At 58.3% G+C, this 115343-nt stretch carries 91 protein-coding genes (2 of these 91 running past the window's edge); 42 read left to right on the forward strand and 49 right to left on the reverse strand.

Features of this window, described 5'->3' with window-relative positions; translation table 11 throughout:
* The 3 genes from H9S92_RS16455 to H9S92_RS16465 all read right to left on the reverse strand — a co-directional run.
* Window positions 1-1068: the 5' portion of a Fic family protein gene (locus H9S92_RS16455; protein ID WP_187467782.1), read on the reverse strand. 9 nt of this gene lie to the left of the window's left edge; the window shows 1068 of its 1077 coding nt (coding positions 1-1068); it begins with the start codon at window positions 1066-1068; its stop codon lies off the left edge, out of view.
* A 168-nt stretch (window positions 1069-1236) separates the two neighbouring features.
* Window positions 1237-3915: a DEAD/DEAH box helicase gene (locus tag H9S92_RS16460; RefSeq protein ID WP_187467783.1), complete on the reverse strand. Its 2679-nt coding sequence runs from the start codon at window positions 3913-3915 to the stop codon at window positions 1237-1239.
* A 357-nt stretch (window positions 3916-4272) separates the two neighbouring features.
* Complete coding sequence (locus tag H9S92_RS16465) at window positions 4273-4791, reverse strand: hypothetical protein (protein WP_222936141.1); 519 nt, start codon at window positions 4789-4791, stop codon at window positions 4273-4275.
* Between the two features lie 279 nt (window positions 4792-5070).
* On the opposite strand from H9S92_RS16465, the gene H9S92_RS16470 reads away from it, so the two are divergent.
* The 3 genes from H9S92_RS16470 to uvrB all read left to right on the forward strand — a co-directional run bounded on the left by H9S92_RS16470 (window position 5071) and on the right by uvrB (window position 11205).
* Entirely contained in the window at window positions 5071-8061 is a 2991-nt protein-coding gene (locus H9S92_RS16470) for a glycoside hydrolase family 3 N-terminal domain-containing protein (protein WP_187467785.1), read from the forward strand.
* Window positions 8062-8297: 236 nt separating this feature from the next.
* Window positions 8298-8912 carry a thioredoxin family protein gene (locus tag H9S92_RS16475; RefSeq protein ID WP_187467786.1) on the forward strand — a complete coding sequence of 205 codons (615 nt, stop codon included), beginning with the start codon at window positions 8298-8300 and terminating at the stop codon, window positions 8910-8912.
* Window positions 8913-9180: 268 nt separating this feature from the next.
* Window positions 9181-11205, forward strand: coding sequence for an excinuclease ABC subunit UvrB (gene uvrB, locus H9S92_RS16480; RefSeq protein WP_187467787.1), 2025 nt, complete (start codon window positions 9181-9183; stop codon window positions 11203-11205).
* Between the two features lie 72 nt (window positions 11206-11277).
* Here the strand turns inward: uvrB and H9S92_RS16485 are convergent, their stop codons facing one another.
* The 6 genes from H9S92_RS16485 to H9S92_RS16510 all read right to left on the reverse strand — a co-directional run bounded on the left by H9S92_RS16485 (window position 11278) and on the right by H9S92_RS16510 (window position 16649).
* Window positions 11278-11469 (reverse strand): CsbD family protein, encoded by a 192-nt coding sequence (locus tag H9S92_RS16485; RefSeq protein ID WP_187467788.1) that lies wholly within the window; start codon window positions 11467-11469, stop codon window positions 11278-11280.
* A 146-nt stretch (window positions 11470-11615) separates the two neighbouring features.
* Window positions 11616-11807: a CsbD family protein gene (locus tag H9S92_RS16490; RefSeq protein ID WP_187467789.1), complete on the reverse strand. Its 192-nt coding sequence runs from the start codon at window positions 11805-11807 to the stop codon at window positions 11616-11618.
* A 111-nt stretch (window positions 11808-11918) separates the two neighbouring features.
* Window positions 11919-12572 carry a hypothetical protein gene (locus H9S92_RS16495; RefSeq protein WP_187467790.1) on the reverse strand — a complete coding sequence of 218 codons (654 nt, stop codon included), beginning with the start codon at window positions 12570-12572 and terminating at the stop codon, window positions 11919-11921.
* A gap of 29 nt (window positions 12573-12601) precedes the next feature.
* Window positions 12602-14566 carry a DNA topoisomerase (ATP-hydrolyzing) subunit B gene (gyrB, locus tag H9S92_RS16500; RefSeq protein ID WP_187467791.1) on the reverse strand — a complete coding sequence of 655 codons (1965 nt, stop codon included), beginning with the start codon at window positions 14564-14566 and terminating at the stop codon, window positions 12602-12604.
* Window positions 14567-14699: 133 nt separating this feature from the next.
* Window positions 14700-15398, reverse strand: coding sequence for a TIGR04283 family arsenosugar biosynthesis glycosyltransferase (locus H9S92_RS16505; protein WP_187467792.1), 699 nt, complete (start codon window positions 15396-15398; stop codon window positions 14700-14702).
* 57 nt (window positions 15399-15455) lie between these two features.
* Window positions 15456-16649 carry a class I SAM-dependent rRNA methyltransferase gene (locus H9S92_RS16510; protein ID WP_187467793.1) on the reverse strand — a complete coding sequence of 398 codons (1194 nt, stop codon included), beginning with the start codon at window positions 16647-16649 and terminating at the stop codon, window positions 15456-15458.
* Window positions 16650-16776: 127 nt separating this feature from the next.
* On the opposite strand from H9S92_RS16510, the gene H9S92_RS16515 reads away from it, so the two are divergent.
* From H9S92_RS16515 to H9S92_RS16540, 6 genes are all read left to right on the forward strand, one after another.
* Complete coding sequence (locus H9S92_RS16515) at window positions 16777-18783, forward strand: alpha-ketoacid dehydrogenase subunit alpha/beta (RefSeq protein ID WP_187467794.1); 2007 nt, start codon at window positions 16777-16779, stop codon at window positions 18781-18783.
* Between the two features lie 115 nt (window positions 18784-18898).
* Complete coding sequence (locus tag H9S92_RS16520) at window positions 18899-19300, forward strand: DUF5606 family protein (protein ID WP_187467795.1); 402 nt, start codon at window positions 18899-18901, stop codon at window positions 19298-19300.
* Window positions 19301-19449: 149 nt separating this feature from the next.
* Window positions 19450-19971, forward strand: coding sequence for an RNA polymerase sigma factor (locus tag H9S92_RS16525; RefSeq protein ID WP_187467796.1), 522 nt, complete (start codon window positions 19450-19452; stop codon window positions 19969-19971).
* A 52-nt stretch (window positions 19972-20023) separates the two neighbouring features.
* A complete protein-coding gene (locus tag H9S92_RS16530; RefSeq protein ID WP_187467797.1) occupies window positions 20024-20425 on the forward strand; it encodes an Hsp20/alpha crystallin family protein in 402 nt (133 codons plus the stop codon).
* A gap of 221 nt (window positions 20426-20646) precedes the next feature.
* Window positions 20647-21108 (forward strand): GNAT family N-acetyltransferase, encoded by a 462-nt coding sequence (locus tag H9S92_RS16535; RefSeq protein ID WP_187467798.1) that lies wholly within the window; start codon window positions 20647-20649, stop codon window positions 21106-21108.
* Window positions 21109-21170: 62 nt separating this feature from the next.
* Window positions 21171-21731: a pentapeptide repeat-containing protein gene (locus H9S92_RS16540; protein ID WP_187467799.1), complete on the forward strand. Its 561-nt coding sequence runs from the start codon at window positions 21171-21173 to the stop codon at window positions 21729-21731.
* 226 nt (window positions 21732-21957) lie between these two features.
* On the opposite strand, the gene mtaB is transcribed toward H9S92_RS16540, so the two are convergent.
* Window positions 21958-23289 carry a tRNA (N(6)-L-threonylcarbamoyladenosine(37)-C(2))-methylthiotransferase MtaB gene (gene mtaB / locus H9S92_RS16545; protein WP_187467941.1) on the reverse strand — a complete coding sequence of 444 codons (1332 nt, stop codon included), beginning with the start codon at window positions 23287-23289 and terminating at the stop codon, window positions 21958-21960.
* Between the two features lie 156 nt (window positions 23290-23445).
* Here mtaB and H9S92_RS16550 point away from each other — a divergent pair, with 156 nt between their 5' ends.
* Window positions 23446-24186, forward strand: a complete 741-nt coding sequence (locus tag H9S92_RS16550; protein ID WP_187467800.1) for a glycosyltransferase family 2 protein — start codon at window positions 23446-23448, stop codon at window positions 24184-24186.
* 48 nt (window positions 24187-24234) lie between these two features.
* Here the strand turns inward: H9S92_RS16550 and H9S92_RS16555 are convergent, their stop codons facing one another.
* From H9S92_RS16555 to H9S92_RS16580, 6 genes are all read right to left on the reverse strand, one after another.
* Window positions 24235-24864 carry a carbonic anhydrase gene (locus H9S92_RS16555; protein WP_187467801.1) on the reverse strand — a complete coding sequence of 210 codons (630 nt, stop codon included), beginning with the start codon at window positions 24862-24864 and terminating at the stop codon, window positions 24235-24237.
* 135 nt (window positions 24865-24999) lie between these two features.
* Window positions 25000-26346, reverse strand: a complete 1347-nt coding sequence (hisS, locus tag H9S92_RS16560) for a histidine--tRNA ligase (protein ID WP_187467802.1) — start codon at window positions 26344-26346, stop codon at window positions 25000-25002.
* A 103-nt stretch (window positions 26347-26449) separates the two neighbouring features.
* Window positions 26450-27340 (reverse strand): ROK family protein, encoded by an 891-nt coding sequence (locus H9S92_RS16565; RefSeq protein WP_187467803.1) that lies wholly within the window; start codon window positions 27338-27340, stop codon window positions 26450-26452.
* A gap of 154 nt (window positions 27341-27494) precedes the next feature.
* A complete protein-coding gene (locus H9S92_RS16570) occupies window positions 27495-28505 on the reverse strand; it encodes a c-type cytochrome (RefSeq protein ID WP_187467804.1) in 1011 nt (336 codons plus the stop codon).
* Between the two features lie 74 nt (window positions 28506-28579).
* Complete coding sequence (locus H9S92_RS16575) at window positions 28580-29464, reverse strand: DUF5777 family beta-barrel protein (RefSeq protein ID WP_187467805.1); 885 nt, start codon at window positions 29462-29464, stop codon at window positions 28580-28582.
* A gap of 78 nt (window positions 29465-29542) precedes the next feature.
* The gene (locus tag H9S92_RS16580; RefSeq protein WP_187467806.1) at window positions 29543-29926 is read right to left on the reverse strand and encodes a hypothetical protein; all 384 of its coding nucleotides are present in this window, start codon (window positions 29924-29926) and stop codon (window positions 29543-29545) included.
* 152 nt (window positions 29927-30078) lie between these two features.
* On the opposite strand from H9S92_RS16580, the gene H9S92_RS16585 reads away from it, so the two are divergent.
* Window positions 30079-30492: a BrxA/BrxB family bacilliredoxin gene (locus H9S92_RS16585; protein WP_187467807.1), complete on the forward strand. Its 414-nt coding sequence runs from the start codon at window positions 30079-30081 to the stop codon at window positions 30490-30492.
* 295 nt (window positions 30493-30787) lie between these two features.
* Here H9S92_RS16585 and H9S92_RS16590 read toward each other — a convergent pair whose 3' ends face one another.
* From H9S92_RS16590 to tsaE, 3 genes are all read right to left on the reverse strand, one after another.
* The gene (locus H9S92_RS16590; RefSeq protein ID WP_187467808.1) at window positions 30788-32125 is read right to left on the reverse strand and encodes a hypothetical protein; all 1338 of its coding nucleotides are present in this window, start codon (window positions 32123-32125) and stop codon (window positions 30788-30790) included.
* A gap of 76 nt (window positions 32126-32201) precedes the next feature.
* Window positions 32202-33437: an alanine dehydrogenase gene (locus H9S92_RS16595; RefSeq protein WP_187467809.1), complete on the reverse strand. Its 1236-nt coding sequence runs from the start codon at window positions 33435-33437 to the stop codon at window positions 32202-32204.
* On the reverse strand, window positions 33434-33871 hold the full coding sequence (tsaE, locus tag H9S92_RS16600) for a tRNA (adenosine(37)-N6)-threonylcarbamoyltransferase complex ATPase subunit type 1 TsaE (protein ID WP_187467810.1): 438 nt from the start codon (window positions 33869-33871) through the stop codon (window positions 33434-33436). Before tsaE ends, H9S92_RS16595 begins: the two co-directional genes overlap by 4 nt.
* 103 nt (window positions 33872-33974) lie before the next feature.
* On the opposite strand from tsaE, the gene H9S92_RS16605 reads away from it, so the two are divergent.
* The 3 genes from H9S92_RS16605 (at window position 33975) to H9S92_RS16615 (ending at window position 38033) form a co-directional block, all read left to right on the forward strand.
* Window positions 33975-36020 (forward strand): SPOR domain-containing protein, encoded by a 2046-nt coding sequence (locus tag H9S92_RS16605; RefSeq protein WP_187467811.1) that lies wholly within the window; start codon window positions 33975-33977, stop codon window positions 36018-36020.
* Window positions 36021-36069: 49 nt separating this feature from the next.
* On the forward strand, window positions 36070-36384 hold the full coding sequence (locus tag H9S92_RS16610) for a thioredoxin family protein (protein WP_187467812.1): 315 nt from the start codon (window positions 36070-36072) through the stop codon (window positions 36382-36384).
* 92 nt (window positions 36385-36476) lie between these two features.
* Window positions 36477-38033, forward strand: a complete 1557-nt coding sequence (locus H9S92_RS16615) for a sodium:solute symporter (protein ID WP_187467813.1) — start codon at window positions 36477-36479, stop codon at window positions 38031-38033.
* 185 nt (window positions 38034-38218) lie between these two features.
* Here the strand turns inward: H9S92_RS16615 and H9S92_RS16620 are convergent, their stop codons facing one another.
* Complete coding sequence (locus tag H9S92_RS16620; RefSeq protein WP_187467814.1) at window positions 38219-40069, reverse strand: sodium:solute symporter family transporter; 1851 nt, start codon at window positions 40067-40069, stop codon at window positions 38219-38221.
* Between the two features lie 435 nt (window positions 40070-40504).
* Here H9S92_RS16620 and H9S92_RS16625 point away from each other — a divergent pair, with 435 nt between their 5' ends.
* Window positions 40505-41686, forward strand: coding sequence for a pyridoxal phosphate-dependent aminotransferase (locus H9S92_RS16625; RefSeq protein ID WP_187467815.1), 1182 nt, complete (start codon window positions 40505-40507; stop codon window positions 41684-41686).
* Window positions 41687-41689: 3 nt separating this feature from the next.
* The gene (locus H9S92_RS16630) at window positions 41690-42832 is read left to right on the forward strand and encodes an AEC family transporter (protein WP_187467816.1); all 1143 of its coding nucleotides are present in this window, start codon (window positions 41690-41692) and stop codon (window positions 42830-42832) included.
* A 23-nt stretch (window positions 42833-42855) separates the two neighbouring features.
* Here H9S92_RS16630 and H9S92_RS16635 read toward each other — a convergent pair whose 3' ends face one another.
* The 3 genes from H9S92_RS16635 to H9S92_RS16645 form a co-directional block, all read right to left on the reverse strand.
* Window positions 42856-43437 carry a hypothetical protein gene (locus H9S92_RS16635; RefSeq protein ID WP_187467817.1) on the reverse strand — a complete coding sequence of 194 codons (582 nt, stop codon included), beginning with the start codon at window positions 43435-43437 and terminating at the stop codon, window positions 42856-42858.
* A gap of 506 nt (window positions 43438-43943) precedes the next feature.
* On the reverse strand, window positions 43944-45029 hold the full coding sequence (locus tag H9S92_RS16640) for a quinone-dependent dihydroorotate dehydrogenase (RefSeq protein WP_187467818.1): 1086 nt from the start codon (window positions 45027-45029) through the stop codon (window positions 43944-43946).
* A 194-nt stretch (window positions 45030-45223) separates the two neighbouring features.
* Entirely contained in the window at window positions 45224-48199 is a 2976-nt protein-coding gene (locus H9S92_RS16645; RefSeq protein ID WP_187467819.1) for a DUF7619 domain-containing protein, read from the reverse strand.
* 199 nt (window positions 48200-48398) lie between these two features.
* Between H9S92_RS16645 and H9S92_RS16650 the strand changes: the two genes are divergently transcribed.
* Window positions 48399-49832, forward strand: coding sequence for a hypothetical protein (locus tag H9S92_RS16650; RefSeq protein ID WP_187467820.1), 1434 nt, complete (start codon window positions 48399-48401; stop codon window positions 49830-49832).
* A gap of 4 nt (window positions 49833-49836) precedes the next feature.
* Here the strand turns inward: H9S92_RS16650 and der are convergent, their stop codons facing one another.
* Window positions 49837-51138 carry a ribosome biogenesis GTPase Der gene (der, locus tag H9S92_RS16655; protein ID WP_187467821.1) on the reverse strand — a complete coding sequence of 434 codons (1302 nt, stop codon included), beginning with the start codon at window positions 51136-51138 and terminating at the stop codon, window positions 49837-49839.
* 240 nt (window positions 51139-51378) lie between these two features.
* Here der and H9S92_RS16660 point away from each other — a divergent pair, with 240 nt between their 5' ends.
* The 7 genes from H9S92_RS16660 to H9S92_RS16690 all read left to right on the forward strand — a co-directional run bounded on the left by H9S92_RS16660 (window position 51379) and on the right by H9S92_RS16690 (window position 58237).
* Window positions 51379-53172, forward strand: coding sequence for an ABC transporter ATP-binding protein (locus H9S92_RS16660; RefSeq protein WP_187467822.1), 1794 nt, complete (start codon window positions 51379-51381; stop codon window positions 53170-53172).
* Between the two features lie 54 nt (window positions 53173-53226).
* A complete protein-coding gene (locus H9S92_RS16665; protein WP_187467823.1) occupies window positions 53227-54297 on the forward strand; it encodes a beta/alpha barrel domain-containing protein in 1071 nt (356 codons plus the stop codon).
* 3 nt (window positions 54298-54300) lie between these two features.
* Window positions 54301-55635, forward strand: coding sequence for a hydroxymethylglutaryl-CoA reductase (locus H9S92_RS16670; protein WP_187467824.1), 1335 nt, complete (start codon window positions 54301-54303; stop codon window positions 55633-55635).
* 84 nt (window positions 55636-55719) lie between these two features.
* The gene (locus H9S92_RS16675) at window positions 55720-56301 is read left to right on the forward strand and encodes a hypothetical protein (RefSeq protein ID WP_187467825.1); all 582 of its coding nucleotides are present in this window, start codon (window positions 55720-55722) and stop codon (window positions 56299-56301) included.
* Window positions 56302-56379: 78 nt separating this feature from the next.
* Entirely contained in the window at window positions 56380-57498 is a 1119-nt protein-coding gene (locus tag H9S92_RS16680; RefSeq protein WP_187467826.1) for a hypothetical protein, read from the forward strand.
* Between the two features lie 161 nt (window positions 57499-57659).
* Complete coding sequence (locus H9S92_RS16685) at window positions 57660-57920, forward strand: hypothetical protein (protein WP_187467827.1); 261 nt, start codon at window positions 57660-57662, stop codon at window positions 57918-57920.
* Window positions 57917-58237, forward strand: coding sequence for a type II toxin-antitoxin system RelE/ParE family toxin (locus H9S92_RS16690; RefSeq protein ID WP_187467828.1), 321 nt, complete (start codon window positions 57917-57919; stop codon window positions 58235-58237). Before H9S92_RS16685 ends, H9S92_RS16690 begins: the two co-directional genes overlap by 4 nt.
* A 39-nt stretch (window positions 58238-58276) precedes the next feature.
* On the opposite strand, the gene H9S92_RS16695 is transcribed toward H9S92_RS16690, so the two are convergent.
* On the reverse strand, window positions 58277-59701 hold the full coding sequence (locus tag H9S92_RS16695) for a TonB-dependent receptor (RefSeq protein ID WP_187467829.1): 1425 nt from the start codon (window positions 59699-59701) through the stop codon (window positions 58277-58279).
* A 341-nt stretch (window positions 59702-60042) separates the two neighbouring features.
* Here H9S92_RS16695 and H9S92_RS16700 point away from each other — a divergent pair, with 341 nt between their 5' ends.
* From H9S92_RS16700 to H9S92_RS16710, 3 genes are all read left to right on the forward strand, one after another.
* Window positions 60043-60642, forward strand: coding sequence for an RNA polymerase sigma factor (locus H9S92_RS16700; protein ID WP_187467830.1), 600 nt, complete (start codon window positions 60043-60045; stop codon window positions 60640-60642).
* Window positions 60643-61983 (forward strand): carboxypeptidase-like regulatory domain-containing protein, encoded by a 1341-nt coding sequence (locus H9S92_RS16705; protein WP_187467831.1) that lies wholly within the window; start codon window positions 60643-60645, stop codon window positions 61981-61983.
* Between the two features lie 330 nt (window positions 61984-62313).
* Window positions 62314-65196, forward strand: coding sequence for an ATP-dependent Clp protease ATP-binding subunit (locus tag H9S92_RS16710; RefSeq protein WP_187467832.1), 2883 nt, complete (start codon window positions 62314-62316; stop codon window positions 65194-65196).
* A 119-nt stretch (window positions 65197-65315) separates the two neighbouring features.
* Here H9S92_RS16710 and H9S92_RS16715 read toward each other — a convergent pair whose 3' ends face one another.
* Window positions 65316-65621 (reverse strand): T9SS type A sorting domain-containing protein, encoded by a 306-nt coding sequence (locus tag H9S92_RS16715; protein WP_187467833.1) that lies wholly within the window; start codon window positions 65619-65621, stop codon window positions 65316-65318.
* Between the two features lie 450 nt (window positions 65622-66071).
* Here H9S92_RS16715 and H9S92_RS16720 point away from each other — a divergent pair, with 450 nt between their 5' ends.
* The 7 genes from H9S92_RS16720 (at window position 66072) to H9S92_RS16750 (ending at window position 72563) form a co-directional block, all read left to right on the forward strand.
* Complete coding sequence (locus H9S92_RS16720; RefSeq protein WP_187467834.1) at window positions 66072-68297, forward strand: RelA/SpoT family protein; 2226 nt, start codon at window positions 66072-66074, stop codon at window positions 68295-68297.
* An 82-nt stretch (window positions 68298-68379) separates the two neighbouring features.
* On the forward strand, window positions 68380-68847 hold the full coding sequence (locus H9S92_RS16725; RefSeq protein ID WP_187467835.1) for a Fur family transcriptional regulator: 468 nt from the start codon (window positions 68380-68382) through the stop codon (window positions 68845-68847).
* 200 nt (window positions 68848-69047) lie between these two features.
* Entirely contained in the window at window positions 69048-69419 is a 372-nt protein-coding gene (locus tag H9S92_RS16730) for a DUF3127 domain-containing protein (RefSeq protein ID WP_187467836.1), read from the forward strand.
* Between the two features lie 158 nt (window positions 69420-69577).
* The gene (apaG, locus tag H9S92_RS16735; protein ID WP_187467837.1) at window positions 69578-69973 is read left to right on the forward strand and encodes a Co2+/Mg2+ efflux protein ApaG; all 396 of its coding nucleotides are present in this window, start codon (window positions 69578-69580) and stop codon (window positions 69971-69973) included.
* Window positions 69974-70116: 143 nt separating this feature from the next.
* Window positions 70117-70968: a DUF2911 domain-containing protein gene (locus tag H9S92_RS16740; RefSeq protein WP_187467838.1), complete on the forward strand. Its 852-nt coding sequence runs from the start codon at window positions 70117-70119 to the stop codon at window positions 70966-70968.
* A gap of 159 nt (window positions 70969-71127) precedes the next feature.
* A complete protein-coding gene (locus H9S92_RS16745; protein ID WP_187467839.1) occupies window positions 71128-71664 on the forward strand; it encodes a GAF domain-containing protein in 537 nt (178 codons plus the stop codon).
* A 119-nt stretch (window positions 71665-71783) separates the two neighbouring features.
* Window positions 71784-72563 carry a segregation and condensation protein A gene (locus tag H9S92_RS16750; protein ID WP_187467840.1) on the forward strand — a complete coding sequence of 260 codons (780 nt, stop codon included), beginning with the start codon at window positions 71784-71786 and terminating at the stop codon, window positions 72561-72563.
* 81 nt (window positions 72564-72644) lie between these two features.
* On the opposite strand, the gene H9S92_RS16755 is transcribed toward H9S92_RS16750, so the two are convergent.
* The 7 genes from H9S92_RS16755 to H9S92_RS16785 all read right to left on the reverse strand — a co-directional run bounded on the left by H9S92_RS16755 (window position 72645) and on the right by H9S92_RS16785 (window position 85716).
* Window positions 72645-73760, reverse strand: coding sequence for a diphosphomevalonate/mevalonate 3,5-bisphosphate decarboxylase family protein (locus tag H9S92_RS16755; RefSeq protein ID WP_187467841.1), 1116 nt, complete (start codon window positions 73758-73760; stop codon window positions 72645-72647).
* 187 nt (window positions 73761-73947) lie between these two features.
* The gene (locus H9S92_RS16760) at window positions 73948-75441 is read right to left on the reverse strand and encodes a hypothetical protein (RefSeq protein WP_187467842.1); all 1494 of its coding nucleotides are present in this window, start codon (window positions 75439-75441) and stop codon (window positions 73948-73950) included.
* Between the two features lie 58 nt (window positions 75442-75499).
* Complete coding sequence (locus tag H9S92_RS16765; protein ID WP_187467843.1) at window positions 75500-75946, reverse strand: hypothetical protein; 447 nt, start codon at window positions 75944-75946, stop codon at window positions 75500-75502.
* A 60-nt stretch (window positions 75947-76006) separates the two neighbouring features.
* Window positions 76007-77614, reverse strand: a complete 1608-nt coding sequence (locus H9S92_RS16770) for a tyrosinase family protein (protein ID WP_187467844.1) — start codon at window positions 77612-77614, stop codon at window positions 76007-76009.
* 3 nt (window positions 77615-77617) lie between these two features.
* Window positions 77618-78217, reverse strand: a complete 600-nt coding sequence (locus tag H9S92_RS16775; RefSeq protein ID WP_187467845.1) for a hypothetical protein — start codon at window positions 78215-78217, stop codon at window positions 77618-77620.
* Window positions 78218-78510: 293 nt separating this feature from the next.
* Window positions 78511-83403 carry a PKD domain-containing protein gene (locus tag H9S92_RS16780; protein ID WP_187467846.1) on the reverse strand — a complete coding sequence of 1631 codons (4893 nt, stop codon included), beginning with the start codon at window positions 83401-83403 and terminating at the stop codon, window positions 78511-78513.
* 615 nt (window positions 83404-84018) lie between these two features.
* A complete protein-coding gene (locus H9S92_RS16785; RefSeq protein WP_222936142.1) occupies window positions 84019-85716 on the reverse strand; it encodes a hypothetical protein in 1698 nt (565 codons plus the stop codon).
* A 490-nt stretch (window positions 85717-86206) separates the two neighbouring features.
* On the opposite strand from H9S92_RS16785, the gene H9S92_RS16790 reads away from it, so the two are divergent.
* Entirely contained in the window at window positions 86207-87220 is a 1014-nt protein-coding gene (locus H9S92_RS16790) for a hypothetical protein (RefSeq protein WP_187467848.1), read from the forward strand.
* 434 nt (window positions 87221-87654) lie between these two features.
* Here the strand turns inward: H9S92_RS16790 and H9S92_RS16795 are convergent, their stop codons facing one another.
* From H9S92_RS16795 to H9S92_RS16850, 12 genes are all read right to left on the reverse strand, one after another.
* Complete coding sequence (locus H9S92_RS16795; RefSeq protein ID WP_187467849.1) at window positions 87655-88437, reverse strand: hypothetical protein; 783 nt, start codon at window positions 88435-88437, stop codon at window positions 87655-87657.
* 284 nt (window positions 88438-88721) lie between these two features.
* Window positions 88722-89024, reverse strand: coding sequence for a type II toxin-antitoxin system RelE/ParE family toxin (locus tag H9S92_RS16800; RefSeq protein WP_187467850.1), 303 nt, complete (start codon window positions 89022-89024; stop codon window positions 88722-88724).
* On the reverse strand, window positions 89021-89329 hold the full coding sequence (locus H9S92_RS16805) for a hypothetical protein (protein WP_187467851.1): 309 nt from the start codon (window positions 89327-89329) through the stop codon (window positions 89021-89023). The genes H9S92_RS16800 and H9S92_RS16805 overlap by 4 nt, the downstream gene beginning before the upstream one ends.
* Window positions 89330-89437: 108 nt before the next feature.
* Window positions 89438-90136, reverse strand: a complete 699-nt coding sequence (locus H9S92_RS16810) for a hypothetical protein (RefSeq protein WP_187467852.1) — start codon at window positions 90134-90136, stop codon at window positions 89438-89440.
* A 66-nt stretch (window positions 90137-90202) separates the two neighbouring features.
* Complete coding sequence (locus H9S92_RS16815) at window positions 90203-92536, reverse strand: M1 family metallopeptidase (protein ID WP_187467853.1); 2334 nt, start codon at window positions 92534-92536, stop codon at window positions 90203-90205.
* Window positions 92537-93040: 504 nt separating this feature from the next.
* Window positions 93041-94375 (reverse strand): threonine synthase, encoded by a 1335-nt coding sequence (gene thrC / locus H9S92_RS16820; RefSeq protein WP_187467854.1) that lies wholly within the window; start codon window positions 94373-94375, stop codon window positions 93041-93043.
* Between the two features lie 28 nt (window positions 94376-94403).
* A complete protein-coding gene (locus tag H9S92_RS16825) occupies window positions 94404-95339 on the reverse strand; it encodes a homoserine kinase (RefSeq protein WP_187467855.1) in 936 nt (311 codons plus the stop codon).
* Entirely contained in the window at window positions 95339-97801 is a 2463-nt protein-coding gene (thrA, locus tag H9S92_RS16830) for a bifunctional aspartate kinase/homoserine dehydrogenase I (protein WP_187467856.1), read from the reverse strand. Before thrA ends, H9S92_RS16825 begins: the two co-directional genes overlap by 1 nt.
* Window positions 97802-98170: 369 nt before the next feature.
* Window positions 98171-98617 carry an rRNA maturation RNase YbeY gene (ybeY, locus tag H9S92_RS16835; RefSeq protein ID WP_187467857.1) on the reverse strand — a complete coding sequence of 149 codons (447 nt, stop codon included), beginning with the start codon at window positions 98615-98617 and terminating at the stop codon, window positions 98171-98173.
* Complete coding sequence (locus tag H9S92_RS16840; protein WP_187467858.1) at window positions 98617-99006, reverse strand: ATP-binding protein; 390 nt, start codon at window positions 99004-99006, stop codon at window positions 98617-98619. The genes ybeY and H9S92_RS16840 overlap by 1 nt, the downstream gene beginning before the upstream one ends.
* Window positions 99007-99286: 280 nt before the next feature.
* Window positions 99287-102649, reverse strand: coding sequence for a DUF4175 family protein (locus H9S92_RS16845; RefSeq protein WP_187467859.1), 3363 nt, complete (start codon window positions 102647-102649; stop codon window positions 99287-99289).
* A 189-nt stretch (window positions 102650-102838) separates the two neighbouring features.
* The gene (locus tag H9S92_RS16850; RefSeq protein WP_187467860.1) at window positions 102839-104071 is read right to left on the reverse strand and encodes an NRAMP family divalent metal transporter; all 1233 of its coding nucleotides are present in this window, start codon (window positions 104069-104071) and stop codon (window positions 102839-102841) included.
* 81 nt (window positions 104072-104152) lie between these two features.
* On the opposite strand from H9S92_RS16850, the gene H9S92_RS16855 reads away from it, so the two are divergent.
* Window positions 104153-104527: a hypothetical protein gene (locus H9S92_RS16855; RefSeq protein ID WP_187467861.1), complete on the forward strand. Its 375-nt coding sequence runs from the start codon at window positions 104153-104155 to the stop codon at window positions 104525-104527.
* 107 nt (window positions 104528-104634) lie between these two features.
* Here the strand turns inward: H9S92_RS16855 and H9S92_RS16860 are convergent, their stop codons facing one another.
* Window positions 104635-105768, reverse strand: a complete 1134-nt coding sequence (locus H9S92_RS16860) for a COX15/CtaA family protein (RefSeq protein ID WP_187467862.1) — start codon at window positions 105766-105768, stop codon at window positions 104635-104637.
* Between the two features lie 425 nt (window positions 105769-106193).
* Between H9S92_RS16860 and H9S92_RS16865 the strand changes: the two genes are divergently transcribed.
* On the forward strand, window positions 106194-108623 hold the full coding sequence (locus tag H9S92_RS16865) for a family 78 glycoside hydrolase catalytic domain (RefSeq protein ID WP_187467863.1): 2430 nt from the start codon (window positions 106194-106196) through the stop codon (window positions 108621-108623).
* Window positions 108624-108628: 5 nt separating this feature from the next.
* Here the strand turns inward: H9S92_RS16865 and H9S92_RS16870 are convergent, their stop codons facing one another.
* The 3 genes from H9S92_RS16870 to H9S92_RS16880 are packed head-to-tail and all read right to left on the reverse strand — an operon-like array spanning window position 108629 to window position 112435.
* Window positions 108629-109072, reverse strand: a complete 444-nt coding sequence (locus H9S92_RS16870; RefSeq protein ID WP_187467864.1) for a type II toxin-antitoxin system VapC family toxin — start codon at window positions 109070-109072, stop codon at window positions 108629-108631.
* Window positions 109065-109349, reverse strand: a complete 285-nt coding sequence (locus H9S92_RS16875; RefSeq protein WP_187467865.1) for an AbrB/MazE/SpoVT family DNA-binding domain-containing protein — start codon at window positions 109347-109349, stop codon at window positions 109065-109067. The genes H9S92_RS16870 and H9S92_RS16875 overlap by 8 nt, the downstream gene beginning before the upstream one ends.
* A gap of 47 nt (window positions 109350-109396) precedes the next feature.
* A complete protein-coding gene (locus H9S92_RS16880) occupies window positions 109397-112435 on the reverse strand; it encodes a T9SS type B sorting domain-containing protein (RefSeq protein WP_187467866.1) in 3039 nt (1012 codons plus the stop codon).
* A 260-nt stretch (window positions 112436-112695) separates the two neighbouring features.
* On the opposite strand from H9S92_RS16880, the gene H9S92_RS16885 reads away from it, so the two are divergent.
* The 5 genes from H9S92_RS16885 to H9S92_RS16905 form a co-directional block, all read left to right on the forward strand.
* Window positions 112696-113418, forward strand: a complete 723-nt coding sequence (locus H9S92_RS16885; protein WP_187467867.1) for a CDP-alcohol phosphatidyltransferase family protein — start codon at window positions 112696-112698, stop codon at window positions 113416-113418.
* 12 nt (window positions 113419-113430) lie between these two features.
* A complete protein-coding gene (gene purS, locus H9S92_RS16890) occupies window positions 113431-113682 on the forward strand; it encodes a phosphoribosylformylglycinamidine synthase subunit PurS (RefSeq protein ID WP_187467868.1) in 252 nt (83 codons plus the stop codon).
* A 136-nt stretch (window positions 113683-113818) separates the two neighbouring features.
* On the forward strand, window positions 113819-114223 hold the full coding sequence (locus H9S92_RS16895; protein ID WP_187467869.1) for a methionine-R-sulfoxide reductase: 405 nt from the start codon (window positions 113819-113821) through the stop codon (window positions 114221-114223).
* 15 nt (window positions 114224-114238) lie between these two features.
* A complete protein-coding gene (msrA, locus tag H9S92_RS16900) occupies window positions 114239-114727 on the forward strand; it encodes a peptide-methionine (S)-S-oxide reductase MsrA (RefSeq protein ID WP_187467942.1) in 489 nt (162 codons plus the stop codon).
* 379 nt (window positions 114728-115106) lie between these two features.
* Window positions 115107-115343, forward strand: the 5' end (the start) of a protein-coding gene (locus H9S92_RS16905) for a lytic transglycosylase domain-containing protein (RefSeq protein WP_187467870.1). 891 nt of this gene lie beyond the right edge of the window; the window shows 237 of its 1128 coding nt (coding positions 1-237); the start codon lies at window positions 115107-115109; the stop codon falls past the right edge of the window.

Raw genomic sequence — 115343 nt, forward strand, 5'->3', positions numbered from 1 at the left:
AGCCAGGATGTCAATGAGGCGGTCATTTACAAAGTATTTGTCCCGTCCAATTTTATGTTCAGTGAGGATGCCCGTCTTGGTCAGAATGCTGAGATACTTCCGGGCGGTCAGTGGATGAACATTGAGGTCCTCCGCCACCACTTGAATTTTAGTGTAAGGATGTCGGAAAAGATTGTTCAGCAAATCCTGGCTATAGACTTTGGGATGATCTTGCCGGAGTTTTCGTTTTACTTGCTGCATAGCGGTGCGGATTTGCGAGATTAGGAAAATACTCTGTTTAGCAGTTTCCTCTATACCGCGCAGTATATAAACGACCCAGTCTTCCCACTCACCCCGATCTCGTACAGCTTGTAATAGCCGGTAATAATCTTCTTTGTGTGCAATGATGTAACGACTCAGGTAAAGAATGGGAAGTTCTAGCAGCCCTTGTTGTACCAAATAGAGGATGTTGATAATTCTTCCCGTTCTTCCGTTCCCGTCGTAGAAAGGATGGATGCTTTCAAACTGGTGGTGAATGATGGCCATTTTGATAAGGGGGTCCAATGAACAAAGCTGATCATCGTTCAGGTATCGTACAAGACCGTCGAGGTGCCGGTTTATTTCATCGGGGTGCTGGGGCGGTACGTACACCACTTCACCGGTTTTGTCGTTTTCCAGTTTAGTACCCGGACTGGTACGAATTCCGGCTCGGTTTCGTTCGAGTTCTTCCTGAATTTTAATAATGTGTGGGCGGGTGATGAGCCCGGTTGATTTAACATCAACAAATCCCTGCCGTAGTGCTACTGCATAACGTTGAACTTCCTTGGTGGCGGGGGAATGTCGTTCCGACAGAGCTATTTCTGCCCGGAAAAGCTCGTCTTGGGTAGTTATGATGTTCTCAACCGCAGAGCTGTCCTGTGCTTCCCTGATCGTAAGCGTATTGATCAGTACCTGCTCATTAGGGATCGTCCGCGCGGTTCCCTTCAGTTCCGCCAGTGCACGTGAAGCCGCGTTGAGTGCCTGAAAAACAGGTACCGTGGCAAAGTTGTAGCTAAGCGGCAAGTCTGGTATGTTGTAAGTTGGTCTCATAAAACAAGAATAGGCAAAAAAAAGCAACTTACTTTCAAAACAGTTATAAAAAATGCGATTTTTTATAACTATCCGGGCCGATAGTTATAAAGAAGTGGCCTTTTGTATGCTTATCCATCCTACCTTGCACCTGCGGCCGCGCCCGGAAAGTGATGGTGGAGAGCATGGTCATTCCGGTACGAGCGCCACCGTATCCGCGTAATGCGTGTCGATCAGGTGCTGGAATCTGGTGGCCCGGTTGGAGTAGTCTACCCAGTCGTCCCAGGTAACGTAGAGTGGTTCATAACGGTAGTCGCTTTGCAGCGCGTTGACATCGCGGCACCACTTGACGAGGCGAATGATCTTGCGGCGGTCATCGGCATCGGCCCGCCCCTTGGTTTCGGCGATGTAGATCGTTCGGTTATCGGTGAGCTTGACCAGGAAATCCGGGTAGAAGCGACTGATGCCTCCCTTGGCGTTTTGGTACTCAACGTGAAAATTGATACCACCCTGTCCCAGCGTATTTTTGGCGTAGGCTTTCACGTCGGGGAAATCTTCGCAGAGGGCGGCAAAGCCTTTTTCCATATCATTATCGCCCAAGGTGATGTTAAACACCGATTTTTTGCTGGTGACAAAGGGTTCAAAAGCCTTGGCGACCGGGCGGGCTTCGAGCAGGCTGCGGTAGCCTTGCAGGGCTGTCGTTTGCTTATCGGTGATGACGAGGCGGGTAATGGCGGTGTTGAACACATCGTGCACAATTTTCTGAACACCGGGGTTACTGAGGTTAACGAGCACATCGTTATCCAGCGGATCAACCGTTTTGCCAAAAAGCTGGTGGCGGGCAAAAGCTTCCACTTTTGGGTAGAGGATATCGAACCCGCTGAAGAGGCGGTTACTCCGCAGGATGGCATCGGTATGAAACTGAAGTACGTTGCGCCAGTTCGGCACGAAGTCGGGTAATTCGGTAAGGTGACTGAACTCGCCGTGAAAGTTCTTGAAAACGATCTCACGCACATCCCCCACAAAATCCTGCATGGTAGCGATAGGATGCGACAGTCCTTCGATACTTAACTTACTCAACTGTTCATAATCACGCACAATACGAGGCTCTAAAACAGGCAGAGGAATGTCGAGCTCGTGAAGTTCCTCCGACGTTTTGTGGTCATCGATTTCGACGATTAGAGGAGCTAAACCCCGGGTTCCGGGTCGCCCCAAATCGGCTTTACGGAAGGTAATACCCTGGTCTTTCAGGTCTTCGATGAAACGGATAAAGCCGGACGTACCGACGACGACGAGGTTCTCTTCTACGTCCAGCGGGAACATCTTACGAAGTCCGCGGCCAATGGCTTGTTCCGGCAGAATTTTCGCTTTAGAGCTATAGGGGCGCAGGCCGACGATAGTGGTAACGTTGCGCACGTCCCATCCTTCGCGCAGCATCATGACTGAGGTGACGGCGCGGTAGGGGCTGTCGTCGCTATCCACCGCATCGGCGGCCTGCCGCAACTCATCCAGTACCGCCAGGTTTTTGGCTGATTTGCTTTCACTGATGCTTCCATCTTTATTGGTATGGATGCTGAGCACCTTTCCGCGCATGAGCGGGTAGTTGGTTTCCAGAAACTGCTTAGCCTCGTCGGCTTCCTTTGTGGTCATCGTCATGATGAACAACAAAGGCGTTTTGTGCTTTTTGAGTACCTGGTACTGCTTTTCCCATTCGACGTAACCCAACTGAAGATGATCGCGATAGCGTTCTGCGAAATCGTTGCTGTCGCGTTCCTTCACCCGATTGCGGCTGGCTTCGTCGGGCAGCACAGGAATTTTGACAACGTTGTGGTTGATCGCCTCTACCAGCGGGTAGTCAGCAATAGTCTGGACGAAAATGGCCCCGTCGTCGTGCTTAGGTGTTGCGGACACATCTACCTGCATTCGTAGCCCGGGTACGCCCCGTTGGGTAAAACGATCGTAGATGGCCTCTATGGCCTGAAACCAGGCGAGGGATTTATCGTGGACGTGGTGGGCTTCATCGTTTAACACTACGAGGTCTTGCAAACGGTCACTCCTTAATAGTTTGCCGAGGTCCAGATTACCACCGGTATCTGCGTTGGGCTTCACTTTCATCCCCAGGAACATCTCTTCCTTGCTTGGTTTTTGCTCGTCACCGACGTAGATACGGTGGATGTTGGTGAGGAAGATATTGCCCCGGTCAGAGATAGGACCAACCTCGTCCTGTATGTGAAGGGAAGGTTGAAAGTCTTCGGTCCAGTTATTGTCCCGGTATCCATCCGGCGGGAGGAATGGGTCTTCAAAAAAGTATTTCAACCCTCGAAAGTCCTTCAGCAGCCGGTTGAGGACAATGATATTGGGAGAAATAAGCAGGAAATTGGCGGAGAGCGGGCTATTTGCTTCATAAAGCTTGTGGAAGTACGACCAGACGAGGACCAGACCGAGGACTTTAGTCTTACCGGTTCCAGTTGCCATTTTGATGACGTAACGTGCCCAATCTTCATCGAACATACCATGGCTTACCATGCCTGCAGCATTTAGTCTGATCATATTGAACTTGTCTCGGTACTGTTTGACTTCGTACAAATAGGCGATAGACTCAAATGCTTCCCGCTGCGCAAAGTAAAACTGGAAGTAATTCTCCGTTCCAGGGATGCGGTGTTCGGTTTCGAACCAATATTCGATCAGTGCCAGCGTGGTTCTTGATGCGCCGGGGTAGCCGCTGGTTCGCCATTCGTGAACCAGCCTCCGCGTTTCCGCCACCAGTGGAGGTAAGAGTTTGGGGGATTCCTCGACAGACAGTTGGGCAGGGGCGGGTCTCCAGCGTTCTTCCGGCGGGGTAATTTTGAAGGGGCGGGTGTTTTCCATTTAAGAGAATCCGATTTTGGCGAAGGCTGAAATTATTTCAAAGGGAGAAAGATAGGTCCTGATTCATCATATAAGAAGGATCAGCTGAAAAATCGGCCTTTTTCTTGTTTCTGGCATCTTGCTTGGTTGAGGGTGTCTTAATCCGACTTTCCAGAAAGACACTCGGGTAAGGCCAGGCTCTATTTGATCGTAACAAGCAGAATCCCCGCCATCCCGTACTTTCCACCCTTACTTGAATTTGGCCGATTCGCCAACTGGTCGCACTAAACGCCGGGTGATTCAGCGTTCTCTTACAACTTCCCTTGCACCTGCGACAGCGCCACAAAAAGCAAGCAACGAATTAATTACCCCCCAACCCTAGCGCACCACGCGCAAGTTCACCTCCCGCTGGGTGTAACGGAAGCCCCCGCTGGTTCTGCCGGGGCAGTCGCTGCAACGCAGCACCAGGCTGGCGCCATCGCGCTGGAAGGCAAATTCCAGGCCTTCCGCCGCCCAGGCCTTCACGGCGGGGGCATCAGCAAAGGCCGAAAACGCCATCTTCTTCGCGCCGCTTTCTTCTTCGGCGTAGGTGTACTGCACCGGGGTGGTGGCACCGCAGTCGTCAACCACCGCTTTACACCAGGTGCCGCTGCAGGTGCGGAAGCCCAGCTGCACGTGACCCAGTTGTTCGGTCCGGGAATCACCCGCACTACCCTCCTTGGGGTTGGAGAAGGTGACGCTTTCCAGGAAGACCATACTCGGCAAACCCGTGCCGCTCTGGACGGCGGCGTCGTTAAAGGTGATTTCTTCGCCAAAGAGCCCGATCAGTCCGCCCCCTTCTTCGAGGCAGCTGGTGAAAAGGGCGGCGGTAAGCAGGCAGAGGAGTAGATTTTTCACGCGCATAATTGGAAAGGGTTAAGCCTTGGTGACCCGGCGAATGGGTCGCCACACGACCCTCATTTCCGCCACGCCCCCAAAACCGGGTTATTTTTCGCCAGAACGGCCGCCCTAAGATGCGGGCGATTTTATTTTCCCACAAGTCCCCTGGCACACATTTTTCCGGGTTTTTCGCTTTTTGGCAAAATTTTAACTTGCGTAAGCCGTGATTTTGTACTTTGGGGCCGTTCTACGTTGGCTTTCCTGTTCGCATTTTACCCTATCTCGCCCCGGTCATTTATGAAATTGCTCCTTTCACTTCGTTTTACCCTCCTCCTTCTCCTGGGTGCTTGTGCATCCCTGTTGACCGCCCAGAAGCCGTATCTGGGGGATCTTTCCTACATCACCCCGGAAGAGCAACGCTGGGTAGACTCCGTTTACCAGACCCTGAGCCCCGACGGGCAATTGGGCCAGCTTTTCATGCTCCGCGCCCACAGCGACCGGGGCCCCGAGCACATCGCCCAGGTCCGAGCCGAAATCGAGCGCTACCAGGTGGGTGGGCTCTGCTTTTTCCAGGGGACGCCCGAGAAGCAACTGGAACTGACCAACATCTACCAGCACCTCTCCCGGGTGCCGCTTTTCGTGTCCATGGACGCCGAATGGGGTCTGGGCATGCGCCTGCCCGACCAAACGATCAGCTTCCCCAAGCAAATCGCCCTCGGCGCCATCCGCAAAAATGAACTGCTTTACGACCTGGGGGCGGAGATCGCCCGGCAGATGCACCGCATCGGCGTTAACGTCAGCTTCAGCCCCGTGCTGGACATCAACAACAACCCTAGCAACCCCGTCATCAACACCCGCAGCTTCGGCGAAGACCGCTACAACGTTACCATCAAGGGCTACCAGTACATGAAGGGGCTCCAGGAAAACGGGATCATGGCCAGCGCCAAACACTTCCCTGGCCATGGCGATACGAACGTGGACAGCCACTACGGGCTGCCCGTCATTGCCCACCCCCGCGCCCGGCTGGATAGCCTGGAGCTTTACCCCTTCCAGTCCCTCATCCGCTACGGCATCGGCAGCATCATGGCCGCCCACCTGCAAATCCCCGCCCTCGATAGCCGCCCCAACCGGCCTTCCTCGCTCAGCAAGCCCATCGTCACTAACCTCCTGCGCCAGGAAATGGGCTTTACCGGCCTGGTCTTCACCGACGGACTGGAGATGGAAGGCGTAACGAAGCACTACGGCAACGGCGAAGTGGAAGCCGAGGCCATCGCCGCCGGCTCCGACATCCTCCTCCTGCCCGAAAGCACGCCGGCCGCCTTCGCCGCCATCAAGCGCTACCTCGCCGAAGGAAAAATTACCCAGGATGCCATTGAGGAGAAAGTCCGGCGCATTCTCCTGGCCAAGCACCGCCTCGGCCTCACCCGCGCTACCTTCCCCCCGGTGGAAAACCTGCGCGGCGAGCTCAACCCACCCGAAGCCTACGCCCTCAAGCAGAAGCTCTTCGAAAACGCCATGACCCTGGTGCGGGATAGCGATGGACTTGTTCCCATCACCGGACTGGAAAAGCGCAAAACCATCGCCGTTCACGTCGGCCTGGCTGCCCCCACCGCCTTTTCCACGCGCCTGGACGACTACGGCAAGGTTACCCACCTCAACGCCACGTACGGCGTCTCCCCGGCCGAACGGAGCAAAATCATTGACGGGGTAAGTGAAGACGACCTCGTCATCGTGGCCCTCTACAGCGACGGCAGCCGTTTTCTGGAAAAAGTGCCCGTGGGCCCCGAAGTATTGGCCCTGCTGCGGGGTCTTGACGCCAAAGCCCGGCTCATCGTCACCGTTTTTGGCAACCCTTATTCCCTGAGTGCGCTCGACGGGGCGGGCACGGTCTTGATGGCCTACAGCCGCGACGAAGTGGCCCAGGATGCGGCCGCCCAGGCGCTCTTCGGGGCCAACAAAATCGATGGTCGTTTGCCCATCACCGCCAGCCCTGCGGCCCGCTTCAATGCGGGGATAGAAACCCATCCCGTTGCCCGGATGGGTTACGCCAAACCCGAAGCCACGGGCATTGACGGCAACTTGCTGGCCGCCAAAGTAGGCATCCTGGCCCGCGAAGCCATGGCCCGCAAAGCCACCCCGGGGATGGTCGTCTTGGTCGCCCGCCAAGGCAAAATCGTTTACGAAGAAGCCTTCGGGTACCACACCTACCGCAAGAAACGTCCGGTGTATACCAACGATGTGTACGACCTGGCTTCCGTCACCAAAGTGGCCGCTACGACCCTTTCCATTATGAAACTGGTGGACGATGGGAAGCTCGACCTGGACGTTCCCATCCGGCAGTATTTACCCGACGTGGCGGGCACTCCCCTGGAATCGCTCACCCTGCGGCCCATCCTGGCCCACCGCGCGGGTTTGCGCAGCTGGATTCCTTTTTACCAGGAAACGCTCAACCCCAGTAAAAAGCCCAGCTCACAGTGGTACCGCACCGAGCCCACCGGCGATTTTCGAATCCCCGTCACCGAAAAGCTCTTTCTGCACCGGGATTACGTCGACTCCATCTGGCACCAGATTTACACCAACGAGTTGCCCAACGTAGGGGAATACCGCTACAGCGACCTGGGCTTTTACCTCATGGCCAAAATCGTCGATCAGGTCAGTGGCTACCCCCTGGATGAATACGCCGACCGCAACTTCTACCGCCCGATGGGCCTCACCACCCTTACGTACAATCCCCTAGGCAAGGTCTCTAAAAGCCGCATTCCACCAACGGAGGAAGACAAATACTTCCGCCAGGGCGTCGTGCAGGGAACGGTCCACGACATGGGTGCCGCCATGCTCGGTGGGGTAAGCGGCCACGCCGGCCTGTTTGGCACGGCCAGCGACCTGGCGACCATCTTTCAGATGCTGTTACAGGAAGGCAGCTACGGTGGCCGGCAGTACCTCCGCCCCGAAACCGTCCGGCTTTTCACTTCCCGCTACGCCAACGAGACCCGCCGTGGACTGGGCTTTGACATGATGCAGCTTAACCCCAAGCGCAAAATGAATCTTTCCCCGCTGGCCTCCGAAAGGGCATTTGGCCACCTGGGTTTTACCGGAACCGCCGTGTGGGCCGATCCCGTCGAAGACCTCGTTTTCGTCGTGCTGTCCAACCGGACCTACCCCAGCATGAACAACAATCTTTTCAGCAACCTCGATACCCGCGTACGCCTCCACACGGCCGTGTACGAGTCCATCCAGCGGGAAGATGTGCTCGTAGCGCTGCCCCCGCTGGATGGCAAAGCCCGGTGAGATTAGCCGGACGCTCAAAGGAACGTTTTCCAGACAGGATAATGGTTTTCGCTGTGCTCATCCATTATCCTGCCTGGAAAACGAACCCTTCGAGGTCCTGAAATCAACTCAAGTTGAAGCGTCGATTTTGGCTGCGGTTGCCAAGCGGAGCGTAGCGTAGACGGGTAACCGCAGCCAAAATCGTCCTTTGAGCGTCCGCCCGAAAACCATCGCGTGGCCAGCGGGGTTTTCCGCGCATGCAAGACCTGATCCACCAAGCCCTCGCCGCCGGGCGCACTTATCCAGCGTACCGCAAGTACCTCACCGAACTCCTCGCGGCGGGTAAAACCACTGGCCCCAACCAGTCCGAACTCTACCTGCGCATCGCTCACCTCAACCAGGCGCGGATGGACCGCCTGGATAAACAAGCGCGCTTCGTTCCGGAATTGCTCGAAACCCTGGCTACGCTCCAAAAAAAATACATTTTTCTGGTCTTGACCGAAGGCTGGTGCGGAGACGCCGCGCAGATTGTCCCCATCTTGCATCACCTGGAATTACACAGCCCCAACATCTCTCTCACGTTGGTTTTAAGGGATGAGCATTTGGCGCTGATGGACGAATTCCTGACCGATGGCGGCCGCTCCATCCCGAAAGTCATTGCCCTGGACGCGGAGACCCACGCGGTGCTCGGCAACTGGGGCCCCCGGCCAGCCGAAGCCCAGCGCATGAGCATGGCCTATAAGTACCAACCCGCTCCGAAGGAGGATTACGAAACCCACCACACCGCCCTCCACACCTGGTACGCACGCGATAAAACGGTGAGCACCCAACGGGAACTGGCCGACTTTTTACGGCAACTCGAAGCGCAATAGAGCGGGCGCGGACGCAGGTGCAACAGCTGTCGCGCTGGTCATCAGGAAGTCCAAAAAAGTCGCTCCTCGTGTAGGTCCGGCTCGGATGGGGAGAACTTCCGCCGGGAGTTTCCTTTCTTTGCTCCTTGTCCCTACTCCCCCCTTTGGGGGGTCGGGGGGGGGGAGCACCTGCGGCCGCGCCCTGAAATTCACCACCACCGCCCCAAAACAGCGAACCTTTTTATCAACATTTTTATTTACCTTAGCGCAATATCCAACAAGTTAGCACATGGCTTTTGCCCTCAAGTCTCCCTTTTCGCCCACCGGCGACCAGCCCCAGGCCATCGAACAACTGGTGGGCAACGTACGGCGGGGTGAGCGCAGCCAGGTCCTGCTGGGCGTAACGGGTTCCGGCAAGACCTTTACGATGGCCAACACCATCGCCCAGCTCAACCGGCCGACCCTGGTACTCACCCACAACAAGACGCTGACGGCCCAGCTCTACGGCGAATTCAAGGAATTTTTCCCCGATAACGCCGTCGAATACTTCGTCAGTTACTACGATTACTACCAGCCCGAGGCCTACATCGCCACCAGCGATACCTTCATCGAGAAAGACCTGGCCATCAACGAAGAGGTAGATAAACTCCGCCTCCGCGCCACGTCCAACCTGCTGACGGGGCGGCGCGACATCATCATCGTAGCCTCCGTCAGTTGCATCTACGGTATGGGCAACCCCGAAGACTACAAATCGGGCATCATCCGCCTGAAAAAGGGCCAGGTGAAAAGCCGCAACGGTTTGCTCTACGACCTGGTGGACAGTCTTTACAGCCGCACTGAAACCGACTTCCGCCGCGCCACCTTTCGCGTGCGGGGGGATACGGTAGACATCCATTTGCCCTACGCCGAGTACGGCATGCGCATCATCTTTTTCGGCGATGAGATTGAGGCCATTGAGCGGATGGAGATTGAAACCGGCAAACGGATCGAATCGCTGGAATTCGGCGCCATTTTTCCGGCCAACCTCTACGTCGCCCCCAAGGAAAGGCTCAACGGCATCCTGCGCGACATCGAAGACGAGCTCTACGAACAGGAGCGCTACTTCGAGCGGGAGGGCCGCGTCCTGGAAGCCAAGCGGATCCACGAACGCGTGCAGTTTGACCTCGAAATGATGCGCGAACTGGGCTACTGCAACGGCGTGGAAAACTACAGCCGCTTTTTCGACCGCCGCAAACCGGGCACCCGCCCCTTCTGCCTGCTCGATTATTTCCCGGATGATTACCTGATGATCATCGACGAGAGCCACGTGACCATCCCCCAGGTGCGGGGCATGTTTGGCGGCGACCGCGCCCGCAAGCTGAGCCTGGTCAATTTCGGCTTCCGCCTGCCCTCGGCGATGGACAACCGCCCCCTGAATTTTACCGAGTTTGAAAGCCTGATCAACCAGGTCATCTACGTCTCCGCCACGCCCGGCGACTACGAACTGGAACAAACCGGCGGCGAGATCGTCGAGCAACTCATCCGCCCCACCGGCCTGATTGACCCGCCCATTGAGGTGCGCCCCAGCCTTCACCAGATCGATGACCTGCTGGAAGAGATCGATAACCGCGTCAAACGCAACGAGCGCGTCCTGGTCACCACCCTCACCAAACGGATGAGCGAAGAACTGACCAAATACCTGGAAAACCTCAGCGTGAAAGTCCGCTACATCCACAGCGAGGTGGATACTATGGAGCGGGTGGAAATTTTGCGCGACCTCCGCCTCGGCGAATTCGACGTCCTGGTAGGCGTCAACCTCCTCCGCGAAGGACTGGATTTGCCCGAAGTATCGCTGGTAGCCATCATTGATGCGGATAAAGAAGGCTTCCTGCGCAACGAACGCAGCCTCACCCAAACGGCGGGCCGCGCTGCCCGCAACGTAAACGGTACCGTCATTTTCTACGCCGATAAAATCACGGACTCCATGCGGCGTACCATGGAGGAAACCAGCCGGCGGCGGGCCGTACAGCAGGCCTACAATGCTGCCAACAACATCACGCCCCAGAGCCTCAACAAGACCCGCGAGCAAATTATGGAGCGCGGCTCCATCCTCGATATCCGGGGCAAAAAATCCGCCAAGGCCTACGTCGAGCGCGTCGAAATCAGCAGCGCCGCCGATCCAGTCCTCAACTCCATGAGCCCCGAGCAGATCCAGCTGGCCATTGATGAGGCCGACCGCAAAATGCGCGCCGCCGCCAAAGAACTCGACTTCATGAGCGCCGCCAGCTACCGCGATGAGGTCTTTGCCCTCAAGGCCCGCTTGAAGAATGGATAATCCCTTGATAAAAATAAAAAGGCCCATTTCCCGGGTGGGAAATGGGCCTTAATGTTTTTGGGACTAGAAAGCTTAAAGGTTGTTGATCCAGCTTTTTACCTCTTCTTTGGTTTTGCCGGTTTTTTCCTGCAGGCGGCCGATCATTTCGTCCTCCTTACCTTCCCGGTAAGTAAGGTCGTCGTCGGTGAGGTTACCGTATTCCTGCTTCATTTTGCCTTTCAACTGGTTCCAGTTGCCTTTGACTTTATCTGAAAATGCACTCATGATATATTGGTTTTGGTTCGTTAATTTCCAACGGAAGGAGATATTCTCGTGTTCGCTGGGGAGATAATTTTGTTCGGGTTATTCTGGAATTTGCCGCCGCAAGGGCCTTGGCGTTGTAGTGCGGACATTCCAGATAAGACACTGCTTTACAGGTGCTTAAGCCAGTGCGTCATTTCTTCTTTGGATTTGCCCGTCCGGCGCTGAAGCCGGCCGAACAACTCGTCTTCTTTGCCTTCTTCGTAGAGCAGATCGTCTTCCGTTAATTCGGCGTATTCGAGCTTGATTTTTTCTTTTACTTCATTCCAGTTGCCCTTGAAATTTTCCTTTGGCGCACTCATGATTATTGGTTTTGGTTCACCTGTTTCAACGGGAGGATACTTCGGGGTGTTCGCCGTGGTGGCGGAATTATCCCGCCGCCGCCCGATTAATTACGGTAATTTCCCACGTCTTTATTCAAAAATTTCCAATCCTTCGAAGAGGCCATCGAGGTCATCAAAACTCTTGTAGCCTACCTTTTCCTCGCTGCTGCCGCGCACGGCCAGTCCGGCGGGGGCGAAATCCCGGACGATGGTTTTTGGGTCCTCCCCGCCAAGGTCAATCTGTAGGTAGCAGGGCCGCTGGGCCAGCAACTCGCGGAGTTCGGGCAGTCCGAAAGGGTGGCCGGCGGCCAGGTCTTGCCAGGTGATGCCGCCGGCTTCGAAGTCGAGTATCACACTGGCAGCCGTGGGGTGCTGGCGAAGATTTTCGCGCACGTCATCGGCACTTTCGTAACCCGCCACGGGCAGGTGGAGAAAGACCTTCATCCCGGCCGCGTGCAGCAACTGGGGCGCGGCCGCAGGTGCGGTGGCGGGTAACAGGGCAATGTTCACCCCCGCCGCCAGCAAAGTCTCCGCCCAGGGAGCCACCTCCGTTCGCACTCCGAGTTCGGCGACGATGGCGGGTCCTTCCACCCATTCCCGCAGGACATTGAACTGCTCCCAGCCAATGGCGTCGGGCAGGTCTTCGCCGAGGGGAAAGGCGAGGTAGTCTACGTCCCAGGCGGCGAAGTAGCGGGCGTCCGTCAGGTGGGTAATTCCGGCGGCAAAAACTTTAGCGGCGAGCATGGCGGGCAATCAAGGGGCAGGGGGAAACCTTAGGCATCCACCTTGGCGTACTTGGCATTGGCTTCGATGAAGGCGCGGCGGGGGGGTACCTCGTCGCCCATGAGCATGGAGAAGACGCGGTCGGCCTCGGAGCTTTCCTCGATCGTAACGCGTTGCAGCAGGCGCGTGTCGGGGTCCATGGTCGTTTCCCAGAGCTGTTCGGCGTTCATCTCTCCCAGACCTTTGTAGCGCTGGACTTTGACGGAGCCATCGTTTTCGCTCTTCGAGAAGCGGGCCACGGCTTCGCGGCGCTCTTCTTCGTTCCAGCAGTACTGGAATTGTTTGCCGCGCCGTACCTGGTACAGCGGAGGCTGGGCGATGTAGATGTAGCCTTCGTCCACCAGCTTGTGCATGTAGCGGAAGAAGAAGGTGAGGATGAGGGTTACGATGTGGCTGCCGTCTACGTCGGCGTCACACATGATGATGATCTTGTGGTAGCGGAGTTTCTCGAGGTTCAGCACCCGCTCACCGTCTTCGTTTTCCTCGATGCGGACGCCGAGGGCGGTGAACATGTTCTTGATTTCCTCATTCTCGTAGATCTTGTACTCCATGGCCTTCTCCACGTTGAGGATCTTACCCCGCAGGGGCAGGATGGCCTGGAAGGTACGGTCGCGGCCCTGCTTAGCGGTACCGCCGGCTGAGTCGCCCTCAACCAGGTAGATCTCCGATGCAGCAGCGTCTTTGCTGGAGCAGTCGGCCAGTTTGCCGGGCAGGCCACCGCCGGTGAGGACGTTCTTGCGCTGCACCATTTCCCGGGCCTTGCGGGCAGCCTGGCGGGCGGTAGCGGCAATGATGACCTTATCGATGATGCGACGGGCTTCGGTGGGGTTTTCTTCCAGCCAGTGGCCAACGCTTTCCCCTACGCAGCGGCTGACGATGCCCGTCACCTCGCTGTTGCCAAGCTCGCCCTTGGTTTGCCCCTTGAACTGGGGCTCGGGGACTTTCACGGAAATCACCGCCGTGAGGCCCTCCCGGAAGTCTTCGCCGCTGATCTTGAACTTCAGCTTTTTGAACATCCCGTTGTCTTCTCCGTACTTGGTGAACATACGGTTGACCGCCCGGCGGAAGCCATTGACGTGGGTGCCGCCCTCACGGGTCTTGATGTTGTTGACGAAGGAGTAGACGTTCTCCTGGTAGGTGGTGTTGTACTGCATGGCCACCTCCACTTCCACGTTGTCTTCCTTGGATTTTACGTAGATCGGCTTCTGGATCAGGTCCGGCTTGCCATCGTCGAGGTACTGGACAAACTCCGCCAGCCCCCCTTCGCTGAAGAAAGCCTTGGAGATGAAGTTGCCCTTATCGTCCGTTTCCCGCTCATCGGTCAGGCTCATGTGGAGCCCGCTGTTGAGGAAGGCCAGCTCTTGCATCCGGTTGGCCAGGGTATCGAACTTATAGACGGTTGTTTCGAAAATCGTCGCATCGGGCCGGAAGGTGATCGTCGTTCCCGTGTGGGTGGAAGTGCCTACTACGTGGACATCCCCCAGGGGCTTTCCTTCGCTGTACTCCTGGACGTAAACCTTGCCCTCCCGGTTAACCCGGGCCTCCAGATAGCTGGAAAGTGCGTTGACACACGAGACACCCACCCCGTGGAGACCACCCGAGACTTTGTACGTGTCTTTATCGAATTTGCCACCAGCGTGGAGCACGGTCATGACCACTTCGAGGGCCGACTTTTGCAGCTTTTTGTGCATCCCTACCGGAATGCCCCGGCCATCGTCGGTCACCACAATGGAGTTGTCTTCTTTGATGACTACATCGATGCGGCTACAGTAGCCCGCAACGTGTTCGTCGATAGAGTTATCGACAACTTCCCAGACCAGGTGGTGAAGGCCCCGGCTATCGGTTCCGCCGATGTACATTCCGGGTCTCTTCCGTACCGCCTCTAAGCCTTCGAGGGCGGTGATGTTGTCAGCTTCATAGCCCGGCGTTCGGACTTGCTCTTCATTTTCTACCATAAAGGCAAAAGTACGAAAAATCCCCGACCTGACCTAGCTTTTTGCCCAGCAGAAAAGCATTCCCGGCACGATTTTTTGGAGGCCGCAATGGTCCATCCAGCGTAGGTGCGTACTGAAAAAAATACCTTGCTATCTACCAGGGGTCCAGGCGTTCGCGGTAGCAGCGGATCATCGCTTCTTCGGGGGCTCCGGCTTTGTACATCCGGAAAACTTTGAGGTTGGCCATCTGCACCCGATACCAGCCATTGACCCGGTACTTACGGGCCGAAACCGTGATGGCGCGGGGCATGATGCGAAAGGGCACCTCATTGGCCCACACCCGCTGGATGATGTCGTAATCTTCCATGATGCGCATATCCCTGAAGCCCCCCAGGCGGCGGTAAGCCTCTTGGGTGAGGTACAGCGATTGGTCCCCCCCCCGGCAGGCCAGGCCCCGGAAGCGGGTAAAAAAAGCATTGATGGCCAGCAAAGGGTGCCACATATCAAACCGAAACCGGTAGCAACCGACGGGATACCCCTCGGCGATGCTCGTACGGATGTCCTGATAAAAGCCCCGGGGCGGACGGGTATCAGCGTGGACAAAGTAGAGCGCATCGAAATCGTCCAGGCCGCGCTCGGCCGCTTCATTCATCTGCGGCGCACGGCCGCAGGTCTGGCAGGAGAGGAGTTCGACATCGGGATACTGGGCAAGCACCTGGCGGGTGTCGTCGCTGCTGCCGCCGTCGGCCACGGTGATTTTTCCCTTTCCCGCCAGTTCCGACCGGAGCACCGGCAGGAGTTCGCGCAGATTATCCGCTTCGTTGAGGGTGGGAATGATGATGTGCAGGCGCATGACTGGGATAAAAAAGAGCGATTTACAAAGTACGCAAAAGCGTCAAAACTGGTTTACTCACTTAAACTGATAGTACCCCGTTTTCAGGTAAGCACCTTCGGGGAAGCCGATGGGGTGGTCCGCATCGTGGTACGTTTTTTCCAACACGTGGTAGCCCCGGCCCGTGGCGCGCAAAGTGCCTTCGATGGTGCGGAAAAAGTCTTCGGCCGATACCCGCGCCGAACAGGAGGCCGCCACCAGCAAACCACCGGGGGCCACCAGGGGAATGGCCAGGCCCATAATTTTACGGTAGGCCGCCAGGGCACCGGAAACTTCTTTGTCCCGCTTGGCGAAGCTGGGGGGATCCACAATGACCAGGTCAAATTCCTTCTCGGCTTTCCGCAAGCCTTCCAAAGCTTCAAAGGCATCATCGGCCAGGACCTGATGACGCGGGTCGTTCCCGAAGTTGAAGCGGACGTTGGCGCGGGCCTGTTCCAGTGCCGGGCGGCTGACGTCCAGGCTGGTCACTTTCGCCGCGCCGCCGGCGAGGGCATGAACGGAAAAGCCTCCCGCGTAGCTGAACACATCGAGGACTTCGCGTCCCTCCGCCAGGGCACCCACCCTGCGGCGGTTGGCGCGGTGGTCCAGAAAAAAGCCGGTCTTATGTCCGTGCACTACGTTGGCGATGAACTTGCAGCCGTGCTCGGTAAACACCACCTCGGGGTCGGGCAAATCCCCCAGCAGCACCTGCCCGTCGCTGAAACCAAGAGCCGCAGCGGCCACTTCCGTGTTCCGCGCCAGGCGCAGGACAACGACGGGAGCCTGGGCTACTTCGGCAATGATGGGCACGAGTTCCTCCAGCCAAGGCAGCCAGGCCGGAGCGTACAATTTGACCACCGCCACGCCGGCAAATACGTCGGCCACCAGCCCCGGGAAACCGTCGTTTTCTCCGTGGAGCAGCCGGTAGCCGTTGGTGTCAGTAGCCAGCAATTCGGTCCGCAATGCCCGGGCTTCGAGCATCCGCGCCCGAAAGAAAGCCCCGTCGATTTGGGCAGAGCCGCCGTGGTGGAGCATCCGGATCCGGATGGCCGAATCGGGCTCGAACAAGCCCACACCAATGCACTTGTTTTTGGTGAAGCTAAACACCACTGCTAAGTCACCGGCCTTTCCCTCGCCCTTGACCCGGGCGATGGCCTGGTCAAAGATCCAGGGGTGGCCGGCCCGCAGGGCGCGCTCGCCGGCGGCGGTAAGGGTGACGGGAATTCGGTTCATGCCGCAAAGGTAAGTCAGACGGCGTGGCTGGTAGTCGTCTCCATTTCCCTGCCCGTCCCGCCGGGGAATCGCGAAAGAGCAACACTGGCGAAAGAATTACCTTTGCACCGCCGAACCAAACCGAATTATGACCGCTACGCTCCCGCCCCTGCGCTACGAAAATTACCGGGTCTCCGAAGACCAAATGCTCGCGCTGTTCACCGGCCTGCTGCGGCCGCGCCTCATCGAGGAAAAAATGCTGAAGCAACTGCGGCAGGGCATCATCTCCAAGTGGTTTTCGGGCATTGGCCAGGAGGCCATCAGCGTGGGTTGCACCGCCGCGCTCGCGCCCGATGAGTACATCTTCACGATGCACCGCAACCTGGGGGTTTTCACGGAGCGGAACGTGCCGCTGGACCGGCTTTTTGCCCAGTGGCAGGGCAAGCCCGGGGGCTATACCCTGGGCCGCGACCGCAGTTTTCACTTCGGCAGCCAGGCCGATAAGATCGTGGGGATGATCTCCCACCTCGGCCCCCAGCTGGCCCTGGCCGCCGGCGTAGCCCTCCGCCACAAGCTACAAGGGGAAGCCAAGGTCAGCCTGGCCTTCACCGGCGACGGCGGAACGAGCGAAGGCGACTTTCACGAGGCCCTCAACATCGCCGCCGTCTGGAAGCTGCCCGTCATCTTCGTCATCGAAAACAACGGCTACGGACTCTCTACCCCGGTCAGCGAACAATACGCCTGCAAAGAACTGGCCGACCGCGGCATCGGCTACGGCATGAAGGCCCTTTCCATTGATGGTAACAACATCCTGGAAGTGTACCAGACGGTCAGCGAGTTGGCCGAAGAAATGCGCGCCAACCCCGCCCCCGTCTTGCTGGAATGCCGGACCTTCCGCGTGCGGGGCCACGAGGAAGCCAGCGGCGTGAAATACGTCCCGACGGCCGAAATTGAAGCCTGGACCCAGCGCGACCCCGTCAATAACTTCGCCGACTACCTAAAGGAAAAAGGCTTACTGACGGAAGAGCGTCGCAAGGCCCTCGAAAAATCCATTAAGGCCGAAATTGAAGCAGCCCTCAAAGCTGCCGCAGCGTTGCCACCTACCGTAGGGGATCCCGCCCGGGAGCTGGGTGACGTCTTTGCTCCCTTACCTTCCCCTGCACCTGCGTTCAGCGCCCAAAATACCGGCCCCAGCACAGAAGGGCGCTTCATCGACGCGATCACCGACGGGCTCCGCGAGGGCATGCGGCAGTACCCCGACCTGGTACTGATGGGGCAGGATATTGCCGACTACGGTGGTGTTTTCAAGATTACCGACGGCTTCGTGGCCGAGTTCGGTGCCGACCGCGTCCGCAATACGCCCCTGTGTGAGAGCGGTGTCATCGGGGTGGGCCTGGGCCTCTCCATTGCCGGCGGCAAAGCCATGGTGGAAATGCAGTTTGGCGATTTCGTTAGTTGCGGCTTCAACCAGATCGTGAACAACCTGGCCAAACTCCACTACCGCTGGGCGGAAAAAGCCGACGTAACGATCCGCCTCCCCGTAGGCGGCGGCGTGGGCGCGGGGCCTTTCCACAGCCAGACGATGGAGGCCTGGTTTACCTCAGTGCCGGGCCTGAAAGTGGTCTACCCCAGCAATCCGGCGGATGCCAAGGGCCTGCTGATGGCGGCCCTGGCCGACCCCAATCCCGTGCTCTACTTTGAGCACAAGGGCCTCTACCGCTCACTCTCTGGGCCCATCCCCAGCGGCGATTACCGGGTGGAAATTGGCAAAGCCAGCGTTGTGCGGTCCGGCACGGCACTGAGCATCATTACCTACGGCATGGGCGTCCGTTGGGCGGAAAAAGCCGTGGAAAAGCTGGGCGTTGACGCCGAGATCCTCGACCTCCGCAGTCTGGCTCCGCTGGATTATGCGGCCATCGCGGCCACCGTCCGGCACACCCACCGCGCCCTGATTTTGCACGAGGCCAACCTGACGGGCGGCTTCGGTGGCGAACTGGCCGCCTGGATCGGCGAACACTGCTTTGAAGCCCTCGATGCGCCCGTCCGCCGCCTGGCTTCCCTGGATACCCCCGTGCCCTTTGCCGCTGCGCTGGAAGCCGATTACCTGCCGGAAAACCGCCTGGGCGCGGCCATCGAAGACTTGCTGGCGTACTAAACAGTTCTGTAGCGCATAAACCATGGTCCTATGGCCCGGTAGTTGGTCTACTGAACTACTGAACTACGAACTACTAAACTGCGCCAACTTACCTTTGCGCGAAATAGCAACTGATATGAAACTGAGCGAAATCCTCGCCATCACCGGACTGCCCGGCCTGTACAAAGTCGTCAACGAGCGCAAAGGCGGGCTCATCGTAGAAAGCCTGGCCGACGGCAAGCGTCGTTTCGCGCCGCAGCGCAAACACCAGTTTGCCCCGCTGGAAAGCATGGCCATGTACACCGACGACGGCGAAGCCGAACCCCTCAACAAGCTCTTCACCCGGATGAACGAGCAAGCCGAAGACAACCCAGCACCCGCCGTGAGTGCCCCTAAAGACGTCCTTTTTGAATACGTTGCCGACGTACTGCCAAACTACGATAAGGAGCGCGTCCACCCCAGCGACATTAAGCGTCTGCTGAAGTGGTACCACTTCATGAAGGAGAACGATCTTTTCGGGGGCGACGAGGAGGAGTAAGCCCGTCTTCTTGGTTCGGAACATTTTACCTATGCCATCAGGGCGCGGGCGCAGGTGCCAAAGTAGCGGACCGAAGAGCAAGGGAAGTCTCCCGGCAACATTTTTCTCCCCTAGCAAAAGTATTTCCCGGTTTCGCGCGTCTTCCCGGCATGTATCCACCCGATGATGCGACGGACTGGGACGAAGCCTACGCGGCCTACGCCCCGGAACTGGAAAAATTTGCCCGCACCCGCGTTGGCGACCCCGACGTCGCCGACCTGTTGCAGGACCTTTGGGCCAGCTTCGCTACCGCCGCCCGGGCCACACCAATCCTGGAACCCCGGGCCTGGCTTTACCGGGTTTTGCGCAATCGCATTACCGATCATTACCGCGCCCAGCGCCGTCGGCCAGCCTTCTTAGACCTGGTTGGGGATTACACCGCTGCGCGCTCCTGGCAACCGGAAGATGACGACGACCTGGTGTGGGCAGAAATCCTCCGTGCCCTCGGCGAACTGCCGGCGGAACAGCGTGACGTTTTCGTGCGCCACGAAATCGATGGGGTAACCCTGCGGGAAATTGCCGAAGACCTCGGGCTGCCGCTGAAAACCATCATTTCCCGCAAAGGCTACGCCCGCCGGCGGCTCCAACACCTGCTGCGGGAGGTCTACGAAGATTATTTTTCGGGAGATTAAAGTAATTGCCTCCCCGCACCGTCTTCTACCGTAAACCAAATCATCCCATCCTATGCACCATCGCATGCACTCTTCCGAAGGTGGCCGGGGCCGCGGGCACCGTCGCCCCCACTACGGTCCCCGCCGGCCCAAGCACAACGTCCCCGTCAACATCCTCTACACCGATACGGGCTTTGAAGCCCACGTCTTCTGCGTCGGCTTTGCGAAGGAAAACATCCGCATCAACCTCACCAACGACCTGATTTACATCAGCGGCACGCGCAAGCCCGAAGAGGAATACCCCGACTTCCTGCTCCAGGAATACCCCGTAAAATCTTTCGAGCGCTGGTTTGAATTGAGCGAAAAAGTAGACCAAGCCGGCATCACCGCCGCCTTCCGCGATGGCATCCTGGTCATCACCGCGCCCTGGCTACCCACCGCCCAGCCCCCCGAGCGGGAAGTGAAGGTGGAGTAGGCTAAGCAGGCGATTCCCGCGTAGTTCCCTCAGCAGGCCGCGCCAACTTTCGGGCTTTCCCCCCTAAAGTTGGCGCGGCCTGTTTATTTGGGGAATTTTTTGTCTGAATTCCCTATTTTCGTTGCACGCCACTAGTTGCGCAGGGGTACGCCGGGCCCTGTCCGCAGGGTAGCCCCTCTCCTCTTTCTGCTGTTCACCCGCTCAATCCTCTCCCCATCGAATTGCGTACCCGCACCGCTACCCGCGCCGACCTGCCGGTCCTCCGGGAATTTGAACAGGGCATCATCGCCGCCGAACGTCCGTTCGACCCGACCCTGCGGCCCGACCCCATCAGCTACTACGACCTGGGCGAGCTGATCGATTCTGACCGGGCCGAAGTGGTCGTGGTCTTAGACGGAGACCTCATCGTTGGCTCGGGTTATGCGAAGTACAAAGGCTCCGATCCTTACGTAGCGCCCGCCGAGCACGCTTTCCTGGGGTTCATGTTCGTACGGCCGGAATACCGGGGTTGCGGGGTCAACCAGTTGGTGGTAGCGGCGCTCACCGAATGGGCCCGGCAGCGGGGCTTCAGCGAGCTGCGCTTGCGGGTGTACGCAGACAATACCGGGGCCATCCGCGCCTACGAAAAAGCGGGCTTTCAGGAGCACCTGATCGAGATGCGGCGAGAATTAACATTGGAATAGGCGCGCAGGCTTTAACATTGCGGTTGTTAAGACAGCTATCCACCGACCATTGACGAAAAACCATGGCCAAGCATTACTTCGCGGACAGGACCTTCTCCAAAGTAAGTAAGCTGGAGCCTGGCGAGTATGACAATTGCCAGTTCGACAATTGCCTGCTGCCCAAAGCCAAGCTTTCGGAGTACACTTTCACCGACTGCAACTTCACCGACTGCGACCTCAGCAACGTCAAGCTCAAAGAAACGGCCCTCAAAAAGGTAACTTTTAAGGGGTGCAAACTCCTCGGCGTCTGCTTCGATGATTGCAAGGAATTTCTCTTTGAAGTCCGCTTCAAAAACTGCTCGCTGGAGTTGGCTTCCTTCCGCGACCTCAAGATGAAGGGCACCCCGTTCAAGAAGTGTCACCTCATCGAAACCGATTTCCGGGGCGCCAACCTTCAGGACGCCGTCTTCAGCCAGTGCGACCTCAACCGCGCCGTTTTTGAGCGCACCGACCTGCGGAAAAGCGATTTCCGTACTTCCTTCAACATCCGTATTTCTCCCGAAGACAATCGCCTGCGGGGGGCCCGCTTCAGCCCGGACAGCCTTCCCGGCCTGCTCGAAGAATACGGCATTATTGTGGAGTAGGCGGGCCGGGGGTCGTTGCCTTTACTTGGCAGGGCCTAGGGTAAAGAAACTGCTGTTTCGGCGACCTAGTCCAGAAACTCTAGCGGCTGATAAACTCTCCTTTAACGTCAAAAGAACGGTGCTTGGGTCACCCCTCTCCCATGGACCACGAAGTAGCCGCGTAGCGAAAGGGGAAGAGGGCAATCGGGGGCCGGGAATTACTCCTCCTTTATGGGTGCCTAGAAGCTCAAGCTACCTCCGCAGCAACCAAACCCTCCGCGTCTGCTTCGCCAAGCTTCATCGGTACCAGGTGATTGATCCAGCTGTCTTCGGCGGCGAAGCGCACCTTGACGTAATTGTCGGTAAAGCCGTGTAAGACGCCCTCCTCTTTCGATTTTTCCAGCAGTACCGGGCGCACCTCCCCCGCGTGCTTTGCGTAGTGGGCCCGCCGTTTTTTCTCGCTCAGGATCATGAGCATCTTGTTGCGCCGCTTGCGTTCGGCCAGGGGGACGGCACCGTCCATCTCCGCCGCCGGCGTATTGGCCCGCTCGGAATAGGTGAAAACGTGGAGGTAACTCACGTCCAGCTCCTGGATGAAGCGGTACGTTTCCAGAAAGTCGGCCTCGGTCTCGCCGGGAAAACCGACGATGACGTCGACGCCGATGCAGGCGTGGGGCAGCGCCCGGCGGATGTGGGCCACGCGGTCGGCGTAGAGCTCGCGGCGGTAGCGACGGCGCATCTGGGCCAGTTGCTTGTTGTTGCCCGACTGCAGGGGCAGGTGAAAATGGGGCGCAAAACGCTGGCTGTTGGCCACGAAGTCAATCACTTCGTCGGTACACAGATTAGGCTCGATGCTGGAAATCCGAAAACGGGTGATGCCCTCCACTTGGTCGAGGGCCCGGGCCAGGTCGACAAACAGGGCCTCCTTGCGGGGTCTTTCGCCTTCGATGACGGAAGTTCCGTTGCCAAAATCGCCGATGTTGACACCGGTTAAAACGATCTCCTTCACCCCGCGGGCGGCAATGGCCTCGGCGTCGGCCACGATCTGTGCTACGGTGCTGCTGCGACTCTGCCCGCGCGCCAGGGGAATGGTGCAGAAAGTGCACTTGTAGTCGCAGCCGTCTTGCACCTTCAGGAAAGAGCGGGTGCGGTCACCAAAACTGAAGCTGGAAACGAAGGAATCGGCTTCTTTTACTTCGCCGGCCCTGACCATCCCTTTGCCGCTGCCCATCCCGATGCCATCGATGTAATCGAGGATGCGGAACTTTTCGGCGGCCCCCAGGACGAGGTCAACGCCCTCAATGTTGGCGATCTCCTCGGGTTTCAACTGGGCATAGCAGCCTACCACAACAATCTTTGCACCTGCGTTCGCGCCCAAGGCCCGCCGTACGATGTTGCGGCACTTGCGGTCCGCAAAATCCGTCACCGAGCAAGTGTTGATCACCACCACGTCGGCCCCTGCGCCAAAGTCCACCTCCTGGTAGCCCGCCTGCGTAAACTGCCGGCCAATGGCGCTCGTCTCGCTGTAGTTCAGCTTGCAGCCAAGGGTGTAAAAAGCCACGGTTCCGAGGGTAGACATGGGGCAGCGGGGGTCAATTTGGCCGGGCCATGCCCGGTTGTTGTTGTTTTGCGCGGACGCGGGTGCAAAGATCGGGATATTGAGCAGGGTAAGCAAGCGCCGCAATGGTTGGTCCGTTTTTCTCCCGGCCCGTGGCGCACTACCTTTGCCCCCGTTATGTACAAGAACAAGAAAGTCGTCGTCGTCATGCCCGCCTACAACGCGGCGCTGACGCTGGAAAAGACCTACGCCGAAGTTCCCCGCGATCTGGTCGACGAAGTCATCCTCTGCGACGACGCCAGCAAAGACAATACCTCCGCCCTGGCCAGGCAGTTGGGCGTAGACCACGTCATCATCCACCCCGCCAACCGGGGCTACGGCGGCAACCAGAAGTCGCTTTACAACAAAGCCCTCGAGATCGGTGCCGACATCGTCATCATGGTCCACCCCGATTACCAGTACACCCCACTGCTGATTCCGGCCATGTGCAACATCATCGGCGAAGGACTTTACCCCGTAGTGTTGGGCAGCCGCATCCTGGGCAAGGGAGCACTTAAGGGCGGGATGCCGCTCTACAAATACGTGGCCAACCGCTTCCTGACCGCCATACAGAACCTGCTGGTCAACTACAAACTCAGCGAATACCACACGGGCTACCGCGCCTTCAGCCGCGAAGTGCTCGAAAGGATCGACTTCAACGCCAATGACGACGACTTCGTCTTCGACAACGAGATGCTTTCGCAGATCATCTACCACGGTTTTGACATTGCCGAGGTGACCTGCCCCACCAAATACTTCGAAGAAGCGAGCTCCATCAATTTTACCCGCAGCGCCAAGTATGGCCTGGGCGTGCTGCGGGTTTCCGTCCTGCACCGCCTCAACAAATGGGGACTGGCCAACAGTCGGATTTACCGCTGAGGCCACAAAGCTGTTGGCTTTTGTCAGCAGCCCAAAAGACGAGATGTCTTACACCTCGAGCGTGTACACCTCCATGATGTTCTTCAGGATGGCCCCCATATCGAGGTTGAGGTCGATGATTTTACCCGATTCCAGATCGAGTACCCAGCCGTGGATGGTGAGGCCGCCCTTGCGGTAAGCCTTCTGCACTTCGGCGGTCTTGGCCACGTTGACGCACTGTTCCTGGACGTTGAGTTCTACCAGCCGTTTGTAGCGGGCCTCTTCGTCTTCGATGGCCCTGAGGGTGGGAAGGTGGGTGCGGTAAACGTCGCGGATTTCCCGGAGGTATGGATTGAGAATGCCGAGGTCGGTAGCGCCCATGGCGGCCTTGACCCCGCCACAACCGTAGTGGCCGCATACCACGATGTGCTGCACGCCGAGGTGCACCACGGCGTAGTTGATCACACTGGCTGAGCTCAGGTCGGTGTTAATGACCATGTTGGCGATGTTGCGGTGGACGAAAACATCGCCTGGCTGGAGGCCCATCATTTCTTCGGCCGTCACCCGGCTATCGGAGCAGCCGATGTAGAGGATGGTGGGTGCCTGGCCCTTAGCCAGGTTCTCGAAATAACTGGGGTCCACGTCCAGCTTGCTAGCTACCCAATCCTGGTTGTTGCGGAAGATCTGACTGATGTCCATACGTTAAACGGTTTGTCCCAAAGAACGGGGAAAAGAGTGAAGTATTCCAACTTTTTCCAATAGTTTTACTTTTGGCTCCGCCGGGTAGGCGGGTGGGCCAGGGTCAGATCGAGGCAATCGGGCCATTCACGCTGCTTACAATGCAGCCTCGGTCACTTTGCTTTGTTCGCCGGTGCCCATCACTTTGAGCGAGTACGCTCCACTTTTCACTTCTTCACTGCCGATGATGAGCACCTTCGGCACGCCGCGCTGGTCGGCGTACTTCATCATTTTCTGGAGCTTGGCGGCGCTGGGGTAGAGGTCGGCGTGGATGCCCCGGGCGCGCAGGCGGGAGACGAGGCCGAAGCCATGCTGAAGGGCGTCCTCATCGAGGCAAAGCAAGAGGTACTGGAGGTCCTCGGCGGCGTCCGCCGGGAAAGCACCGAGTTCTTCGAGCACATCGTAAATCCGCTCCGCCCCGAAGCTGATGCCCACGCCGGGCATGTCCTTCATCCCGAAGATGGACGTCAGGTCGGCGTAGCGCCCGCCCCCGGCAATGGAGCCCATGCGGACGTTTTCCTGCCCCGGTGCATCCGTATCCACGGCCACCTCCCAAATGGCGCCGGTGTAGTAGTTGAGGCCCCGGGCCAGCGTGACGTCGAAGACCACTCGGTTCTTCGGAGATTGCGCAGCCACCAACCCAAAGACTTCCCGCAGTTCCTTCACGCCTTGCCCGCCGATTGCGCTACCCGCCAGGAGGGGTGCCACTGCTTCCAGATCCGAAGCGTCAAGAAACTGCTTAATGATTTGGATGGCGTGCGGCGCAGCGCCCCGGCCCGTCAGTTCCTCCGCTACCTTGTCCCAACCAATTTTGTCGAGCTTATCGATCGCGATGGTCATGTCCATCATGTTGTCGGCCAGGCCCGCGATTTCGGCCAGGCCCGCCAGGATTTTCCGGTTGTTGAGGCGGATGATGACCCTGAGGCCCAGCTCATGAAAAACCCCGTCGAAGAGCTGCGTCAATTCGGCTTCGTAGAGCAGGCTGTCGGAGCCCACCACGTCGGCGTCGCACTGGTAAAACTCCTGGTAGCGGCCCTTCTGGGGGCGATCCGCCCGCCAAACGGGCATAATGGCGTAGCGTTTGAAGGGGAAGGCCAGGTCGTTCTGGTGCATTACCACGTAGCGGGCGAAAGGCACAGTCAGGTCATAGCGCAGGCCGCGTTTGCTGATTTGGCCGACGAGCTTGTTGCTGTCGCGGTTGGCCAGGTCGTTTTCGTCGGCTTTGCTGAGAAAGTCGCCGTTGTTGAGGACTTTAAACAGGAGTTTATCGCCCTCTTCCCCGTACTTACCCGTCAGCGTTTGCAGGTCTTCCATCACTGGCGTCTCGATGGGCTGGTAGCCGAAGCGGCGAAAATGCTTGCGGATGATGGCAAAGATGTACTCCCGCCGCCGTACTTCGGCGGGCAGAAAATCACGGGTTCCTTTGGGGATGGAAGGCTTCATCGCGCAAAGATACCCGCAAGCGCTAAAAAGTCGGCACCAAGCCACTCCGTCCCCCAACAAGGTCGGACGTCCTACTACCCAAATCGGTTTCTCCCGGCCTGTGCTACAGCATGGCTGCGCCGTACACCCCGGCGGAGTCGCCCAGCTTCGGCCGCAGGAAAAGCGTATCCATGCGCGGGTTGAAGAGGTGATCGACCACCTGGGGAACGCCCTCCGTGTAGAGTTCAGCGATGTTGCCCAGCCCGCCGCCCAAGACGACCACATCGGGGTCCAGGACATTGATGATGGTGCTGATGCCCTTGGCAAAGAAGTGGAACCAGCGTTGGAGCGTGGCCGTCGCTGCCGGGTCGTTGCCCTGCCGGTAGCGCGGTACGATCTCGCGCATGGTCCGGTAGGTGCCGCTCAGGTTGGCGTAGTACCGTTCCAGGGCGGGGCCGGAGAGGATCTGCTCACAGCAACCCACGCGCCCGCAGTAGCAGTAGCCTCCGGAATGATCCAGAAAGATGTGCCCCCATTCGCCGCCGATGCCCTGGGCGCCGCCAATGATGCGGCCATCCACCACGATGCCGCCGCCGGTGCCCGTCCCCAGGATCACCCCAAAAACTACCCGCGCCTTGGGAGCTTCCGCAGGTACGCAGCCCAAGAGGGTTTCAGCGATGGCAAAGCAATTGGCGTCGTTGGCCAAAGTTACGGGTACGCCGAGCGCGGCTTCGAGGTCTTTGCCAAGGGGCTGGCCGTTTAACACGACCGTGTTGGAGTTTTTCAGGAGGCCCGTGGGCGGGTCGATCGTCCCGGGCGTACCGATGCCGATGTGCTCGGGCGTCAGGCCCGTTTTTTCCCGGAACTGCTGCACCAGCAGGGCAATGCGGCTGACGATGTGGGCATAACCACCTTCGCGCTCGGTATCGATGCGGTCGCGGTACACCTCCCGGAGGTCATCATCCAGGATAACGCCTTCAATTTTTGTGCCCCCCAGGTCGATGCCCCATTTCATAGTCCTTGCCTTTGTTATTTGGCCAAAGGTAGCGCCCGGCGGTCAGCCCCACCAGGAAATTGCGGCCATTAGGGCGCGGCCGCAGGTGCGAGGCAAGTTGAAGGAGCAGGGCCGGTGAGCCCCACCAGCCACGTGGACCAAGCATTGGGCAGGCCTACTTTACCGCTTTGCTGGCCAGGTAAGCCCGTAAGTCCTCCACCTGCTGGTCACTCATCCGTTCGGCGGTGTAGTGGGGCATGTAGGCCAGTTTGCCGGGGATGGGGCTGGTGCCGTAGCGGACGACCTGGTAGGTGGAGTAGCGGGTGTAACGCGGGAAGTGCTTGGTGAGGTAGTTGTAGTGGAAGTCGCTTTCGGCCAACTCAAAAAAACTGTAGCGCCGTTGGCCGTGGCAGTGAAGGCAGGAGCGCTGGAAGAGGGCTTCGCCGTGGGCCAGGTCGGGGGCTTCGGCAACGGGGTAGCCCACGTTCCGGTCCGTGGGCGGCAACACGAAAGTGGCCGGACTGGCCGTGAGGATGCTGGCTTCCAACTCCCGCACCAGGCTTTCGTTCTCCGCGCTTTTGCGGCTGATGGCCCCGTTGATTTGCTCCAGGCTGGGTGCGGTCTCGGGCAGGTCTTTTACCCGCAGCCCGATGGTGTGCAGGTAGGCGACGACGGACTCCATGGCCACCTCATCCAGGGCTTGCCCCTGGGCACATTCCGTGGCGCAGAGCTGGATGGCCCCGCGCAAATCCCGCCGGGCGTTTTTAACCAGGTCGCCGTACTTCTTTTCGTAGTCGCCGTTGTAGTAGGATTTGCGGTTGACGGCGCCCCAGAGCGTCGTGCCGGGCAGAAAAGGCAGGTTGTTGGCCGAAGCGTACGCCAGCCGGGCGGCAGGGTCGGGGAGGTGCAGGATGGGGTCTTCGCGGACGACGTTGTGGCAGCTCGTACACTTGAAGTGGGCGCTCTGCTGACCGCCATTGACGTTGATGCCTTCGAGCACCAGGCGGCGGCCCAGCTCCGCCGAGGCTCCGGCGACGGGGCGCACCATCACGTCGGCCCGCTCTGGCGTCCCGAGGGCGCGCAAGACCTCGTAGAGCGGCGTATCGGCGTCGACAACCGGGAGGGTCGTTGGGCGGGCGCTCCAGGCAATGAAAAGGAGGAACAAGGGGGCGAGAAGGTACTTCATGGCTACTTTATCCGTTCCCGGCACCTGCGGCAGCGCCGGAAAAATTGAAACAATCGAACTGAAAAACGGCAAACCTAGAGGTTGAACCAGCGGCTGATGGTGAAGCCGATGCGGAATTCTCCCTCCCCCCAGCTGCTGGTGGTGTAGGGGATGTAGTCGGTTTCAAAAATCCCCGTAGCGTTCGTGAAGTTGAGTTGAAAAACGTGGCCGCCCGTATCCCACTCAAAGCCTACACCGAGGGGCAGGCTGTAGCCGTTTTCGCTGGTAACGGTGTTGCTGAAGGGCATTGTAACGTCGCCCACCAAGGCAAATACTTTCGACACCTGGAAGCGGGCCGCGCCGCCGAGGCTGAAGATCGTGTTTTCCCCTTCAAAAGGCACCAGATTGCGGTGGGTCACGCCGGGGATGAGTTGCAAACTGAGCGAGGGGCCGAACTTGCGGGCCACTACCAGGCTGCCGTTAAAAGCCATGCGGTGGGCAAATTTCGGGAAGCTGCGGATCAGGTTGTCGTTGCCCTCGATTTTGGTGCTCGTGCTGAGGCTGGTAGTGCCCACCACTGCAATGGAAATGGGCGTACCACCTTCCTCCTGGTAGAGGGCGCGGTACTTAAATACACCGTTGAGGAGCTGCCGCAGGCTGGCCTGGCCCAGGGGGGTGGCTCCCGCACCCTTAGCCCGGTAAATGCCCGCGCTGAAACGGTCACTGAAGCCGTATTCCGCCCCGATGGCCACGTCCTCGGCCGTCTCCAGCCCGTAGAACGTGGGCCAGCCGCCGTTATCGCCGAACATGTCTCCGAAGCGGTGGCTGATGCGGACGTCCAACTTCCCCTTTGGCAAGGTTTCCACGCTGTGCACGTTGACGGCACGGGTGTCTTTGAAGGTCCGGTAAATGCGTTCCCGCTGGGCAAAGAGGCCGAGGGAACAGCAAAGCAGCAGCAGGATAAGGGTAGTCTTTTTCATACGAAGGGACAGAAGTTTAGCGGCCTGAAGTTAGCGCCCGGTGGAGGGAAGGGAGCAGGCCAGGTGGGCGGTTGGAAATTACTCGTTGGGAAAGCCCGCTTCCAGCCAGCAACTGATGATGAGCAACTCGGCCTCGGTCAGGTTTCGCGGCCGGTCGGCGGGGGAGTAATCGGGCGGCATGCCCAGGTTGGGGTCTTCCCGCAGGGTAATCACCCGTTCCCGGAAACTGCCGTCCTGCAAGTCGTTGAGCAAACCTTCGTAGCTGTTGTAAATGCCCGGCGCCCCGCCCAGGTGGCAGCCACTGTAGGCGCAGGTATTTTCGATGATGACCTCTACGTCTGCTGCGTAAGTGGGCACCTCTCCCTCGCAGTTGGCCGCAGTGGGTTCGGGCAAAGCATCGCGGGTACAGGCGGCAAAAACCAGCACCAGCGTGGGGAAAAAAAAGCGGAGGAAAAGTGACATGCAGAATTTTTTTGCACGAGGAGAGGGCAACTAAACAGCGCCTTCATTTGTAGCTAAGTGCGGCCAACGGCGGGGCAAATTTCGCAATTCCCCCGCGAACATTGGCACGCTGTTTTGGCCTTCTCCTCGACAACCTTGTAAAAAAAATAAATATGTATCCGGTCGAACTGACAATCCCCATGGCCAAAGACCTCACGGCCTACGGTTTTACCAGCCTCACCAACGCGCAGGAGGTGAACGCGGCCCTCAGCAAAACCGAGGGCACGGCTTTGCTCGTCGTTAACTCCGTTTGCGGTTGTGCCGCAGCCAACGCCCGCCCCGGTGCCAAGATGGCCACCCGCCACGAGAAGAAGCCCGACCACCTCTACACCGTCTTCGCCGGAGTAGACCAGGAAGCTACCCAAACAGCCCGCGAGCACCTGCTGCCCTACCCTCCCAGCAGCCCCTCCATCGCCCTGTTCAAGGATGGAAAACTGGTGCATTTCCTCGAACGCCACCACATCGAAGGCCGCTCCGCCGAAATCATTGCAGAGAACCTGAAAATGGCCTTTGATCGTTACTGTTAAGTGCAGTGCAGTCCTTGCGAGCAAAAAGCGCCGCCTTCCCATGTGAGGAAGGCGGCGCTTTTTCTTTAAGCATTTCCCGCAGCGTTTGCGGGAGACTTAGAGCTTGTCTAAATTTTTACTTCCTGATAACCAAGCACTTACGAACCTGGCGTCACAAAAAATGGCTTACGTAGTTCACTATGCGCGCAATTTTTTGTCTAGCCAGAACCGTAAGTCATTGATTATCAGTTCTTAAAAATTTTAGACAAGCTCTTAGCAGCTACGGGTTTTTCCCACGTTGGGTTTTGCGCGCGGCTTAATCGTTTTTGCCGCCTTTGAGTTCGCGCTGCCAGGCTTTCAGCTCCTCCATTTTTCCGTCGGTGGCCAGACCTGCCTGCACGGGCCAGGTCTTGGGATCGTGGGACTTGTAATTGGGGCCCGCAGCGTCGAGAATGTTGCGGAGGGTCTCTGCCGAAGTTTCGGCCAGAACGGTGAGGCTCGTGATGCCCGCCTGCCGAAGGACCGACTCAATCTTCGGGCCGATGCCCTCGACGATGCGGAGTTCACCTTCCGCAGCGTCCTCCTCTTCCGGGGAGGCGTCGTGGGGCTCAGCATCGTGATCGGGGGAGTTTAGCAGTTGCCGGGCCTGCCCGACCCAGTCGTCGCGCTCAATGATGCCGGGCAGGTAACCGATGAGTTCGGTGTAGGTGACGATATCGGCCTCCTTCCAGTTGGCGATTTGCTCGTAGCTGTAGATGTCGGCCTCGTTGAGTTTGCGTTGGAGGAAAGGGCCAATGTTCCGGATCCGCGTCAGGTCATCGTGGTGGTCGCTGCGCTGGGGAGAGAGGATGGGAACCTGGATGGAGGGGGTGGCCTGGACGATCACCTCCGTACCGCCCTGGCTGCCGAGCCGGACGCCCGCCTGGGCCGTGTCGGCGCGGATGATGAGGGGTTCCGCAGCAGGCGCTCCGTAGGGTGCACCGGGCTGTTGGACGACGTAGCCGCCAGCGTCCAAGCCCCGGGAAGTAACGCTGTTGCCGCCCGCCGTCAGTTCGGCAATCCGCTCTTCGAGGAGACGGAAGCGGTATTCGGACTGGGCGATGTAGGCATTGAGGGATTCATTGCTGGCGGCAACGCCTCCCTTGTCTCCGGGACCGTCACCAGCTGCCGCGCCCGCATCCACAGTTACTACCTGCGCAGCGCCCGCCGCCAGCAGCTGCTCATTCTGGGTCTTCAGCCCGATCACCTGATCGTTGAGCGACTCAATGGTGGCGGCGTAACTTTGGTTGGTGGCCCGCAGTTCTTCCGCTGCTTGTTGCGCATCGGTCAGCTGCTGACTCCGTAGGGCCAGTTCCTGGGTCAGGGCCTGGGTGCGGTCCAGGGCGGCGACTTTTTCGTGGCTCACCACTTCGAGTTCCTTGGCCAAAGCCTTCTGCTTGGCGTCGGCCGAGCGGTAGTGGGCTTCGTATTCATCTCGATCTTTACGCAACAGCAGCAATTCCTTTTTGTACCGCCGGGTTTTGCTGCCCTGCACAATCCACCCCACTACCACGCCGAAGGTGAACACCAGCAGGGCAAGGAGGGCGAGGATGATCTTCTCCTCGTTGGTGAGTTCCGCGAAAAAGAGGGCAATCAGGTCGAAAATATCGTTCATGCCGGGAAAATAGGCATTTGTTGTTGCTTGGCACCAAAGTTACCGCAAAATCCCCCCGCTCTTTCTTCCGGTGGGGTTAAAGCCCGCTGGTCATGAGCAGGTCGATGTCGGTACAACGCATTTCGAAGCGCTTGCCGAGGTAGGGGTTGGTCAGGCAGCCGCGGAAGGTGTAGACCCCGTGGCGGAGCCCGGCTTTGCCCAGGATGAAGTGCTCGAAACTGCGGGCACCGTCGGCCTTTAGGAGGATTGGGACGAGGACGTTGCTGACCGCAATGCTGGCCGTGCGCCCCACCCGGCTGGCCAGGTTGGGGACGCAGTAGTGGATGACGCCGTGTTTGCGGAAGGTGGGATTTTCGAGCGTAGTGAGCTCGCTGGTAGCGAAGCAGCCCCCCTGGTCGATGCTCACGTCAATGATCACGGAACCGGGGCGCATGGCGCGAACCATGTCTTCGGAGACCACCACGGGTGCCCGCCCCTGCTCAGCGTGAATGGCACCGATGGCCACTTCGGCCGTGAGGAGTTCCCGGCGGAGGTAGTGGGGGTTGATGGCGCTGGTGTAGAGCTGGCGGCCTACGCTGTTTTGCAGGCGCATCAACTTGCTGATGTTGTCGTCAAAAATCCGCACTTCAGCACCCATGCCCAGGGCGGCACGGGTGGCGTACTCCGCCACTACGCCGCCGCCGAGGATGACGACTTTGGCACTGGGCACCCCGGAAACGCCGCCGAGCAAAACGCCGGGACCGTTTTGGGTGGTGGAGAGCAGTTCGGCCGCCGTCTGGATGGCCGAGATGCCCGCCATTTCACTCATGATGCGGACGATGGGGAAGATGCCGTCGTCGTCACGCAGGTACTCCATGGCCAGGGCGATGATGCGACGGTTTTTCAGGCGGAAAAGGTACTCGGCCGTGATCGTGGGCAATTGGAGCGGAGAGATCAGCACCGTGCCGGGCTGCATCATATCGATCTCCTCGAGGGTAGGCGGCGCGGCCTTGAGGATGATGCGGGCTTTTTCGTACACTTCCTTGGCGGAGTAGGCGATTTCGCCGCCTTCTTCGCTGTAGTCGTGGTCGGTGAAGTTGCTCTGCTTGCCGGCGCCCGTTTCCAGCAGGACGCGGTGGCCCCGGCTGGTGAGGTTGCCGACGCCGCTGGGCACCAACGCTACGCGCTTTTCCTGGAGGGTAATCTCCCGGGGAATACCAATGAAGAGGCTTTCTTGCTTGTGCTCAACGGCCAGGGTATCGGTTTGGGTTTGGCCGTAGCCAGACGTAAGTTCCTCGGGAAGGGATACCTTTTGCTTATCCTTACTGCTCATGAATGCGATAGGTGGCCGGTGGAAAGGGTCAGTATTCTCGCATGCCCGCCCGGGTGGTGCGCGAGGTGTAGGTGAACAACATCCGGCGGTAAAAGAGGTTCTATTACGGCGGGCCATTCCACGAATACGGCTACACTTTCGCCGTTGAAAACGTCTTCCAGGCCCGCGTCCAGAGCCTCGTGAATACTCTCCAGGCGGTAGCAATCCAGGTGGTACACCGGTCCGGCGGGCGTAGCGTAGGAATTAACGATGCTGAAGGTTGGGCTCGTGGCGGCCTCATCAACCCCTAGTTGCCGGCACATTGCGGCCACCAGCGTAGTTTTGCCCGCGCCAAGGTCTCCACTGAGGGCAAAAACGCGGCCGGTACCCACGGTGTGGAGTACCTGGCGGGCTACCGCCGGCACTTCCGCCAAAGCAAAGAGCATCGTCTCCATCGGGCAAAGATAGCGCACTGCCGGGTGACGAACAGACCCGCTTTGCCCACGAATACTTACCTTTTCAGTTCCTTCCCGGATTATCTCGCTACCTACCTACCCCATGTCACTCTTCCCCACTGCCTCCCTCCTCACCCTCTTGCTGGTGCTGACCGCCTGCGGTGGCCCCCGCCCCGCCGCTCCGCCGACGACCGACGGGCCAGAACTGCCCTACAAGAAACTCGTCCAAAGCGGCGAAGCCGAAGAGCGCAGCGGCAACTTCCTCTCCGCTGCCCATTACTTCCGGCGGGCCTACGCCCAGCGGCCCCGCGATCAGGCCATCCTGTACCGTGCCGCCGAGCGTTACGTTCAGGTTCGCGACTACCGCAATGCCGCCGATGCTTTGCACCTGCTGGAACCCGACGAAGACCGCTGGCCACTACTCGGCCTCCAGCTGGGCCGCGCCCTCAAACAAGACGGCCGCTACGAAGAAGCACGCCGCGAACTGGCCCTTTTCCTAGAAACCTACAATGGCGGCGACCGCCCCATCGTAGCCGAGATCGTCCGCAACGAACTCGCCGGCATCACCCTGGCCCGGCAGCGCACGGGCGAGGAAACCCTGATCGACATCGACCGCCCGGGGCGGGGCATCAACACGAGCGCCGACGAATTCGGGGCGGTCGCCGTAGCCGGAGACCAGCTCTTTTTCACCAGCACGGCGGGCGGCCAAAGCCGCCTGTACCAGAGCCGCCTCCAGGCCAAAGAATGGACCAAAGCCACCGTCCCGCCCGGCTTCCCCGTCATCGCCGAAGGCACCTTTGGCACGGGAAGCCTCAGCCCCGACGGCCGCATCTTTTTCTTCACCATCTGCAGCGGCCAAACCGGGGAGGAAAAAACCAACCGCTGCGAAATCTTCCGCGGCGAACGCAGTACGAGCGGCAACTGGAGCCAACCCGAACCCCTCGACACCCGCATCAACCTGCCAGGCAGCAACAACGCTTACCCCTGCGTAGTGACGGCCCCCGACGGCAGCCTCGCGCTCTACTTCGCCAGCGACCGGCCCGGCGGACGGGGCGGCATGGACCTCTACCTGGCCGAATCCACCGACCCGGCCAATCCCTCCGCCTTTTCGGACCCCGCCAACCTGGGCACCAGCATCAACACCCTGAGCAACGAAATCACCCCCGCCTACGACGCCGAAAGCGGAGCGCTTTACTTCGCCAGCAACGGTCACCCCGGCTACGGCGGGCTCGACATTTTCCGCTCCCACGGCACCTTCGGCAACTTCCAGTCTCCCGTCAATCTGGGGGAACCCGTCAACTCTGCGGCCGACGACTACGGCCTGTCCCTCGTTGCGGGTGGCGGAACGGGTTACCTGACGAGCAACCGTGCCTTCCCGCCCGCTAAGCCCGGAACCACCGAAACCGACATTTTTACCCTCAATTTCCGCGCCGGTCGCGCCCGCCTTAAGGCCACCGTTTACGACAATACCACGGGCGGCGAACTCCCCGGCGTGGAGGTGGAGCTGCTCGAAATTGGCCCCACGGGCAGCCTGAGCAGCATCGCAAAACGCACCTTTCCCACTGGGGTGTACACTTTTGATTTGCAGCCCGGGGCGCGCTACCGCGTCCTCATCCGCCGGGAGGGCTACCAGGGGGCCGAGTACCAGGTCAGTACCAGTTCGCAGGGTTCTTCGCTCTACGGGCAGCCCGTTTTTTTGCGGCGGCAAGCCCTGCCCAATCCGGAGCCCGGCAGTACTGGGGCGCAGTCGCAGGTGCTGGGTCCGGGATTGGGAAACAGTCCGTCTGCCCCCAGCCCCGGCCTGCCACCCACTACGCCGCCCGCATCCCCCGCGCCCAACGTTACGCCCCCTGCACCTGCGTCCAGCGCCCCCGCCACTGCCCCCCCCGCTCCGGTTGTTTACCGCATCCAGATCAGTGCCGAGGGCAGTTTTGACCCCGCTGCCGGAAAGTACGAAGCGGTGCGCGCCATCGGCGACCTCGCCTCCGAGCCCATCCCCGGCCAACGCCTGCTCCGCATTACGGTGGGCTATTTCACCGACCCGGCTGCCGCTAAAAATGCCCTGGCCCAGGTCCACGCCCGCGGCTTCCCTACGGCCTTCGTCGTCCGTTACGACGCCGGCGTGCGCTACGGCCGGGTGCGCCTGTGATCAACTAAGCCCCGGGCCGGGTGGTTACTAGGAGAAAAAAATCAAGATCATGGCTGACGCTAAACAGACCTCCTTCCGCGAACTCATCAGCGGCGAAACTCCCGTGCTGATCGATTTCTTCGCCACCTGGTGTGGGCCCTGCCACGCCTACAGCCCCATCCTGGCCCAGCTCAAAGAGGAGGAAGGGGACGCCCTGCGTTTGATCAAGATCGACGTTGATCGCAACCAGGCCATTGTGGAAAAACTGGGGGTGACGGCCATGCCCACCACCATCATTTTTCAGCACGGAGAGATTAAGTTCCGGGCCGCTGGCGTTCAAAGCATCGGCGTGCTGAAGGCGGCATTGGCCAAGCTGCGGGAGTAGTAGCGGAGCGGTTGGTTCCGGTGGGCTATTTTTAACCCGCGCCCGGGAAAAACCACCAATCGCGCGCGATTGCCTACATTGCAGCCAACGATATGCAATCTTCCTTAAGTCCATACACCATTCTGGGCATCATCGCGGCGTATTTCGCGGTGTTGATCACCATCTCCTTCGTCACCAGCCGTAAGGACAACGACAATGCCTCTTTCTTTCTGGCGGGCCGCAAATCGCCCTGGCCATTGGTGGCCATCGGGATGATCGGGGCCAGCCTCTCGGGCGTTACCTTCATCAGTGTGCCAGGGGCCGTGGGAGCCGGAGGGGCCAACCAGGCCCTGAGTTATATGCAGGTGGTATTCGGCTATCTGCTGGGCTACCTGTTCATCGCCACCGTTTTGTTGCCGCTGTACTACCGCCTGGGGCTCACCAGCATCTACGAATACCTGCGCGACCGCATCGGGTGGCACGGGTACAAGATCGGGGCTTTTTACTTCTTGCTCTCGCGCACCGTCGGCGCTTCCTTCCGCCTCTTCCTGGTGGCCATGGTGCTGGACGGTTTCGTGACACAGCCGCTGGGGATTCCTTTCGGCGTCACCGTAGCCATCACCATTCTGCTGATTTGGCTCTACACTTTCCGGGGGGGCATCCGGACCATCGTCTACACGGATACCTTCCAAACGGTGTGTCTTTTGCTGGCGGCGGGCCTTACGATCTACTTCATCGGCGAGGCCCTGGAAACCAATCTGGGAGGAATGGTATCGCTGATTTACAACAGCGACTACAGCCAACTCTTCTTCTTCGAAGGCGGCTGGTCAGACCCCAACAACTTCTTTAAACAGTTCCTGAGCGGAGCCTTGATCACCATCGTGATGACGGGCCTGGACCAGGACATGATGCAGAAGAACCTGAGCATGCCCAACTTCCGGGACGCCCAGAAAAATATGGCCACCTTCAGCATCGTGCTGGTCTTTGCCAATCTGCTGTTTCTGGCGCTGGGCGCGCTGCTCTACATCTACGCTACCCGGGTTGGACTGGAAATCCCCCCCAGCTCCGATCAGCTGTACCCCAGCATTGCGCTGCGTTCTTTGCCGCCCATCGCGGGGGTAGTCTTCATCCTGGGCCTGGTGGCGGCGGCGTACTCCAGCGCGGATAGTGCGCTGACGGCGCTGACCACGTCGTTTTGCGTAGACTTCCTCGGCATGCGCGAAGCCGACGGAGACAGCGAGGCCGACAAAACCCTTCAGGTGGCCACGATGACGCGGCAGCGGCTGTTCGTCCACGTCGGCTTTTCGGGATTGCTTTTTCTGGTCATCATGGCCTTCAGCCTCATCGGGGATGCGGCGGTGATCAACAGTCTTTTCAAGGCTGCGGGCTATACCTACGGGCCGCTGCTGGGCTTGTTTGCCTTTGGCTTGTTTACGAACCTGCGGGTGCGGGAGGTAGTGTATCTGGGCCGGATAAAGGTGCCCGCGCTGGTACTCATCTGTCTGCTTGCGCCCGTCATTTCCATGGCGGTAGATGCTTACTCGGCGGAGTTGCTGGGCGGGTTCCAGTTTGGTTTCCTGATCCTGGCCTTCAATGGCTTGCTGACCTTCCTGGGGCTGGTGGCGCTAAGCGATTTCAGCGAGGTGGACGTGCCTGCTCCGCCCCAGTAGGTGTGCAATAGGGGGCGCGGCCGCAGGTGCAAAAAAAGGATGAGGAGAAGGGAAGACGGGAGCTGCGTCCTTCGCCTCTCGCCCAACGTTCCCTGCACCTGCGCCCGCGCCCCAAACGATCAACACGAAAAAAGCCTGCGCGGAGCATCGTCCACGCAGGCTTTTTCCTTTCCGGAACCTACGCATCAGGCCAGGAAACCGTAGATCACCGCCAGGATGAGAAGGATGACGATGGCGGCGATGTTGAAGCCCATGCGGGTACGGAACAGCGATGGCTCAAGGTCGATGGCCTTGTAGTCGTCTTCCTGCTTATCGGTATAGATGAGGCCGAGCACGACGACGGAAAGGCCGGCGAAGAGGTACACCGTCCAGGCGGGCACCCCGGGCACGGGCTGGAGCAGCAAGCGAATGGCGGTAGCGACCCCCGTAACGATGACGGCCATGGCCAGGCCATTGCGCAGCTTGAAATCCGATACCAGTTTGCCTACCGGAACACTGCTGCTGGCGTAGGATGGCAGGTCTTGAGGCGCCACCTGGGCGCGACTCTTTTTGGACGTGACCGCCGAGAGCAGAATCATCAGGGCCGAAGAGATCAGGAAGATCAGGGCCATCCGATCGAGGAAGGGCAGATCGGGGATCAGCACCTTGAAGGCCAGGGAGAGGGGGACGGAGAGCAAAACCACGGCCAAAGCAGCCTTGGCCGTACCCCGGCGGTAGAACATGCCGAAGATGAATACCGTAAGTACCCCCGGGCTGATGAACCCGGTGTACTCCTGGATGACCTGAAACACCTGACCGGCGCCCGCCAGCAGGGGAGCCATTGCGGCACCAACCAAAAGAGAGACCGTAGCCGCAATCTGCCCTACCGCCACCTGCCGCCGCTCACTGCCGCCGGGGTTGATGAACTTATTGTAGATGTCGATGGTGAAGATCGTCGAAGCACTATTGACCATCGAGCTGATGGAAGAACCAATGGCCGCCACCAGGGCCGCAAAAGTGAGCCCTTTGAAGCCCGGACCAACGTAGTTGCCCAGGATCCAGGGGAAGGCTTGGTCGGCTTTGGCAATGTCGACGGTGACGCCTTTTTTGGTCATCAGGTAATAAGCCGCGATGCCGGGCAGTACGGCAAAGAAGGGGATGAACAGCTTCATGAAGGCCGCAAAAGCAATGCCCTTCTGGGCCTCGGGCAGGCTTTTGGCCGCCAGCGCGCGCTGGATGATGTACTGGTTATTGCCCCAGTAGTAGGTATTGACGATCCACATCCCGCCGAACAGCAGTGCGAAACCGGGCAGGAGGTTGAAGCTCGACTTGGTCTCTCCCGTAGCCGTATCCGTATAGGAATCAGCGGGGTCGAAGAGCATTTCAAAATGCCCGGGCACTTCGGCAACGAGGGTGCTGATGCCCGTAAAGACGTTGCCTTCGCCAACTACACTGAGAATGCCCCAGGCCGCAACGGTACCCCCGAGCATGAGGACAACCACCTGGACGACGTCGGTCCACACCACCGCCTTGAGTCCGCCGAAAATCGAGAAACACGCCGAGTAAAGTACCAGCCCGACGATGCCAATCCACATTTCGACCCCCAGCAGTTGCTCAATGGCCAGCGCACCCAGGTAGAGCACGGTGGAGATGTTGACGAAGACGAAAAGGATGATCCAGAACACCGACATGATGGTCCGCACCGTACCGTCGTAGCGTTCCTCCAGGAACTGCGGCATGGTGTAGATCTCCTTTTTGATGAAGACGGGGAGCAGAAACTTGGCTACGATGATGAGGGTGATGGCCGCCATCAACTCGTAGGTGGCAATGGCCAGGCCAAGCTCGAAACCCGAGCCGTTCATGCCGATGATTTGCTCGGCGGAAATGTTGGAAGCGATGAGGGAGCCACCGACGGCCCACCAGGGGAGGCTGCGGCTGGCCAGGAAGTAGTCGCTGGCCGTAGCCGTTTTCTCCCGGTTGGCAATCCAGACGCCAAAGAGAATGACGCCTACGATGTAAACACCGAAAATGATTTGATCGATCCCTTGTAATTGCATGATGCTGAAGTATAGACGAGTGGAGTGAGTGGATGCAGCCCGCCGGGAGGAACCCCCTCCAACACCGGACCAATCAAGGGGTAAGATAAGCGATGTTGCTAAAAGTGCTTCGTTTTAGCAACAAACAAAGCAAAGTATCCGCCCCCGGCGCTCACGTTCCACTTTTGGACGTAACAGCGTCCCGCCCCGGAACTCCGCTCATTTGCGGGAAAATTGGCGAACAGCTCCCTTTTTGGCCTTCACAAAATGGTTTTCAATTTTCGTTGCCGGCCCATCGCCAAAAGCTTTATATTTAGGCATCATTTTTCCTTCGTCCGTATGACGTCATACGGGATATTTTTCATGAGAGACGTAGGCTGGATCACCTGCTGCCAAAGCGGGTGATCCGGTTTTTTTGTCCCCGACCTTTTTCTCCTTTCGTACAATTTTACCGCTATGACTCCTTCCCTCAGCCGTCGCACCTGGCTTCGTAAAGCAGCCCTGGCCGGTGCCGGCCTGGCTGCCGCGCCCACCATTGCCCTCAACGCCAGCCCCGGGTTGGTGGCTCCGAACAGTGTACGGGAGATTATGCCCTCGCTGCAGTGGGAGAAGGCGCACGTTGCCGCCTTGCCGCAACTCAAAGCGCGTCTGCTGGCCAACGAAAACCCCTGGGGCCCCAGCCCCAACGCCCGCCTGGCCATCATGGAGGCCGCAAAAGGGGGCAACCGCTACCAGCACGAGGCTTCCGCCCAGCTCAAAACCATGGTGGCGAAGTTCGAAGGCGTTTCTGAAGACCACATCCTGCTGGCCCCGGGCTCCTCTGACGTACTCGAAAAAATGGCCATCCTGCACTTCATGCGCGGTGGCAACCTGGTGGCGGCAGACCCCGCCTACATGTCCCTCATCGTCACGGCCATGAGCATGCAGGCAGAGTGGAAGAAAGTTCGCCTGACGGATTCCTGGGCCCACGACCTCGAGGGCATGGCCAAGGCCGTTGATAAGGACACTAAGCTGGTCTACATCTGCAATCCCAACAACCCCACGGGCACGCTGACGCCAGCGGATGAACTGCGGAGCTTCTGCCGCAACATCGCCTCCGAACAAACCACCGTCTTCGTCGATGAGGCCTACCTCGAATTCCTGCCCAACCCGAAGGAACAGACCATGGTGCCCCTCATCAAGGAAGGCAAAAACGTGGTCGTTGCCCGCACCTTCAGCAAAGTCCACGGCATGGCCGGCCTGCGCATCGGCTACGGCGTAATGCTGCCCGGCATGGTCGAAAAAATTGAGGCCATCTGGCGGAGCAATATGAGCCTCTGCAAAACCAGCGTTATGGGCGCCATGGCGAGCATGGAAGACCACGACTTCCAGGCCAAGAGCATCGCCGCTACCGCCGCCGCCCGGGAGCAAACGGCGGCCGGACTCAAGAAACTGGGTTTCCATTACGTGCCCTCCCTCACCAGCTTCATGATTTTCCCCATTGCCATGGAAGGTAAATCTTTCCTGGATGCCATGTTCGCCAAGGGCGTCGGCGTGCGGGTCTTCAACGTTTTTGGTAAAGACTACTGCCGGGTCAGTATGGGCACCCCGGAAGAAATGGACCTTTTCCTGACGGCGCTGGAAGAAGTACTGGTATAGCCTATGCACCCCGCGCTGGAAAAAACCCTGGTCTTTTTGCTGCTCATCGCGGCCGGTTACTTCCTGCAACGGAAGATCGACGGCAAGCGCGAGCTGGCGGGCATCAAAGTGCTCATCCTGTCGGTGATTCTTCCGGCCACCATCTTCGTCGCCCTCCTGCAGGTAAGTATTGAGCGGGAATTGCTCTGGCTGCCCATCCTCGCACTGGCCCTCAACGCAGCACTTTATTTTGCCAGCCAGTGGGCCTTGCCCCACCTGGGTTTCGGGCGGGGTACGGCAGAAAACCGCACGATGCGCCTGCTGCTCCCTTCTTTGGCCCCGGGCCTGAGTTGTTTTCCTTTTTTGCTGGAGTACCTCGGGGAGGAATCCCTGGCGCTGGCCGCACTGGCCGACGTGGGAAACAAGGTTTTTGTCCTCATCGTCCTCTACCTCCTGGCCATGCACTGGTACGCCGCGCGCCACCGCTCCGCAGGGGAGACTACGGCGGGCAGCAAACGGGCCAAGCTCAAAGACCTGGCGCTGGCCCTGCTGCGGGAACCCGTAAACCTGGTCATTCTGCTGGCCCTGGGGATGCTGACCTGGGGGCTTGACATCAACGCGCTGCCCGCTTTCCTGGAAAACACCGCCACCCGCCTGGCGGCCCTGATGACGCCCATCGTTTTGCTCTTCATCGGGATGGCCATCCGCTTTGAGCGGCGCGAAATGGCCTTGATCGTCCGGGCCCTGGCCTTCCGGGCGGGCGTAGCTTTGCTGCTCAGCGCGGGCTTGCTCTACCTGGGTCCGGGCCTGCCGCCGGCCCTGGCATTGTTGGTGGTGGTTTTTCCGCAGTCTGCAGTAAGTTTCTGGCCCTTTGCCCACCTTTCGGCGGTGGAAGGACTGGGGAAAGATGGCTCAGCGGGGGTGTTTGCGCCCGATCTGGCGCTCAACGTACTGGCCTGTTCGCTGCCCTTTTCTACTGTCGTCATTCTGGGTATCCTTTCCTGTGGGAATTTTTTCGCCCAGCCCGGTTCGGCGGCTGTCCTGGGCCTGGCGTTACTGGCCCTGCCCATGTTCTACGCCTGGCGGCGGGCCCGGGTGGTGCCCCGGCCAAGCCCCGGGTGGAAAGCCGAGGCTATCCGCGAAGAGTGGCAGGAGGTGAAGGTCTGAGGAAAGGGTAAAGGCGGAGCCCGCTAGTAAATTCGCCGGATTTCTTTTTGCAGCAGGCCCTCAATCGCTTCGTAAACGCGGTGGGGCTTTTGGGGCCGCCAGGTCAGGTCGTTGAGGAAGCTCCCGAAGTGAAGGTAGCCTTCCAGCCGGGTGTCTTCGAGTTCATCGACTACGTGCTGGTGGGTATTGAGCAGGGCAATCCAGCCGCCGTCGTAGCGTACCTCCTCGACCCATTCTTCGTAGTAGTCCGTGTCGCCGCCGTGGAAGTTGAGGACGCCCTCCATGATGAGGATGAAGCGCCGGATTCCCTCGCTGATCAACGGGTCAATCACTTCGCGTTTCAGGTGCATCGAGTCGTTGTGCACCGCATCGTTCCATTCGCCAATCAGTTCGATGATGGCGTACTGCTCCTCGTAATCGAGGTAGAGGATTTTGAGGTAGAGGGTTTCGGCACCGAATTCGTCCCACTGCGGATGAATCAGGTAGTTGTACACGCGGTTGTTGAAGCCAAACTCGTTGTACTGGCGGCCAAAAAAGGGAGAGAGCTGGTCGTCTTCGGCGCGGTAACGCTCCCGCCAGCCAAAGTGTGGCTCGATGTCGTGCATCGTTTTCGGTTTGATTCCTACTATAATTCTCCGGGGCCTTCGATTGTTCCCGGCGGAAAAGCGGGAATTTCAGGAGAAAATCTGGCGGGGCAGTGGGCGCGGCCGCAGGTGCAAGGAAGGTCGCGCCGAACAGCAAACGAGGGACTGGGGAGAGGGCCTAAACCTAGGCGGTCTAATCTAATGGGTTTAACCCGTGCGCGCTTTAGGGGCCTGGACCGCCTAGGTTGAGACCCTCTGGGTCGATCCAGCTAATCACGGTGCCCCCCTAGGTTGAGACCCACTGTGTCGATCCAGCTAAGTACATTGGCGTATTCTCCTACGACCCCGAGGGTCTCGACCTATTAAGCGCTTGAGCCTCCCCGGTTGGCCAAAGTGAGTACGGCTGCGGCCTGGCTAATTAGACAGCCTAGGCCTAAACCCCGTTGCCTTTCCTTGCTCCTTATCCAATCTCCCCCCATCGGGGGGGCGGGGGGGAGCACCTGCGGCCGCGCAAAAAAAGGACGAAATTACCGGCTGACCAGGCTGCGCTTGATGTCGCGAACCAGCCCGGGGCCAGCGTAAACCATGCCGCTGTAGACCTGGATGAGCCGGGCGCCGGCGGCGAGTTTTTCCTGGGCGGCGGCGGGACCATCGATGCCCCCTACGCCAATGATGTCGAGCTGCCGGCCGCTGTTTTCGTAGAGGTAACGAATCACCCCGGTGGAGCGTTGGCGCACCGGCGCGCCGCTCAATCCTCCGGCACCGATGGCCGCTACGGTGGTGGCGGCGGTTTGGAGGGGCTCCCGGGCGATGGTGGTGTTGGTGGCGATGATGCCCGCAATGCCGGTGTCGGCCACAATCTGGAGAATGTCGTCGAGCTGACCTTCCGTCAGGTCGGGCGCAATTTTCAGGAGGATGGGCTTACGCTGCCAGAGCGTGCCGGGCTGCCCCAGGGGAGCCTGGGCCACGACGCCGGGCCGGGCCAACTGCTCGTTTCTTTCCTGAAGGGTGGTGAGCAGCGCGGTGAGGGGCGCGCGGTCCTGCAATTCCCGCAAATTGGGCGTGTTCGGGGAACTGACGTTGACGACGAAATAGTCGACCAGCGCAAAGAGCCGCTCGAAGCAGTGGAGGTAATCGGCCGTGGCCGCTTCATTCGGGGTGTCTTTGTTCTTGCCGATGTTGCCGCCCAGGATGGTCTGTCCGGGCCGGCCCTGCTCCGCCAGCCGCCGGGCCAGGGCGTCTACGCCTTCGTTGTTGAAGCCCATACGGTTGATGAGGGCGCGGTCCAGGGGCAGCCGGAAAAGCCTAGGCTGCGGGTTTCCAACCTGGGGGCGCGGTGTCACGGTGCCCAGTTCCAGAAAGCCGAAGCCCAGGCTGGCCATGTTGCGGTAGTACTTGCCGTCTTTATCAAAGCCCGCCGCCAAACCCACCGGGTTGGCAAAAGGCAAGCCAAAAACCTCCCGGTGCAGCGCCGGATCAGTAAAGCGGTAGGTAGAGCGGAAGACTTGCCCCAGGCCGGGCGTAGCCAGTGTAGCGGCCAGGCCCCGCACCGTCAGGTGGTGGGCCCGCTCGGGCTCAAGACGAAACAAAAGGGGCTTGAGGACTTGGTACATGCGGCCATAAGTTTGGGCAAAGGTAGGGCAAGCGCCTCACGAAACGGGTGGGCAGAAAAAAGCCCGACCGCGAAGCGGTCAGGCACAAACAATCATAATCTCATGAAAAAAAAAGACGACCTAAAATTCTTGGCGTGGCGCAGAGCCACCTTTATTTTACGTAACATCCTAACGCTCAGTCAGGTTGTATTAGTTTACCGAAGGAGCAATTTCCCGGTTCCGAGGAGGTAACCACCGCCACTTACCTCGTAGAAGTAGGCACCTGCGGCGAGGTTGGGACGGTTGAAGTCCGTTTGGTCACCCCGGAACTGCTTCTGGAAGACCTTGCGGCCCGTCGCATCGAAGAGTTGGAAGCGGAGCTCCGTGTGGAGTTTATCCCAGCCCTTGATGCTTACCGTTGTAAGCTCACCCATGGGGTTGGGATTTACGTTTATGATAACACCGTTTGCCGTGGGTAAATTGCGTTGGGAGGAGATCAGGCAATTGCTTTCGAAGAGATCCTCACAGCCTACCACGTGGCGTACTTCCTGAGAAAGCACCGGTGATTCGTAGTCAAAATAAACGGCGGCACGATTTCTGATTACGGTACCCGTTGTAGTATTCGGTTTTTGGGATAGTCGGTATGAGACATAGCCCTGTCGGGTAACCGCGTCAGCTTCCCCCGTGCCGCCGCCTGAAAATATTCGGATTGAATCAAACGTGATCTTAAGGATACCGCCCTGGTAGAGGACAAAATCATAGGGATGACTCGCGGCACCCATTTCGAGACTATTGAAGTCCAATTGCTCGGGCAGGGTATCGCGGATGACCACGCGTTCAAAGGAGTCGTTGTTGGGTAGCTCAAAGAATACCGTGTATTCAATGTCTGTTTTTGGGATAATGATCGAGTCTTGATAGCCTCGGGGATAGGCTGTCAGTTGTAAAGCGGCTCCTTCTTCGAGCGCAACGACTTCTTGGGTTAAAATGTCAATGTAAAGGTCTCCGTCGTTATCGGAGAACTGGGCTACGTAGCCCGTAGAGAACCCGTTGGAACTCTCCGTTTGGCAACCCTCCACCACTGCGGTGGGGAAGAGGTTGCCGGGGTGCCCGGCCGATTGCTCGGCGATCAGGCGGTAGGTACTCACATCGCCGTCGGGCAATGGAATGTCAATTTCAATCGACTCCGTCGCTTCCAGCATGAAGTTTCCGCGCTGGTTGAGAATGATGTCTTCTACGACGACGTACCCGTTGGTTTGCGTCATCGGGTTGCTCCCGACGTTGGTGATGGTGAAGGACACGCCTTCGATCCGGTCACAACGGCTGGTAACAACGATGCTGGATCCGTCCCAGTCCGGACTGGCCGGGGCGCAGTTCAGAATGGGGAAGATGGTCGCCATGCTGCTCAGGGCCTGCCCGGCGCGGACCTCGCTGCAAGCGACGCGGGCCATGACGGTGATCCTTCCTTCGTCCCCCGGGGCCAGGTCCCCGAGGTTGAACACCAGGGTTTGGCCAGTCTGGCTTTCCGGTGCCACGGAGGCGGAGAGGAAAGTCAGGTGGGCATCGAGTTGCAGTTCGATGCTGGCACCGGTGGCGACGTCCGATCCTCCGTTGCCGAAGTTGATCGTCATTTGCTGGTTTTCGCACTGGATGGCCGGGGTGGCGCTCAGGGCTACTTCGAGCAGCGGGCAGTCAATGGCGGGCTGGAGGGCGAAGTCATTGAAGCTACTGTCGTAGGGCTCCGTCAGGTCAACCGCGATGGGATCGGGGTTGCAGAGGTCCCAGCGATCGTTCTTCCGCAGCAGACTCACCTGGTATACGCCACGGTCTACCCGCAAGTCGTAATTTCCCAGTGAATCCGTGCTACCGAAGAAGGTAGCCGTTTCGCTTTCCGCCTGGATGAGCCAGCCCGTCAGTCCGAGATCACCGGCTGCGTAGGGTGCGCAGTCGTTGTTCGCCGGGTGGTAGACCTTACCGCGGAGGTAGTTGGTCTGGTGGCTGCCCAGATCGTCGGTCTTGAACAACGTCATGTCGTTGAAGGAGACGAAAGAGCGGCTACTGAAGGCGGCCAGAGCGTACCCTCCATCGAGGGTGGGTGCCAGGTCTTCGCCGATGTCCGTCGAAGTGGCATTGCCCAGGCGGCGTTGCCAGATCGGTTGGCCATCGGAGGCGTTGACCTTAAGCATTAGTACGTCAAAGTTTGCGGCACTGGGGGTGGTTTGACCGACGGCGACCAGGTTTTGGCCATTGTCTTCTTCGATCACGCCGAGCAATTCGTCGTCGAATTGCGAAGCATCCAGTTCGCGGTACCAGAGCAGCTCTCCGTTGAGGTCTGCCTTGCCGATGAGGGCTTGGTTAAAGTTGTTCGTAGAGCCGACAAAAACCAGGTTGTTGTCGGTCGTGCGAATGATGTCTTCAATTTGTTCGTTGTCCGTTGGCGTCCCGATCACTTTGCTCCACAGAGGAGCGCCGGTAGCGGAGATGCCGTAGAGGGCGATGTCATTATCTACCCCCCGGTCGTCTTCCACGTTGGCTCCGATGACGAAGCCTCCGTTGGGGTTGACTACCGCGCCGATGCCTTCGTTGTTGCGGCCTTCCCCGAAGGTGGTGCTCCACAACTGGTTGCCTTCTTCATCAATGCGGATGAGCAGGATTTCCTTCAGGCCGCTGGCGTCTTTTTCGCGGTACCCGGTCAGGAGGTATCCACCTTCCGGAACCCGGACGATCTGCGTGCAGCGCTCGTCCCGACCAGCTTCGCCGTAGTGCCGGGAGAATTGGAGATCGCCGCGGCGGCTGAGTTTGATCAGGAAGGTTTCCTCCGAAGCAGTAGGCGTTTCCTGGCGGAAGCCGAGAACGAAGTAGCCTCCGTCTTGCGTCTGGATGACGTCTTGCCCTTGCTCGATGAAACCATCGTCGTAAGTGCGGGACCACATGATGGTGCCGTCGACGTCGGTACGGACTACGAAAATGTCAAAGTCGTTGTCGTCACCCAACTCTCCCTGCGAACTGCCGATCTCGATGTAACCGTGATCTTTGGTTTGCAGGATGGCCCGACCGAAGTCGTCTTTGGGGCCGCCCAACGATTTTTCAAAACCTTGTGCTCCTACCGGAAAGAAGAGGCACGCCAAGACCAGGGCCAGGGTCGCGCGGCGACACTGACGACCAATGGTCATAACCGTAAGTCGCTCTTTCATTGTTGGAGAATTATGGCCGCTATCCGTTGATTGCAATGCAAAGGTGGGGCCGGAAAACCCGCACGCAAAAGACACAATCGCCCAATTGTTGAAAAAAAAGTATGTTTTTAGCCACTCCATGCTTAACTATGTGCCGTTATGTATCAGGTAAACACTTGGTTCCTGGCGAAAGTCACCGTTTCAAAAAGTGTTGAAATTTATGGCCGATACCGTTGAAAAAAATCCGCTAATTTATTTGTACCGCTCCCTGGAAAAGGCCGACTCCCGCCGTTTGGGCAAGTGGCTCGATAGCCCGATCCACAACCAGCGCGACGACGTCCGGGCCCTCCACGCCTACCTGGTAGGTGCCGATGGGCGCCTTCAGAAAACGAATGCCCTGAGCAAAACGCGCATCTGGAAGCGGCTATTTCCGCAGGAGGACTTCGACGATGCCCGCCTGCGGCAGACTTTCCACTGGGCCCTCAAAGCTACCGAATCCTTCCTGGCCTACGAACGTTGGCGCGAGGCCCCGATCAATGAACAACTGGCCCTGATCAGTTCGCTGCGCACCTACCAGGACCCCAGCCACATTGAACGGGCCCTGAAAAAGGCCGACCAGCTCCAGGAACAAGACCGCCTGAAAAACGAAACCTTTTACCGCAACCAATACCAACTGGAACTGGAACGCGACGAATACCGCTCCTACCACAAACTCCTGGATAAGCCTAACTTCCAGCAAATTGCCGATAACCTCGACCTGGCCTACCTCATCGAAAAGCTCAAGGTGAGCTGTAACATCCTTTACCAAAGGCGAATGTACCGGCAGGAGTTCAGTCTCAACTTCCTCCCCGAGGTCATCAGCCGGGTAGAAGCCTACGACCTGAAGGCCTACCCCACGCTGGCCATCTATTATTACGTCTACCGGGGCCTCACCGAAGAGGACGTCCGGGGCACCCACACCACCCTGCTCCGCGATACCCTGGCGGAACACGAGCAACTGTTGAGTAAGCCCGACCTCCGCTACGTCATCCTCATGGCCATCAACCTCTGCATCACCCACATGAACCAGGGCCACGAAGCCTACGCCCGGGAGGCTTTCGAGTGGTACAAACTCGGGCTACACCAGGACGTGATCGCCGAAAATGGCCTCCTCACCCGTACCACCTACCTCAACATCGTCTCCAATGCCATCAAGTTGCGGGAATACGCCTGGACGGAAGACTTCATCCAGCGCTATACCCACCAGTTGGAGGACGACATCCGCGAAAACACCGAGCGTTTCGCCCGCGCCCGCCTGGGCTACGAGCAAAAGGACTACGACACGGTAATGCCCCTGTTGGTACAGGTGGATTTTAAGCACCCGGTCTATAACCTGCTGGCCAAGACGCTTCTGCTCAAAATCTATTACGAACTGGAAGAATTCGATGCGCTCGAAAGCCAGGTAGACAGCATGATCACTTACATCCGCCGCAAAAAGCTCTCCGACCTGCACCGCGATAACTTCACCAACGTGGCCCGCCTGGTCCGCCAACTCAGCCGCATTCCGCCGCGCGACCAGGGGAAACTCCAGGAACTCATCCAGAAGATCGAGCAAACTACCCCGCTAAACGATAAGCAGTGGCTACTTGAGCAGGCCCGCAGCTTACAATCCTGATGCACTACTTCTTCCGGAAGAAAATGCTGATCGGCACGCCCGAAAATTCGAAGTTGGCGCGGATCTGGTTTTCCAGGTAGTTCTTGTAGCTGTCGTTGATGTGCTGCGGGTGGTTGCAGTAAAAGGCGAAGGCGGGGTAGGCCAGCGGCAACTGCACCACGTACTTGATGCTGATTTCCTTACCGCGGTAGTTCGGTGGGCTGTAGCGTTCCATGGCTGCCTGCATCACGTCGTTGAGCTGGGAGGTAGGGATGCGGCGGGTGCGGTTTTCGTACACCTGCATGGTGGCGTCAACCACCTTCATGATGCGCTGTTTTTCGAGCACGCTCATAAAAATGATGGGCAAGTCGTTGAATGGGGCAAAGCGTTCCCGCACCTTCAGTTCATAATCCCGGGCCGTGTTGGTCTCCTTATCGAGGACCAAATCCCACTTATTGATGGCCACCACGATGCCTTTGTTCCGCTTCTGGGCGATGCGGAAGATGGCCAGGTCCTGCCCTTCCACACCGTCGGTGGCGTCGACGATGAGCACCACTACGTCAGACTCCTCAATGGCCCGGATGGCGCGCATGACGGAGTAAAACTCGAGGTTCTCGTACACTTTGGCCTTTTTGCGGATGCCGGCGGTATCAATGAGCATGAACTCGCGTTCGTACTTATTGTAGTGGGAATGGATGCTGTCCCGCGTAGTCCCGGCAATGTCGGTGACGATGTTTCTTTCCTCGCCGAGCAGGGCGTTGATGAAGCTCGACTTGCCGGCGTTGGGCTGCCCGACGACGGCTACGTGGGGAATCGTCCGCTCCGGTTCTTCGCGATTCTCGACGTGTTCTACCACCGCGTCCAGCAATTCGCCCGTGCCGGAGCCCGTTACGGATGACAGGAAGAAGGTTTCTTCGAAGCCCAGAGACCAGAATTCGTTGGCCTCCAGCTGTCGGGTATGGTTATCGACCTTATTAACGGCCAGCACTACGGGCTTTTTGGCGCGGCGCAGCAGGTGGGCCACTTGCTCGTCCAGGTCGGTAAGGCCCGTCGAAACGTCCACCATAAACAGGATCACGGTAGCTTCGTCGATGGCGATCTGTACCTGGTCGCGGATGGCCGCCTCGAAGACGTCTTCGCTGTTGCGGACGAACCCTCCGGTGTCCACCACCGCAAACTCCTTCCCGTTCCAGTTGGATTGGCCGTACTGCCGGTCGCGGGTAACACCGCTGACGTTGTCCACGATGCTCTGCTTTTCCCCGATCAGGCGGTTAAAAAGCGTTGATTTTCCTACGTTGGGCCGGCCCACGATTGCGACGATGTCCATTACTTAGCTGCTTATCACGTTGTAAACCTGTTCCGCGCGGAACGGGTTGTAAACCGCAAAGGTAGCAAAAGGCCGGTCGGGGCGCGTACGCAGGTGCTCCCCCCCGGCCCCCCGAAGGGGGGAGTAGGGATAGCGAGCAATGGCCGAAAGAAACTAAAGCCTTCCACTGCACTGTTTACCCCTACCGGCGCGGACCAAAAACACTTGGCCATGCCTGATAAAAAGTAGTCCTTTGCACCCATGTCCAGTTATTTAGCCAGCCTACGGGACCTGTTTCGCGAAAACCCTTACCAATATCTCCTGGTCACGGCCTGGCGCTACGCCGAGGGGATGCGCCTCCGCTACCTGCTTATCTACGCCATGTTTCTGGGGGTGAACCTGCTGGTATCCTTGCCGCCAGTCGTGTACGGTCTCTACATCAATTTCTTGCAGAAGGGGGAGGGAGACCCCATCCAGGGTTCCATCCTGTACGTAGTGGTGTACGTGGGCATCATCTTTGCCTTCTGGGCTTTGCAGTGGCCCGCCCGCCTGCTGGAGCGGAGAATGGCCTTCGACATCAGCCAGCGCCTGCTGCTGGAGAGCTACGATAAGATCATCCACCTGCCGCTGGCCTGGCACCGCGAGCACCACAGTGGGGACACCATCAACCGCGCCCGCCGCGCCTACGAGGCCCTGAAGAACTTCTTCGACAACGGCTTTGCGTATTTCCAGACGATTGCCCGGATGGTGATCTCCATCGGGGCCATCATGGTGTTCAGCCCCCTGTTCGGGGCCATTGCCGCGCTGGCGGGACTGGTCGTGTTGTTCACCGTCCTGGCCTTTGATGAGCCCATCATTGAAGCCAACAAGGAAACCAACGACCGCGAGAACGACCTCATGGCGGGTCTTTCCGATAACCTGGGCAACATCATCACCGTCACGACCCTCCGCCTGGGGCGGCGCACCGCCGAGGCCATCCGCCAGCGCCTGGACAACATCTGGCCGCCGTTCCTGCGCAACACGAAGATCAACGAGTTCAAGTGGTTTACCGTGACGGTGCTCGTGGGCTTTATGTACGCCATCCTGGTGGTCGGCTACGTCTACCAAAACTACGTACCGGGCGAAGTTTTTCTGGTGGGCGGGCTGGTGACCCTGATCGGTTACGTCACCCAGTTCTCGAACATGCTGAGCAGTTTGACGGCCCAGTACAACCAGGTCATTAAGTTCCGTTCCGACCTGGCGGCCATCGAGCCCTTGTACGCCGACCACGCCGCCCTGGCCCGCCCCAGCGTCAAAGGCCCGCTCATTACCGACTGGCAGCGCCTCAGCGTTGATGGCCTGACGTTTCGCTACACCGAAGAAAGCCCGGGTATTGAAAACGTGCACCTCAACCTCGACCGCGGCAAACGCATCGCCCTCATCGGCCCCAGTGGCAGCGGTAAAACGACCACGCTCTACACCCTGCGCGGCCTCTACCCGCCCGAAAAAATCCACCTCACTTTTCAGTCCGCCGAAAGCACCCTGCGCTACCCCGAAGGCAGCCAGCTCTTCGGGCAAACCACCCTCATTCCCCAAAGCCCCGAGGTGTTTGAAGAAAGCCTGCGCAACAACCTGACCATGGGCCTGGAGCGCAGCCGCGAGGAGCTGGAGCGGGCCATCCACGTTTCGGTGTTGGAAGACGTCATCCAGCAAGCCGAAAAGGGGCTGGATACCTTCCTGGCCGAGGGTGGGGCCAACCTCAGCGGCGGCCAGCGCCAGCGCCTCAGCATCGCCCGCGGCATCCTGGCGGCCGATACCTCTACGCTGCTCCTGCTCGACGAGCCCACCAGTAGCCTCGACCCCAAGACCGAGATCCTGGTATACGAGCGCCTCTTCGCCGAATTTCCCGACAAAACGATCGTCTCTACCCTCCACCGCCTGCACCTGCTGCGCCTGTTCGACCACATCTACTACCTCGAAGAAGGCAGCATCGTGGCCGAGGGTACGCTGGCCGAGCTCCTGACCGCCTCCGAAGGCTTCCGCGCCCTCTACGCCGGGCAGGTGGGCACGAAGTAAAAGCGGTCCGGCGGCCGGCCTAAACCATTCCCCACCAAGCACGTTGCCCTTATCATGAGCGAAAAAAACGCCGGTACGCTGCCGCCCCAGCCCGCCGAGGACCCCACCGCTGAGCGCCGCAAGGAAGACCACATTGAACTGGCCTTCCGCTCCCAGGTAGAAGCCCTGGGCCTCGACCCCCGTTTCGATTACGAACCCCTGCTTGCCGCCCACCCTGCGCCCGGCTCCCTCACCCCCGTTTCCTTCGGGCAAAAGCAACTCCGCGCCCCCCTCTGGGTGAGCAGCATGACCGGCGGTACGGAAAAAGCCTTCGTCATCAACCACAACCTGGCCCGGGCCTGCGCGGAGTTTGGCCTGGGCATGGGCCTCGGCTCCTGCCGTCCTTTGCTGTACGGCCACGAGCGGCTGCGGGACTTCGACGTGCGGCCCATCACGGGCGACGACGTGCCCCTGTACGCCAACCTGGGCGTTGCGCAGATCCAGGACTTGCTTGACGCGGGCCGCGCTGGTGAGATCCAGCAGTTGGTTGAAGCCCTGCGGGTGGATGGCCTCATCGTCCACGTCAACCCTCTCCAGGAAGCCTTACAGCCGGAGGGCGACCGTTTCAGGGTCAGTCCGCTGGCCACCATCGAAGCCTTGCTAGCTGCGCTGCCGGAGTTGGCGGTGATCGTCAAGGAAGTCGGCCAGGGCATGGGTCCGGCCAGCCTGCGCGCGCTCCTGCGTTTGCCCCTGCTGGCCATCGATACGGCGGCGGGCGGCGGCACCAACTTCAGTAAACTCGAACTGTTCCGCAGCGACGACCTCGACCGGGAGGCCTTCGGTCCGCTCACCCGCGTGGGGCATACGGCGGCGGAAATGGTCCAGACGGTCAATGCCCTTCTGGCGGAAAGCAGTACTGGGGCGCGGCCGCAGGTGCAGTGTAAGTCGCTGATCGTCAGCGGAGGCGTGGCCAACTTCCTGGATGGTTACTACCTGACGAAGCAGTCGACCTTGCTGGCCATCTACGGCCAGGCTTCGGCTTTCCTGCGTTACGCCCGCGAAGATTACCCGACCCTGCGGCGCTACGTAGCGAGCCAGGTGCGCGGTCTTGAGCTGGCGGAGGCTTACCTTCGTCCCCGGTTTTAACAAATGCGACCGCCCGTGGCCCCCAACAACAAGCAGATCGACGGCTTCAGCCGCCTGACGAAAGCCGAGCGCCGGCAGTGGCTGCTGGAAAACTTCCTGCCCGCCGCGCAGGCCGGCGTTTTGCCCGCCTTCGACGCGGCGAACGTCGGCTGGCAGGGCGTGCTGGATAAGTTCAGCGAGAATACGGTCGCCAACTTCCCCTTGCCCTTCGGCGTGGCCCCCAACTTTGTGGTCAATGGCCGGACCTACGCCGTACCGATGGTCATCGAAGAAAGCAGCGTAGTGGCGGCGGCCAGTGCAGCGGCCAAGTACTGGATGACCCGCGGCGGCTTCCGGGCGGAGGTGTTGGCCAGTGAGAAACTGGGGCAGCTCCACTTTCGCTGGAGTGGCCGGCCGGAACGACGGGCATCGCTTTTGTCCGGTCTCTGCACCCGCGTCAGCGCCCAAACCGACCACCTCACCGCACGGATGGAAGAACGGGGCGGGGGCGTGCGCGGCCTGACCTGGAAGCACCTGCCCGAGGTGGCTCCCGACTGCTACCAACTGCTGGTGCGCTTTGGCACGGCCGATAGCATGGGGGCCAACTTCATAAACACGATTCTGGAAGCTTACGGCCGCGCCCTGGAAAGCTGGGCCGCCGAATGCCCGGAGCTGGCCGACGACGAACGCGATCTGGAGGTGATCATGGCCATTTTGAGCAACCATACCCCGAACTGTGTGGTGCGGGCCTGGGTGAGTTGCCCGATTGAGCAGATGAACATCCCCGGCAGCGGGGTTGATGCGGCAGATTTTGCGCGGCGCTTTCAGTACGCCGTGGAGATTGCGCGGCAGGACCCCTACCGCGCCGTTACCCACAACAAAGGCATCATGAACGGCGTCGACGCCGTGGTATTGGCAACGGGCAATGACTTCCGGGCCATCGAAGCGGCCACCCATGCCTTCGCCGCCCAGGATGGGCAGTACCGGGGCCTGAGCCGTTGCCGGGTGGTTGACGGACACTTCCACTTTGAGCTGACGCTGCCCCTGGCCATCGGCACGGTGGGCGGCCTGACGCGGCTGCATCCCATGGCCAGCGTGGCGCTCGACCTGCTGGGGCAGCCCACCGCCGAAGAGCTGATGTGCGTGATGGCGGCCGCCGGATTGGCCCAGAATTTTGCCGCCCTGCGCAGCCTCGTCACCACCGGCATCCAGCGCGGCCACATGAAGATGCACCTGCAAAACATCCTCTCCTCCCTGGCCGCCACCGAGGCCGAACGCCGCGCCGCCGAAGCGTTTTTTGCCGGGCAGACGGTGAGCCACTTTGGGGTACGGAGTTTTTTGGAGGGGCTGCGGGGGTGAGGGGATTCTCCCGCTTTTTGGGGAGAAAATTAGGTAAAGTGCTTTTCAGGGCATAAATTTAGCAGCCTTAACAACTCCATTGCGATGAAATTCCTGCCCTGTTTTCTGCTCCTGGCCATTGGCCTGTTTGCCTGCACCAAAGACGGTGACCTTTTTACGGACAGCTCCCCAACGGAAATCCCCGCCGACGACTTTTCTGCCCGCACGGTTGAATTTCCCGGCAAAATCCCCGCCGATGCTTACGTGAATACGCTGATGATGAGTGGTACGGCTACCTGGCAGGACTACGATGCGTACTACCGCCTGGAAGTTTCTAAGCTTGCGGGGGAACACTATTACGATAACCTCCAGTGGTTAACCCTGACGCAAACGGTGCTGCACCCCCAGTTCATGAGCGGAGCCGATGCCGCTACGAAGGATTTCTATATCCAGGAAATGATGGGCCGCCACTTCATCAATGAGGCGAAAGTAGCAGAAGTGTTGTTGGGGGATTTGCTGGAGCGCGGCGCGACAACTTCCGAAGTAGCTCGCCTGGCCCGGGAAGTAATAGCGATAAACAAAGAGTACCTTACGGAGGATAATTACAAACAGTACGAGGAGCGAAATCAACCAAGCATTTCTCAGGTTTTGCTGCTGGGCTATACCCGCTGGGGGCAATTGAAGTAGCCGTATTCCCGGGGCAATTAACCAAACATTCACACCAACACCGTTGTCCAGCCCGGCCGGAGGCGCGACCTTGGGCCGATGCGAACACTCCTTTGGTTTTCCCTCGTTTTCGCGGCCCTTTTGACTTACGGCAGTTGCGGCCCCAGCAACCCACCGGGGCATTACGAGGTAGCGCTCGCGGACAGCATCTTCAACACGGGCGTCAGCTACGGGCAGATCTCCTGGGGGCTGGCGGATACGACTGCCTGGGACAGCATCCTGGCCGCCAAAGACACCCTGGTGGAAGACGGCAATTACACCAAGCTGCGCAGCCAGGGCATTTGGTACGAAGTCTGGAAAGGACAGGACGGCCGCTTGCGGGCCAACCAGCCCTACCCCGGCTGGGAGCGCCGCTACGACACCATCCCCCACCACCGCAACATCCTGCGGTTGCTCGATAACGAACGGGTGGAGGTAGACATCCACGCGGCCGACGTCACCTTCGGCAGCGATTCCTTCCGTATTGGCATCATCCAGGTGCTGGGGCGGGCCTTCGAGTGGCAGCAATTTCCCGTGGCCCACCCCGACTACCTGATCCTGACGACTTACGGCAACGCCGTCGTTCCCATCGTGATGGACCAAGACAACGTAGGCCCCATTACCCGCAAGACCGTTTTCCGGGTGGGCCGGAACAGCTATGTGCTGAAAAGCGTGGCCGAAGACCGCAGTAAAATCGTGGTGGAGGCGCTGCCCTCAGCCCGGGATCTCCCGCTGGCCGCTGAACTCGACCTCTATTTCCGCAAGGTTCCCGTGACTGACCTGGAGGGCAACGCCAGCAGCATCGGCCACCAGCCGGACAAAGAGCTGGTGATTTACTTCTGGGGCCTGGGGAGTAAACGGGGGGAAGACGTGCGTAAAGTGGACAGTCTCTACCGGCAACTGCCCGCCGCCGAACGGGATAAACTCGACGTGGTTTTTGTCAATCACGTCGATACCCCGGAGTCCATCCGCACTTTCGTGGCGGCCAATGACATTGCCTTGCCCGTGTACAAATCCACGGCCAAGACCTGCCTGCGGCTCAATTGCCACCCCTACCTGCCCTATTACGTGGGGGTAAAGCGGACGGGGCGGATCAGTACTTACTATGGGTTTCCGCAGTGGTTGGAGGTGCGGTTGGGGGGGACTGGTGGAGCGGTGAGTGCGGGGGCATCTCAATAATTAAAGCCAGCCGGGATTATCCCCTAGCTTAGGCCTACCGATAGTTCAAAGCTACCGTATTCGGGGATGGAATGCGCACTCATCCTTTGCTTTGAATCATTTGATCAACTAAAACCGTTATCTTTATGAAACTACCAATGTATCACCACAATCCTCTCCAAATGACTACCGTAGAAATGCGTCAGCGCTGCCACGACATGATCGACCAGATCGAGGACGAGCGTTTCTTGAAGGTTTTGCTCGACTTGATGAAATCCATCGAGCGCAATTTTGGTGACCCGGTTATCGGCTACGAAGCAGACGGCACGGCGGTAAAAGCCAGTGTTGCTAAAGCCCAGTTTGCTGAAGACCTGAGCAAACCCGAAGCGTTCATGACCGTGGAAGACTTCGAGCGCGAAATGGAAACGAAGGTCATCGCATGAAGCAGTATAAAGTCCTGCTGACACCGCGCGCGCGTGCTAGCATCAATGAGATCGTAAGTGACTTACGTGAGGCGGTCTCTGCCGATTATGCAACCAAAGTCCGTAAGGAAATCCTGGCGACCATCAAGAGTCTGAAGACTTTCCCGGAAGCCCACCAATCCTTCGACGAACTGAACGATGGAAACCATGAGTACCGTCGCGCCCTTACCTTGCGCTATAAGATCGTATTCACCATCAATGAGGAAATTCTGGAAGTCGTAGTCGTTCAAGTCTACGACCAGCGGCGCGGCCAGGACTGGATCCAGGAGAATGTATAATTGCCCACCTATTCGTTCGGCCGCTCCAGTCGTTTACCCTCAATAATCAAAAGCCAACCGCTCACTCGGGTACTCAAACAGGTTTTCTTCTTTGATCAGGCGAGCGGCTTTTTCGGGCACCATTTTTTCCCAGCCGTCTTCGCCGGATTTGATCATGGCCAGCACTTTGGCCGAGTAGATGTGCAGGTGTTCGGGGTGGAAGTGGGTGATGTCAACGATCTGCCCACTATCCAGCAAGTGGCGGTAGAGGAATTTGACGCCTTCGGGGATGGGCACGTTGTGGGCCGTCATCAGGTCGGCCGAGCCTTCCTGCTGGGCGGGGTAGATGTAGAGCTTGACGTTGCGGGTGAAGATTTCCCCGAAGGCGGCCAGCAGGCGGCCATCCTGGTTATCGCGGTACTTATCGCTGATCATCTGCAGCAGATCGTGGACGCCCATGACGATGCCCACCGGTGCCACGCGGTAGAGGCTGAGGTACTCAATGAGGTCGCCGTAGCGGTGGTAATTGGAAAGGGCAACGGTTTGGCCCATGGCGTTGAGCAGCCGGGCGCGGTGCAGAAAATCCCGCTCGTTGAGTTCGGCGCTGTGCTGGAGGTTATCCAGCGTCAGCTCCGTCAGCAGGAAACTCGTGGCGGGGTCAATGCCTTCTGACTCGCGGAACTGCTGGTAGCCCGCCTTGAGCATGTCTTCGTTCACCAGCGTGATGGGGCGGAAGCTGCCGCGGACGACCATGATCGATTTACGGTACAGGAATTCGCTGGGGTGGATGCTGCGTCCGCGGGGGTCGAACATCGTGATGTCCGTCAGGCCGTGCTTCACCAGCCAGAGGCTGAGCAGACGGTTGTCTACGGGAAAATCCGGCCCTTCAAGTACAATCATATCGATGGCCACGCGCCCTTTCAGGCCATCGAGCAGGCTGAGCACCAGGGTTTCTGGGTCTTGCTGGTAATGAAAAGCAGCGTAGATCATGTTGACGCCGAGGATGCCGATGGCCTGCTGCTGGAGCTGGTTGTCGTTATCAAGCATCCGCACGTGCAGCAGCAGATCGTTGTGGCGATCGGCGGCGGAGTCGAGCTGGAAGCGCAGGCCCAGCCAGCCGTTGCCGCGAATGGTGCGGCTGTAATTGATGGCGGCAACGGTATCGGCGAAGACAAAAAACGTAGAGTCGGGCCGGTCGTGGCGCAGGCGGTCGACCATCAGATTGTACTCGTGATCGAGCATACGGTGGATGCGGCTTTCGCACACGTAGCGTCCGCTGGGTTCCACGCCGTAAATCTGGTCGGAGTACACCTTATCGTAAGCGCTCATCGTCTTCGCTATCGTCCCGGCCGCCGCCCCCACCTGAAAAAAGTAGCGGGCCACTTCCTGCCCGGCCCCGATCTCGGCGAAGGTGCCGTAAATCTTGGGGTTCAGGTTTATTTCCAGGGCTTTTTGGTCCGTTTCGAGGAGCTGTCTTGCTGGCATGCTGTGCGTTTTTTTGGGGGCGCTGGCGCAGGTGCAAGGTACGGCTTTTGGGAGCAATGGGGGGGGAGGCGGACTGATTCTACCTCGGTCAATAATCTTTTCTCGAGGCTGTCCATCTAAGTGTATCTCCAAATAACCAACTAACGAAATCGTCGGGTTCCTCCCGACGCTACGCTGGCCCCTCCACCGCGGGTAAGAGCTTCGTGCCCCCTCCTTCTTAGTCCATCTTCGTGGTCTTAGTGGTTCAAAACGCATCTGCGCAGCAGAGCGCCTTCTTTACTCCATTCCCCCATTACACCTTTACTCCCTTTACCCCCGTACTCCGTACCTTGCACCTCACCATGTTGCGCCTGCTCCGTCCCAAACCCGCCCTTGCTGAGGTCAGCGATGCTGAGCTGCTGGATCGTTTCCAGCGGAGTGGCGAAGCTAACGACCTCCTGCCCCTGTACGAGCGGCACGCGGAGCTGATCTACGCCGTGGCCCTCCGCTACCTGGGCAGCCCCCAGCGGGCCGAAGACGCGGGCATGGAAATCTGGGCCTTGCTGCTGGAAAAACTCCCGAGCCACCGGGTGAGCAACTTCCGCTCGTGGCTCCACACCACCGTGCGCAACCACTGCCTGATGCAACTGCGCAAAGAAAAGCGCGACCCCCTGCAGCAGACCGACGACGAGTTTGTGCAATCCGACCGCCTGCTGCATCTAAGTACCGCCAACGAAACGGAGGAACCGGGGGAAGACACCCGGGCCCTCTACCACTGCCTCAAAAAACTGAAGGAAGAACAACGCCGTTGCGTCCAGCTGTTTTACCTACGCGAAGGCGAAAGCTACCAGAGCATCGCCGAAGCGCTGGCCCTGAACGTGGGGCAAGTCCGCTCGCACCTGCAAAACGGACGCCGGAATCTCAAAATTTGCCTGGAAGGGCAAGACAACGCCAAAGAATAAGTGCCACTCCGCCATCTCTCCACCGCCGAACTGCTGCGCCGCTACCTCAACGGTGCGCTCACCGCCCCTGAGGAGGCCGAGCTGGAGCGGCGTGCCCGGGAAGATGACGCTACCGCCGAGGCCCTGCAAGGACTGCGGCAGCACCCCGCCGAAGACCACCTGGTCCGCACCCAACGCCTGAAGCTTGCCGCCCGCGCCGCTGCCAGCAACCAAGCCGTAGCCGAAAAAAAGAAACGCCCGCTGGTCTTTTACCTGAGCGCGGCCGCAGCCGTTCTCTTGCTCGTCACCGCCATCTTCTTGCTGCCGCGCTGGACGGACGAAGGCTCCGCCGACCTCGCCCTGCGCAACGCCCCGGAAGCGGCACCAGCAACGGAAGACGCCGAAGCGGACGCCCCGCTGGAAGACCCGGAAGCAACGGAAATGGCTCCCGCAGCGGAAAGCCTCGCGCTGGAAGCGGAAAGCCCCTCCGCCACAAGGGAGCCCGCCGCACGGGAGGCCCCGCCGTCCCCCGCTCCTGCGTCCAATACCCCGCTCCTGCGTCCGCGCCCTGCGGAATCGGTTGCCGCACCACCGCCGCCGCCGCCCCCAACCCTTCAGTCGCCCGCATCCCCACCAGGAGGCAGGACCGAGAAACGTGCACCGGCCAGGGACCCGGAGCGGACCGCCCCGGCACCAGTAACCGCCGCTCCCGCCCGCGCTGATGCCCCCCTGCGCGCCCGGACCCAGGCCGCCCCCGCGCCCGCCCCAATGGAAGAGGTAGCCGCTACCAGCGCGCCCAGCGCCAAGCTCCTGGAAGGCCGCATCACCAGCGAAGACGGCCAACCCATTGCCAACGCCCTGGTGCGCCTGCCCGGCCTGCCCCTGGGCGAACGCACCGATACCAACGGCATTTTTCGCCTGGAAGTAGACGCCGTAGCCTCCGTCCTGGAGATTTCTCACCCCGAGTACGAAGCGGAGCAACTGGACCTCAACTCCAGCGACGAAGACCTTCAGATCAGCCTGGAGAAAAAACAGCAGAGCAGCCAGCAAGCACCCGAAGTAGCCTGGGGCGTTACCAAAGTGCCCGTAGACCAGGGGCCCGGCCTGGCCATCCCGGAAGAGGGCTACCAGGCCCTGCGGCAGCGCATTGAGGCCAACCGCCCGGCGGACGTCCCGCCGGGAAAGGTGAAACTCAGCTTCCTGGTGCACCCCGATGGCCGCCTGAGCAACTTCGTTTTCCGAGGTCGCCCCAGCCAGGCGACCATGGACTACGTAGGCGGCACCATCGCCAGAACCTCCATCTGGGAGGTGCTGCGTAGTGATGATCCGGTGCGGGTGTATTTTAAGGTGGTCCTGAAGTGAAGGGATGAAGGGTTGAATAAGCTACCGCACGGGATAGACGGGACATTTGCTGGCGGTGCAATCGCCTTGGGGCGGTCCCGCATTTGCTGACTTGTTGCCTACGGCGTTCACTGCTGGACTGGCCCTGCCACCCGGGGCGGTACGGCAGCCTGTTTCGTGCGGCAGCCTGTTAAGTGCGGCAGCTTATTCAATTATTCAACCCTTCGATTATTCAACCCTTCAACCCTTACTCCTCGTTGGTCCGTCTCCCACCAGGCTCCGTCGGTATAAACTGGCCGTAAGTCTGCCTGGTTTTTTCATGCCGGGCGCAACCGCTATCTTGCACGCCTTATGACGTACGAGAATTTTACGACCAAAGCCCAGGAGGCCATCATCCAGGCCCAGAAGATTGCCCAGGAAATGAACCAGCAGCAGGTGGATACGCCCCACCTGTTGGCGGGCATCATTACGGTGGACGAAAGTGTGGCCGACTTCATCTTCAACAAAGTGGGGGTGGATAGTGTGGCCGTCCGGCGGGAACTCAAGGAAACGCTCAAAGACTACCCCCGGGTCCAGGGCGCTACCAAGCAATTTCTGACCAACGACGCCAACCGCGCGCTCAGCCGGGCCAAGAAAATGCTGGTCGACTTCGGCGACCAATACATCAGCATCGAACTGATGATGCTCGGCATCATCCAGGGGGCCAGTGACAAGGGTGCGCGCATCCTGAAAGACCTGGGGGCCACCAACGACGGCATCCGCGGCGCCATCGAAGAACTGCGCAAGGGCAAGACCGTCAGCGACCCCGGTGCCGACAACACTTACAACCTGCTGGAGAAATTCACCATCAACCTCAATGAGCGGGCCGAAAACGGCAAGCTCGATCCCATCGTGGGCCGCGACGAGGAGATCCGCCGCCTGCTGCAAATCCTGAGCCGCCGCAAGAAAAACAACCCCCTGCTGATCGGCGAATCCGGAGTAGGCAAAACGGCCATCGTGGAGGGCATTGCCTGGCGGATCGTGAAGGGCGACGTGCCGGAAAGCCTGAAAGAGAAAAAGATTTTTGTGCTCGACATTGCCGGTATGCTGGCCGGGGCCAAGTACAAGGGCGACTTCGAAGAGCGCCTCAAAGGCATCATCACCGAAGTGGCGGGCAGCAATGGCCGCTACGTGTTGTTCATCGACGAGATCCACACCCTCATCGGGGCCGGCGGCGGCAACGGAGCGATGGACGCAGCCAACATCCTCAAGCCCGCCCTGGCGCGGGGAGACTTGCGCACCATTGGCGCAACGACGCTGGACGAATACCAGAAATACTTCGAAAAAGACAAGGCGCTCGTCCGGCGCTTCCAGACCGTCCGCGTAGAAGAGCCCAGTGTGGAAGATACCATCTCCATCCTCCGCGGTTTGCAGGAGCGCTACGAGGTGTACCACAAGATCGAGATCATGGACGAAGCCCTGGTGGCGGCCGCCGAATTGAGCCACCGCTACATCAGCGACCGCTTCCTGCCGGATAAAGCCATTGACCTGATGGACGAGGCTGCCTCCAGGCTCCGCCTGGAGCTGGACTCCGTCCCCGAAGAAATTGACGAGGCCGACCGCCGCGTCCGGCAACTCGAAATCGAACGCGAAGCCATCAAGCGGGAAAACAGCGCCCCGAAGCTGAAACTCATCGAAGAGCAGGTGGCCAACGCCCGCGAAAAACGGGACAGCCTGCGGGCCCGCTGGCGCAACGAAAAAGACCTGGTGGACAAAAGCCAGCTGCTCAAAAAGCAGATGGAAGAACTGGAGATGGAAGCGGCCAAAGCCGAGCGGGCCAGCGACTTCGAGACCGTCGCCAAAATCCGCTACGGACAGCTGGCCGACCTCCAGAAGCAGATCAACGCCGCCGATAAGGAACTGGAAAACCTGCCGGACGAAAAGCGATTTACCAACGAAGAAGTGACGGCCAACGACATCGCCGAGGTGGTGGGCCGTTGGACGGGGATCCCCGTCCAGCGCATGCTCCAGAGCGAGCGGGATAAGCTGCTGCGGCTCGAAGACGAGCTCCACAAGCGCCTGATTGGGCAGCACGAGGCCGTCCAGGCCGTCTCCGACGCCGTGCGCCGCAGCCGGGCCGGCCTGCAGGACGAGAACCGCCCCATCGGCTCCTTCATCTTCCTGGGGCCAACGGGCGTGGGCAAAACCGAACTGGCCAAGGCGCTGGCCGAAGTATTGTTCAACGACGAAAAAGCCATCACCCGCATCGACATGAGTGAGTACCAGGAACGGCACACCGTGAGCCGCCTGGTGGGGGCACCTCCCGGCTACGTAGGCTACGATGAAGGCGGACAACTGACCGAGGCCGTTCGCCAGCGGCCCTACTCCATCGTCCTGCTCGACGAGATTGAAAAGGCCCACCCCGATACCTTCAACATCCTGCTGCAGGTGCTCGACGATGGCCGGCTGACGGACAACCGCGGGCGGGTGGCCAACTTCAAAAACACCCTCATCATCATGACCTCCAACATGGGGGCGGATAAGATCCTGGAAAACTTTGAAGACCTCGCCAACGTCGGCGAAGCCCACCGCGCGGACATCATCGCCACGACGAAGGAGGAAGTCTTCGAAACCCTCAAGGAAGAACTGCGGCCGGAGTTCCTCAACCGCATTGATGAGCGGATCATGTTCCTGCCCCTCACGCTGGAGGAGACCAAGCAAATTGCCCGCCTGCTGCTCCGCAAAACCGAGAAGATGCTGGCGCGGCAGGGGATGGTTCTGAAGATCAGCGACCGCGCCCTGAACTGGCTGGCCGACCGCGGCTACGACCCCCAGTTCGGCGCCCGGCCCATGAAGCGCACCTTGCAGGCCGACCTGGCCGATGCGCTTTCCAAAGACCTCATCGCGGGCAACTTCCTGGCCGGCGATACGATCTACACCGACGTGGGCCCCAATGACAAACTGGCCTTTAGCAAAGAGCCATTTCCGCCCCAACAGGCCGCCGCCGAGGTAGACGAAGAAGCCGCCGCCCAGGCCCAGGCCGTCCTGGCCGAAAAGGCCAAAGCCGAAGCCCGCGAACAGGCTGAAGCCAAACCCGGCCGCAAACGCAGTCGCCGCGGCGGAGGCAACAAAGCCAAAACCCCGGAAGAAGAAGGCAGCGAGGAAGACGATGCCGAACCTGCTGACGACGACATGGCCGAACTCAAAAAAGCCACCCAGGAATTGCTCGACGCCACGGAGGAAGTAAAGGAGTAAAGGGTAAAGGAGCTGCCGCAAGGGATAGGCTCCGCGCTAGTTCATAGTTCAGTAGTTCATAGTTCAATAGAGCACTACTGAACTATGAACTACTTCGTTTAGGCAAACTGCGCGCGTGTTTAGTTCTTCTTCACGCGCTGGGTGTGGATGATCTTGTCTTCGGCATCCTGGAGCTGGACGAGGTACATGCCCTGGGGGAGGTCGGCTACGTTGTAGGGTTTGTCGGAGACGTAGTCGAATACCTTGACCTCGCGGCCAACCATGTTGATGACCCGGATCGTCTTGACCCGATCGGAATGGCCAATTTCGAACTGGGTGGTGACGGGGTTAGGGAAAACCCGGAGGTCTTCCTGGCCAGCGGAACTCTGGGCGGCCAAGCCACAGGAGAAGACGAGGAAAGCGATAGAGAGTAAAACGTTTTTCATGGTGTGAATACTTCAGAAAAGATTAGAGAGTAGAGCGTGTGGTAGGTAAGTAGACAGCCGCTTTGCAGTTCCTTTGGCAGCATCAACTACGGGTTTAGGGGGAGGTGCACGGGAAAATGAGAAAATTTTAAAAAAAGCCGAAAAAAGGGCAATTTTGGCGATATTCAGTCAAAAAACCCTCTCCGTGGCCTTTCATCGCTCTTCATCTTTTTCTGGCACCTGCGGTCGCGCCCAAGATGATTAAATATCATACTTTCAGGAAAATGGGCCGTGTTTAACCCGTTTGAGGGGTTTATTTGTTAGGTGAAAGAAGCAAACCCAAAACATCTTTCTCCCCTGACTGCGGCTTCCGTGCCTTGGTACGCGTGGTTTTGATCGTCCTCAGGCCGCCCCCGGGTGGTTTGGACCATCGAATTCCTCACAAGCGCTTAATTTAGCCGCCCGGTAATTATGGCTGAAGTAATTGAAACCAACGTAGAAGAACAGGCGGGCCTCCGCAAGGCCTACGACGCGATGATTGCGTGCCTGAAACCTGCCCCCAACGAGGTGGACCGGGAACAGATGCTGCGTGCTTACGAACTGGCCAACTTCAGCCACCGCTACCAGCGCCGCAAATCGGGTGAACCCTACATGTACCACCCCATCGCCGTAGCCCGGATCTGTGCCGAAGAAATTGGCCTGGGGCCCACGGCCATTTGCGCTGCTTTGCTGCACGACGTGGTAGAGGATACGCCGGTCTCGCTGGAAGACATCCGCACCGCCTTCGGAGAATCCATCGCCCAGATGGTGGGGGGGCTGACGAAGCTGGACAGTGCCTACAGCAACGAAAGCCAGCAGGCGGCGAACTTCAAAAAAGTGCTCAGTACGCTGATTGTAGACGTGCGCATCGTCCTCATCAAGATGGCCGACCGCCTGCACAATATGCGGACGATCAAGAGCATGGCCGAGCACAAGCAATTCAAAATTGCCGCCGAAACCAGCTTCATCTACGCGCCGCTGGCCCACCGCCTGGGGCTTTACAACTTCCGCTCGGAATTCCTGGACCTCTGCATGAAGGTTCTCGAACGCGAGGAGTACGACCGGGTAGCCGGCAAACTGCGCGAAACCAAACAGGCGCGGGAAGAATACATTGAGCGCTTCATTGCCCCCTTGCGCAAGGGCCTCGATGAGATGGGCTTTACCTACCGCATCTTCGGCCGGCCCAAGTCGATTTACAGCATTTACAATAAGCTGAAGAAGAAAGAGGTCCCGTTCGAACAGATCTACGACTTGTTCGCGGTGCGGATCATTGTGGACGTACCCCTGAAAAAAGAAAAGCTGGCCTGCTGGACGGCCTATACCGTGGTCACCGAAGAATACCAGGGCGTTGCCGAGCGCCTCAAAGACTGGGTGACCATCCCAAAATCCAACGGCTACGAAAGCCTCCACACCACCGTAGTGGGCCCCGACGCCCGCTTTGTGGAAGTGCAGATCCGCAGCGAACGGATGAACGAGATTGCCGAAAGGGGCTTTGCCGCCCACTGGAAATACAAGGGCATCAGCAACCAGCCAGACGTGTACGAGCAGTGGTTTGACAGCGTGCGGGACATCCTGGACGACCCCAACAGCGACTCCGTGCAGTTTTTGGGCGACTTCCGTGCCAACAACTTTTTCAACGAGGAGGTCTACGTCTGGACCCCCGACGGCGATATGCGTACGCTGCCCAAAGGCGCTACGGCTTTAGACTTTGCCTTCAGCGTCCATACCGAAGTGGGGTACCACTGTCAGATTGTGATGTGCGACGAGCGGATCGTCCCCCTGAGCTACGAACTGCGCAACGGCGACCGCCTGAAGGTGATTACCAACAAGCAGCAGAAGCCTAATGAAGGCTGGCTGAAACTGGTGCGCACGGGCAAAGCCAAGGCCAAGATCCGCCAGGCCCTGAAAACCGACCGCAAGGAAAAAGGGGAACTCGGCAAGGAAGCCTTGCTGCGCAAACTCAAGCACTTGCGCATTGATGAGACGCGTGCGGCCATTGAGTTGCTCGCTAACCACCACTACGAAGGCAGCCAGATTGATTTGTTCTTTGACGTAACGGAAGAGAACGTCTCCATCGCCCACCTGCTGGAGCCCTTCATCGTGGAAAATGGCAAACTGGTGGCCAAGGCCATCAAATTGCCCCTGGAAGAAGACCGTAACCTGGCAGCGGGGCGCAAGCGCAACCCGGCGGGAAAAGAAAAGGGGCAGACCAAGCTGCTCATCAACGGAGAGCCGGGCGACCAATTTGAGTACTCGATGGCCACCTGCTGCAACCCCGTGCAGGGAGACCAGGTTTTTGCCTACCTGACGGCCAGCGCCGGCCTTAAGATCCACCGCAGCCGCTGTTCCAACGCCGAGCACCTCATGTCTAACTACGGCTACCGGATCATGCGGGCCGAATGGGTGAGCACCTCCGAGAGCAGTTTTGTGGTCAACCTGAAACTCACCGGGCTGGATAGTGGCAAAGGCGTAATCGAAAGAATCAGCCACGAGATAGCTGAGATGAACCTCAACGTGCGCAGTTTCAACATCGCGGGCAACGACGGTTTCTTTGAGGCGCACATCAGTTTGCTGGTGCGCAACACCGACCAACTTTACCTGGCCATTCAGGCGCTGAAAAACTTAGAGTACATCTCAACCGTTTCCCGGGAAGACTAAGGGCTCGTGCAGGCCCTGAACGTCCGCAAATCAGGGACCAGAAAGGCACACCCTTTTCGGGCCCGCTAAGTACGCACCACGTATGCAATCCAATCCTTCCAACGACTTCGAAACCGTCAAGGCCATCTTTTCCGAGCACCTGCGGGAGCGGCAGGCCCGGCGCACGCCCGAGCGCTACGCAATCCTGGAGGAGATATACAACCGCGACGACCATTTTGACGCCGAGTCGCTTTACATCCACATGAAGACCAACAATTACCGCGTATCCCGCGCCACGGTCTACAACACCCTGGAATTGCTGGTGAGCTGCGACCTGGTCAAAAAACACCAGTTTGGCAAAAACCTGGCCCAGTACGAAAAAAGCTACGGCTACAAACAGCACGATCACCTGATCTGTAACGACTGCGGCAAGGTGCTGGAGTTTTGCGACCCCCGCGTGCAGCAGATCAAAAACATGATGGGAGAAATTCTGCACTTCAACGTCACTTCCCACTCCCTCAATCTCTACGGCAACTGCATTGGCGGTTGTGAGCAGAAGGCAGCGCAGTGAGCCGGCATTTCCACGCCAGGAATTGCGCGCAAGGAAATTTGGATGCCACTGCCGCTGTCCTTATTTTCGCGGGGCCGGGGGTGGCGGCGGTGCCAGGCCGTGGGCGTACCCCAACCCGGGCACTTTCCACAACGTAAAACCAAGAAGCCGGGCCAGTGCACTGTGCACCACGCCCGCTCTGCATCCATAAGTTCTTAGTTATGTCTTTTGAAATTACCGGTACCCTAGTAAAGAAATTCGAGGTCGAGACCAAAGGGGACACTTTCCGCGTGCGCGACTTCGTCATTAAGGCCAACGACGGCGGGCAGTACGACAACTTTGTGAAGTTCCAGACAACCCAAGACCGGACTGCCATCGTCGACGATTTGAACGAGGGAGACGAGATCAAGGTCCACTTCGATCTTCGCGGCCGCGAGTGGCAGGGCAAGTACTTCACCAACCTCAACGCCTGGCGCGTGGAGAGTGTGAGTGCGGGCAGCGACGCCAAGCCAGCCACTGCCCAGAGCTTCAACGACTTCCCGACCGCCGGAGACGAGCCAGCGGCGGAAGTGTCCGACGACCTGCCGTTCTAGGGGAAAGGTCTGCCGCTTTGGCCAACCTTCCCGCCCGGCGATTGTCTTATGCCAAGGCAAGCCGTTGTGGGGCGCTGACGCAGGTGCAGGGTTTGGGACAAGTGCCACGCCCGACTGCTTTTGCCCCCGCCGCGTTCACCTTAATAATCCGCCAACTTATGACCAGCCAAACCACGCAGGAGGTAACCGTAACTGCCGACAGTTTCTTCCAGGCCCAGTACAGCGACCCCGCCCGGCTTCAGTACGTTTATTCCTACCGGATCCGGATCGAAAACAATGGCACCCGGACGGTTCAATTGCTGAGCCGCGCCTGGGAAGTGATTGACGCCACGGGCGCAAGGCGGGTAGTGGAAGGCGAAGGAGTGGTCGGTCAGCAACCCCACATCCTGCCCGGCACCGCCCACGAGTACACCAGCTGGGTCCAGTTTGAAACGCCCATCGGTGCCATGCAGGGCAGTTACCTGATGCGCCGCTCTGACCGGCAGGGCCAGGAAGAACTCTTTCAGGTCGAAGTTCCCAAGTTTCTCCACATCGCCCCCGAAGTACTCAACTAAATCCGTCCCCTGGCCCGCGCCCGTATCTCCTGCGGCGGGCCGGACATCGGACTTCACCCGCCACAGATACACTTTTCCCCACCGGCGGTACTGCCCTCTCAACCAGGTTGTGCCTCCTCAAACCAATGTAAACCAACGTCATTATGCGTAAACAATTCCTCACCCTCGCCACCCTGGCCGTGGCCCTTTTCTGTACCCTTGGCCTCTCTGCCCAGATCCGTACCCCTTCCGCCTCTCCCACCACTAAGCTGGAGACTACGGTGGGCCTGACGGACGTCCACGTAGAATACAGCCGCCCCGGCACGAAAGGCCGCAAAGTTTTTGCCGCCGACGGCCTGGTACCCTTCGGCGAGATCTGGCGCACGGGAGCCAACCAAGCGACCAAACTCACCTTCACCGGCCCCGTCACCGTTGGCGGCACCGAACTGAAAGCCGGCAGCTACGCGGTGCTCACCCGTCCCGCTGCCGATAACTGGACCGTAATGATCTACCCCTTCGAAACGGGCAGCTGGAACAGCTACGTAGAGAAAGAACCCGCCGCCAAAGCCACGGTAAAAACCAAAGCCACCGGCCACACCGTCGAAACCTTTACCATCGACGTACAAAACCACGGCATGGGTACTGCCGACCTCGTTATGATGTGGGAAAACACCATGGTGGCCGTTCCCCTGGCCACTAAAGTGAAGGAGGCCGTCATGGCCAACATTGACGCCGTCATGGCCGGCCCCAGCATGAACGACTACTTCCAGGCTGCGTCTTTCCTGGCCGACAACGGCGACAACAAGCTCGCGCTGGACTACGTAAAGAAGGCCAACGCCATGGCTGGTAAGGAACCCCGCTACTGGATGGTTCGCCGCGAAGCCACCATCCTGGCCGACCTGGACATGAAAGCAGAAGCCAAAGCCGCTTTTGAAAAGTCGCTGGAACTGGCCAAAGCCGCTGGTAACATGGACTACGTGCGTATGAACGAGAAGTCGCTCAAAGAACTCAAGTAAGGCTTTGGCGGATAGCCCGCCACCTTTCTTCCCGCAACGGGGCTGTGCAGGCATACTGTGCAGCCCCGTTGTTTTTTTTGCTGGAGCACCCGCCTTCAACCATGGCCGAGAAGCGGTGTTGTTCACCCTGTCTTTCTCTCTGATCCTCAAGGTAACCGTATGTCTGCTTCCGCTGAAATGCCCTACTTCATCAAGCCCTCCGTCAACCTGAGCAATGCGGAGAAGCGAGTGGCCTACGCCGAAGCCCGCGCCGCTATCCTGGCCACCCTCGGCGGGGAGCAAGACGAGACGGTAAAGATGGTCACCATCAACTGCCTGCTGAAAACCTACCTGCCCTACTACTACTGGGTGGGCTTTTATCTGGTACGCGGAGAACGGGAACTGGTGGTAGGTCCGTACCAGGGGACGCTCGGCTGCCTCAGCATCCAGTTTGGCCGGGGCGTTTGCGGCGCAGTGGCGGCTAGTGGGCAAACCAAAATTGTGGCCGATACCCACGCCCTGGCCCCGGGCAGCGAACACATCGCCTGCGACCCCAACAGCCATTCGGAAATCGTCGTTCCCGTTTTCCGCGCCGATGGCTCCCTGTTCGGGGTGTTTGACGTGGACAGTACGCTGGAGGCTTCTTTCGATGCCACCGACCAGGAGGAGCTGGAGGCTTTGCTGGCGAACGTCTTTGCGGGCGGCGGCGGACACTGACCCCGGAGGAGAGAAAGACCGGGCCGGAACCCCCCCCTGCTCCTTCAACTTCCCTGGCACCTGCGGCCGCGCCCCTATCCAGACACCAAGCCAGGCAAAAACTCTTTACCTTCGCGCCAATGGCCGCCGGATACACGATAAAACTGCCCCAGTTCGAAGGTCCCTTCGACTTGCTCCTGTTCTTCATCGAGCGGGACGAGCTGGATATTTACGACATTCCCATTGCGAAGGTCACCGACGATTTTCTGGACTACATGCGGCAGGCCGAGGCGATGGACATTGACCTGGCCAGCGAATTTGTGTTGGTGGCCGCCACCCTGTGCCGCATCAAGGCCAAGATCCTCATCCCCCGCAAGGCCGTTGACGAACAGGGCAATGAGATTGACCCCCGCGAGGAACTCGTTTCCCGCCTGCTGGAGTACAAGCGCTATAAATCCGTGCTGGAAGAACTCCGCACCCTGGAAACGGAGCGGGGAATGCGCAATTACCGCGGCAACATCACCGACGAGCTGGCGCAGATTGCCGTGCGCGCGCTGGTGGACGTCGAGCTGGAAAGCGTCACCCTTTTCAAGCTGCTGAAGGCCTACGAAAGCCTGCTCGGCAAACTGGAGGAGGCCAGCAAACGGCCCGTCGTGCACGAGATTGCCCAGTTCAGCCACACCATCGAAGAGCAGCAAATCCGGATCATGGAGATGGTCAGCGCCGTGCGTTTTGGCAAAGCGCGGCCCAGTTTTGCGGACCTTTTCAGCGTTTGCAAGACCCGTATCCACGCCATCGTTACCTTCCTCGGTTTGCTGGAATTGCTCAACGCGCGGGAGATCAGCATCGTCCCCGGCGAGGGACTTAACAATTTCTGGCTGGAGCCGGCCGGGGGAGAGAGCGGCAGCGAAGAGGAATAAAACAGGGCGCGGCCGCAGGTGCTCCCCCCCGACCCCCGGAGGGGGGAGTAGGGACAAGGAGCAAAGGGAGTCCGGCCGGGATTATTCCCCACCCTCCGCAGCACCACTCACTTCCAGTGCTTCGGGGCCCTTGCCAACGCGGTCGGCCAGGTAGCGTTGGTCTTCGCAGAAGGCCAGTAGTTGTTCGCGGATGAAGGTCTTGGCCTCCGCTGCCATCGCGTGGGGATAGAGGAGGTGCAGGTTGGGGCCGGCATCGAGGGTGAAGTAGAGCGGCAGCCTGGTTTCCGCCCGAAACTGGTGGATCCGCTCAATGGCGCTCAGGGTGTTGGGCCGGATGAGCAGATAGGGCGGGTGGCTGCTCATCATCAGGGCGTGAAGGGTAAGGGCTTCGGACTCCAGGAGTTCCCCGAAGCGCTCTACGTTGCCCTGGCGTAAGACGGTCAGCATCTCGTCCGTCCGGCGCGTAGCCTGGGCGTAGCGGGCCGTAGCGTAGGGGTTGCCTTCCATCAGGCCATGGCCGGCCCGGCTGCTGACCGACTTTTCCGAGCGTGAGATCAGCAAAATGTCGTCGTGGTAATCCTGGAAAGTAGCGTGAAGTCCGTCGCGGACTGGCACCGCATATTCGTCGCTGCTGCCCGGCAAACCCGCCAGCGTGCCCCACACGGCAGCACCGCCGTACACCGAGCGGCAGGCGCTGCCTGAACCCAGGCGGGCCAGGTAGCTGGCTTTGGCCCAGTACTGTTCCCGGTCTTTAAACGGTGCGAACAGTGTCTCTTCCAGGCTTACCAGGCAAAGGGCCAGCGCACTCATCCCCGATGCCGAGCTGGCGATGCCCGCCGAGTGGGGGAAAGTGTTACTGGTGTGGATCGTCAGGCTCAGCTGCTTCAGGAACGGGTAGATGGGCAGCAGCGACTCCAGGAATTGCCGGGTGCGCACGGTGAAGCCTTCGTTACGCTCACCATCCAGGTAAAGTTGAACGTCGACGCCCTCCCCGGCCTGGGTACGAACGGCGTAGTCGAGGGTAGTATCCGTAGCCGCCCCCTCCAGGGTAAAGCTGATGGAGGGGTTGCGCGGCAACTGTTTGCCGTGCTTGCCCCAGTACTTCACCAGGGCGATGTTGGAGGGGCTGCGCCAGCGCAGTGCGCCCGGGCGGACTTCACTGCTGAGGACGGTGAGGCTGGGGTTGGTATAATCCATAGTTCATTTCCGAAGGGCGCAAAATACGAAAGTTGGGGGGAGAACGGGATTAATGGGGGAAAGGAGGAAGGGATTAAAGGAGCAAAGGGGTGCAGCGGTTTGCAGGGTTCCCCAATGCTCGAGGGCCGCAAAGTCACCGAATGTACTTTGCGGCCCACCAGTCAGGTGCCCATCCGATGGCAACAGTTTACTTTTTAGTAGCGGCGATCAGGCTACGCAGCTTAGCCGAGGGCACGGTGGTAGCCGGCAGCGGCCCCAGAATATCGGGGGAGGGGACGGGTTTGCCGACGGTGTCCAGCAGGAAAGAGAAGTCCGTACCCAAGGTGATTTGTGCAACGCCGTGGCAGCCTTTGCACCCGCCCATGTTGAACAGGCGCTGGCCACTGGCCAATAAATTGGGCTTTCCGTCGAAGGGGTCTCCGATGCTGCTGCCGTGAAAGTCGGCCAGGGTGGGGTCCGATTCAATCACATAGTTGGCTAGGAAGTAGCTGAAACTCGTGGAATCATCCGAGGGGGCACCCTGGACGCCCACCAGGCGGTAGTTTTGCCAAATGGTATTCGGATTCAGCGCCTTCATCTGGGCGTGAACGGCCGCGTTGGCTTGCTGCACCACCGCCGGAATTTCGTGGAAGCGGGGGTAGTTCTCCACAATATTACCCGATCCATCCAGCAGTTCATAGGCCATATCATCCCCTTCTACGCCAACGTGCTCCCAGGTGGCAAAGACAAAGCCCGGATAGTTTTGGGTCTTATGAATGATGTGGATGCCGATCAGGGCAAAATCGCCATTGTTGTAGGTGATCGTTCCATTGGGGTCTTTCTCGTAGTAAATGGCTTTTCGCACGAAGAACTCCGCAGGGTCATCCGCCGCCGTAAGCTTGCGCCAGGCGGTTTTGATCTCGATTGCACCATCGTAGGTAGCGCCCGTACTTCCGGGTACGGCGGCTCCGCCGCAGGGTAGGCAGACTACGCCTTCGGCGGCGGGACAGTTACAGGTACTGGTGGCACCGGGGTAATATTCCTTGAGTTTGGTTATGTTGTCCAGCGTCTTGGAGGTGGCCGCCAGCAGCTGTGCTTTAGTAGGGTAGTTGCTTCTGATGTACTCGTATTCATCCCGGTTTGTTTTTGCCTGATACACCACGGTATTGGTCTTCCCCTCCGCGCTGTAGTGGGCGTAAAGATTACAAGAGCCTATCTCGTTGTTTTCGTCCAGATTATTGAACAGGGTGAAGCTGGCACTGGCGTTGGCGGGCTGTGGCGGGTTGATGAAACTATAGCGTGGGGCCATGTCAAAGGCCTGCATTTGGTCGTCCGCCGGCCGCAATTCGGTGCGGTGGGCGTAGGTTTCCCAGACGAGCAGGTCGGGATAGGCATCGGTGTACCTGCTCCAGTTCCAACTTGTATCGGGGTGATCCCGCTTACCATCCTCGTTGTAAGAAGATTTCCAGGTCAGGGCAATGAATTCTTCCCAGGCGAATTGTACCAATTGCTGCGGGGTAGCATTCGCACTGAGGTCTTGGGGTACTTGCGCCGTGAAGCTGATGTTAATGGTCGTTGCGTCCGGGGAGGCTTCCAGTAAGACTTCTTGTTGCTGGCTTTTCTCCTGGTTTCCGCAGCTGAAAAGCAGGGCCAAGCAGCAGAGGAGCGTCGCCGGGCGGTGACTAAGTGGGTGATTAAACATGGTATGCGTTTTAATGATTTAGAAAAGGCGGCCGTAGGGAGTGCTCTCCGTAGGGTGGTCAGTTTTTCACCGCGTACCAGGTTGCCGTAACCCCCGCCGGATGCACCGTGCCATTGTCCCCGGGGTGGGGGATTGCCCTTACGATGGAGCCAGTAAGGACGTTGGGCTGGTTGACGCCATCTTGCCACGGCAAAACCAGGTAACAGACGTAGTTGTAAATCCACTCGCTGCCACTGATGACGCCTTTGCCCTGGAAGCGGAGGGTGAAGGGATTGCCGTAGTTGATGGACCCCTTTAGTTGCAGCGCCCAACTGACCTTACCGTCGGGCAAATTGTTGTCCGTCCCATAAATGGTTCCCTTGAGTACATTAAAGGGGGCGGGGTCTATCTGGATAAATCCTTGTCCGAACACCAGGGCATCGGCGCTGGTGGTCAGGTCAGGATCATTATTCCAACTCCGGTAGGTGTAGGTGCCCACCAGGAGGTCTTGTGCGCTATCTGCCATGACGGTGGTTTTGGCATCGCCCCCCAATCCGGCGGAGACAGGAGGGCGATGGAGGATGATTTAGTGGACCACTGTTTCAGTTTGCTGAAGCCGCCCGACGTTGCGATTGCGGGTAATCAGCCGGGTAGTTACCGTATGGTCAAAGGACCGGGGAGCCACCCCATCATCCTTCTTGTGGGCCAGCAGCACCTGGGGAAGCGCGGCTTGAGGCAAGGCAAAGTGGGCCCTGACTTCTAAATGGTTCTGGCAGTTGGCACATCCTTGGACGTTCCAGCGACTGAGCACGGCTTCGTGGCCAATAACCTGGCGCTTGCCATCGATGACGGCCTCGGCCGCCACGAGGAAGGAACCTCCTTCGATGGCCCGGTTTACGTTCGTGATCTGGACCACGGGTAATCCCGCCGTTTCTGTGGCCGCCGCCTTAGCTGCGAGGAAAGCCGCTTCGTCGTCCAGCGAGCCTACGCTGTAGGTATAACCCAGCTGTTCCTCAATGTTGACCATATCCAGGGAAGTCACGGGCCGGCTGACCCCGTTTTCCTCGATCCGGAATGGATCCAGCGGGGAAGACATGGTTAACCAGGAGTTAGGAGCAGTCCCCGGCGTAGGTCCCTGGCTGTCTACCGAGTTGGTTCCCGGATAAAAGTCGATAATCTCCAGGCGATCCCGGTGGCCGTTAAACTTCTGCCACAACCAGAACACGCGGTCCACATTGCAGTGGTGGAAAAAGAAAATGGGGTCGAGGCCCGCCGTATTGTTCTCCCCCATATCGCCGTTGGCCCCGTCGATGGGTGACTTATCGTAAACGCCGGGGTAGTCATAGCCCCCCACCGCCAGGTGAATGCTGTTGTGCGGACTCTCCAGCGGAACGACGATCGGCTGGCCCTTCTTGCTGGGGTCCAGGGTTATCGAGGCGTTGTGTTCCGAGGCAGAAGTCGTGTTGGAAAAAACGGTGTAATTGGGGGCCAGCAGGCAGTCCTGGTATTTTTTGCCCACGTGCGTTGGAACCGGCTTTCCATCTACGATGATGTGGGAATTCAGCCACTCCACAATGTTATCGTTGAGGATTTGGACGTTCTTTTGGTAGTCCGGGTACTGGCTGTTGTGTTTTTTGGTGGCCTCAATATCTCCTTTGCCGACCAAGCCAGACAGTGGGTAGCGGACCGTTTCGTAACCCGCCGGCTTGGTGTAATCGTAGGAACCTGCCCCAATGGCATTGTCCGTAATCGGTGCGGGAAAAACGAAGGAACGCAGCGGGTTGGGCGTGGTACTGTCCCGTGGAAAAAACTCATCCGTCAGCGCCCACGGTATGCCGTTTTCCATGGAGTCCTGGCTGGTTTCGTCCCAGTAGGGCTGCATGACGTCTTCGCACCCGGGAATGCTCTGGAGGGCTTGTTCCAAACGGACGAGGTAAGCACGGTGCCAGGTGGGAAAGAGGACATTTCCGTGGTTGCAAAAACCGCCCCAGTAAGAGGCATTTCCCCAGCCCGCCCCCACAAAGGGTTCACCGTGGTAACCACCAATGACGAAGAAGGAATTGGGATCATCCGGAGGAAGCGCCTTGATGCCCGCCCAGGCCTGCATCACTTTCTCCAATGGTCCTTTGTCGTTGTTGTTGTATCGGTCCTGTAACTCCTGAATAGAGTACCGGACCCGTAATTGAGTAGCCATAATTTATGCGTTGTTTGGTTTGAGTAGCGACGGAATGCTGAGCGGAGCCAGGGAAAAGGAATTCCAAAGCGACCCGGAAAGAATACCGAGCATACCGATGAGGAAAGGATAGTTAGCCTCGGCACCGAGCGCCCGACTGATTAAAATGATGAGTACGCCAGCCAGGCTCAGCGCAAAGGGGCCAAGCCCTTTCTTTCGCCGGTTCCGGAATAGCAGCACGAGGTGCAAAGACAAAAACCCGATCAAAACCGGGTAAAGCCAACCCTGGTAGGGCAGACGGGACACGCCGAAGCCTCCAAACATACTCATGTACGCCGCCCAGCAAATGGGACACTTGGGGAAAAAAGCGACCAGCAGACTGAGCAGGACGGAGGAAAATGAGCGGGCAGACTTAGCAGCGAGCTCTTGCCTGGCCACCTCCTTCGCCTCGGGCGGTGGAACCGCGCAACAACAGCTTTTTTCCGGCTGCGTTTCCTGGGGGGAACCCGATGCTTCACCCTCCACCGGCATGGGAAAAGCCCTCAACTTTTTGTTCCACTTTGGACGAATTACCCGGTAAGCTGACCTAGCCCACCCCGGCAATGTTATTGGTTCATTTTTCACGATTTTTTGACCTTTGGCCCTATAGCAAAGGTCGGAGCATCCACACGTGCCGCGTAAGCGTATAAACACCTAATTTTCAATTCAGGTACTAACACCTACTCCCATAGGTTACAAAGACCACTTTATGGGTGATGAAGGACATCGCAGCAGCAAAGCTTATCAAAGCAATACCCTTTCCAATCGGAATCCACCACCCCGCCCTCTACCCGACCCACCTGAGCACTACTAAACTATGAACTATGAACTATGAACTATGAACTATGAACTATGAACTATGAACTATGAACTAAAACCTACTCCTCTCCCAACACCAACACCTCCCCCGCCTGCACCTTCCGTTCCCCCCGCACGTTTTCGTATTCAATGGTGTAGACAAAGACGGCGGGATTGACGAGGCGGCCGTTGAAGCGGCCATCCCAGAGCGGGGTGTTGATGGTGATGGGGCCCTGGTCTGGGGTTTGCTCGAAGACGAGATTGCCCCAGCGACTATAAATGCGGATGGCGTCAATGCGCGCCACACTGACGCGCGGGAATATCCGCAAGTCGTCATTCGTCCCATCGCCGTTGGGGCTGAAGGCGGTAGGGACAAAAATATCCGTTTCCTGCAGCACCCCGATGAAGACACTGTCTTGCCGGCTGCAGCCCGTCAGGGTATCCAATGCCTCCAGCAAGTAGAGCGTTCCCCGCAGCGGTCGGGCCCAGGGTGATAGGGCGCTCGAATCGGATAAACTGGCACCGGGCGTCCAGGAAAAAAGCGTATTCAAACTGTTCACCTCGCTGTGCAGGCGGATGGAATCGCCGAGGGGTATGCTGGTATTCGGGATGGTGGAAAGCTCCAGCGGCCGCACGGGGTCCAGCCGAAAGTCAATCAAGGTATCACAGCCGTCGGGGCTGACGACTTCAAAGAGGTAATTGCCCGGCGTACGGAGGTTGAACTGGTTGCGCCCGGCGGAGAAATAGCCCTCCGGCCCCGAGCCCATGATGAGGTCTTCCGGGTTCTCCGTGCGGATGGCGACTGCCACGACTTCCCCCGCTTCACAACGCGTGTCTTGCACCTGCGTCCGCGCCCTCGGATACTGCCGCAGATGGAAAGAAACTTCCGTATCCGCATAGCAAAGCCCGTCGAAACCGGTCCACAGCCGGGCCGTTATCTGGCCGCTGGTGTCGTAGCGGTGAGTGGGGTTGAGGCTGGTCAGCGGATCACTCCCGTCGCCCGGCAGCAGAAGGAAACTGCTCGCTTGCTGGAGGTTGCCCTCGTACTGAAACAAGACTTGCGTTGGGCCACAGCGCGTCGAATCGTAGGTGAGGTTGAGGCGGATATCGGGGGTAGGCCGCACGAAAGCCGGCGCAAAAGCCGTATCCGCACACCCCTGGCTGGAGGTGTAAATCAGTTGCACGGAATACAGCCCATCCTGCGCGTAGGCGTGCTCCACTTCGCAGCCGTCGCTGCCCTGCCCGTCCCCAAACAGCCAGCGGCAGCTTTGCCCCCCGCTTCCCGCGCTCAAAAAGACTTGCGGCTGGTTGGCACAAAGGGTATCCGGCGGCACAATGGCCGCGGTGGGTTGTGGCAGGACCTGCACAGTCTGGCTTCCTTCGGCGCGGCAGCCTTCGCTGCTCGTGGCGGTGTAACGCAGGAGGAGCGGCGCTGCGGATGGTGCGTAAAAATGGTTGCCGAGGTTCTGGCGGGTACTGTCTCCATCGCCAAAATACAGCAGCGTACTGGCGGCGTCCGATTGCAAATGGTAGGCAAAAGGTGCGTAGGGGCAAACGAAGGAAGGTGCCGTAAGTGCCAGCGCGGGGCTGGGCAGTACCCGACCCGTCCAGCGGCTGCTGTCGTACCCACAGCCGTAGGCGTAAATGGTAAAGGCAATGGGCCCCGGTGCATCAAAAACCACGGCCACGGAATCGCTGGCGAAGCGGCGGCCATCGGAAAAGACGTATTCCACCCGCGTACCGGGCGTGGAGATGTTGTTGACGATGAAGGGCTGACCAACGCAAACGGTCGTATCCGTAAACGCCGGAAGGGCACGGATGTTGGTCGGTTCCACGGTCACGTCCACCGAGCTGCGGTCGTTCCGGCACGCATTGCCCACCTCCAACGTGTAGGTGATGGTGCGGGCCACGTCGCCCGTAACGGGGCGGAGCACGGGGGGCTGAAAGGACGTAAATTGCTGTCCGTCGGAGCTCGACCACGCCACCGCATCGAGGGTGCCGGTGGCCAAATTGGTCAGGATGAGCTCACTCCCGCTGCAATTTTCGGGGTACACGACGCCGATATTGGCCACGGGGTTGGCCCGCAGCACCAGCTCGAAGCTACTTTGGGCGCGGCCGCAGGTGCCGAGCGTGTTGAGGGAGATGAGGAAGGTCGTATCCTCCAGCGGAGACGGAAAGGAGACCAATGTTGGACCCGTAGCGACGAAAGCAGTGTCTCCGTACCGCCACTCGTACTCCAGGTTTTGCAGCGCCGCAGCCGGCGGTGGCGTGAAGCTCAGCAACAATTCCTCGCCCGGGCAGAGGGTATCCGTAGCGATGTTGATCGTCGCCGGCTCCGGCGGATCCAACACCCGCACGGAGGTGGAGGCGGGGGCGGAACTGCAAAGCACGGTGTTGTTGGTGGGGTGCCGCCGTTCGCCTACCACCGTCACGGTATAATCTCCGGCCTGCGGAAATTGATGACAGATGGAAGCGCCCGAACTGTTCAGGCCATCGCTGGTCCGCCAGCGGTACGTGTCCGCCGGGGTACCGCCAGCCAGGAAAGTAACGCAGCTGCCGTCGTTACACGCCACCGCGTCTCCCGACAGCGTAGTGCTGGGCTGCGCAAGTAGTTCCACGCGGAAGTCCGCACTGTTGCAACCCGCCGGCAAGTCAGCAACGGTGTACTGGAAATTGTAGGTGCCCGGCGTGGCACCCGAGACATTAATGGATGTGGCGTTGATGGGCAAGTCGCCCGTCCAAACGCCCCCCAGGCCGGGGCTTACGCTGGGAAGCAGGAGCATGGCCGCCGTATCGCACAGAAAGGCGACGGGTTCCGCCACCGTGACCCCATTGCCCGGGGCGATGGTGACCGTCACCTCGTCTTGACTTGCGCAGAATCCTTCTCCCAGGGTCAGGGTGTAGCGGTAAGTGCCCGGGGCAACGGCGGATAGGTTTAGGGTGCCGTCCGTTGCTGCTCCGGGGCCCGACCAACGGCCTGCCCCCGGATCACCCAAGGCGTAAGTCCCACCGCCGCCGCAGATGATGGTATCGGCTCCGGCGTTGGGCTGGACAATCTCCGTGATGGTCACGAACAGGGTGTCCGTTGTCGCGCAAAGCTCCGGGGTGCGCGGGTCTGCAACGCTGATCAACACCGTATCGACTTCTCCAACGGCCAGGTTAGCGGGCCGATAAGTCCCCGCCGCGCCGTCGACGATGCCCCGGCCAACGAAAGAGAGTTGGCCGAAGGCGGGACTGAAAGAAAAGCCCGGGGCGGAGGCCAGCAGGTCGATCGTTTGGTCGGTATTACACACGGAAATGGGGCCACCCGTATTCAGCGTGGGTTCCGCCACCACTTCTGCATTCCAGCTGCCCGCTTCCGTACAGCCCGTTACCAGGTTTTCGCGCTGGTAGGCGATAGCGTAGGTGCCGGGGGATAACCCGGCGGGCGAAAAAGTGCGGGCCAGGTTATCCACCCCGGTTCCGCCCAGCGTTCCGTCGTTGGGCATAGGCATTAGGCTGACCGGTGGGGAACTCACGCAAATGAAAAAGTCGGGGGGCAGTTGGAGGGCGGAGTCTTCCAGGCGCAAATTGACCGTGAGGCTGCGCTCGCAAGCCCCCTGGCCCAGGGTGTAGGTGAAAGTGTAATCCCCTGGAGCAGCTGATTGGTCAAAAAATGCTTCGCCGTTGCGGATGACGAGACCCACCGCTGGTGTCCAACGCCCACCAGCGTCGGAGACCTGGATGGCGACCAAGCCGGTATCCGGACAAAAAGCCGCCCCGTTGTTGGGCATCACCAGCGTGGGTTGAATAGCGGCGTCCACGAAAAGGGTGTCGGTAACGACCAGGAAACCGCATTCCGTGGTCTTTTCCGCCCGGATGACGTAGGGCGTTGCGCGGGCGGACATGGTAAAGGGAAAGGTAGTGACCACCGCGCCATCAATAAAGTAAGTCGCGTTGGGGTCGACGCCCGGGGTGGGGGTGTAGGCCAGGGAAGGACAGGCGTCGGGCTGGGGATTCAGTGTGAGGGTTTCGCCGCGAACTACGGTAATGGGACAGGGATGGGTCTGGGTTTCGTTGCAACTGCTGTTACGGCCAGTGAGGGTAAAGGTCCGCTCTCCCGGCGTCGTAAAGCAAACGCGGGTGATCAAGGCATCCGGGTCTTCGATGGTGACACCGCTGCCGTTGTTTACCGTCCAGCGCCAGCTGTCAATCCCCGTGGATGCACTGCCGTTGAGGCGAATGCAGCTTTCCCCCGCCAGGCAGACGCGGAAGTCGTTGTCGGGCCCCACGATGACGTTGGAATCCGGGGTGCCGACGACGGATGGCGCCTCGACAATATCTATCGTCCGCGACACCGCCCGCGTGCCACAGAGGTTGGTGGCCGAGAGGGTGAAGGTCTGGGGGCCGACCTCATCGAAGGCATAACTGATCTCGAAGTCGCGGCTGGTCGAGCCGTCGGGCAACGTCCAGAGGTAGGTCATGCTGGTATCGTTGCCGGGGCAGGTCAGGTTGAGCAGGTCGAGCATCGTGCCCGTACACGACACCATGGGCAGGGTGAAGGCTGGTTCCGGGGGCTTCTGGAAGCCGATCCGCCGCGAAACGTTTTCGGAAGTGCCGTCGGTGTACTGTGCCACTACTTCGATGAGGAAGCAGGAGCCGTAGACTTGCCGGCTGATGCAGGCGTCGCTGTAATCGCATTCGTCAAAAAGCTCGGGAAAGGAGTAGGTAAAACTTCGGGTGAGTTGCGCCGGGTTGGTGATGACGACGGGCGGAACGTTGTCGCCGTCCCAAAAGAGCCGGACGGTGGAAAAAGTCCGGGCGGGGTCCGGGACGATATTGATCCGCACCAGGCTGTCTTGGGCGCAGCGGGTAAAATCCCCGTTGACAATGGAAAAGGAGAGGTTGGGGTCTTGGGCGAGGAGGGCGCCACTAAAGAGCAGGCCCAGGCAAGCCAGAAACGCCATGCGGCACAGGGAGGTACTTGGTTTCATGGTAGGTGTAGATGCGGGTGGGTAGTTTTTTGGGGTGGCCTGTTTGCCAGTGGAAGAGCAGCCTGCCGTGTTTACCTCTCGCCCTTGGTGGTGGTGCTCCTTGCCTTGGTTACGAAGATAGGGTGTTTTGGGGGACGGGCGCTGTGTTTGCTGAAGGAATGAGTTAATTACTTCCTAAGAGCTTTCGAGGCAGAGACCTAGCAAAGTATGTCCACACACAACATGATTAGTCCGTTAAATAGCGTAGCGAAGTAGTCTGGCCTTCCAGTTTCGCATGGTCAATCGAACAGCGTTCATTTCCGTTTCGGTTGAAAATAAGTTTAAACAAAAAATGCTTTGGAAAGCGGCACGCTTTGACCAATGGAGCGCCTCATCTCGAAGGTTTCTCAAGCTGAACTGATGGCCAAAATTTTGCGCAATCGATTTGACGACCAGGCGTCATAATGCAGAATTGGGGCGAGTTTTCTGTAGGTGGATAAATCTGTTGTTTTGGGGCAAAGAGGGTGGAAGATACCCTGCACACTATCTAAGTCGAATCATGTAGGTTAATGAAATGGGATGTTCTGCTAGGATGATAGTACACTGGCGAAGAGTTAGAAGTGTCTGGCTTTTGTGTCACAAATACGGCACTTTAAAAGCATCAAGGATCTCCATGGTTTCGCTTCGTTTTAAATCTTTGAATGAATTTCCTTTTTCGAAAGAAGATCGAATGTCTTCTATAGAACCATACCTGTTGACTAAATAAGTGAACTTACCAGTTCGCTCAAATTTTCTATTTATGCTTTGGAGCGTTTTGTAGTAGTCGTTAAGTATGTCCTTAAGTCGATGTTCACGAAACATTTTCAGGAAGTTAAACAAGTAACTTTCTGAAATCAGCGTCACGGGTTTTACGCTTCTGAAGGGGAAACCTTGAAGGAGAGAGGCGGCTTGTTCGTTTAACCAGTGGTTCACTCCAGGCATGGAAAACTGATCATGAGAATACACAATCACCGGGTAGATATCTACAGACTGTCGCCGGTGCTTTTGAGTGAAGTGGTCGAATCCGAATTCGGCCTTCGATAGGTACTCAATATGATTAGCGATCTGCTGGACTCCTTTGGGTTTGCCTTCGGCGTTTTTCAAGAATTTTTCCCGGACTGTAGCAGTGATATCCGCAAATGTAGCAGCTTCGGTAATTGCATCGGCAAAGAGCACATCCTTGTATTCGAAGATGAAGATGGAATTTCCTTGCCTAAGGTATCCATCGGGATATTCATCTTTCTCGCCCAAATGAAGTACGTCATACTTATTTTTGCTGTAAGCGAATTTTAGAAGGCTCTGGAAGATGATCTCTTCTGATACATGTTTCCCGATAAAGGAGCGAAAAGTTGGAATGTCGCCGTAAGCCTTCCTTAGAGTCTTGGACCTGTAGAAAAGATCAAAGGTTACGCCAATACCCAGCTGGGAATACAAGAAATTCCAGTTGGAGACCAGAAAGGCGTTGTCTTCAAAATGGAAAAGTGGCTGTTTTCGTATGCCAGCGTAGCGTATCTGGTCCCGTTTGTTGGCGGCGTACTCCTCTGGATCAATGACTCTGCGCTCGATGATTTGGCGATAGGGATGATCGATGGGAATGTTCAGTAAAGGAAGTTCAACCCTGTTTTCCTTATGAATAGCTGCTTTGATGATATCTATGTAACCAGAAACGAAAGTCCAAGGGGTATCGAAACCGTAGTCGGCAAGATACTCCCTTACGGATGTACTGAATTCAGGCAGCTTCAGCATTTCCTCAAGAAAAGCATTGGTTTTTAGTGCCTGGAAAATTGGGTTGAGTTCAGTGGTAAACTCATATTGCTGGACTAGAGAAGGCCAGGTGAATTCGAAGAAGTGAGTGATTGGGTTCGCTTTGCTTCCAGTTAGCTTATCCTGGTTTTCAAAAATTGTTCTGTCAACAGAGACCAAGTAGGCAATGAAAATTTTCAGTTCATCATCGGGGGTAGTATCGGGATGTTGATACTCAAACTCCCTCCAGTTCAGTAATTCCTGCTTAATAAATTCCATGACTAACCACGGGGAAAAGAAGGTTGGCTGATGACCAGCCTTGCGAGCTGCAACTGTTGCAGCGGCTAGTATTCCATTTTTTACTTTGTCAGACCAGTTTCGAGCTAAGAAGTCAAAGATTTTATCTTCACTAGTCCTCAGATATAAATGGTGATTGATGTAAGAGAGTACGACCAATACTATTCGAGATGGAATATGCTGGAGGAGCTCATCAATTGCAGGTGTTTCCTTACCTGGAAATAACTGGCTGTAAGAAAATGGCACTAGGAGCATCACGCAAGGCTCTAGGGCTGCTCAAACTAAGTTCAGCCCATAAGCATAACAGTTGGTGAGATACTATTAGTTCCGCTTTACACTTTTGACGCCTATTGGAGGGAAGGTAGCCAAATCATAGGGCAAAAGTTGCGCAAAAATGACACTCAACTCGCACTCCTGTTTTCCTTCTGTAGGGCGTTGTTTCAGCAAGATTTAGAGTAAATCTTGCACTACTGTTCGCATAGCCTGCACCTCCCTCCCCCTGCACCTGCGGCAGCGCCCTAAAAACACGCCCACTAGCCCCAAAACCACCCCTCCCTACCCCCAAAACACCTGGCGCAAGGAAGGAAACCTGCCCCAACCGCGCGCAACCCCATAAACGTTAAAACGCTAAACCGACGAACATCGATAATGGGTAAGCCGTACTAGCAAAAGGGCTTTAGAGCCCTGCCTGCTTCTTTTTTAGTAAACTTTTCTCCCCCTTTTTAACCCAAAAAAACCAACTAACATGACTTACCCTTCTTTCAGCAAGTTGCTCTTGCTGCTACTGACCCTTACTGCCCTTTCCTTTACTTCGTGCGACGACGACGATGACGTTCTCGGCATCGACCTGACGGACGACGGGACGCTCTTCATGTCCTCCAACACCACCGGCCTGGTGGGGGTACTGGACGTAAACGACAACCCCCTGGAAGTGGAAACCTTCGCCTCCGCCGGGATGGATGCCGACGGCATTTACTACGACGACAGCGATGAAATGGTCTTTCAGGTCATCCGTTCCAACAGCACCCTGGTGAACTATAAGGACGTACTCGATGACCTCGACGACCCCAATGGCGTCGACGTAGTCAACACCTCCACCTCTGATTTCACCAACGGCCGCGGACTCGTTGCCATCGGAAACAGCCAGTTCGTAGTGGCCCAGGATGCCAGCGCGGAAAACAATAACACCAATGCCATCGTGATCTACGGCTTCTCCGAAAACAGCGGATTTACGCTGGCAAAAACCATCCCAACGGACTTTAACCTGTGGGGCCTCGAGTTCGTAGACGGTACGGTTTACGCCGTGGTTGACAATTCCGATTCGATCGCCGTCTTCAACAACCTGTTCGACACACCAGACGGGCAGACGGCCACGCCCGACCGCTACATCCGCGTAGACGGCCTGGTGCGTACTCACGGCATTGCCTACAACGAACAGGACGACCTGATGGTCTTGACCGACGTTGGCGCTGCGGACAGCGACAGCGACGGAGCGATTTTCATCATCTCTAATTTCAGCACCCGCTCGAATGATGTTTTCGCCGCAGCCGATTACGTCCGCATCGGCGGCGCCAATACCCGACTCGGTAACCCCGTGGATGTAGACTACGACCCCGACGATGACCGCATCTTCGTAGCGGAGCGCCTGCGTGGCGGCGGTGAGTTGCTCATCTTCCAAAGCAGCGCCACGGGCAATACGGCCCCCATCGAAACCATCCCCTTCGCAGGCATCTCTTCCCTGTACCTGAACCGGGATTAAGAGCACCCCAGGCACGGGTTTAGCCCCGCCCCTTCGGGAGAAATAAGCGAAAGCTGAGCCCCTCCACCGTTTTGGTGGAGGGGCTTTTTTTGGGGGTGATGCTACCAGCACTGCGGCAGGCGGATAGGGTTTTCCCCTTGCCCCCTTTGGTGAGTACTACCAAATGGTTGATTGGTCTGCCCCCTTCTTTGATACGAAAATTACGTTCCGTAGCTACAAGGTCAGGTTTGACCTGACATTTTAACTACGAAACGTAACTCTATCCGTTCAGGCACTATCAAGAAATTTTGCCAATCAATAGCCCGAGCAGTTGACATCGCTACCAAGCCCCTCGAGGCCGAAAAAATAACGTCGGCCATTCACCAGCCGGGGAGAGACGGTCAACCTAATCCAGGATGAACCCGTCCACACCCAAATCCTCCTCCCATCCTTACTCACCGCAATACCACCACCCGCTTCGTACAAATCCCTCCTTTCAAGTCGAGCACCAACCAGTATAGACCGTTCCCCAGGCTCTCCGGGATAGGCAGGGGCGCATCTGTGAGTTGGCCTGACCAACACCTCCGCCCCAGGTTGTCCAGAAGGTGAACCGACCGAAAGCGATCGCCAGCAGGAAAACCCGTTATCCGCAATTGGTTTTGCACCGGATTCGGAGATACCTGGATCCGCTCGGCCAATGCATCGATGCGCTGGTTGCTGGTCGGGTTACCTGAATAGGAAATGGTCCCATTCTGTACCGTAGCAGGAATATGATTTGCTAAATTGTCACTGAACGCAGTGGGAAAATCAGGATTAAAGTGGACTTCTGCCGATTCTTTAAAATCGCGGAGCAACTCAAAGGAAAGTCTGAAGGCTGCGGAGTCTTCCTCGAACACCAGAAAATCCCGGAGCCCCGTCGCAATTACGGGTACGACTATGACCCTGATCTCATTATCCCCTAAGCGATTGGATAGAACGGTAAAGTTACCGTTTTGCAGTACCGCACTCACTTTCAGTGAATCCAAACGAAGTTTTTCGGGTGGCCAAAGTACGCTGAACTGAATCGCGGCAGCAGAGTCTGGCGCACTAATCAAAATGGGCACCTCAACGAAAGTAGCGTCTTCCTGAACCACCACATCCAGTATCCGCATACTTTGCGCTGGTAGGAGGGCTACTCCGAGCAATGTACTAAGCGTAAAAATTAAGGAAAGTAAAGGGGTTTTGCTATACTTGTTCATACTATAGTTTATGTATGTCTAAACACGGATTTTTTAAATTTTGCGCGTTTTTATCAAGAGTTGTCAGACGAGAACTGCTGCGAAATTTACCGACCCTTTAATTGTCTGTAAAGAAGTTCGCACAAGACTCATTGGTATCACCCAGTCTGATGGCGGCAAAGTTGCGCACCCTGACTCCCTATTCCTATCCCGCTGGAGAAAAAGCTATTGTTCCACCACGTATTAGCATTTATTTTATATATGTAAATCTGGAGTTTGTAATTATTTAATCTAGCCCATGCGCGCTAAGGTTTCATATTACCTGGGTCCTGTCGAACGTCAAAGATGTCCGTCACTATAATCAGCGGTTGAGCCAGCAGGTAAATGATCTTGTACAAGGTGCCAAAGAGTATGGAGCGGTGACCTTGCCCCAAATCACCAAGCTGTTCTTCTACCGGACCTATTTCAGGATACTTCTCCAATTTCTTTGCCGTATCCCGAATACCCTTGACCGTTTGTCTCGCCTTCTTGTCGTTGCCCTTGGATCTTTCGTAATCTTCAATCTGGGTAAGCCTGCGGATGGCGTTGCTGGTAAAGAACAACTTCATAGACCAAACATTTTATCCATCTGATCAACCGAGTAAATTCGTCCGGCCACAATATCTGCATTAGAGGCCTCCGCTCGGGCAAGCAACGCTTCGCGGGACATCGGCTTCAACGCAGCTTCATATTCATCCGCGCTCATTTCAGGCGTACGCAAGTGGAGCAAATCCTCCTCGGTAACGGGTTCGGTGAGCTCATTGGCGTACTCCACCTTGACTGCTTCCAGGACGGAACTGATTACTCGCAAAAGCTTCTCATCGGCTTGCTGGATCTGCTGTAAAAGATTCGCACGGAGTTCGGTAGCGGTCATAATAGGAAGATTGAGGGAAAGATAGCTGCCTAAAGATAACGGTTGTGCCAGTGGCTTTGGTTTTATCATTGCTTGAGACAAAGTCATAAGACGAGTGAAAACATCCCCTCATTCCCCTAACAAAAAAACATTCCCCCCGTAATCCACCCATTCCACAAGGCCAAAGCGCTCCAGCAAAATAAAATCCGCGGGCGGCCGCGAAGCAGCCAAGTCGTTCCCACTAAGATCATTAAGAGCAATATTATTTGCATTTATTGTAGATACAATTATTGCGTTAGTTTGCGTATTGCGGTACGTAAACCGCTGGCTAAGGTTTGCTGAAAAAGCGGTGGGCTGAGGGACCTCCAACTGTCGCTCCAAAACATCCAGCCTAAACACCTCTGGCTCAAGTAAGGAAGTCGAGCTGTAGTTGAGCGTAAGCCTCGAGGGGAAAAGATAAAAGGTCAGGTGGTAATTATTCTCGTCAAAGGGCGAGTCCAGCTGAAGCGTCAGTACTTTATATTCGCACTGCCTTACCACCCCGCTAATCCGGCAATCCACCCGTGGACCCAACGGATGGTTCGTAAACTTGTTCTTCACCGTCACCACACCACCCACCGTCACCACACCACCATTCGAAAATGGAATGGTATCCCCTTCAGCAAACGCGGCAAATCCATCGATCCATGCCGCAGTCTGCGGGTCAATGAGCACGCCCCGAGAAGTTTCTTTCTGAAGACAGCTGGGACAGAAAAACAAACAACCCGCCAGCACCAATAGCGCTAGCGGGTTGTTTTGGAAGAATGATATGGCAGTCAGGCTTTGCATTTTTACTAGGGTTTATTTCTAGTAAATTTATGCCCACCAGGCCAAAAAAGCAAATCTTAATTCCTCCTACCGGTTAGACCCCTCTTTCTCCTTCGCCCGGCGGTCGCGTTGCATCGGGTTTTCTCCCGCGCCACGCTGCCGGCTCTGGAAAAGCTCGAAACGCGTCTCCTCCGACTGCGAAGGGTAGTAGTTGTTGCTCCGGTCGGTATCGGCCGTTTCCAGGAAGGGGTCCAGCTCGATGGCCGTGACTTCTTTCGCGAAAGGGAAGACCTTACTGACTTTTTTGTAATCGCGGCGCCAAATCTCGGCGGGGATTTTCTGCACCTCCGTCGTGCCATCGGCGAAGGTGAATTCCAGGATGATCGGCATCACCAAACCACCCAGGTTTTCGAACGTGAGCTCGTAGTAGTACTTATCGGCGTCCAACACCGCCCGCTCGGCCTCACTCAGGCCTTTGAGGTAGCTCTGGTATTCCTCCTGGTCCAACACCGTTGCTTTGAGCGGATCGTAGTCGGTGTAAAAGTCCTTCAGGCTCGGGTCTTGCTCATCGTAAGTCTGGGCAATTTCTTCGTTGCGGATGTCGCTGATGTTGCGCGGCCCTTCGGCCTGGCGCTGTTTAGCGAGCGCATTTTCCTTTTCGGGGTTGCGGGAGTTAACCCGGAAGGGCGTCACTTTGCTCAGGGCAATGTCCGTGTGGTCGGTGGTAAAAAACCAGCCGCGCCAGAACCAGTCGAGGTCAATGGCTGAAGCATCTTCCATCGTCCGGAAAAGATCCGCCGGGGCGGGGTGCTTAAATTTCCAGCGGTTGGCGTACTGCTTGAAAGCGTAGTCAAACTGCTCGCGGCCCATGATCGTCTCCCGCAGGATGTTGAGGGCCGTGGCGGGTTTTCCGTAGGCGTTGTTGCCGAATTGCCAGATGGATTCCGAGTTGGTCATGATCGGTGAGATGAAGGCTTTGTCGCCCTTCATGTAGTCCACGATCTTATCGGCGGGTCCGCGGCGGCTCGGGTAGTTGCGCTCCCACTGTTGCTCCGTGAGGTACTGCAGGAAAGTGTTGAGCCCTTCGTCCATCCACGTCCATTGCCGCTCGTCGGAGTTGACGATCATCGGGAAGTAGTTGTGGCCCACTTCGTGGATGATCACGCCAATCATGCCGTACTTCGTCCGGTCGCTGTAGGTGCCGTCTTCTTCCACCCGACCGAAGTTGAAGCAAATCATCGGGTACTCCATGCCGATGTCGGCGGCGTTGATCGACCAGGCCACGGGGTAGGGGTAAGCAAAAGTGTAATGGCTGTACCACTTCAGCGTGTGGGCCACGGCCTTGGTGCTGAAGCGTTCCCAGAGTGGGTTGCCTTCCTTAGGATACATCGACATGGCCATCGTCGTAGAACCGTCTTCTTGTTTCACAGCCATGGCATCCCAGATGAACTTCCGGGAAGAGGCGAAGGCGAAGTCACGCACGTTCTCCGCCTTAAAGTGCCAGGTCTGTTCTTTGGTCAACTTGGTTTTTTCCCGCTCCACGGCTTCTTCCTGGCTGGCGATGATGACGGGCTGGACAAACTCTTTCTTGGCCATTTCCAGTCGGTCACGCTGTTGCTTGGTCAGTACCGTATTGGGATTTTGCAAAGTCCCCGTGGCCGCCACCAGGTGGTCGGTCGGGACGGTGATCTTCACGTCGTAGTCGCCGAAGGTGAGGGTAAACTCACCACTGCCCAGAAACTGCTTGTTTTGCCAACCCTCGTTGTCGATGTACAGCGCCATGCGGGGGTAGAACTGCGCGATGGTGTAGAGGAAGTTATCATCCTTCTCGAAGTATTCGGAGCCCGAGCGGCCGCCGCCGTCGGTCAGGCGGTTGTTGATGTTGTACCACCACTTGAGTTTCAGCTGGACTTTCTCGCCGGGCTTCAGCGGCTGGGCCAGCTCTACGCGCATCATCGTACGCTCGATGGTGTACTCCATGGGCTTACCCTCCACGCTCTGCACGTAGTCGATCTTGAAACCTCCGTCAAAGGTGGGCTCCAGGCGGGCCAGTGCCCCCAGGGTCATGCGCTCGCTCATGTTGCTGGTTCCCGTTTTGTAGGTGTCGCTGTCGAGCGCCCGCACGTTTTGGTCCAACTGCAACCACAGGTAGTCCAGTACGTCGGGAGAGTTATTGTGGTAAGTAATCGTAGAAGTACCGTAAATGCGCTGTGTGGCGTCATCCAGGCGCACGTCCATCACGTAGTCCGCCTTCTGCTGCCAGTATTGGTGGCCCGGCGCTCCGGCCGCGTTGCGGTAAACATTGGGGGTTGGCAGCTCCATATAGAGTTGCCGGAAAGGATTTTTATTGATGTTCTCCGTTTGGGCCGATACGCCAAAGGCCATTAGCAGAGCGCATACGAGAAAAAGTAATCTGGTCATTTCGTGGGTTGTTTGAATACGATACGGGCTATACTTCGCCGAATCAGCCTTCCCAAAGCTGCCCAGCGAAGCGCGCACTAAGATAAGACAATACGCCGAATGAATTTCCCTCCGTTGCGCTAGCCGTCCGTTGGCTTACTTTTCTCAGCGCCCTCTCCTTTCCAATAGCGCTTTGGGTTTGGGCGCGGCCGCTGGTGCCATGCCCGTCTCCCCAGGGAAAAGCCAGGGAAGGATTACGGCCAGCACTGGATACTCTTCAAATCTGCTGGTAACAAACCTTCATCGCCCTCCCATCGCTTTTTGTTTGGACCCTGCACCTGCGTCAGCGCCCTCCAAAAGCACCCGGTGAATTGTTCCACGTGGAACATTCACCCCCAGCCAGCCTGATAATGTTCCACGTGGAACATTCCCCAGCAGTGTTCCACGTGGAACATTACCCCTAAAACAAGCGCGCCGAATGTTCCACGTGGAACATTCGGCGCACTTATAAGCCAAGTTTCATCGTCACACGAAGCGTTCCCGCAGCCAATCGCGGACTGGCTCGTAGTCCGTGCCCAGCGGAATAGCCACTTTCTCGCGGTGCTCCAGCTCCGCCAAACGCTCCGGAACTTCGATGCTGTGGCCGAGAATCCGCTCCACATCTGGCTTGAATTTACTGGGGTGGGCCGTCTCCAGGATGACGCCACGGGTGGCCGGGTGTTCCTTTTGCCACTCCGTCAGGGCCAGATAACCCACCGCGCCGTGCGGATCAATGACGTACCCGAAGCGTTCTTCTACCTCCCGGCCGGCCGCTTCCGTCGCCGCATCATCATAGGCATAGCCCGTTATCAAAGACTGCATCGCCGCGTGGGTAGCGGGAGCGTGCGGATCTTTGCCATTCAAGTGCCCGTAAAGGTTCAGCATCCGGGCAAAGTTGCTCGGCGCACCCACGTCCATAGCGTTGGAAAGGGTAGCTACCGAAGGCCGTGGCTGGTAAACACCGGTCTGCAAGTAGGCCGGAACTACGTCATTCCGGTTCGTAGCCGCCAGAAAATGGTGGACCGGCAAGCCCATCCGCTGCGCCAGCAAGCCTGCCGTCAGGTTCCCAAAGTTGCCGCTCGGTACACAAAACACCACGGGATCACCCGTCGCGCCCAGCTGTTTGTAGGCCTCAAAGTAGTAAAAGGCCTGGGGGATGAGCCGCGAAATATTGATGCTATTGGCCGAAGAGAGGCGGATATCGGACCGTAATTGCTCGTCCAGGAAGGCCTTTTTCACAATGGCCTGGCAGTCGTCGAAGGTGCCATCCACCTCCAGCGCGTGGATGTTATGGCCCAGGGTAGTCAGTTGCTTTTCCTGGAGGAGGCTGACCTTCCCCTTGGGGTAAAGAATCACCACCTCGATGCCCGGAGTCTGGTAAAAACCCGCCGCCACGGCCCCACCCGTATCGCCCGAAGTAGCCACCAAAATGACCAATTGCCGTTCGTTGCCCCGGTTAAAATGGCCCATGAGCCGCGACATAAAGCGCGCGCCAAAGTCTTTAAACGCCAGGCTCGGACCGTGAAAAAGCTCCAACACGTAGCGCTGATCGTCCAGTTTCACCACGGGCGCGGGGAAGTTTACCGCGTCGTAGACCAATGCTTTGAGGTCTTCGGCCGGCACATCGTCGCCTAGCAAATGCGCACTGATGCGGTAGGCAATCTCCTGAAAGGAAAGGTCAGGCAGCTCCGCAAAAAAGGCGGCGGGCAGCGGGTCCAGCCGTTCGGGCATGTAAAGTCCGTTGTCTGCCGGCAAGCCCCTGAACAGGGCCTCGGGCAAATCAGCCCGGTGGGCGGGGTCGTTGGTACTGTAAAATTTCATACGCGCTTGGTCGAAAAAGGGTAGGGGATTAAAGGATGACGACGCCTTCCTGGTTGATGGGCGAAACGTAAAGCTGACTGCTGACGCCGTGGCGGGCAAAAGCTTCCTGCATCGCCTGCCCCGCCGCCTGGGCCAGGTAGCCCGAATCGCAGAGGGCAAAGACGCTGGGCCCTGCCCCACTGATGCTGCAACCCAGTGCTCCCCGCTGGAGGGCCACCTGCTTCACCTCGTCAAAGCCCTTAATGAGCTGCTTGCGCTGGGGCTCTACGATGTAATCGTGCAAAGAACGGCCCAGCAAAGGCAGGTCATTGGTGTACAAAGCCGTGATGAAACTGGCCAGACTCCCCATCTGGAGGATCGCCGTTTTCAGGCTTACCTGGTCGCTCAACACCGCCCGGGCGTCGCGCGTAAGGATTTCAATGTCGGGGTGTACCACTGCTACTTGCAGGTTACCGGGCACTGGCAGGTGGTGGATGTCCAGCGAATCGTTCGACCGGATCAGGGTAATGCCCCCCACCAAACAGGGTGCCACGTTGTCGGCGTGGAAGCTGCCATCGGCCACTTCTTCGCCCAAAACGGCAAAGTAGAGCAAAGACTCCCTGCTCAGCGGGGCCCCCAACAGTTCATTGACGGCCACCACTGCCCCCGCCGCACTGGCTGCGCTGGAGCCCAGGCCACTGCCGAAAGGCATTCTTTTGTGAATTTCCAGGTCGATCCCTAACTCCGTCTGACCCAGGTGTTCGAGCAAACGCTGGGCCGCTACGCCCGCCGTGTTCTCCTCTACCGCATAGGGCAATACCTTATCACCCGTCCCGGTAATGGCTGTAATGACCAAACCCGGATGGTCGGGGTTAAACCTGGCCACAATCTCGTCTCCCGGCCGATTAATGGCAAAGCCGAGGATGTCAAAGCCCACGGCGACGTTAGCCACCGTAGCCGGGGCAAATACGCGTACTTCTTGCATCAGCTTAAGAATTTACCGATCTTAATAATCTCCGCAAAAACACCCGCGGCAGTTACTTCCGCACCGGCGCCCGGACCACGAATCACCAGCGGTCGTTCGCTGTAACGATCGGTCGTAAATACAATCATGTTATCGCTTCCACTCAGGAGGAAGAAGGGGCTTTCCGGACCAACTGCCTGGATGCCCACGCTGGCCTGGTCGCCCTCCAGCGTGGCAATCATCCGCAGGACTTTGCCCGCGCTGGCCGCATCGGCGAGCAGCTTGGTAAAGTAGTCGGCGTTCGCTTCCAATACGCCGAAGAAGTCATCCACCGAAGCGGCCTCCATCGCACCGGGGGGCAAAAAGCCTACCAGCTGCACGTGTTCCGCCTCCATCGCTACGCCCGTCTCGCGGGCGAGGATGAGGATCTTGCGGCCCACGTCTTTGCCCGATAGGTCAATCCGGGGGTCCGGCTCGGTGAAGCCCTTTTCCTTGGCGTCCATCACCACCTCGTGGTACGGGCGGCTGCCGTCGAAGTTGTTGAAGATGTAACTCAGGGAGCCACTCAGTACGCCCTCGATTTTTCGGATGCGGTCGCCACTGTCAAGCAGGTCGTGCAAAGTAGAAATAACCGGCAAACCCGCCCCCACGTTGGTTTCGTAGTGAAACTGCACGCCGCGCTTGTTGGCCACGTTTTGCAGGCGCTGGTACTGGGCGTAGCTGCTGGAGGTAGCCACCTTGTTGGGAGTGGAAATGCTGATGCTCTCATCGAGGATGCCTTCGTAGTAAGTGGCAATCTTGTCGTTGGCCGTGTTGTCTACGAAAATGCTGTTGCTCAGGTTCAGGTCGCGCATCCGGCCAACGAACACGGCCAGGTCCACGTTGGTCTCCGAAGTTTGCAGGGCTTCCTTCCAGTTGTCCAGGTCAATGCCATCGGGCTCGAACAACATCTTGCGGGTGTTGGCCAGGCCGACGACCTTCACCTCCATCCCCAGTTTTTTCCGGAGGTAGGCGTTTTGCTCGTTGATCTGCTTCAGCAAGGTTCCGCCGATGAGGCCCACGCCTACGATGAAGAGGTGCAGGCTTTTGTAGTCCGAAAGGAAGAAAGCTTCGTGCAGCGCGTTAAGGGCCTTGTTCTCATCTTCGCGGGGAATGACGACGGAGACGTTCAACTCGCTGGAGCCTTGGGCGATGGCCACGGCGTTGATGCCGTTCTTGCCGAGCGCCTGAAACAAGCGACCAGAAATTCCCGGCTGGTAACGCATGTTCTCGCCGATGATGGCCACTACGCTTAGGTCGCGCTCAACCTTCACGGGGTTAACCACCCCACGCTCAATCTCGTACTCAAAAGATGTTGTAACAGCTTCTTTGGCGAGGTCGGCATCTTCGGGCTTGACGGCGAAGCTGATGGAGTGTTCGCTCGATCCCTGGGTGATCAGGATGATGTTCACCGCCTGCTGGGCCAGGGCACCGAACAAGCGGGCCGAGATGCCGGGTACCCCAAACAGCCCGCTGCCCGAAAGCGTCAGCAGCGCTACGTTGTTGATCGAGCTGATGCCCCGCACGGCCACGCCATCGGGGTTGTTTTCTTCGCTCACTTTCGTGCCGGGGAACGAAGGATCGAAAGTATTCTTGATGTAGAGCGGAATCCGCTGCCGCAGGGCAGGCATCAGGGTAGGCGGGTAAATGACCTTTGCCCCGAAGTGCGACATCTCCATCGCCTCGGCGTAAGTCATCTTCGGAATCGTGAAGGCTTTCTTCACCCGGCGGGGATCGGCGGTGAGTACACCACTTACGTCCGTCCAGATCTCGATCGCGTCCGCCTGCAAGCCCGCGCCCACCAGCGAAGCCGTATAATCGGATCCGCCCCGGCCCAGCGTAGTGGTCAAACCGCCCTTCGCCGCCGCAATAAAGCCCGTAACGACCTGAACCTTAGGATGTTCCGCGTAGTAGGCCCGGATGGCCGTGTAGGTTTTTTCGAAGTTGACCTTGGCGTTGCCGAAGTTGCGGTCGGTCTTGATGATCTTCCTGGCGTCGAGGTACTCCGCCGGAATCCCGGCGTGCTGCAAGGCCTGGGCGATGATGTAGGAAGAGGAGCGCTCGCCGAAACTCAGGACGTAATCCATCGTCCGGCTGCTGGCCTCGCGGACCAAGAAAATGCCGTAGAGCAGGTTTTTGAGTACTTCGTGGGACTTCCGCAGCTGGGCCGAAGTTTCCAGACGGAGCATACTTCCTTCCGGCAGCAGCTCGGCGATGGCGTCTTGGTGGCGGTCGGCAAATTCCTGGAAGGCGGCCCCGTAGCGGTCATCTCCCGCAGCGGCCAGGCGGCTCATCTCAATCAGCCCGTCGGTGACGCCCCCGAAGGCGGAAAAGACGACGGTGAAGTGATCACCCGCCGCGTAGTAATCTTTGAGGATATTGATGATGCCGCGAATCCGGTCCGGCTTCGCGACGGAGGAACCGCCGAACTTTAAAACTTTCATGGGATATTTTCACTTGGCTGGTGCCCCGGCTTGGGGCAATCGAAAAAAGTCTGTAAAGATGTGGAATTTATAGGGTTCGCCAAGGTTTTGGGCCGAACAATGCACGGAGCTATTTACGATGCGGGGCAAGGCAGTTTTGCCCGGTTTCGGCTTACAGTTTTCGTACGGGCGCGGCCGCAGGTGCCAGGGACGTGACAAATGAGCAAAGGAGGCCAGCAAGGAGGTAAGGTTCCTTCTAGCATTTCAAGGAGAGGAGTAATGAAAATTTGCTATTGGGGACAGACTTATGATTGGTATAATCAATGATTGTGCCCTGCCCCTTCCCTGCTCCTTATTCCCCAACTATTGCACCTGCGACCGCGCAAAAAACTACTTGCCCGCCAATTCTCCCGGCCGCAATCCCAGCGCCCAGTCTTCGAGTTCCCGCATTCTGGCGCTTTCCAGATCGGATTTATCGCCCTGCCCGCAGAGGTGGAGGATGCCGTGGATGATGACGCGGTGCAGCTCATCGGGGTAGGCGAGGCCGAGTTCGCGGGCATTTTCGGCTACGCGCTCGGTGGAGATGAACAGGTCTCCGCCGACGACCGGAAAGTGCTCGTAGGGAAAAGTGATGATGTCCGTCAGGGTATCGTGGCCGAGGTACTCGACGTTGAGTTGGTGCAGGTATTCATCACCACAAAAAATGTAGTTGATGGCCCCGGCCTGGCCGCCCCGTGCGCTGATGATCTCCAGAATCCAATCCTGGAGCTTGCTTTCTTCGGCCTCGGAAAGCGGGGTTCCGCCCTCTTCGACGTGGAACAGGATTTCGTGCTCCACTACTTAAGCTTGAACTGCATCTCCACGGTGCTGCCGCCGTTAATGTAGCGCATCTTATCGCAAAGCTGGTTCATCAGGAAGACGCCGCGGCCGCCGCACTCACAGATCCGCTCGGGGGAAGTGGGGTCGGGGATTTGCCGGTAGTCGAAGCCGCAGCCTTGGTCAGTCACCCGGATGGCGAGGCCACTGCGGGTCTGGGCCAGGCGGATGCTGACGGTTTTGGTGCGATCTTGCTTATTGCCGTGGATGATGGCGTTGGTGACGGCCTCGGTGAGGCTGAGCATCAGGCTGGCGTGCTTCTCCTGGTCGAGCTTGAAGCGGTCGGCGATCTGATCTACGTATTTTTCTACCTTACTTATGTTGCTTGGATCGGAAACGAGAGTTAGCATAAGCGAGAAAGCGGTTTGATTCTGACGTTTGAGGAAGGCGGATAAGAGCAAGAACATTTCTACCCGGTGAAAAGGTTGTAACGCGCTGGCAACCAAATAAAAAGACGTGACCGGGAAGCATTGGTCACGCCCGGTGGCCACCTTTAACACTGACTGGAGGGCCAGCGGGCGCGTTGTCCCCTGACCTAATACGCGGTTAAATTAAGGGTGTTCACGCAGGTACGAAAATAAAAATGTCCGTTTTTATCCTCCACCGTTAAAAAAGCGTTAAAACGGGGGCCTACTCTCCGCGCAGGGAGCGGAAATACTCGTCGACGAGGCCCTGGAAGTAGGGGTTCAACTCCGGGGTAACGCGTTTGAACATTTCGATTTCGGCCTTGCGCTGCTTGAGGTAAGCTTCGAGGCTGGGGGGGATTTCGCGGCGGCGCTGTTGGGCGGTTTCTGACTTACGCTTTTCGTCCATCTCCTGCTCGCGTTCGGCGCGCTCGTGGTCGAGCATTTTGCTGAGGATGTCCTGCTGGCGGTTCATCATTTCGTTGGTGAGGCGCTTATTGACGAGGTCTTCTTCGGCTTCGTTCATCTGGTCGATGAGTTCCTGGAGGGCGGGGTCGGTGCCTTTGCCTTCCTGCTGGCGGGCTTTTTGTTTGGCTTCGAGGGCTTTGCGCAGGGCAGCCTGGCGGGCGGCCATCTCGGCAAACTCTTTGGCGGAGCCGCCTTTGCCGTCTTTACCGTCCTTGGCTTTTTCGAGGCCTTCCTTCATGCCTTCCATGGCATCGTTGAGGCTGCGCTGCCCGTCGCTGCCGGGGTTGGAACTGGGCTTGCCGGGCTTGTTGCCCTTGCCTTCGCCGGGGTTTTCGCACTGCTGGTCGCCAGCCATCATGCCCGCCATCTGTTGCTGCATGTTTTCCATGCTTTCGTTGAGCATCAGGGCCAGGTCGTTCAGGCCCGTCATCGCGCGCTGCTGCAGGTTTGCGGCCTGGGGGGTGTGGCGCTCCTCCAGCTCATCGATGGAACTGGCGAGGTTGCCCTTGATTTCGGTTACTTTCTCGGTGATGAAGGTTTCGATCTGGAAATTGCGCTTGGCCAGGGCGTTGAGGGAGTCCCGGACCAGCTCAAAGTCGTTGTTGATCTTAAACTGGTTTTGCACCAGCTCTACGTAGCGGGGGGTATTGACGGTGGTCCGGTTGAGTTGGTCCATCACCTCTTCCTGGTCGAAACTCAGGTCAACGATGTTTTCCAGCAGCTGCCGCAGGGCGTCCATGTCTTCCTCGGCCTGTTCCTGCTGCATGCTTTGCATCATGGCGTCCATGGACTCGGCCATTTCCTTCATCTTCTTGCTGGCCTTTTTTTGCTTCTGGGCAGCGCCTTTGTTGTCTTGCTTTTTGAGATCCTGCCCGGCTTTCTCCATTTCCTCCTTGACCTCTTCCTGGGACTCTTCCTGGGTATCGAGTTCCATGGGTTTTTCCAGGGCTTCGTTTTTCTCCTCCATCTGCTCCATCTTTTCCTGGAGCGCTTCGAATTCTTCTTTGATCTCTTGCTGCTTTTCCTGGAGTTCTTCCTGGGGCGTATCGCCTTTTTCAGTTTCTTCCGCCAGTTTTTCCTCCTCTTCGGCGAGTTCTTCCAGCTTCTCGATGGCGTCCTTCATGTCTTTTTCCAGTTCCAGCTGTTTGAAGAGTTCCAGCATCCGGTCCAGTTCGGCTTCGGTTTGCTCGTCCGAAAGTTCCATGTCTTCCATCTTCTTCAGGGCCTCGTCTTTTTCGAGTTCCTGCATCAGCTCCTGGATCTGCTGCATAAGTTCCTGCATTTCCTGATCGATGGATTCCTCGAACATTTTCTGGAGTTGCTCCTGCTTTTGGAGGATTTGCTCGTCTTGCTGAGACTCCTGTTCGTTTTTCAGGTTTTCCTCGAAGGCTTCCTGGGCTTCATTGATTTGCTTCTGGACTTCCTGCTGGCGCTCGGCCAGTTTCTCCAGTTCCTTGCGCATTTTCCAGTCCAGTTCTTTTTCCTGAAGCATCTTTTCGCGGAGCTCTTTGGTGTCCTGCTTCAGGTCTTTGGTAGCTTCGAGGGCTTTTTTGAGTTCGTCCTTAATTTTGTTGTCGTTGCTTTCGGCTTGTTCTTCCAGCTCTTCCTTGCTGGGGTTACGGAAGGCCATGACGCCGGTGCGGGCGCTTTTGGCACCGTTGACGCCATCGTTGTCGTAGACTTCGAAGTAGTAAGAAAGCTCATCGCCGGGCTTGAGCGCCAGGTCGGAGGCCAGGTCCCACACGTGGTCGTAGCGGGTTTGTTTGCCGGCGGGACCGCTGATGGCCAGGCGCTGCTCTTCCCCTTCGGCGCCGGTTTCGCCGTCGGTGAGGCGGTAGACGAAATTGATCTTGCTCACGCCGTAGTCGTCGGAGGCTTCGCCGGCGAAGAAGAGGAGCTTCTCGTCGGTGCTGTCGCGGAAGGTCTCGACACTGATCTGTGGGTAGAGATCGGGGATGACGGCCAGGCTGTAGCTGACGGAATCGGCCAGCGGCAGGCGCTCGTTGCCGATGTAGAGCGTGTAGCGGTCGTTTTTGAGGGCCCGCTTATCGAAGCTGTAGAGGTTGCTGCCGTCGCGGCGCATCTCCGTCACGGTGTTTTCGTTGGTAAACCGGAGGTCTACGTGGTCGGTATTTTCGGTATCGAAAGACCATTTGATCTGGGTACCGGCCGGTACGGTCAGGTCACCGATGTTGGCCAACTCCTCGTCCTGCCGGCCCAGGTAGGCGGGGTAGTCGAGCGCAACGGTAAATGCGGCGATGTTGGGCTTGGGCAGCACGGCCAAGGTAAACTCGGGGCTTTCCACCGGTCCGGCGCTCAGGGCAAAGGGGGTGTCTTCCTGTACATTGCTGAACAGGTAGGTGAAGGTGTTGGCATTCTCTTTTTGCAGGCGGTAGCGGTAGCCGTCTACTTCGATGTAGGCTTCGGCGGGGAGGACGTCGCCTTCCACTTTGACGGTCAGGGGGAAATCGCCATACTGGATCACCTCCAGGTCGGGGTTGTTTTCCAGCGTGAAGGTGAAGGGAGCCGGTCGGGTGAAGGTATCGTTGTTGCGCAGCAGACGGTTGGTACTGTCTTTGATGAGGCTGGGCGCGGCGAAGAGCAAAACGATGAGCAACAGCAGCGGGGGCAGGGCGAACTTTAAGTAACGCCGGTTCTGGCTCAGGTCAATGGCGGACCGGAAGGGAACGGGGCTGATCTCGGCCGACTTCTGGTCGATGGAAGCCAGCAGCAGACTGGTGTCGGCGGCCTCATCGGCCTGGCGGCGGAGCTGCAGCACGTTGAGCAACTTGTCTTTCACGTTGGTGAAGTGCTTGCCGATGATGTCCGCCGCTTTCTCGTGGCTGATCACCTGGCCCAGGCGGAAGTAGCGCGCCAGCGGCAACAGCACCCAGCCCCCGAAGGCCAGCAAACTCAGGCCAACGAAGCCGTAAAACATGAGTTTCCGCGCCGCAGTACCAAAGTAGAACTGCGATTCGAGCAAACTCACCAGCAGAAAAAGCGCCAGCACCAGGCCGACGGTATAAAGCAAACCACGGATCACACCATTGATGTAGTATTTCCGGATAAACTCATCGAGCTTAGTGATCAACTGGTCGTAGTGATGGGATACTTGGGGCATAAGAGAAAGCTTCTAACACGGGAAAAAAACAAAATCCAGGTTCGCTTCGGCAAAAAGCACCAAACGAACCCCAAAATAAGCAAAAGAAATCAGACCTGCTTAGGTTGTGTAATAACGGCCGGGGAGCGGATAAAATTTTCGGGGCGACTAGCGCTGGGCGGACACTTTCCGCAGCTTTAATTCTGCCCCTCAGGCTTTGCGCCGCAAGGCCAGCCACACCAGCAGCAAAGCGTAGAGGCCCGCCACGAGGAAGGAAAGGAAAGGCTCGGTGATGCCTACCTTGGCGAGTAAAAAGTCGGCCGTCTTCTGGGCCAGCAGAATAGCGATGAGCCAGGCGGCCAGGTTTTGCCACCGGGTATTGACGTGCACCCCGAGCAAAGCCCGGTCGTTGCCCATCACCAGGGCCAGGCCCGCCACGAAGGGCAGCAGTAATCCGTTGGCCACCTGGGCCGCGAAGATGACGGTGATGATGTCGAGCTCCAGCAAGCCCACCACCACCCCGGCCCCCAGGACCGTCAGCCAGGTGGCCCGAAACCAGGAGGAACGGACGCCCAGGCGTTCGGCGTCCCCCAGCGCCAGGAGTTCGCGTCCGGCCAATGCCGCCGCGTAAGGTGCGGTGATGGCCGAACTGAAGCCAGCGGCGAAAAGACCAAAGCCCAGCACTACATTGCCCTTATCCCCCAACCTTGCATCCAGCGTCCGCGCCAAATCCGCAAACGTGGTGAAAGAACTGGCCAGGCTGCCCACCAGTATGATGCCCAGCGTGATGAGCGCGCCAACGCCGAAAGAAAGCCCCAGCCCCAGCCGCATTTCCGACAGCTGCTGCCCCCGCCCGAGCCCCGCCGCCAGGAAAAAATTGTAGGGTACGATGGTCGTGCCCAACAGGGCCAGGACGGTACTGACCTGAATCCCCCCCTGCCCCGTAAGCCGCTCCCCGCCCAGCACCAGCCCGCCGGCCGTCAGCAAAAAACACAAGCCGAGCAAAGCCACCACCCCCGCCAGCGCCCGCGCAATGCCCCGCGCCTCCCCCGGCCAAAGCAACACAGCGGCCACCAAACCGAGGGAAATGACCAGCCAGCGCCCGGCGGCAGGGAACAACAACTGCACGCCCCCCAGCGCCCCCAGCAAATTGCCCGCCTGGTAGGCCACACAACCCAAAAACACCGCCCCGAAACACAGCAGCGCCAGCCATTTGCCGCGCTCGCCCAGGATTTGCCCCAGCGAGCGGCCACTGACCAGCGTCAGCCGCGCCACCATCTCCAGCAAGACAAAACCCGCGCCCGCCGCCAGCAGGACAAAGCCCGTATAGTGCCAGCCGCCTTCGCTGCCCGCCCGCGCGGCGGTGGTGACCGTGCCCGGACCAATAAAAGCGGCCGCAATCAAAGACCAAAGCAGGGCACGCGACCATGAGGATGTTTTCAACTTCCGGGAATTTAAACGGTTGGCAAGAGGAACGCCCAAGATAGCGCTTCCCCCTTCTCCTTTTCCCAAGCTCTTCCCCCGATGGTCCTCCTGCTCCACACCCTCATCGAAGGCCTCATCGGCCTGCTCTTCCTGTTCTTTCCCGCCTGGGTCCAACGTTTGCCCGGCCTGGGAGCGGGCAGCGGCGAGAGTTTTCTGCTGGTGACCAAAATGTACGGCCTGGCGGCGCTGCTGCTGGCACTGCTTTCTTTCCTGGCCTGGCGCAAATCGGCCAGTCCGCAGTTTGTCTTGACCATTACAGGACTACTCACCGCTTTCCACCTGGGCATGGCCCTAGTGCAAGGACTCTACAACCCCGACGTCCGGGCGATGCTTTCCCACTTTTTGTTGGTGGTCTTACTGGGCGCGCAGTTTACCCGCCTGCGCAAGCAAAGCTGGGCTGAGGAAAGCAAATAATCTTCCGGATGCTACGGCAGGAAGCGGCCGCTACGGAATTTAAAAAGGAACCGGGTACATCCCATCTTTTCCCAGCGTACAACCGCGCCTTAACATTTGCAAATTTTTCAGGCAGCTTTTTCCACCGTTTTATCCACAGGCAATAATGGGGTGCCCGGACGGAAACGATGGTTGAGCCAAACGACGGTACCCACCAGCAGAATTGCCCCCAGCTGGTGGGCTACGCCGAGGCCTACGGGCACCTGTCCCTGGCTACTCACCACGGTGGCAATTCCGAGAAGTACCTGAGTTATCAACAGGATTATCAACAGGGTGTGAACTTTGCTTAATTCCCGCCACAAGCCCGCCCGGAATACCTGAAAAAGGTAAGCAAATACAATGATTACCAGGGCATAAGCCGTGAGTCGGTGCAAGAACTGGATTAAGGCCGGTTGAAACAAAGTGGCCTCGTAATACACCATGTTTTCCACAGTCCACATCCCCGCATCCTTCAGAACCGGTGGAATAAAATGACCGTTCATATCCGGCCAGGTTGGGAAGGGCAAAGCCGCCTTGGCCCCACTCATGATTCCCCCCAGAATCAGCTGTGCAGCCAGTACGATATTGAGGGGCCAAATCCACTTTTCCACGCGGGTATGTGGAAAAGTCCGGCCCTGTGGGTAGTTCACTTTGAGGATTGTCCACAATAAGTAGGAAAAGAGCAAAATGCCCAGACTGAGATGAATGGTGAGCTTGTAGGCATTGACCCAGGGCCGGTCGATGAGGCCGCTGGCCACCATGATCCACCCGAAGCTGGCGGCCAGGGCGGCCAGGAGGACCACCACGCCCAGGCGACGCATGAGCGGCCCACCGAGCCACCCTTTGCGCCAGAACACTACGAAGCCCACCGCAAAGACCAGGCCCATGAAACGCGCCCACTGCCGGTGAAACCACTCCCAGAAGTAAATGAACTTGAAATCGTCCATGCTGATGTCGGCAAAGATCTTCTCAAACTGGGGGCTGGCCCGGTACTTCTCAAACTCGCTCTGCCAATCGGCCGCATTCATGGGCGGCATCGCCCCGCTCAGGGGTTTCCACTCGGTGATGGAAAGGCCCGATTCCGTCAGGCGTGTGATGCCCCCAATGACGATCTGCCCCACGACCATGACCAGGCCCACCAGCAGCCAGAGCCGGACCGGCCGGGGGTAACGGCTGGGGGCCGCCCCGATTCTTGTGCCGCCGAAAGTTTTCACTTCACCCATCTCTTAATAGTTATTAATACTTTTTTAAAATTTAAATCCTATTGTCATCATCAGGCCTGTGGAAAGGGGGAGAACTCGTCGGCGCAAGGCTTGCGTAAATCATTCCACACATTTTAGACCCGGATTTCCACGCATTTTCAACAGCGAAAAGTGAGGAAGGATGCGCTTTTGCAAAATTATCCACAGCGTGGGGAATCCTTCTCCACCGCATAACTTTTTGGGGGGCGGGTGGGGAATTTTGACGCTTACCTGTCAGTATGCCGTGGATTCCCGACGCAGCAAAATGTGGAAATGTGGAAAAAGGGCCCCTTGGGCGCGGCCGCAGGTGCCGGGCTGTGGATAAGGGGCAATGTTTCCACGCTTTTCCCCATCTTAGCTGTGGAAATCAGTCGATCATAACCATCAGGTTTACAATGCCTTTACGTATGCTTAATCTTGCCCCTGTGGAGAACTTCCGGCGGCTTTGGCCCCAACTTAGTACGGTTTGCGTCCTGCTCATCCTGTTTTGGGGCGCTGGGCTGGGGGCACAAGACTGGGCGGAGCGGGCCTGGGAGGCCAGCTGGATCACCCACCCCACGGCGCCGTCACGCGAGTTTGCCGTGTTGCACTTCCGCCGCACTTTTTCGCTGGAGGCCGTCCCGGACTCCCTCCCCGTCCTCGTCTCCGCCGATAACCGTTACCAACTCTTCGTCAACGGCCGGCGCGTCGGCGAAGGACCCGCCCGCGGTGATCTCCTTCACTGGCGCTACGAGACCTACGATCTGGGCCCCTACTTGCAACCGGGCAATAACGTCATTGCCGCCCAGGTGTGGAACTACGGCGTGGACGGACCCTGGAGCCAGCACAGCTACCGCACGGCTTTTGTCCTGCAGCCCACCTCGCCTGCGTTCGCCGGATTGCGTACCGATGGCCAGTGGCGGAGCTACCACAACAGCGCCTATTCCCCGCTCACCGGGGCCCGTGAACGGCTCCGTACCTACCTCGTGGTTGGCCCCCAGTTGCGCATCGCTGGGGACCAATTTCCGTGGAACTGGGAAAGGCAGGATTATGCCGACTCCCACTGGGCCCCCGCTAAAACCCTCCTCAAAGCGGCACCCGCCGGACTGGGCAGCGAATTTTACTGGGCCCTGGTCCCCCGGCAGATTCCGCTCATCACCCGCCAGCCGCTGCCTCTTCCCGGCGTGGTACGCAGCGGCCAGCGCCAGACCTTCGGTCAGGAACCGTACCAGCTGCCCGCCGGTACTACCGATACGCTATTGCTCGACTTCGGCCAGCTGGAAAACTTCTTCTTCAACTTCAGCACCACCGGCGGAAAAGGCGCCCGCCTGCGCATCACCTACGCCGAAAGCCTGATCGATAAGGCGGGACGAAAAGGCCAGCGCGACGCCACCCAAGGCAAAACAATGCATGGGGTCTACGACGAATTTATCCTCGACGGCGGAGCGAAGCGGAGTTATTCCACCCCCTGGTTCCGCACCGCCCGTTACGTGGAAGTCATCATCGATAACCCTTCCGAAGCGCTGTCTTTCCAACTGGCCCCCGCCGAGTCTTTTGCCTACCCCTTCACCGAACGCGGCAGCTTCAAAACCGCCGCCAATGCGCTGCGGGCGGAAGACATCTGGCGCGTAGGCTGGCAAACCGCCCGCATGTGTGCCCAGGAAACTTACGTCGATTGCCCCTACTACGAACAGCTGCAGTACGCGGGCGACACCCGCATCCAGGCCCTCATCAGCCTCTACGTTGCGGGAGACGATCGCCTGATGCGCAAAGCCATCTTACTCTTTGACCAAAGCCGCACCAGCGACGGACTCACCCAGAGCCGCTACCCGTCCAATGTCCTCCAAATCATCCCACCCTATTCCCTGTCCTGGATTGAAATGGTGGGCGACTACTGGATGCACCGCCCCGATACGAGCTTTGTCCAAGACCGCCTTGAGGGGGTCCACGCCGTACTCAACTGGTACCACCAACAACTGCTGCCCAACGGCCTGGTGGGGCCTACGGATTACTGGAACTTCGTTGACTGGACCCCGGAATGGCCCTGGAGCGAGTCCCTCCGCGCGGGCGGTGTCCCCGATCTCGAAGGCGGCTCCAGCATCATTAGTTTGCAGTACGCCCTGGCCCTCCGGACGGCGGCAAAGCTCTGTGCTTACTTCGACGCGCCCGACTTTGCCGGTACGTACAGCGCCCGGGCAGAGCGCATCATCCAGGCCGTTTCCCAACACTGCTGGAATGCCGAGCGAAGACTGTTCAGCGATACGCCCGCCGGTACCACTTACAGCCAGCACGCCAATATCCTGGCTTTGTTGACGGACCTGGCACCTGCGCCCGCGCCCCAAACGCCCACCAGCCTCCAGAATTTTCAGGAAGCCCTGCTGGAAAAAACCCTCACCTCACCAGGTTTGGCCCAGGTTTCGGAGTACTTCCGCTTCTACCTCATCCAGGCCCTTTACCACACGGGCAACGGCCACCGCTACCCCGAACAACTGGATATTTGGGCGCGCTACCTCGATCAGGGCTTCACCACCTTCCCCGAAAAAGGCGGCGAGACCCGCTCGGATTGCCACGCCTGGAGCGCCAGCCCGAACTACGATTTGCTGGCCACCTTCGCCGGTATTCGCCCCGCCAGCCCAGGGTTTGCGGAAGTATCCATCCAGCCCGCCCTGGCCCCCTTCGCCTACGAAGCCGTAGTCGCCCACCCCCAGGGCGTAGTCCGGCTAAGCGCCAACCCAGACGAAAAAAACGTACACTTCGAGATCGAATTACCCCAGGGAGTAACGGGCACCTTCTCTCTCGGCAGCCAAGAAAAGTCCCTCACCGGTGGGATCAACAAAATCAGCGTCCAGCGGGAATAAGGCCATCAACGGATTCCCTCAACGCGGATGGTTTCGCCTTCCTTTTGTAAGCGCGTAAAATCTTTAAGGTTATCCGTATAAATGACTTCGGCACCTCCTTTCAAAGCTGCCTGGTAGTGTAGTGCATCGTAGATGACGGCACCAGTTAAGTTCAACTCTTCGCAGCGTCTGATAGCGGCTTCGTAGTCGGCCCTATACAGTTCGACGACGGTGAGTAGCCTGCCAATGCCGTTGATAATTGCTTCAGCTGCAGCCGCTGGAGGCAGATGGATTCCAAAACTGGTCGGTTTTGAAATGTTTCTATACAATTCCGCAAAAGCATGCGTGGTTGTGGTAAGTGCGGTGCCTCCTTCTACTGAAAGCTGTAAGCGAGCCTTCGCTTTTTCGTGAAGCTCGTGTTTAGTAATCAAAGCAGCTAAAAGGACGGTGGTATCGAAGTAGCTAATCATTGAGACCCAAAAGTTGTAGGCCGCGTTCTTCGTAGCCAGTGTTGATGAATTCTTTTAAGTTAAAATTCACGACGCTCGGATCAGGATAAACGATGACCGGCCACCCCCATGGAGTGTACTCTACGTGTGGGAGCACTTCGGGGACGAGCTTGAAGAAAAGCGAATGGGTGCTGTCGTCCATTTCAATTTCGAAAACGGAGCCTGCCTCGATGCCCCCCGCCTCCCGCAGCTTTTTCGGAATCAAAATCCTGCCAAATTTATCAACGGTAACTTTCATGGCCACTAAATTTTGCCAAATAAACGAAAAATTGGCAAAACAAGTTGCTAGCGGAGGAGGGTTAAATCTCCCCCATATTCTTGCACGGTGCCATTGACGAAGCGGACCCGCGCGGCGTACACAAAAACCGCCGGATTTACGGGCCGCCCGTCCACCAGTCCGTCCCAACCCAGGCTGGGTTCGTTGGGCAAGAAATTTTCGTTTTCAAAGACCAGTCCACCCCAGCGATCGTAAATGCGCAGCGACTCGATTTCGGCCACGGCCCGCCCCCCGAAGATGGTAAAGCCGTCGTTGACGCCGTCGCCGTTCGGGCTGAAAGCGTTGGGCACGTAGAGCGGCCGATCGGCCACCACGGCCACTTCCACCGTGGCGCTATCGCGGCAGCCAGCGGCGTTGGTGCCGATGACGGTATATAAGGTAGTGGTGAAAGGTCCGGCGCTGACGCGGGTGCAGGGCGGGTCGAGACAGCGTAGGGAGTCCGGGCCCCACTGGTAACGGACTGGATCGTAGTTGCTCACCACCCGCAGGATGGTATCGAAGCCGAGGAAAATGCGGACGTCATTGCCCGGGTCAATGATGAATTCCACGGGCTGGTTCAGCCTCCCGTCGAGGGAGTCGAGGCAGCCGTTGGCGTCCATCACATAAAGGCGGTAATCGCCCGCCAGCAGATTGCCCAGCAGCGGATCGGCCTGGAAGCTGCTGCCGTCCGCAGAGTAGGTATAGTCCGGTGTACCCCCCGTCGCGGAAAGCAGGAACGAACCGGTTGGTTCTTCAAAACAGGTCAGGTCAGTAGCTTGCTCCAGGACGGGAAAAATCTCGTTGGGCTCGTTGATGGTGACGCTAGCGGAGCGGACGCAGCCGTTCTGGTCGGTCAGGCTGATGGTGTAGGGTCCGGGCGGAAGATCGGTGCGCAGGGTGTCGGCGCTGCTGCCGTCAGACCAGGCGTAGGTGTAAGATGGCCGCCCGCCGCCGGTGAGCACTAAGATGCTGCCGTCGTCGGCCCCGAAGCAACTGATGTCAGTAGCGGCCGGAGCAACGGTGATGGGCGTCGGCTCGGTCAGTTCTACCGTGAAATTGCCCAGGCAGCCGTCGGCGTCGCGTGCGTTTACGGTGTAAGTACCCGCAACGAGACCCGCCTGGACGTTGCTGGCCTGAAAGCCCTGGCCCAGGTTGAAATCATATTCGTAGCCGGGCCGCCCGTTGGCGAGCTGGATCTCGATACGGCCGTTGGCATCGCCGTTGCAAATGGGTTCGGTGAATACCGGCGCGCCTTGGACCAGCCCCAGTTCGAGCTCATCTACGTCAATGGCCTGGTCCACCAGGCAGCCGTTGGCGTCGCGGGCTACGACGTTGACGGTAGAGACCGGCAGGTTGTTCAAGACGTTGTTTCCGCTGAAGGCTCCACCGTTGAAGCTGTATTCGTAAGGCCCCAGCCCCCCCGCCAGCACGGTGAAGGTGAGCGATCCGTTGGTCCCTCCGGCACAGTCGGGCATCCCAATCAAGGTATCAAATCGGAAAGCGGGCGGGCCACCGACGGTGTAGGTAAAAACTTCTTCGCAGCCCGAGACGTCGCTGACCGTAACGGTGTAATCCCCCAGACCCAGGTTGTTCAGGTCTTCGGTCATCGCCCCATTGCTCCAGTTGAAGGCCAGGGTGGTGGGCGAAAAACTGCTCGTGGCCGTCAGGTCAATAGCCCCCGTAATGTCGTTGGGGCAAACCACGTCGCTGATCTGGGCCGTGCCCGTAAACTGACCGTCGCAGCATATGACGTTGACTTCCCGCTGGCTCAGGATTTCGCGGCACTCCCGCGAAGTTTCGATGACCAGCTCCACGGCCGGGTTGCCGGGGGCACCGAAAACGACGGAGTGGGGGCCGGGGCCGCTGGCCGTCCGGGGCGTAGCCGTGGGGCCGAAGTTCCATTCCCGGGAAACGATCTGATCGACGGAGGTAGACCGGTCCTCAAAGACCAGGGCATCACCCACGCAGACTTCGGCGCTGCTGAAAGAGAACGCCGCCTCGGGCCCCACGAAAGTCCCCGTCCCACCGAACTCGATGGAAAAGCCGTCGCCCGAAGCCGAAAAATTGAAAATCACCAGGGCATAGCTCCGCCCGGCTACCATGTCAATGGACCGGACAAAATTGTTGTTTCCCGGCTGGCAACCACAGCTTTCGGAGGTGTCGGGGTCGGCATCGCTCATTCCTGTGGGGCCCAGACAGGGCAGGTTGAGGTTATCGGCCTGGCCCCCGGTTTCGCCGGAGTACATACAGCGTAGGGTTTGGCGGGCGCCGCAGTCGTCAATGCCGTTGGTCAGTTCATAGACGGCAAAGTCGATGTCTTCGTTGATGGCTGCGCCGAGGGGGGTGATGACGAAAGAGAGGGTGCCGGGCTGGTCGCAGGTCCAGCGGTACCAGGCAGAATTGTCTTCGGTCGGCCGGCAGTTGTTGTCCACACAGCCGTTGGCCTGGAGGTCATCCCGCACCGTCCCGTTGCCACTCAAAAAGGCAACACTGAAGGGAGACTTATCGCAAAGAATTACGCCCGTAGCGCAGTCGCTGTTGGGGTCGGGCACGGCGTCGAACTGGTCAATACAAAGCTCAAAAGTGCCTTCGTTGCCGTTGCGGGCCCCTACGAGCAGGAAGTAGGTTTCGCCCACGATGAGGTTGGTGGCAATGGCGTTGATGCCATTGAGGTTTTGGAAAGGGGACTTACAGACGATGACGTCATCGCGGGTAATGTCCGCACACGGGCCGCTGTACAGGGTCATTTGCGGAGAGACGATGGATCCCCGTACGTTGCCTGGAATGTTTCCATTTACCCGGATGTTGGCCGAGTTGCGTTGGGCTACGAAGGAGAACCAGACGTCGTGCATTTCATTCGGCTCACTGATGCAGATACCGTAATTATTGGCCTGCGCACCGGTGAAAGACGTAGTAGCGCCGGTGTTGGATAGTGCACCGGGGCCAGAGCAGTAATTCAGTACCGGGGGCAGGGCCAGGGCGTTACTGCACTCGTCATTTGCCCGTTGCGCGGCCAGGGGAGTGGCCAGGCCCAAGAGCAGAAGCACCAAAAGGTAAAATGATCGCATTGTTTCGGGGCGGTATTATCTGGGGAGTGAAAGGGATGTATTTGTCGGTACCGCCAACTGTCGAGTAGAGCAGCCAGGCGGAAAGCGCAGGGGTAAAACAGAAAAACAGACTACTTCGGTACGTTAAAACGTTGGCAAATTACCGACGAATCACCGGCTTTACGGGTTTCATAACAGTTCCGCACGCTTTTTGCTGACAAAAGGGAAAAGGACCACTACCTTGTCCTTCCCGGCGGGAAAAAAACAAGCCACCCTCATCCGTGTTCAGCAAATCACAAATTCCCAACCTCATCACGCTGCTCAACCTCTTCTGTGGTTGTGCGGCCATCATCAGTGTGCTCGATCAGCAGTTCGTTGCCGCGTTCTGGTTTCTGTTTGCGGCGGGCTGGTTCGACTTCGGCGATGGGCTGGCGGCCCGCCTGCTCGGGGTATCGAGTGAGCACGGCAAAGAGCTCGACAGTTTGGCGGATATGGTTTCCTTCGGGGCGGTGCCCGGCGTCATTTACTATACTTTGCTCTTCGCAGGACAAGACCCGGCACCTGCGTCCGCGCCCGCCATCGGCTGGTCCTGGTACGCCGCACCCGGGCTGGTGGTTACCTTATTTTCTGCGCTGCGCCTGGCCAAGTTCAACCTCGATACCCGGCAATCCGAAAATTTTATCGGCGTGGCCACCCCCACCAGTACCGTTTTTGCGGTGGGCCTGATGCTCATTTACGATCAGGATGCCTTCGGCTGGGCGGCCTACGTCAGTAGTCCGCTGGTGCTTTTTCCGGTCATTGCCCTGTTTTCCTACCTGCTCGTTTCGGAGCACCCCATGTTTTCTTTCAAGATCAAGGGAGCTAAGTGGGCGGGCAACGAGACGCGGATTATCTTTGCGGCCCTCGCCCTCGCCCTGCTGCTCGCCCTGCGCGCGGCAGCTTTCCCCTTCATCGTGGGCGTGTACCTGGTCATCAATTTTCTCGCGCCGCCCCCGCGCCACTAAATGCCGCATTCCATGAAATTTCTCGCCCACATCAACGTAATGCCCAAGGCCGAACTGCTCGACCCCCAGGGCAAAGTGGTTGTCAAAAACCTGCCCAACATTGGCATCGATGGCGTGACGGACGTGCGCATCGGTAAGCACATCACCATCAGCCTCGACGCCGCCAGCGCGGACGAGGCCCACGATCAGGTGGAAATGGCCTGCAGCAAATTGCTGGCCAACGTCATTATGGAAAGCTACGACTTCGTCATCGAAGAACTCTAAGCATTTCATCTGCCGCACCCGCCGCCGCGGTTTTCGGGACGCTGGGCGCGGCCGCAGGTGCGGGGAACGGACCAATGAGCGGAGGCCCCCCCCCGACCGCTCAGAACCCTGGCGCAGGCAACTTTGTTGATCCGGTATGAAAACTCCGGACAACTACAACCCCCTCACGCCAGAGGAAGAGCACGTCATTGTACACAAGGGTACGGAAATGCCCTTCGCCAATGAGTACAACAATTTTAAGGTAGACGGCGTGTACGTCTGCCGCCGCTGCGATGCGCCCCTCTACGATAGCCAGGACAAGTTCAGCAGCGGTTGCGGCTGGCCAAGTTTCGACGACGAAATTGCCGGGGCCATTGATAAGGTGCGCGACCGCGACGGCCGGCGGGTAGAAATCCTTTGCCACAACTGCGGCGGGCACCTTGGCCACGTCTTTGAAGGTGAGCGCTTCACCCCCAAGGACACCCGCCACTGCGTCAACAGCCTCTCCATCCGCTTCATCCCCCGCGCCAAATTCGAGGCCCAAAGCGAAAACCCGGCCTGAAGGGCCACCCTCTACCTGGCCAGTGGTTGCTTTTGGGGGCGGGAGTATCACCTCCGGCAACTCCCCGGCGTGGTGAACACCCGGGTGGGCTTCGCTGGCGGGCACCTGCCCCACCCCACCTACCGCCAGGTCTGTACCAAAACCACCGGCCACGCTGAAACGGTGGAGGTAACCTACGACATCCGTACGCTTAGCACGGCGGACCTCCTGACCGAGTTCTTTGCCCTCCACGACGCTACCCGCAACCGCCAGGATCGCGGCGGGCAATACCGCTCGGCCATTTTCGTGCTGGCCGGTGACTCCGCCGGCCCGGAGCAACTGCAGACGGCCGAAGCCAGCGTCGAAAAACTGCGACAGAAGGGCTACGCCGTACAGACCCAAATAGCGGAAATCACGGCCTTCTACCCCGCCGAATCCCGCCACCAACAGTACTGTTCGGCCCGGGGAATCGCGCCCGAAAGACGGGATGCGGAGGAAATTCGAAAAATTTTAACATTTAAATAAGGCAGTTTTTCCCTTAAAGGTCACTTGCGGTTTTTCCTAATGTTTATTCCGTTGGTGGCATCTCCACCGATGGAAATAGGGAGAAAATTTCGTTTTCGGTAGATTTTGCCCGTCTGGAGCCTGAATCGCGAAATCGGCAAAAGCCCGAAAAACGGGGCCGGAGGGCCTGACAAACAGGTCATTAGGGCCCAAAGCCTTGACCCGTGGCACCAGATGCCAGTATCTTTGCGGGAGCTAAGGAACGGGGAAACCCTTTCTGGCGACTGTTTTTTCTCATCCGTACCCCAGATGATACCCCACGACAAGCTGACCGAAGAGCCGCATCCCATGAACCCGCGGCAGTGAGGCGGTCAGTAATTTTTAAACGAAATTATTTTAGATGAGCAAGCTAATGAAGTGCTTGCACCTTGCCCTTTTTGTGGCAATGGTGCTGAGCGCGCAGGCGAACTCGATAAGTACAACGGTACCTTCATCCAGCAACGACCCCGCGAACATCAGCCACCGTTTGGCTGACCTTGACCTTCCCCTCTCCACCCACGCCACCGATGCCCACTTGCGCTCCAAGCTTCAGGACTACCTGGGCACCGGCAGCCACAGCACGGAAAAAATGTTGGGC

It is taken from the genome of Neolewinella lacunae, from assembly GCF_014349155.1.
GTDB lineage: Bacteria > Bacteroidota > Bacteroidia > Chitinophagales > Saprospiraceae > Neolewinella > Neolewinella lacunae.

What these genes read in the sequence shown, in the direction of transcription:
- thrA (WP_187467856.1), bottom strand. Translation starts at nt 97,801, where the DNA reads ATGAAAGTTTTAAAGTTCGGCGGTTCCTCCGTCGCGAAGCCGGACCGG.
- H9S92_RS16795 (WP_187467849.1), bottom strand. Translation starts at nt 88,437, where the DNA reads ATGAACAAGTATAGCAAAACCCCTTTACTTTCCTTAATTTTTACGCTT.
- H9S92_RS16790 (WP_187467848.1), top strand. Translation starts at nt 86,207, where the DNA reads ATGACTTACCCTTCTTTCAGCAAGTTGCTCTTGCTGCTACTGACCCTT.
- purS (WP_187467868.1), top strand. Translation starts at nt 113,431, where the DNA reads ATGAAATTTCTCGCCCACATCAACGTAATGCCCAAGGCCGAACTGCTC.
- H9S92_RS16895 (WP_187467869.1), top strand. Translation starts at nt 113,819, where the DNA reads ATGAAAACTCCGGACAACTACAACCCCCTCACGCCAGAGGAAGAGCAC.
- H9S92_RS16565 (WP_187467803.1), bottom strand. Translation starts at nt 27,340, where the DNA reads ATGAAATGGGGCATCGACCTGGGGGGCACAAAAATTGAAGGCGTTATC.
- H9S92_RS16700 (WP_187467830.1), top strand. Translation starts at nt 60,043, where the DNA reads ATGTTGCGCCTGCTCCGTCCCAAACCCGCCCTTGCTGAGGTCAGCGAT.
- H9S92_RS16725 (WP_187467835.1), top strand. Translation starts at nt 68,380, where the DNA reads ATGCAATCCAATCCTTCCAACGACTTCGAAACCGTCAAGGCCATCTTT.
- H9S92_RS16595 (WP_187467809.1), bottom strand. Translation starts at nt 33,437, where the DNA reads ATGAGCAGTAAGGATAAGCAAAAGGTATCCCTTCCCGAGGAACTTACG.
- H9S92_RS16715 (WP_187467833.1), bottom strand. Translation starts at nt 65,621, where the DNA reads ATGAAAAACGTTTTACTCTCTATCGCTTTCCTCGTCTTCTCCTGTGGC.
- mtaB (WP_187467941.1), bottom strand. Translation starts at nt 23,289, where the DNA reads ATGTCTACCCTCGGAACCGTGGCTTTTTACACCCTTGGCTGCAAGCTG.
- H9S92_RS16475 (WP_187467786.1), top strand. Translation starts at nt 8,298, where the DNA reads ATGCAAGACCTGATCCACCAAGCCCTCGCCGCCGGGCGCACTTATCCA.
- tsaE (WP_187467810.1), bottom strand. Translation starts at nt 33,871, where the DNA reads ATGGAGACGATGCTCTTTGCTTTGGCGGAAGTGCCGGCGGTAGCCCGC.
- H9S92_RS16760 (WP_187467842.1), bottom strand. Translation starts at nt 75,441, where the DNA reads ATGTTTAATCACCCACTTAGTCACCGCCCGGCGACGCTCCTCTGCTGC.
- H9S92_RS16645 (WP_187467819.1), bottom strand. Translation starts at nt 48,199, where the DNA reads ATGAAAGAGCGACTTACGGTTATGACCATTGGTCGTCAGTGTCGCCGC.
- H9S92_RS16460 (WP_187467783.1), bottom strand. Translation starts at nt 3,915, where the DNA reads ATGGAAAACACCCGCCCCTTCAAAATTACCCCGCCGGAAGAACGCTGG.
- H9S92_RS16605 (WP_187467811.1), top strand. Translation starts at nt 33,975, where the DNA reads ATGTCACTCTTCCCCACTGCCTCCCTCCTCACCCTCTTGCTGGTGCTG.
- H9S92_RS16610 (WP_187467812.1), top strand. Translation starts at nt 36,070, where the DNA reads ATGGCTGACGCTAAACAGACCTCCTTCCGCGAACTCATCAGCGGCGAA.
- H9S92_RS16755 (WP_187467841.1), bottom strand. Translation starts at nt 73,760, where the DNA reads ATGGATTATACCAACCCCAGCCTCACCGTCCTCAGCAGTGAAGTCCGC.
- H9S92_RS16520 (WP_187467795.1), top strand. Translation starts at nt 18,899, where the DNA reads ATGAAACTGAGCGAAATCCTCGCCATCACCGGACTGCCCGGCCTGTAC.
- H9S92_RS16855 (WP_187467861.1), top strand. Translation starts at nt 104,153, where the DNA reads ATGGTCCTCCTGCTCCACACCCTCATCGAAGGCCTCATCGGCCTGCTC.
- H9S92_RS16875 (WP_187467865.1), bottom strand. Translation starts at nt 109,349, where the DNA reads ATGAAAGTTACCGTTGATAAATTTGGCAGGATTTTGATTCCGAAAAAG.
- thrC (WP_187467854.1), bottom strand. Translation starts at nt 94,375, where the DNA reads ATGAAATTTTACAGTACCAACGACCCCGCCCACCGGGCTGATTTGCCC.
- H9S92_RS16815 (WP_187467853.1), bottom strand. Translation starts at nt 92,536, where the DNA reads ATGACCAGATTACTTTTTCTCGTATGCGCTCTGCTAATGGCCTTTGGC.
- hisS (WP_187467802.1), bottom strand. Translation starts at nt 26,346, where the DNA reads ATGAAGCCTTCCATCCCCAAAGGAACCCGTGATTTTCTGCCCGCCGAA.
- H9S92_RS16870 (WP_187467864.1), bottom strand. Translation starts at nt 109,072, where the DNA reads ATGATTAGCTACTTCGATACCACCGTCCTTTTAGCTGCTTTGATTACT.
- H9S92_RS16505 (WP_187467792.1), bottom strand. Translation starts at nt 15,398, where the DNA reads ATGCGCCTGCACATCATCATTCCCACCCTCAACGAAGCGGATAATCTG.
- H9S92_RS16840 (WP_187467858.1), bottom strand. Translation starts at nt 99,006, where the DNA reads ATGCTAACTCTCGTTTCCGATCCAAGCAACATAAGTAAGGTAGAAAAA.
- H9S92_RS16860 (WP_187467862.1), bottom strand. Translation starts at nt 105,768, where the DNA reads ATGGGTGAAGTGAAAACTTTCGGCGGCACAAGAATCGGGGCGGCCCCC.
- H9S92_RS16540 (WP_187467799.1), top strand. Translation starts at nt 21,171, where the DNA reads ATGGCCAAGCATTACTTCGCGGACAGGACCTTCTCCAAAGTAAGTAAG.
- gyrB (WP_187467791.1), bottom strand. Translation starts at nt 14,566, where the DNA reads ATGGTAGAAAATGAAGAGCAAGTCCGAACGCCGGGCTATGAAGCTGAC.
- H9S92_RS16510 (WP_187467793.1), bottom strand. Translation starts at nt 16,649, where the DNA reads ATGAACCGAATTCCCGTCACCCTTACCGCCGCCGGCGAGCGCGCCCTG.
- H9S92_RS16640 (WP_187467818.1), bottom strand. Translation starts at nt 45,029, where the DNA reads ATGTACCAAGTCCTCAAGCCCCTTTTGTTTCGTCTTGAGCCCGAGCGG.
- H9S92_RS16685 (WP_187467827.1), top strand. Translation starts at nt 57,660, where the DNA reads ATGACTACCGTAGAAATGCGTCAGCGCTGCCACGACATGATCGACCAG.
- H9S92_RS16555 (WP_187467801.1), bottom strand. Translation starts at nt 24,864, where the DNA reads ATGGACATCAGTCAGATCTTCCGCAACAACCAGGATTGGGTAGCTAGC.
- der (WP_187467821.1), bottom strand. Translation starts at nt 51,138, where the DNA reads ATGGACATCGTCGCAATCGTGGGCCGGCCCAACGTAGGAAAATCAACG.
- H9S92_RS16580 (WP_187467806.1), bottom strand. Translation starts at nt 29,926, where the DNA reads ATGTCACTTTTCCTCCGCTTTTTTTTCCCCACGCTGGTGCTGGTTTTT.
- H9S92_RS16570 (WP_187467804.1), bottom strand. Translation starts at nt 28,505, where the DNA reads ATGAAGTACCTTCTCGCCCCCTTGTTCCTCCTTTTCATTGCCTGGAGC.
- H9S92_RS16485 (WP_187467788.1), bottom strand. Translation starts at nt 11,469, where the DNA reads ATGAGTGCATTTTCAGATAAAGTCAAAGGCAACTGGAACCAGTTGAAA.
- H9S92_RS16650 (WP_187467820.1), top strand. Translation starts at nt 48,399, where the DNA reads ATGGCCGATACCGTTGAAAAAAATCCGCTAATTTATTTGTACCGCTCC.
- H9S92_RS16615 (WP_187467813.1), top strand. Translation starts at nt 36,477, where the DNA reads ATGCAATCTTCCTTAAGTCCATACACCATTCTGGGCATCATCGCGGCG.
- H9S92_RS16810 (WP_187467852.1), bottom strand. Translation starts at nt 90,136, where the DNA reads ATGCAAAGCCTGACTGCCATATCATTCTTCCAAAACAACCCGCTAGCG.
- H9S92_RS16585 (WP_187467807.1), top strand. Translation starts at nt 30,079, where the DNA reads ATGTATCCGGTCGAACTGACAATCCCCATGGCCAAAGACCTCACGGCC.
- H9S92_RS16620 (WP_187467814.1), bottom strand. Translation starts at nt 40,069, where the DNA reads ATGCAATTACAAGGGATCGATCAAATCATTTTCGGTGTTTACATCGTA.
- H9S92_RS16720 (WP_187467834.1), top strand. Translation starts at nt 66,072, where the DNA reads ATGGCTGAAGTAATTGAAACCAACGTAGAAGAACAGGCGGGCCTCCGC.
- H9S92_RS16525 (WP_187467796.1), top strand. Translation starts at nt 19,450, where the DNA reads ATGTATCCACCCGATGATGCGACGGACTGGGACGAAGCCTACGCGGCC.
- H9S92_RS16630 (WP_187467816.1), top strand. Translation starts at nt 41,690, where the DNA reads ATGCACCCCGCGCTGGAAAAAACCCTGGTCTTTTTGCTGCTCATCGCG.
- H9S92_RS16575 (WP_187467805.1), bottom strand. Translation starts at nt 29,464, where the DNA reads ATGAAAAAGACTACCCTTATCCTGCTGCTGCTTTGCTGTTCCCTCGGC.
- H9S92_RS16695 (WP_187467829.1), bottom strand. Translation starts at nt 59,701, where the DNA reads ATGCCAGCAAGACAGCTCCTCGAAACGGACCAAAAAGCCCTGGAAATA.
- H9S92_RS16825 (WP_187467855.1), bottom strand. Translation starts at nt 95,339, where the DNA reads ATGCAAGAAGTACGCGTATTTGCCCCGGCTACGGTGGCTAACGTCGCC.
- H9S92_RS16765 (WP_187467843.1), bottom strand. Translation starts at nt 75,946, where the DNA reads ATGGCAGATAGCGCACAAGACCTCCTGGTGGGCACCTACACCTACCGG.
- H9S92_RS16750 (WP_187467840.1), top strand. Translation starts at nt 71,784, where the DNA reads ATGGCCGCCGGATACACGATAAAACTGCCCCAGTTCGAAGGTCCCTTC.
- uvrB (WP_187467787.1), top strand. Translation starts at nt 9,181, where the DNA reads ATGGCTTTTGCCCTCAAGTCTCCCTTTTCGCCCACCGGCGACCAGCCC.
- H9S92_RS16845 (WP_187467859.1), bottom strand. Translation starts at nt 102,649, where the DNA reads ATGCCCCAAGTATCCCATCACTACGACCAGTTGATCACTAAGCTCGAT.
- H9S92_RS16785 (WP_222936142.1), bottom strand. Translation starts at nt 85,716, where the DNA reads ATGCTCCTAGTGCCATTTTCTTACAGCCAGTTATTTCCAGGTAAGGAA.
- H9S92_RS16740 (WP_187467838.1), top strand. Translation starts at nt 70,117, where the DNA reads ATGCGTAAACAATTCCTCACCCTCGCCACCCTGGCCGTGGCCCTTTTC.
- H9S92_RS16670 (WP_187467824.1), top strand. Translation starts at nt 54,301, where the DNA reads ATGCGACCGCCCGTGGCCCCCAACAACAAGCAGATCGACGGCTTCAGC.
- H9S92_RS16710 (WP_187467832.1), top strand. Translation starts at nt 62,314, where the DNA reads ATGACGTACGAGAATTTTACGACCAAAGCCCAGGAGGCCATCATCCAG.
- H9S92_RS16530 (WP_187467797.1), top strand. Translation starts at nt 20,024, where the DNA reads ATGCACCATCGCATGCACTCTTCCGAAGGTGGCCGGGGCCGCGGGCAC.
- H9S92_RS16635 (WP_187467817.1), bottom strand. Translation starts at nt 43,437, where the DNA reads ATGCACGACATCGAGCCACACTTTGGCTGGCGGGAGCGTTACCGCGCC.
- H9S92_RS16625 (WP_187467815.1), top strand. Translation starts at nt 40,505, where the DNA reads ATGACTCCTTCCCTCAGCCGTCGCACCTGGCTTCGTAAAGCAGCCCTG.
- H9S92_RS16660 (WP_187467822.1), top strand. Translation starts at nt 51,379, where the DNA reads ATGTCCAGTTATTTAGCCAGCCTACGGGACCTGTTTCGCGAAAACCCT.
- H9S92_RS16590 (WP_187467808.1), bottom strand. Translation starts at nt 32,125, where the DNA reads ATGAACGATATTTTCGACCTGATTGCCCTCTTTTTCGCGGAACTCACC.
- H9S92_RS16690 (WP_187467828.1), top strand. Translation starts at nt 57,917, where the DNA reads ATGAAGCAGTATAAAGTCCTGCTGACACCGCGCGCGCGTGCTAGCATC.
- H9S92_RS16880 (WP_187467866.1), bottom strand. Translation starts at nt 112,435, where the DNA reads ATGCGATCATTTTACCTTTTGGTGCTTCTGCTCTTGGGCCTGGCCACT.
- H9S92_RS16470 (WP_187467785.1), top strand. Translation starts at nt 5,071, where the DNA reads ATGAAATTGCTCCTTTCACTTCGTTTTACCCTCCTCCTTCTCCTGGGT.
- H9S92_RS16515 (WP_187467794.1), top strand. Translation starts at nt 16,777, where the DNA reads ATGACCGCTACGCTCCCGCCCCTGCGCTACGAAAATTACCGGGTCTCC.
- H9S92_RS16770 (WP_187467844.1), bottom strand. Translation starts at nt 77,614, where the DNA reads ATGGCTACTCAATTACGGGTCCGGTACTCTATTCAGGAGTTACAGGAC.
- H9S92_RS16550 (WP_187467800.1), top strand. Translation starts at nt 23,446, where the DNA reads ATGTACAAGAACAAGAAAGTCGTCGTCGTCATGCCCGCCTACAACGCG.
- H9S92_RS16730 (WP_187467836.1), top strand. Translation starts at nt 69,048, where the DNA reads ATGTCTTTTGAAATTACCGGTACCCTAGTAAAGAAATTCGAGGTCGAG.
- H9S92_RS16675 (WP_187467825.1), top strand. Translation starts at nt 55,720, where the DNA reads ATGAAATTCCTGCCCTGTTTTCTGCTCCTGGCCATTGGCCTGTTTGCC.
- H9S92_RS16665 (WP_187467823.1), top strand. Translation starts at nt 53,227, where the DNA reads ATGAGCGAAAAAAACGCCGGTACGCTGCCGCCCCAGCCCGCCGAGGAC.
- H9S92_RS16680 (WP_187467826.1), top strand. Translation starts at nt 56,380, where the DNA reads ATGCGAACACTCCTTTGGTTTTCCCTCGTTTTCGCGGCCCTTTTGACT.
- H9S92_RS16865 (WP_187467863.1), top strand. Translation starts at nt 106,194, where the DNA reads ATGCTTAATCTTGCCCCTGTGGAGAACTTCCGGCGGCTTTGGCCCCAA.
- H9S92_RS16495 (WP_187467790.1), bottom strand. Translation starts at nt 12,572, where the DNA reads ATGCTCGCCGCTAAAGTTTTTGCCGCCGGAATTACCCACCTGACGGAC.
- H9S92_RS16490 (WP_187467789.1), bottom strand. Translation starts at nt 11,807, where the DNA reads ATGAGTGCGCCAAAGGAAAATTTCAAGGGCAACTGGAATGAAGTAAAA.
- H9S92_RS16805 (WP_187467851.1), bottom strand. Translation starts at nt 89,329, where the DNA reads ATGACCGCTACCGAACTCCGTGCGAATCTTTTACAGCAGATCCAGCAA.
- H9S92_RS16800 (WP_187467850.1), bottom strand. Translation starts at nt 89,024, where the DNA reads ATGAAGTTGTTCTTTACCAGCAACGCCATCCGCAGGCTTACCCAGATT.
- apaG (WP_187467837.1), top strand. Translation starts at nt 69,578, where the DNA reads ATGACCAGCCAAACCACGCAGGAGGTAACCGTAACTGCCGACAGTTTC.
- H9S92_RS16780 (WP_187467846.1), bottom strand. Translation starts at nt 83,403, where the DNA reads ATGAAACCAAGTACCTCCCTGTGCCGCATGGCGTTTCTGGCTTGCCTG.
- H9S92_RS16745 (WP_187467839.1), top strand. Translation starts at nt 71,128, where the DNA reads ATGTCTGCTTCCGCTGAAATGCCCTACTTCATCAAGCCCTCCGTCAAC.